Source organism: Streptomyces bambusae (assembly GCF_019400985.1).
Taxonomy (GTDB): Bacteria; Actinomycetota; Actinomycetes; order Streptomycetales; family Streptomycetaceae; genus Streptomyces; species Streptomyces bambusae_A.
Genome location: NZ_WTFF01000004.1, coordinates 1 through 80788, shown reverse-complemented (window position 1 = coordinate 80788; position 80788 = coordinate 1). Strand labels below are relative to the sequence as shown.

General features: G+C 73.6%; 74 protein-coding genes and 1 pseudogene. 39 read left to right on the top strand and 36 right to left on the bottom strand.

Annotation, left to right across the window (positions count from 1 at the left end; translation table 11 throughout):
* The 7 genes from GPJ59_RS38360 to GPJ59_RS01410 form a co-directional block, all read left to right on the top strand.
* Positions 1 to 1441: AMP-binding protein (locus GPJ59_RS38360; RefSeq protein ID WP_219664382.1), on the top strand; the 1441-nt coding region annotated here is incomplete at its 5' end.
* Between the two features lie 194 nt (positions 1442 to 1635).
* A complete protein-coding gene (vioC, locus tag GPJ59_RS01435; RefSeq protein ID WP_219664380.1) occupies positions 1636 to 2670 on the top strand; it encodes an arginine beta-hydroxylase, Fe(II)/alpha-ketoglutarate-dependent in 1035 nt (344 codons plus the stop codon).
* Between the two features lie 7 nt (positions 2671 to 2677).
* Positions 2678 to 3427, top strand: coding sequence for a hypothetical protein (locus GPJ59_RS01430; RefSeq protein WP_219664378.1), 750 nt, complete (start codon positions 2678 to 2680; stop codon positions 3425 to 3427).
* Between the two features lie 82 nt (positions 3428 to 3509).
* Complete coding sequence (locus tag GPJ59_RS01425; RefSeq protein ID WP_219664376.1) at positions 3510 to 5543, top strand: NAD-dependent epimerase/dehydratase family protein; 2034 nt, start codon at positions 3510 to 3512, stop codon at positions 5541 to 5543.
* Positions 5540 to 6253, top strand: coding sequence for a PIG-L deacetylase family protein (locus GPJ59_RS01420; protein WP_219664371.1), 714 nt, complete (start codon positions 5540 to 5542; stop codon positions 6251 to 6253). Before GPJ59_RS01425 ends, GPJ59_RS01420 begins: the two co-directional genes overlap by 4 nt.
* A complete protein-coding gene (locus GPJ59_RS01415; protein ID WP_219664370.1) occupies positions 6246 to 7508 on the top strand; it encodes an ATP-grasp domain-containing protein in 1263 nt (420 codons plus the stop codon). The genes GPJ59_RS01420 and GPJ59_RS01415 overlap by 8 nt, the downstream gene beginning before the upstream one ends.
* 56 nt (positions 7509 to 7564) lie before the next feature.
* Positions 7565 to 8698: a glycosyltransferase gene (locus tag GPJ59_RS01410; protein WP_258023679.1), complete on the top strand. Its 1134-nt coding sequence runs from the start codon at positions 7565 to 7567 to the stop codon at positions 8696 to 8698.
* On the opposite strand, the gene GPJ59_RS01405 is transcribed toward GPJ59_RS01410, so the two are convergent.
* Complete coding sequence (locus tag GPJ59_RS01405) at positions 8663 to 10270, bottom strand: CocE/NonD family hydrolase (protein ID WP_258023678.1); 1608 nt, start codon at positions 10268 to 10270, stop codon at positions 8663 to 8665. The genes GPJ59_RS01410 and GPJ59_RS01405 overlap by 36 nt on opposite strands.
* A 70-nt stretch (positions 10271 to 10340) precedes the next feature.
* On the opposite strand from GPJ59_RS01405, the gene GPJ59_RS01400 reads away from it, so the two are divergent.
* Genes GPJ59_RS01400 through GPJ59_RS01385 form a run of 4 tightly spaced genes read left to right on the top strand, consistent with a single transcriptional unit; the run spans position 10341 to position 14569 of the window.
* Positions 10341 to 11882, top strand: coding sequence for an amino acid adenylation domain-containing protein (locus GPJ59_RS01400; protein ID WP_219664366.1), 1542 nt, complete (start codon positions 10341 to 10343; stop codon positions 11880 to 11882).
* 47 nt (positions 11883 to 11929) lie between these two features.
* Positions 11930 to 12907 carry a macrolide 2'-phosphotransferase gene (locus GPJ59_RS01395; protein ID WP_308120068.1) on the top strand — a complete coding sequence of 326 codons (978 nt, stop codon included), beginning with the start codon at positions 11930 to 11932 and terminating at the stop codon, positions 12905 to 12907.
* A complete protein-coding gene (locus GPJ59_RS01390; protein WP_308120067.1) occupies positions 12904 to 13800 on the top strand; it encodes an alpha/beta fold hydrolase in 897 nt (298 codons plus the stop codon). The genes GPJ59_RS01395 and GPJ59_RS01390 overlap by 4 nt, the downstream gene beginning before the upstream one ends.
* Positions 13790 to 14569 carry a nucleoside 2-deoxyribosyltransferase domain-containing protein gene (locus GPJ59_RS01385; RefSeq protein WP_308120066.1) on the top strand — a complete coding sequence of 260 codons (780 nt, stop codon included), beginning with the start codon at positions 13790 to 13792 and terminating at the stop codon, positions 14567 to 14569. Before GPJ59_RS01390 ends, GPJ59_RS01385 begins: the two co-directional genes overlap by 11 nt.
* Here GPJ59_RS01385 and GPJ59_RS01380 read toward each other — a convergent pair.
* Entirely contained in the window at positions 14545 to 15117 is a 573-nt protein-coding gene (locus GPJ59_RS01380; RefSeq protein WP_219664360.1) for a GNAT family N-acetyltransferase, read from the bottom strand. The two genes, GPJ59_RS01385 and GPJ59_RS01380, sit on opposite strands and share 25 nt — an antisense overlap.
* 233 nt (positions 15118 to 15350) lie before the next feature.
* Here GPJ59_RS01380 and GPJ59_RS01375 point away from each other — a divergent pair, with 233 nt between their 5' ends.
* The 5 genes from GPJ59_RS01375 to GPJ59_RS01355 all read left to right on the top strand — a co-directional run bounded on the left by GPJ59_RS01375 (position 15351) and on the right by GPJ59_RS01355 (position 23614).
* Positions 15351 to 16148: a VOC family protein gene (locus GPJ59_RS01375; RefSeq protein WP_219664359.1), complete on the top strand. Its 798-nt coding sequence runs from the start codon at positions 15351 to 15353 to the stop codon at positions 16146 to 16148.
* A gap of 58 nt (positions 16149 to 16206) precedes the next feature.
* On the top strand, positions 16207 to 16938 hold the full coding sequence (locus tag GPJ59_RS01370; RefSeq protein WP_219664357.1) for a hypothetical protein: 732 nt from the start codon (positions 16207 to 16209) through the stop codon (positions 16936 to 16938).
* Between the two features lie 155 nt (positions 16939 to 17093).
* Positions 17094 to 20177 (top strand): AfsR/SARP family transcriptional regulator, encoded by a 3084-nt coding sequence (locus tag GPJ59_RS01365; RefSeq protein WP_219664355.1) that lies wholly within the window; start codon positions 17094 to 17096, stop codon positions 20175 to 20177.
* A gap of 96 nt (positions 20178 to 20273) precedes the next feature.
* Positions 20274 to 21053: an ABC transporter ATP-binding protein gene (locus GPJ59_RS01360; RefSeq protein ID WP_219664354.1), complete on the top strand. Its 780-nt coding sequence runs from the start codon at positions 20274 to 20276 to the stop codon at positions 21051 to 21053.
* The gene (locus tag GPJ59_RS01355; protein ID WP_219664352.1) at positions 21053 to 23614 is read left to right on the top strand and encodes an ABC transporter permease; all 2562 of its coding nucleotides are present in this window, start codon (positions 21053 to 21055) and stop codon (positions 23612 to 23614) included. The genes GPJ59_RS01360 and GPJ59_RS01355 overlap by 1 nt, the downstream gene beginning before the upstream one ends.
* A gap of 64 nt (positions 23615 to 23678) precedes the next feature.
* Here the strand turns inward: GPJ59_RS01355 and lpdA are convergent, their stop codons facing one another.
* From lpdA to GPJ59_RS01340, 3 genes are all read right to left on the bottom strand, one after another.
* Positions 23679 to 25082 (bottom strand): dihydrolipoyl dehydrogenase, encoded by a 1404-nt coding sequence (gene lpdA / locus GPJ59_RS01350; protein ID WP_219664350.1) that lies wholly within the window; start codon positions 25080 to 25082, stop codon positions 23679 to 23681.
* A 110-nt stretch (positions 25083 to 25192) separates the two neighbouring features.
* Positions 25193 to 27652 carry a SpoIIE family protein phosphatase gene (locus GPJ59_RS01345; protein ID WP_308120065.1) on the bottom strand — a complete coding sequence of 820 codons (2460 nt, stop codon included), beginning with the start codon at positions 27650 to 27652 and terminating at the stop codon, positions 25193 to 25195.
* A 173-nt stretch (positions 27653 to 27825) separates the two neighbouring features.
* Positions 27826 to 28683 (bottom strand): class I SAM-dependent methyltransferase, encoded by an 858-nt coding sequence (locus GPJ59_RS01340; protein ID WP_219664347.1) that lies wholly within the window; start codon positions 28681 to 28683, stop codon positions 27826 to 27828.
* Positions 28684 to 28804: 121 nt separating this feature from the next.
* Here GPJ59_RS01340 and GPJ59_RS01335 point away from each other — a divergent pair, with 121 nt between their 5' ends.
* The 5 genes from GPJ59_RS01335 to GPJ59_RS01315 all read left to right on the top strand — a co-directional run bounded on the left by GPJ59_RS01335 (position 28805) and on the right by GPJ59_RS01315 (position 32370).
* Positions 28805 to 29392 (top strand): TetR/AcrR family transcriptional regulator, encoded by a 588-nt coding sequence (locus GPJ59_RS01335; protein WP_219664345.1) that lies wholly within the window; start codon positions 28805 to 28807, stop codon positions 29390 to 29392.
* Positions 29393 to 29671: 279 nt separating this feature from the next.
* On the top strand, positions 29672 to 30073 hold the full coding sequence (locus GPJ59_RS01330; RefSeq protein ID WP_219664344.1) for a DUF6153 family protein: 402 nt from the start codon (positions 29672 to 29674) through the stop codon (positions 30071 to 30073).
* Between the two features lie 128 nt (positions 30074 to 30201).
* Positions 30202 to 30858, top strand: coding sequence for a DUF305 domain-containing protein (locus tag GPJ59_RS01325; protein ID WP_219664342.1), 657 nt, complete (start codon positions 30202 to 30204; stop codon positions 30856 to 30858).
* Positions 30859 to 31064: 206 nt separating this feature from the next.
* On the top strand, positions 31065 to 31520 hold the full coding sequence (locus tag GPJ59_RS01320; RefSeq protein WP_219664340.1) for a hypothetical protein: 456 nt from the start codon (positions 31065 to 31067) through the stop codon (positions 31518 to 31520).
* 97 nt (positions 31521 to 31617) lie between these two features.
* Entirely contained in the window at positions 31618 to 32370 is a 753-nt protein-coding gene (locus GPJ59_RS01315; RefSeq protein WP_219664338.1) for a hypothetical protein, read from the top strand.
* Positions 32371 to 32486: 116 nt separating this feature from the next.
* Here the strand turns inward: GPJ59_RS01315 and GPJ59_RS01310 are convergent, their stop codons facing one another.
* Entirely contained in the window at positions 32487 to 34760 is a 2274-nt protein-coding gene (locus tag GPJ59_RS01310) for a heavy metal translocating P-type ATPase (RefSeq protein WP_219664336.1), read from the bottom strand.
* A gap of 95 nt (positions 34761 to 34855) precedes the next feature.
* Complete coding sequence (locus GPJ59_RS01305; protein ID WP_219664334.1) at positions 34856 to 35182, bottom strand: heavy-metal-associated domain-containing protein; 327 nt, start codon at positions 35180 to 35182, stop codon at positions 34856 to 34858.
* Positions 35183 to 35361: 179 nt separating this feature from the next.
* Between GPJ59_RS01305 and GPJ59_RS01300 the strand changes: the two genes are divergently transcribed.
* Together GPJ59_RS01300 and GPJ59_RS01295 are read left to right on the top strand one after the other, a co-directional pair.
* Positions 35362 to 36330 (top strand): DUF748 domain-containing protein, encoded by a 969-nt coding sequence (locus GPJ59_RS01300; RefSeq protein WP_219664332.1) that lies wholly within the window; start codon positions 35362 to 35364, stop codon positions 36328 to 36330.
* A 61-nt stretch (positions 36331 to 36391) separates the two neighbouring features.
* The gene (locus tag GPJ59_RS01295; protein ID WP_219664396.1) at positions 36392 to 36598 is read left to right on the top strand and encodes a hypothetical protein; all 207 of its coding nucleotides are present in this window, start codon (positions 36392 to 36394) and stop codon (positions 36596 to 36598) included.
* On the opposite strand, the gene GPJ59_RS01290 is transcribed toward GPJ59_RS01295, so the two are convergent.
* Together GPJ59_RS01290 and GPJ59_RS01285 are read right to left on the bottom strand one after the other, a co-directional pair.
* On the bottom strand, positions 36585 to 37133 hold the full coding sequence (locus GPJ59_RS01290; protein ID WP_219664329.1) for a TetR/AcrR family transcriptional regulator: 549 nt from the start codon (positions 37131 to 37133) through the stop codon (positions 36585 to 36587). The genes GPJ59_RS01295 and GPJ59_RS01290 overlap by 14 nt on opposite strands.
* Positions 37134 to 37158: 25 nt before the next feature.
* Positions 37159 to 37632, bottom strand: coding sequence for a nuclear transport factor 2 family protein (locus GPJ59_RS01285; protein WP_219664327.1), 474 nt, complete (start codon positions 37630 to 37632; stop codon positions 37159 to 37161).
* Positions 37633 to 37812: 180 nt separating this feature from the next.
* Here GPJ59_RS01285 and GPJ59_RS01280 point away from each other — a divergent pair, with 180 nt between their 5' ends.
* On the top strand, positions 37813 to 39267 hold the full coding sequence (locus tag GPJ59_RS01280) for an MFS transporter (protein ID WP_219664326.1): 1455 nt from the start codon (positions 37813 to 37815) through the stop codon (positions 39265 to 39267).
* Between the two features lie 181 nt (positions 39268 to 39448).
* Here the strand turns inward: GPJ59_RS01280 and GPJ59_RS01275 are convergent, their stop codons facing one another.
* Both GPJ59_RS01275 and GPJ59_RS01270 read right to left on the bottom strand, forming a co-directional pair.
* Positions 39449 to 39988: a hypothetical protein gene (locus GPJ59_RS01275; RefSeq protein WP_219664324.1), complete on the bottom strand. Its 540-nt coding sequence runs from the start codon at positions 39986 to 39988 to the stop codon at positions 39449 to 39451.
* Complete coding sequence (locus GPJ59_RS01270; RefSeq protein ID WP_219664321.1) at positions 39985 to 40134, bottom strand: hypothetical protein; 150 nt, start codon at positions 40132 to 40134, stop codon at positions 39985 to 39987. The genes GPJ59_RS01275 and GPJ59_RS01270 overlap by 4 nt, the downstream gene beginning before the upstream one ends.
* Positions 40135 to 40258: 124 nt before the next feature.
* On the opposite strand from GPJ59_RS01270, the gene GPJ59_RS01265 reads away from it, so the two are divergent.
* Positions 40259 to 40831 (top strand): TetR/AcrR family transcriptional regulator, encoded by a 573-nt coding sequence (locus tag GPJ59_RS01265; protein ID WP_219664319.1) that lies wholly within the window; start codon positions 40259 to 40261, stop codon positions 40829 to 40831.
* 7 nt (positions 40832 to 40838) lie between these two features.
* Here the strand turns inward: GPJ59_RS01265 and GPJ59_RS01260 are convergent, their stop codons facing one another.
* A complete protein-coding gene (locus GPJ59_RS01260) occupies positions 40839 to 41105 on the bottom strand; it encodes an SHOCT domain-containing protein (protein WP_219664317.1) in 267 nt (88 codons plus the stop codon).
* 322 nt (positions 41106 to 41427) lie between these two features.
* Here GPJ59_RS01260 and GPJ59_RS01255 point away from each other — a divergent pair, with 322 nt between their 5' ends.
* A complete protein-coding gene (locus GPJ59_RS01255) occupies positions 41428 to 42072 on the top strand; it encodes a CBS domain-containing protein (protein WP_219664315.1) in 645 nt (214 codons plus the stop codon).
* A 2-nt stretch (positions 42073 to 42074) separates the two neighbouring features.
* On the opposite strand, the gene GPJ59_RS01250 is transcribed toward GPJ59_RS01255, so the two are convergent.
* Positions 42075 to 42389, bottom strand: a complete 315-nt coding sequence (locus GPJ59_RS01250; RefSeq protein ID WP_219664313.1) for a hypothetical protein — start codon at positions 42387 to 42389, stop codon at positions 42075 to 42077.
* A gap of 177 nt (positions 42390 to 42566) precedes the next feature.
* On the opposite strand from GPJ59_RS01250, the gene GPJ59_RS01245 reads away from it, so the two are divergent.
* A complete protein-coding gene (locus tag GPJ59_RS01245; protein WP_219664310.1) occupies positions 42567 to 43019 on the top strand; it encodes a CBS domain-containing protein in 453 nt (150 codons plus the stop codon).
* A gap of 72 nt (positions 43020 to 43091) precedes the next feature.
* On the opposite strand, the gene GPJ59_RS01240 is transcribed toward GPJ59_RS01245, so the two are convergent.
* From GPJ59_RS01240 to GPJ59_RS01210, 7 genes are all read right to left on the bottom strand, one after another.
* Positions 43092 to 43595 (bottom strand): flavodoxin domain-containing protein, encoded by a 504-nt coding sequence (locus GPJ59_RS01240; protein WP_219664308.1) that lies wholly within the window; start codon positions 43593 to 43595, stop codon positions 43092 to 43094.
* Positions 43592 to 43744, bottom strand: coding sequence for a hypothetical protein (locus tag GPJ59_RS01235; RefSeq protein WP_219664305.1), 153 nt, complete (start codon positions 43742 to 43744; stop codon positions 43592 to 43594). The genes GPJ59_RS01240 and GPJ59_RS01235 overlap by 4 nt, the downstream gene beginning before the upstream one ends.
* Positions 43745 to 43877: 133 nt before the next feature.
* The gene (locus GPJ59_RS01230; protein ID WP_219664303.1) at positions 43878 to 45602 is read right to left on the bottom strand and encodes a SulP family inorganic anion transporter; all 1725 of its coding nucleotides are present in this window, start codon (positions 45600 to 45602) and stop codon (positions 43878 to 43880) included.
* Positions 45603 to 45787: 185 nt separating this feature from the next.
* The gene (locus GPJ59_RS01225) at positions 45788 to 46054 is read right to left on the bottom strand and encodes a DUF1918 domain-containing protein (protein WP_374200761.1); all 267 of its coding nucleotides are present in this window, start codon (positions 46052 to 46054) and stop codon (positions 45788 to 45790) included.
* The gene (locus GPJ59_RS01220) at positions 46051 to 48720 is read right to left on the bottom strand and encodes a cation-translocating P-type ATPase (protein ID WP_219664302.1); all 2670 of its coding nucleotides are present in this window, start codon (positions 48718 to 48720) and stop codon (positions 46051 to 46053) included. Before GPJ59_RS01220 ends, GPJ59_RS01225 begins: the two co-directional genes overlap by 4 nt.
* A 7-nt stretch (positions 48721 to 48727) precedes the next feature.
* Positions 48728 to 49591 carry a universal stress protein gene (locus tag GPJ59_RS01215; protein ID WP_219664300.1) on the bottom strand — a complete coding sequence of 288 codons (864 nt, stop codon included), beginning with the start codon at positions 49589 to 49591 and terminating at the stop codon, positions 48728 to 48730.
* Complete coding sequence (locus tag GPJ59_RS01210; RefSeq protein WP_219664298.1) at positions 49588 to 50496, bottom strand: universal stress protein; 909 nt, start codon at positions 50494 to 50496, stop codon at positions 49588 to 49590. Before GPJ59_RS01210 ends, GPJ59_RS01215 begins: the two co-directional genes overlap by 4 nt.
* Before the next feature lie 264 nt (positions 50497 to 50760).
* Between GPJ59_RS01210 and GPJ59_RS01205 the strand changes: the two genes are divergently transcribed.
* From GPJ59_RS01205 to GPJ59_RS01195, 3 genes are all read left to right on the top strand, one after another.
* On the top strand, positions 50761 to 51426 hold the full coding sequence (locus GPJ59_RS01205) for a CBS domain-containing protein (RefSeq protein WP_219664296.1): 666 nt from the start codon (positions 50761 to 50763) through the stop codon (positions 51424 to 51426).
* Positions 51427 to 51478: 52 nt separating this feature from the next.
* Positions 51479 to 52090, top strand: coding sequence for a CBS domain-containing protein (locus GPJ59_RS01200; protein WP_219664294.1), 612 nt, complete (start codon positions 51479 to 51481; stop codon positions 52088 to 52090).
* Between the two features lie 147 nt (positions 52091 to 52237).
* A complete protein-coding gene (locus tag GPJ59_RS01195) occupies positions 52238 to 53215 on the top strand; it encodes an Acg family FMN-binding oxidoreductase (protein ID WP_308120064.1) in 978 nt (325 codons plus the stop codon).
* Between the two features lie 107 nt (positions 53216 to 53322).
* Here the strand turns inward: GPJ59_RS01195 and GPJ59_RS01190 are convergent, their stop codons facing one another.
* The 8 genes from GPJ59_RS01190 to GPJ59_RS01160 form a co-directional block, all read right to left on the bottom strand.
* Positions 53323 to 55995, bottom strand: coding sequence for a cation-translocating P-type ATPase (locus tag GPJ59_RS01190; RefSeq protein WP_219664292.1), 2673 nt, complete (start codon positions 55993 to 55995; stop codon positions 53323 to 53325).
* Positions 55988 to 56584, bottom strand: a complete 597-nt coding sequence (locus GPJ59_RS01185; RefSeq protein ID WP_219664289.1) for an Rv1733c family protein — start codon at positions 56582 to 56584, stop codon at positions 55988 to 55990. The genes GPJ59_RS01190 and GPJ59_RS01185 overlap by 8 nt, the downstream gene beginning before the upstream one ends.
* 45 nt (positions 56585 to 56629) lie before the next feature.
* Positions 56630 to 57130, bottom strand: a complete 501-nt coding sequence (locus GPJ59_RS01180) for a flavodoxin domain-containing protein (protein ID WP_219664287.1) — start codon at positions 57128 to 57130, stop codon at positions 56630 to 56632.
* A 227-nt stretch (positions 57131 to 57357) separates the two neighbouring features.
* The gene (locus tag GPJ59_RS01175; protein ID WP_219664284.1) at positions 57358 to 57807 is read right to left on the bottom strand and encodes a universal stress protein; all 450 of its coding nucleotides are present in this window, start codon (positions 57805 to 57807) and stop codon (positions 57358 to 57360) included.
* Between the two features lie 112 nt (positions 57808 to 57919).
* Entirely contained in the window at positions 57920 to 60355 is a 2436-nt protein-coding gene (locus GPJ59_RS01170; RefSeq protein WP_219664282.1) for a glycoside hydrolase family 65 protein, read from the bottom strand.
* A complete protein-coding gene (locus tag GPJ59_RS36955) occupies positions 60352 to 60480 on the bottom strand; it encodes a hypothetical protein (protein WP_258023676.1) in 129 nt (42 codons plus the stop codon). The genes GPJ59_RS01170 and GPJ59_RS36955 overlap by 4 nt, the downstream gene beginning before the upstream one ends.
* The gene (locus GPJ59_RS01165) at positions 60480 to 61181 is read right to left on the bottom strand and encodes a helix-turn-helix domain-containing protein (RefSeq protein ID WP_219664280.1); all 702 of its coding nucleotides are present in this window, start codon (positions 61179 to 61181) and stop codon (positions 60480 to 60482) included. Before GPJ59_RS01165 ends, GPJ59_RS36955 begins: the two co-directional genes overlap by 1 nt.
* Before the next feature lie 5 nt (positions 61182 to 61186).
* Positions 61187 to 62263: a zinc-dependent alcohol dehydrogenase family protein gene (locus GPJ59_RS01160; RefSeq protein ID WP_219664278.1), complete on the bottom strand. Its 1077-nt coding sequence runs from the start codon at positions 62261 to 62263 to the stop codon at positions 61187 to 61189.
* A 421-nt stretch (positions 62264 to 62684) separates the two neighbouring features.
* On the opposite strand from GPJ59_RS01160, the gene GPJ59_RS01155 reads away from it, so the two are divergent.
* Together GPJ59_RS01155 and GPJ59_RS01150 are read left to right on the top strand one after the other, a co-directional pair.
* Positions 62685 to 63338: a CBS domain-containing protein gene (locus GPJ59_RS01155; protein WP_219664276.1), complete on the top strand. Its 654-nt coding sequence runs from the start codon at positions 62685 to 62687 to the stop codon at positions 63336 to 63338.
* 11 nt (positions 63339 to 63349) lie between these two features.
* Positions 63350 to 64285: pseudogene (locus tag GPJ59_RS01150) on the top strand (molybdopterin-dependent oxidoreductase); the annotation flags it as partial.
* Positions 64286 to 64391: 106 nt separating this feature from the next.
* Here the strand turns inward: GPJ59_RS01150 and GPJ59_RS01145 are convergent.
* Positions 64392 to 65630 carry a cytochrome P450 family protein gene (locus GPJ59_RS01145; RefSeq protein ID WP_219664272.1) on the bottom strand — a complete coding sequence of 413 codons (1239 nt, stop codon included), beginning with the start codon at positions 65628 to 65630 and terminating at the stop codon, positions 64392 to 64394.
* Positions 65631 to 65973: 343 nt separating this feature from the next.
* Here GPJ59_RS01145 and GPJ59_RS38355 point away from each other — a divergent pair, with 343 nt between their 5' ends.
* Together GPJ59_RS38355 and GPJ59_RS01135 are read left to right on the top strand one after the other, a co-directional pair.
* Positions 65974 to 67305, top strand: a complete 1332-nt coding sequence (locus tag GPJ59_RS38355) for an alkaline phosphatase family protein (protein WP_308120063.1) — start codon at positions 65974 to 65976, stop codon at positions 67303 to 67305.
* 66 nt (positions 67306 to 67371) lie between these two features.
* The gene (locus GPJ59_RS01135; protein WP_219664270.1) at positions 67372 to 68301 is read left to right on the top strand and encodes an SDR family oxidoreductase; all 930 of its coding nucleotides are present in this window, start codon (positions 67372 to 67374) and stop codon (positions 68299 to 68301) included.
* 178 nt (positions 68302 to 68479) lie between these two features.
* Here GPJ59_RS01135 and GPJ59_RS01130 read toward each other — a convergent pair whose 3' ends face one another.
* Positions 68480 to 69244: a TetR/AcrR family transcriptional regulator gene (locus GPJ59_RS01130; protein ID WP_308120062.1), complete on the bottom strand. Its 765-nt coding sequence runs from the start codon at positions 69242 to 69244 to the stop codon at positions 68480 to 68482.
* Positions 69245 to 69371: 127 nt separating this feature from the next.
* On the opposite strand from GPJ59_RS01130, the gene GPJ59_RS01125 reads away from it, so the two are divergent.
* Positions 69372 to 69815, top strand: coding sequence for a VOC family protein (locus GPJ59_RS01125; protein ID WP_219664268.1), 444 nt, complete (start codon positions 69372 to 69374; stop codon positions 69813 to 69815).
* Positions 69734 to 72088, top strand: coding sequence for an ATP-binding cassette domain-containing protein (locus GPJ59_RS01120; protein ID WP_219664265.1), 2355 nt, complete (start codon positions 69734 to 69736; stop codon positions 72086 to 72088). Before GPJ59_RS01125 ends, GPJ59_RS01120 begins: the two co-directional genes overlap by 82 nt.
* Positions 72089 to 72157: 69 nt before the next feature.
* Here GPJ59_RS01120 and GPJ59_RS01115 read toward each other — a convergent pair whose 3' ends face one another.
* Positions 72158 to 73222, bottom strand: a complete 1065-nt coding sequence (locus tag GPJ59_RS01115; RefSeq protein ID WP_219664263.1) for an enoyl-CoA hydratase/isomerase family protein — start codon at positions 73220 to 73222, stop codon at positions 72158 to 72160.
* Positions 73223 to 73409: 187 nt separating this feature from the next.
* Here GPJ59_RS01115 and GPJ59_RS01110 point away from each other — a divergent pair, with 187 nt between their 5' ends.
* Together GPJ59_RS01110 and GPJ59_RS01105 are read left to right on the top strand one after the other, a co-directional pair.
* On the top strand, positions 73410 to 74333 hold the full coding sequence (locus tag GPJ59_RS01110) for a glycoside hydrolase family 19 protein (protein WP_219664261.1): 924 nt from the start codon (positions 73410 to 73412) through the stop codon (positions 74331 to 74333).
* A 229-nt stretch (positions 74334 to 74562) separates the two neighbouring features.
* Positions 74563 to 75669 carry a selina-4(15),7(11)-diene synthase gene (locus tag GPJ59_RS01105; protein ID WP_219664384.1) on the top strand — a complete coding sequence of 369 codons (1107 nt, stop codon included), beginning with the start codon at positions 74563 to 74565 and terminating at the stop codon, positions 75667 to 75669.
* 61 nt (positions 75670 to 75730) lie between these two features.
* On the opposite strand, the gene GPJ59_RS01100 is transcribed toward GPJ59_RS01105, so the two are convergent.
* Complete coding sequence (locus GPJ59_RS01100) at positions 75731 to 77089, bottom strand: cytochrome P450 (protein ID WP_219664259.1); 1359 nt, start codon at positions 77087 to 77089, stop codon at positions 75731 to 75733.
* A 262-nt stretch (positions 77090 to 77351) separates the two neighbouring features.
* On the opposite strand from GPJ59_RS01100, the gene GPJ59_RS01095 reads away from it, so the two are divergent.
* Positions 77352 to 78728 carry a cytochrome P450 gene (locus GPJ59_RS01095; RefSeq protein ID WP_219664257.1) on the top strand — a complete coding sequence of 459 codons (1377 nt, stop codon included), beginning with the start codon at positions 77352 to 77354 and terminating at the stop codon, positions 78726 to 78728.
* Positions 78729 to 78871: 143 nt separating this feature from the next.
* On the opposite strand, the gene GPJ59_RS01090 is transcribed toward GPJ59_RS01095, so the two are convergent.
* From GPJ59_RS01090 to GPJ59_RS01075, 4 genes are read right to left on the bottom strand one after another with little or no spacing between them, the layout of a single operon-like run.
* Positions 78872 to 79480: a GTP-binding protein gene (locus GPJ59_RS01090; protein WP_219664255.1), complete on the bottom strand. Its 609-nt coding sequence runs from the start codon at positions 79478 to 79480 to the stop codon at positions 78872 to 78874.
* Entirely contained in the window at positions 79461 to 79820 is a 360-nt protein-coding gene (locus GPJ59_RS01085; protein ID WP_219664253.1) for a DUF742 domain-containing protein, read from the bottom strand. The genes GPJ59_RS01090 and GPJ59_RS01085 overlap by 20 nt, the downstream gene beginning before the upstream one ends.
* A complete protein-coding gene (locus tag GPJ59_RS01080) occupies positions 79817 to 80224 on the bottom strand; it encodes a roadblock/LC7 domain-containing protein (RefSeq protein WP_219664251.1) in 408 nt (135 codons plus the stop codon). Before GPJ59_RS01080 ends, GPJ59_RS01085 begins: the two co-directional genes overlap by 4 nt.
* Complete coding sequence (locus GPJ59_RS01075; RefSeq protein WP_219664249.1) at positions 80221 to 80580, bottom strand: hypothetical protein; 360 nt, start codon at positions 80578 to 80580, stop codon at positions 80221 to 80223. Before GPJ59_RS01075 ends, GPJ59_RS01080 begins: the two co-directional genes overlap by 4 nt.
* Positions 80581 to 80788 lie beyond the last annotated feature (208 nt).

The following is an 80788-nucleotide window of genomic DNA, read 5'->3' as shown; positions in this document are numbered from 1 at the left end:
GGCGCGGGCCGGCGGGTCCGACGTGGCGTACGTGCTGTTCACCTCCGGCTCCACCGGCCGGCCCAAGGGCACCGTCGTCGAGCGGGACGCACTGCGCCGGTTCGCGGCCGCGGTCGCCGCCCGGCTGGGGCTGACGTCGCGCGACCGCTGGCTGCAGGTGGCGTCCCTGGGCTTCGACGTGCTCATCGAGGAGGTCTTCCCGGCGTTCGCCGCCGGCGCGGCCGTGGTGTGCCGCGAGGACACCCGGGCCCTGGACGCCGAGGAGCTGCACATCAGCCTGGCCCGGAGCCGGACCACCGTGGTCGAACTCTCCACCCAGTACTGGCTGGAGTACGCCCGCTGGCTCGACGCCGGCGGCACGACCACGCCGGCGGAACTGCGCACGGTGGTGGTGGGCGGCGAGCGGATGGACCCGCGGCCCTACCGGGCGTGGCAGGCCCGGCAGCCGGCCGGCCTGGCCCACGTGTACGGACTCACCGAATGCACCGTCAGCTCCACCTTCTACACCGGACTGCTGCCGTCCGGCGCCGCGGAGGTGCCGCTCGGCACGCCCCTGCGCGACGTGGAGATCAGCATCCGGCGGGACGGCCGCCCGGTGCCGGACGGCGAGACCGGGGAGATCCACATCGGCGGTCCGCTGCTGGCCCGCGGCTTCCTCGACGACGAGGCCGCCACCGCCCGCCGCTTCGTGCCCGACCCCTGGGCCGCCGACCCCGGCGCACGCCTGTACGTCACGGGTGACCTGGGGCGGATCGACGCCGACGGACAGCTGGTCTTCCTCGGCCGGGTGGACGACCAGGTCAAGATCCGCGGGCACCGGCTGGAGCCGGCCCGGGTGGAGCGCGCCCTGTGCGAGGTGGCCGGGGTCGACCAGGCGGTGGTCTTCCCCGACCCGGAGACCGGCACCGTCCTGTGGGCGTTCACCGTGCCGGCCGAGCAGGCCGCCGCGCCGCTGCCCGGCGAGGCCGTACGGCTGACGGGCGCCGACCGGGACGCACTGGTGGCGCCGCTGGAGGCACAGCTGCCGGACTGGGCGGTGCCCCGGGTGCTGTACCGGGTGTCCGTCCTGCCGAAGAACCCGCACGGCAAGGTCGACAAGCGGCGGCTGGCCACGTGGGCGGCCGCCGCGGGCCGGACATCGGCCCAGGCCCAGGCCCCGGTGCCGTCGCCGTTGCCGCACGGCGCCGTGGAGCCCTCCCCGGGGGAGCCGCTGGACAGTGTGCTGGCCCTCTTCCGCGAGGTCCTGGGCGACCCGGGGCTCGGCCCCGACGACAACTTCTTCGACCACGGCGGCCAGTCGCTGCTCGCCATGCGCCTGTTGGCGCGGCTGCGCGAGTCCCATCCCGCCGCCGCCGGGCTGCGGGCGAGCGCCCTCTTCGCGTCCCCGACGCCCCGGCTGCTCGCGGAAGCGGTCGCCGAGCGCGCGACCGCCCGGCCCTGACCACCGCGTCGCGCAGCACCGCGCCGCGCATCGCCGCATCCGCACCACCGCGTCGCGCACCACCGCGCCTCGCGTCACCTGACCACCGTGCGGCGCACCACTGCGCCTCGCGTCACCGCACCACCCGAGGGCCCGCGCCCCGCTCCGGCCGTCCGCGGGCAGCAACCATCCCCGACCACTCAGCGAGAGTTGGCATGTCGAACCTCACCGACCAGTCCACGCCCAGCTACACCCTGACGGCCGACGAGGCCTCCGCCGTGGCGGAGCTCAGTCTCGAACTGGCCGCCTCCTACCCGTCCTTCGGCGACCCCGTCCTGCTGCGCGACCTGCCGCGGCTCGCGGCCCGGCTGCCCGAGGGCGTGCAGAACTTCCTGCGCGAGTTCAAGCTGGCCGACCGCCACGGCCACACCGTGATCCGCGGGCACGACTTCGACCAGCAGCGCATCGGCGCCACCCCCGCCCACTGGCGCGGCCGCGGCCGGCCCGGCCCGGAGTTCCCCGAGGAACTGCTGCTGATGCTGTACTCCGCCCTGCTCGGCGAGCCCTTCGGGTGGGCCACGCAGCAGGACGGCCACCTCGTGCACGACATCTTCCCGATCCAGGCGCACGAGCACGACCAGCTCGGGATGGGCAGCAAGGAGCTGCTGACCTGGCACACCGAGGACGCCTTCCACCCCTACCGCAGCGACTACCTGGTCCTCGGCGCGCTGCGCAACCCCGACCACGTACCCACGACGGTCGGTGAGCTGGACCTGTCCTCGCTGTCCGCCGAGGACATCGACATCCTCTTCGAGCCGCGTTTCCACATCGCCCCCGACGAGTCGCACCTGCCGAAGAACAACACGATCGCCTCCGAGGAGGAGGCGGCCCGGTTCGCCACCATCCAGCGGATGATCGACGAGCGGCCGCTCGGCCCGCTGCTCTACGGCTCGCGCCTGGACCCGTACATGCGCCTCGACCCGTACTTCACCTCCGTGCCGGAGGACGACACCGACGCCCGGCGGGCCTACGACGCGCTGTTCAAGGTGGTGGACGCCGGGATGCGGGAGGTCGTCGCGGACCAGGGCGACGTGCTGTTCATCGACAACCACCGCGCGGTGCACGGCCGGCTGCCGTTCCAGGCCCGCTACGACGGCACCGACCGCTGGCTGAAGCGGGTGTGCGTGACGTCCGACCTGCGGCGCTCCCGCGAGATGCGGGCCACGGCCGGCACCCGGCTGCTGGGCTGACCCGCCGGTGTCCCTGACCCTGACCGACCTGTCCCGGGACCCGTGGCTGCGGCCCGAGGTGGACGCCCTGATCGGCGCCAACATGCCCGCGTTCATGAGCTGGGAGTCCCCAGGGAACTGGCGCTGGCACGGCATGTACGACCGCTACCCCGCCCACCAGCTGTGCCTGGTGGACGGGGACGGGCGCCTGGTCGCGGCGGCCAACGGGCTGCCGGTCCGCTGGGACGGCCGTGCCGCGTCGCTGCCGTCCGGCAGTGACGAGGTCCTGGTGGAGGCCGTCGACCACGGCCCGCCGGACCGCGCGGACGCCGTGTGCATGCTGTCGGTGTCCGTCGATCCCGGTCACCGGGCGGCCGGACACGCCGAGCGGCTGCTGGCCGAGGTCCGGCGGCGGGCCGCCGAGGACGCGCCCCGCGGGGTGGTCATCCCGGTACGGCCCACCCGCAAGCCCCGCTACCCGCTGATCCCGATCGGCGAGTACGCCGCGTGGCGCCGGCCCGACGGGCGCTGCTTCGACCCGTGGCTGCGCACCCATCTGGAGCTGGGCGCCCGGCAACTGGGCATCGCGGACCGCTCCCTGGTGATCCGTCAGCCGGTCGCCCGCTGGGAGGAGTTCCTCGGTCACCCGCTGCCGGGCCCGGGCGAGCACCCCCTGCCCGGCGCCCTGGTGCCGCTGCGCGTCACCGAGGACGGCTACGGCACGTACGCCGAGCCCAACGTGTGGGTCCACCACCCCGCCGGACTCCCCACGCCGTGAACCGGAGCCGGGGCCGGGGCCGCGTGCCCGGCCCCGGCCCCGCCCCGCGCCATCCCCCTTTCGACGAACCCTGGAGTGAACCATGCCTCCCGTACGCCTCGCGATCGTCGGGTGCGGTGCCGCCGCCCGCGGCTGCCATCTGCCCGCCCTGCCCCCGCTCAAGGGCGACGTGCAGCTGACCGCGCTCATCGACCGTGACCCGCGCCAGGCCGAGGCCGCCCTCGCCCTCTACCGGGAACTGGGCGGCACCGACGCCGACCGGGTGGTGCTCGCCACCGATCCGGCCGAGGCCGCCGATGCGTTCGACGCCGCCGTGGTCGTGGCCCCGCACACCCTGCACGCGCCGATCGTGCAGGCGCTGCTGGCGGCCGGCAAGCACGTCCTGCTGGAGAAGCCGATGACCACCTCGGTCGCGGACGCCAAGGGCCTGGAGGCCGCCGCCGCGGCCGAGGGCGCGCCGGTGCTGGCCATGGCCCATCCGCGGCGGCTCTTCCCCGCCTACGCCTGGGTCAAGCGGCTCATCGACGGCGGCGAGCTCGGCGAGGTGGTGCGGGTCGACTGGTCGGAGGGCCACCCCTACGCCCACGAGCCGGTCTCCTGGTCGATGTTCGACCGGCGGCTCGCCGGCGGCGGTGTGCTCACCGACACCGCCTCCCACGTCTTCGACACCCTGCTGTGGTGGCTCGGTCCCGACGTGGAGGTGGTCCGCTACGAGGACAACTCCCTCGGCGGCGTGGAGACCGACGCCACCGCCCACCTGCGCTTCGGTGCCACCGACGTGCACTGCGACTTCAGCCGGCTGCGCGACCTCGGTATCAGCTGCACGGTCACCGGTACCCGGGCGACCGTCACGATCGGTACCGACTTCCCGGCCGGTGAGTGCACCCTGGTCACCGCGGACGGGGTGGAGCTGCACCGCGGCGACGTGGACGCCGTCGCCCCGGCCCAGGGCGAGTGGGAGCTGCTGTTCACCGAGCAGCTCGGCAACTTCGCCGCCGCCGTGCGCGGCGCCGCTCCCGTCCACTCCACCCCGCTGGACGGCGTACGCGTCGTCGAGCTGATCCAGGAGTGCTACGGCGGCCCCGCCCACGAGCGGTCCGCGCAGCCGTGGACCACGCGCGCCGGCGACGCCGCGGCCGGCGACGGCCCCGTGCTCGCCGGCCGCACCGTGGCGGTCACCGGCGCGAGCGGGTTCATCGGCGGCCGGCTCGTCGAGCGGCTGGTCCTCGGCACCGGGGCCCGGGTCCGGCCCGTGGTCCGCGGCTTCGGCCGGGCGGCGCGGCTGTCCGTCCTGCCGCAGGACCGGCTGGAGTTCCGCCAGGGCGACCTGCTGGACCCCGCCACGCTCCGCGCGGCGTTCGAGGGCTGCGACACCGTCGTCCACTGCGCGTTCGGCAGCTCGGGCGACGAGGCGGGCCGCTGGGCCGCCTCCGTCGAGGGCACCGCGAACGTGCTGGCCGCGGCGCGCGCCGCCGGGGTCCGCCGCGTGGTGCACCTGAGCACGATCGACGTCTACGACCCGGCCGTCACCGGCGCCCTGACCGAGGACTCCCCCGCCCGGCCGGCCGACCCCGCCGACCGCGAGTACGAGCAGCAGAAGCTCGCCGCGGAGCGGCTGGTCCTGGACGCGCACGGCGACGGCCTGGAGACGGTGGTGCTCCAGCCGGGCGTGGTGTACGGCCCGTGGGGCGGCCAGTGGACGACCGCGCAACTCCTGCGCGCCGAGGGCGACTTCGCGCAGCTTCCGGCGGGCGGCGACGGCGGCGTGTGCAACGCCGTGTACGTCGACGACCTGGCCGACGCCGTGCTCCGGGCCGTGGACACCGCGGCCGCCGCCGGCGAGCGGTTCCTCGTCGGCCACCCCGAGGAGCTGGGCTGGGGCGCCTTCTTCGACGCGGTCCGCGCGCTGCGCGGCCTGGGCGGTCCTTCGACGGTGCCCGCTGGGGAGCCGGTGGCGGACTGGGAGCTGGAGCTGTACCGCTCGACCGCCCGCGCCGGCTACGACAAGGCCCGCCGGGTCCTGGGCTTCACGGCGCGCACCCCGTTCGCCGAGGGTGTCGCGCTGACCGGGCAGTGGGCGCGCTGGGCCGGGGAGCTCCCGGGGGCCGGCGCATGACCGGGGTGACCGGGGTGACCGACGTCCTGGTGGTCGCGCCGCATCCCGACGACGACGTCATCGGCTGCGGCGGGTCCATCGCCAAGCACGTGCGGGACGGTGCCCGGGTGACGGTGGTCATCGTCATCGGCCGCGAGCGCAGCGCCCTGGACGACGCCGTCAGCGACGCCGAGTTCGCCGCCGAGACGGAGGCCGCCGCGAAGGCCCTGGGCGTGCACCGCTGCATCCGCTTCGAGGAGCCCTCGCGGGACTTCGCCCTGACCCGCCGGGTCCATCTGGACCTGGTCCGGGTCCTGCGCGAGGTACGGCCGCAGGTGGTGTACCTGCCGCACGACAACGACGACGACGTCGAGCACCGCATGGTGCACCAGCTCACCGTCGAGGCACTGTGGATGGCGCAGTCGGAGTTCTTCCAGGAGACGGGCGGCCGGCCGATGCCCGCGCCCCGGCTGGTGCTCGGCTACGAGGTGTGGGCGCCGATGGCGCGCTTCCAGTACGCCGAGGACATCGGCGGGCAGATCGAGACCAAGGTCGAGGCGATGCGCGCGTACGTGTCCCAGCTGCGGCACGCCGCCTGGGACGAGGGCATCCGCGGCCTGGCCCGCTACCGCGGCGCGGTCTCGGCGGGCTCGGGTCACGCGGAGGTGTTCCAGGTGCTGAGCCTGGGCGCCGCGCCCGCCGCCGGTCCGGCAGGAGGCGGCCGTGACTGACCGCCTGCTGGTCTGCGGACTCGGCTCCGGGATGGATCGTTCCCTGACCGAACTGCGTTCGGCCCGGCGCGAACTGGTGGTGGTCACCGACCAGCCGACCGACCGGGCCCGGGCGGCCGCGGACGTCCTGCTGGTGTGCGACCCGAACGACGCCGTGGCGGTGCTCGCGGAGCTGTCGGCGGCCGGCATCGACCGGATCGACGGCGTGTTCTCCCTGGGCGCCGACAACCCGCCGGTGATCAGCACGCTCGCGCGGCGCTTCGGCTGTCCGGGGCTGCCGCTGGAGACGGCCCTCGACTGCACGCTCAAGGACCGGCGCCTGCGGATCCTGCGCGCGGCCGGGCTCGACCTGCCCCGGTTCGCCACCGCCGAGAGCGTCGGCGAGGCGGTGCGGGCGGTCGCCGACATCGGCCTGCCGGCGGTCATCAAGCCCAGCGACCAGACCGGGTCGCTGGGCGTGCTGAAGGTGGAGTCGGCCGGGCAGGTGCGCCCGCTGGCCCAGGAGGCGCTGCGGCTCAGCCCCGGCGGGCGGATCGTGGTCGAGGAGTTCCTGGAGGGCACCGAGCACACCCTGGCGGCCTTCATGGTCGACGGCGAGCTGCACCGCTTCGGGTTCGCCGACCGGGAGTACGGGCGCAAGGAGGAGTTCGCCCCGCACTTCTTCGAGGGCGGCGACACCCTGCCCAGCCGGCTGACCGCCGAGCAGATCGAGGAGGTCACCGACACGGTGCGGCGCGGCGCGCGCGCCCTGCGCCTGGACCCGGCGGTGATCAACACCGACATCCTGCGCACGCACGACGGCCGGGTGATCCTGCTGGAGATCACCTGCCGGCTGACCGGTGCCCGGATCGCGACCGAGGTGATGCGGCTGGCGACGGGGGTGGACCCGTTGCCCAACGTGGTCCGGCTGGCCCTGGGCCGGCCCCTGGAGCCGGCCGAACTGGCGCCGCGGCACAGCAGGGCCGTGGTCCAGCGGTTCGTCCCGGCGGACGGCGGCGTGGTCGAGTGGGTCGGCGACCCGCGGGACGTCGCCCGCCGGACCGGGGTGCACGACGTCTTCTGGGGCCTGGACCTGAAGCCGGGCACCGTACTGCCGTCCTACCGCGGCGGCGCCGACGTACTGGCCGGGGTGATCGCCCACGCCGCGCTGCCGGCGGAGGCCGAGGCCATCGCCGAACGCACCCTGCGCGCCCTGCCCCTGCGGTTGAAGGCCCTGCGCGCCCTGCCCCTGCGGTTGAAGGCCGGGACCACGTGACCGCGCCCGCGCGGCGGGCACACCGTACGCACACGAGCTCGACGAGGAGGACTGACATGGCCACCGACCTGGTGGACGAGGCGGCGGTCGACAAGGGCATCGCCCGGACCAGCGTGGTGATCGCCCTGCGCGACGACCTGCGGATCGCCGACTGCATCGCGTCGATCGACGAGGACGTCGAGATCGTCCTGGCGCTCAACGGACCCAGCGACGCGGTGCTGAAACTGATCGCCGAGCACCCCCGCCCGCTGACCGTCACCGAGATCGAGGACGTCGGCAACCTGGGCGCCGCCTACAACGCGGGGGCCGCCGCCACGGACCGGCAGTACCTGCTGCTGATGGACTCCGACTGCACCTTCGCCCCCGGGGTGGTCCGCGCGATGGTCCGCGCGGTGCTCACCGAGCCGGTGGTCAAGGGGCAGGTGGTGTACGGGGAGTCGGACGGGGTCCTGAGCAAACTCACCGCCCGCGTACGGGAGTTCGACGAGGGCGACTACATCAGCGCACTGTCCCCGCCGCTGATCTACAACCGTGACATCGTCGAGCACATCGGCGGCTACCACTTCGACGAGCTGATCCACTGGTGCGAGGACCGCGAGTTCGACTTCCGGCTCCAGCTGGCGGGCATCCCCGTGGTGTACCTGCCGGAGGCCCGGATCTTCCACGACGCCCAGCACGGCTTCGCCAACATGCGCAGCTACTTCCGCTACGGCGTCGGCGAGGGCATCGCCCAGGAGACCGGGGTGTTCACCACTCCGGCGGTGCCGGTGGTGTGGCGGCTGTTCGAGGCGTCGCGGACGCTGGTGCACTGCGCCCGGGACAAGGGCGTGGGGGCGGCGGCCTACTACGCGCTGCTGAAGGCGGCGTTCCACACGGGCACGGCCCACCACCTGCTCAACGACCCGTACAAGGTGCGCGACCGCTACCCCGTCTCGGCCAAACGGGCGCGGATGGTGCGGTCGATCCCGCAGCACAGCACCAAGCTGACCGGCGCCCAGCTGCGCCGGCTGCGGCGGGCGCACTGGGAGGCGGGCCGGCGGATCGAGAAGGTGGCCGACCTGTCGGTCTTCCACCCGGACGCCGCCGGCCCGGCCACCCCTGCCACCTCTGCCACCTCTGCCGCCTCTGCCGCCTCTGCCGCCTCTGCCGCCCCGTCAGCCGCCGGACAGGCGCGGCAGCAGCAGGCGTGAGGGATGGTCGCCGCCGTGGTGGACGGTGTGGTGCGCGAGGACGGGCGGGTGGACGTCGAAGCGCGGCGCGTTGCTCGCCGCAACCTCCACCCGGATGCGGTGGCCCACGCGGAACACGTGGCCGACCGCGCCCAGCGCGACGGCGACCTCGACCGGCTCGCCGGGGGCGGACGGCATGTCCGCCCCCGGCGCCAGCCGGCGCACGCCGTCGCACAGCAGCTCGGCCCGGCCGTCGGGGTACACGTCGACGAGCTTGCCCGTCACGTCGGCGCCCGCGGCGTCCGGGGTCACGTACACCGTCAGGGCGGTGTCGCCGACGACGGTCAGCGGCGCCGTGAGCGGCTCGCCGGTGAAGCACAGCACGTCGGCGCGCCGTTCGACCTCGCGCTGGTCCAGCGGACCGCAGTCGCCGCCGGTGAACTGGCCGGGCAGGGCGGTGGCGCCGCCGGTCGTGGGCACGGGGTCGGCCGGGTCGTGGCGGAGCCGGTCGGCGCCGGGGGCGCGCGGGGCGGGGCCGGGCGTCAGGCGGCGGCCGTCCAGGTGCAGGACGAGGTCCTCGGCGGCGGGGACGGGCCAGTCGGGGAAGGAGCGCCATGCGTCGGCCCCGGTGAGGAAGAGCCGTACCGGATCGGTGTCCGGGGCGGTGTCCGGGGCGGTGTCCGGGTCGCCGGCGCGGCGCCGCAGATACCGGTCGAAATGGTCGAGGTGGAGACCGGTGACATCGATACTGCGTTCATCGGCGGCCAGCCCGTAACGGCGCTGCGGGAATATCCCACCGGTGACGCAATGGGACCACGGACCGACCACCAGGCGCGACGGGGTCCCGCATGCGCGAATTCCCCGGTAATTCTCCAGGGCGCCGGCGAGGAAAATGTCGTACCAGCCGGTGAGGTGGAGCACGGGGACCTCGATCCGCGGATACGACTCCCGCGGTGCGGCGCGCCGCCAGTACGGGTGGCCGCCCGGGTGCTCGCGCCACTGCCGGTAGTACGGGGCCAGCCGGTCCAGCAGGTCCGCGGCGGAGTCCGGGTCGCGGTAGAGGTCGTCGATCCGGTCGACGGCACGGGCCACCTCGTCCAGGTCGGACCCGGTCAGCCCGGCCCCCTCCAGCAGCAGGTCGTAGAGCACCCAGTACAGGACGAAGCCCAGCTGGAAGGCGCCGCCCTGGCGGGTCCAGCCCTCGTCGAAGCCCGATCCCGCCACGTGCGGGGCGATCGCGCCCAGGCCTGGCGGGCGTTCGGCCGCGGCGAGCAGGGCGGCCATCGCCTCGTACGAGCGGCCGAACATGCCGGCCGAGCCGTCGCACCACGGCTGCTGCACCGCCCAGGCGACCGTGTCCGCGCCGTCCGCCGCCTCGTGCCAGTACGGCTCGAAGGCGCCGTCGGAACCGAACCGGCCGCGCACGTCCTGCACCAGCAGGGCGTACCCGGAGCGGACGAGTCGCAGGCCGTCGACGGAGGCGCCGCCCGGGCTGCCGGATTTCCCGTAGGGCGTCCGGCGCACCAGTACCGGCACCGGATTGCCGGTATCCGGCCGGTAGAGATCGGCACTCAATAAGGCGCCATCGCGCATGGGTATTTTCAGATCGTGTTCCACAACAATACGCACCCGCCCATATTCCATCAGGACGAGGAAATTCACAATGCAGTCCTCCGGAATCCATTTCCTGGAACCGTTCTTCGAGACGGCGCGTACGGATCCGGCCCGCCCGGCCGTGGTCGACAACGGCCTCGTGGTCGGCTACGGCACCCTCGCCGCCTGGGTGTCGGAGGTGGCCGCTGCGGTCGCGCCGCGCACGGAGCGGCCCCAGCCGCCGGTCGGGGTCGTCGTGCACCACTCGGCCCGTGACGTCGCCGCGCTCATGGGCGTACTCGCGGCGGGGCGCGCGTACGTCCCCCTGGAGGCCGGTCACCCCGAGGCCCGGCTGAAGACGGTGCTGACCCGGCTCGGTGTCCGCGAGGCCGTGGCGACCGCGGACACCGGATGGCAGCCGGCGGTCGCGCGGGTGATCCGCCCGCGCTGGACGACCGCGCCCGCGGCGCCCCCCGCGGCCGCGGCGCTCCCGGACCGCGGGGTACGGCCCGAGGACCCGGCGTACGTGCTGTTCACCTCGGGCTCCACCGGCGAGCCCAAGGGGGTCGTGGTGCCGCACCGGGCCCTGGCCGCCGTGGTGCCGCCGCTGCGCACCCTGTACGGCATCGGCCCGGACGCCACCGTGCTGCACTTCCACGGCGCCGGCGGCGACACGAGCCTGGAGGAGATCCTGCCGGCCCTGACCGGAGGCGCCACCCTCGTCGTGGACGACGCGGCGCGCGAGGGGTTCGCCCAGGTCGCCGAGGAGCAGGAGGTCACCGTCGCGGTGCTGCCCACCGGCTTCTGGCACAGTCTGGCCGGCGACCTGCTGCGGCAGGGCGCCGGACTCCCGCCGTCCCTGCGCACGGTCGTGATCGGCGGCGAGGCGGTGCGCGCCGACATGCTGGAGCGCTGGCGGCGGCTCGGCACCGACGGGGTGCGGCTGCTCAACACGTACGGGTCCACCGAGACGGCGCTGGTCACCCATGCCGTGCAGCTGGCCGGGCCGGGTGCGCCCGAACTGCCGGAGACCGGCGGCGACCTGCCCATCGGGCTGCCGCTGCCGCACGTCGGCCAGCGCGTCGAGGGCACGGGTGAGGCCACGGGTGACGGCACCGGTGAGCTGTACGTGTCCGGGCCCGGGCTGGCCCTGGGCTACCACGGCGCCCCGGAGGCGACGGCGGCCAGGTTCACCGAGGACGGGGGAAGGCGCTGGTACCGCACCGGGGACCTGGTCTCCGTGGCGCCCGGGGGCGCCCTGGTGTTCCGGGGCCGCTCCGACCACCAGGTCAAGATCCGCGGCCACCGGGTGGACCTGGTCGAGGTGGAGGGCCTGGTCGGCAGCTGCGCGGGGGTGCTGGAGGTGGCGGCGGCCCGGGTGGACCGGGCGGAACACAGCACGCTGGCCGCCTTCTTCGTACCACTGACGGGTCACGACCCCGGCGAGGTGGCGGCGGGCGTGCGCGCCCGGCTGGAGGCGACGGCGGCCCCGCAGCTGGTGCCCAGCCTGCTGGTGCCGGTCGCGGAGCTGGCCCGCACCCACACCGGCAAGGTGGACCGCAACGCCACCCGGGACCGGTACCTGGCCACGACCATCGGGGCGGGCCGATGAGCGCCGGGGCGGGTGCCGGTGCCGAAGCCGTGGCAGGTGCCGGTGCCGTGCCGGACGTCGGTGCCCTCGCCCCGCCGGGTGCCGGTGCCGAAGCCGTGGCGGGGGCCGGTGCCCCCGCCGGTCCCGTCGGCCTCGCCGCGTACGCCTCGCGGCGGCTGGGCGTGGTCCTCGACCCGGCGACCGCCCGCGCCGACGAGAGCGGCTGGGACTTCCGGGTCACGCACGTCCGGGACACGGACGGCACCTGGTGGATCCTGCGGCAGCCGCGCCGGCCGGAGGCCTCCGGTCAACTGGTCCTCGAAGGCGCGGTGCTGGCCGCCGTACGCGACCGGATGCCCGTGCCGGTGCCCCACTGGCGCCTGGACACCCCGGACCTGGTCGCCTACCCCCGCCTGGCCGGTGAGCCGGCGGGCACCGAGGACCCCGACACCCTGGTGTACGGCTGGTCCATGGACCCGCTGGCCCACGCCGGCCACTACCTGGAGCCCCTCGCCCGGGCCCTGGTCGCGGTGCACACGACCCCGCTGGGCGGCTCCCCCGCACTGGCGGGCCGGGCGCAGTCGGACCCCGGCGCCGTACGCGCGCGGATCGCGGGCCGGCTCGCCCGGGCCCGCGCCGAACTCCCGCTCCCCGCCGCCGGGTTGCACCGCTGGCAGACCTGGCTGGACGACGACCGGCTGTGGCCCGGCCGGCTGGGGCTCATCCACGGCGACGTGCACCCCGGGCACACCCTCGTGGTGCGCCCGCGGTCCGGTCCGCCGGTCCTGTCCGGCCTGCTGGACTGGGCGAACGCCGATGTCGGCGATCCCGCCGCCGACTTCGTCGACATGCTGTACGCCGGCGGCCCCGCCGTCCTCGACGGGCTCCTCGACGCCTACCGGGCGGCGGGCGGCGAGGTACGCGACGGCATGCGGGCGCACATCCTGGCCCGCGCCTCCTTCCTGTGGGTGCACGTGGCGCTGCGGGGCCTGGACACCGGTCGCCCCGCATGGGTGCGGACGGCGCTGCGCAGGATGGCGCCGTGAGCGGCCCGGGCACCGGCCCGGAGCCGGGTCCGGCGCACGCGGCGCGCTCCGCCCGGACGACGGGACGCACGCCCGGCGGGACGGCGTACACCCTGCACGGGACCGGGGGACAGCCGGTGGTGCTGGTCGCGGGTGCGGGCGGCACCGGACGGATCTGGGAGCACCACCAGGTGCCCGCGCTGACCGCGGCGGGCCGACGGGTGGTCACCTTCGACCACGGCCCTGCGCCGGCCGGATCGGCGGCTTGCGGACCGGCGCCGACGGGAGCCGCGGAACTCGCCGCCGTGCTGGCGGAGTTGCTGACGACGCTCGAACTGCCGCCCTGCCCCCTGGTCGGCCACTCCCTCGGCGCCCTCGCCGTCCAGGAGCTGCTCCTGACCGATCCGCACCGGGCGAGCGGGGCGCTGCTCACGGCGACCCGCGGCCGGTCCGACGCGGTGGGCGAGGCCCTGGCGCGCGCCGAGGCCGCCGCTGCCGGAGCGGGTACCAGGCTGCCACCGGAGTACGAGGCCTTCGTCCGCCTGGTGCAGAACCTCTCGCCCCGGACGCTGGCCGACGAGGGCGCGGCCGCGGAATGGCTCGACTTGTTCGAAATGGCCGCGCTGACCGGCGGGTCCGCCGCGTACCGGCCGGGTCCGCCGGTACCCGACCGGCTGGCCGACTACGGCCGGATCGCCGTGCCCGTACTGGTCGTGGGATTCGCCGACGACGTGCTGGCGCCCGCCCCGCTGAGCCGGGAGGTCGCCGCGGCGATCCCCGGCGCCCGCTACGCGGAGCTGCCGGACACCGGCCACCTCGGGTTCCTGGAACGGCCCGAGGCCTTCAACACCGTCCTGCTGGACTTCCTCGCCACCCTGGCCCCGACCGACCCCGGAGTGTCCCGTGTCCCTTGAGTCCCAGCCCGCCATCGCCTCCGAGGCCAAGGCCGACGTCGAGGCCGAGGTCGAGGTCGTCCATGTCGGCCAGGAGCCGCCGGAGTCCTGGGCGGCGGCCGTGTACCTGTGCGGCCCGACCCCCACCGACCCCGCCGAGCCGTCGTGGCGGCCGGACGCCGTCGCCGCGCTGCGGTCCGCGTGGTCCGGTGCCGGGCGGCTGGTGGTGTTCCTGCCCGAACCGGTATCCGGCGGCGGCTACCCGGCGTACGCGGACCAGATCGCGTGGGAGGAGGACGCCATGCGCCGCTCCGACGTGATCCTGTTCTGGATCCCGCGCGACATGGCCCGGCTGCCGGGCCTGGTGTCCAACATCAAGTGGGGCTCGTGGTGCGACTCGGGCCGCGCCGTGCTCGGGGCGCCGCCGGAGGCCGAACGCATGGCGTACCTGCTCCACTTCGCCGACGCCCTGGGGGTGCCGGTGGAGCGGACGCTGACGGGTGCGGCCGGGGCCGCCCTGCGCGCGGTCGGACCGGGCTCCGTGCGCAGCGGCGGCGAGCGGGCGGTGCCCCTGACGGTCTGGCGGACCGAGCCCTTCCGGACCTGGTACGCCGCATGCCGGGAGGTCGGGAACCAGCTGCTGGACGCACGCGTGGAGTGGTACGCGCCGGCCGCGGGGCCGGACGGGGCCGCCGCCTGGCTGCTGACCGTCACGGTCGCGCCGGGCGGTGGCGGCGGCCCCGCCACGGGCCGTCTGCTGGCGGCTCAGGGGCAGGGCATGCTCATGTAGAGCGCGTGCTCGCCCTCGGATTCGGTGCCCTGGTAGAGGGCGGTGTCCAGCCCGCAGAAGGCGAAGCCCAGCCGCCGGTAGGCGTGGATGGCCGGGGCGTTGACGTTGGTCACTTCCAACCAGATGTGCCCGGCGCCCCGCTCGCGGGCGAAGTCCACGGCGTGCCCCATCAGCGAGCGGCCGACGCCCCGGCCCCGGTGGCCGGGGGCGACCTCGATGTCCTCGATGGTCAGCCGGCGGTTCCACGGGGAGTAGGAGACGGCGGCGAAGCCGGCGAGCCCGCCGTCGGCGCCGACGGCCACGAACGTACGGCTGTCGGCGTCGTCCTCGCCGTCGGGGTCGTCGCCGTCGTCGTCTGCGTCGTCCTCGGGGAACACCTTGACCAGCGGCGGGTCCACCGGGACCTCGCGGAGGGCGAAGCCGTCGTCGGTCACGGCCACTTCGAAGACGGTGCTGGTGGTGAAGGACCCGTCGAGGGCCTCGATGGCCCCGGTGTCCTCGGGGCGGGCGGTGCGGAACTCGTACGTCGTGCCATGGGTCGTGGTCATGGCCCGAGGCTATGACCGGCCTGCCCGGGTGAGGGCGGGTTTCGGCCGAATGGGGTGCGGGCGGTCGAAAACCCCGGTGACCGGCCTGCCCGGCGGGCTGTGCCGCGGGGGACCGCCCCGTCCACCGGGCGGTGGCGCGCCCGCGCGGCGGAAGGGCGGGTGTCGGTGCCCCGTGCCAGGCTGAGCTCGTACGAGGTCCACGAAGAGGTCTACGAAAGGGCAAGGGCACCTCCATGATCACCACCGACTTCGTCCCCGGCTCCCCCTGCTGGCTCGACCTCGGCGCTCCCGACGTCCGGGCCGCCGCGGACTTCTACGGCGCCGTGCTCGGGTGGGAGTACGAGCCCATGGGCGACGGGGAGGAGGTGGAGGGCGGGATGTTCCGGAAGGACGGCAAGATCGTCGCCGGGCTCGGAAAGCTCACCGAGGAGGGCGCCCGTTCGGCCTGGATGATCTACTACAGCGTCGCCGACGCGGACGCCACGACCCGGGCCGTCGAAAGCGCCGGCGGCACGGTGCGGGTCGCGCCGCGCGACCTCGACGAGTGGGGCCGGATGGCGCAGTTCAGCGACCCGCTGGGGGGCCAGTTCGCCGTCTGGCAGCCGGGCACGAACACGGGGGTCGAGCTCGTGGACGCGCCGGGCTCCCTGTCCTGGACCGAGCTGTACACGAGCGACGCCGCGGCCGCCAAGGAGTTCTACGGCGGGGTCTTCGGCTGGCAGTTCAGTGAGATGGCGATGCCGGGCGGCGGGGGCGCGTACACCCTCATCACCCCCGCGGGGCTGCCCGAGGCGCGGATGCACGGCGGTCTCATGCAGCTGCCCGTGGAGCAGCTCGCCCTGGCCGGCGGGCGGCCGTACTGGCACCCGGTCTTCGCCGTCCCGGACTGCGACGCCGCGGTCGCCGCGGTCACGGCGAACGGCGGCACCGTGCAGATGGGGCCGCAGGACGCCGAGGGCGTCGGCCGGCTGGCGGTCTGCCTCGACCCGTCGAAGGCGGACTTCGTCGTCCTGACCCCGACGCAGAGCTGAGCTCACTCCCGGGCCTGCGTAGGCTCTCCTCCGAAGCCCCTGTGAGCGAGGAGGACCTGTGGATCCCGTCGGCGAAGGCCTGCAGCAGCTGGACGCTGTCAGCGTCGACAACGCGAAGACGACCCTCGTCCAGCTCCTCGCCCGGGCGGGGGTCTACGCCGGTGACGCGGAGGAGCTGATCGAGCTCGTCGAGGCCGGCGCGCTCGCCGCCGCACACGCGGCGATCCGCGGGAGCGGAGTGGGCGCCCCCGCGGAGCAGGGCGGACTCTACGCGTCCGGCTGGCTCGACGGCGCCCGCGCCGTCAGCGACGAGCTCGGCGGCATCGCCGAGCGGGCCCTTCAGGACGCGCTCGGCGCCGACCGGTCGGAAGGCTCCCTGGATCCCCGTTCCCCCGTCGGACGGATGGAGCTGGAACGGGTGAAGGTGGCCGTGCTGCCGCTCTACCTGTCGTTCACCACGGTCTCCGACCTCGATCCCGAGGTGTCCGAGCAGGTGCTCCGCACCGTTCTGCGCACGATGAGCCCCCGGCAGCGCGCCGGATACCCGGGACGGCTGTCGCAGTTCGCCTCGGCCCACCGCGCACGCCTGGAGCGGCTGTACGCGGAGTACGGCCCCGGCAGCGCCATCGCGATCCACGGCCGCTACGGCCTGCTCCACTCCCCCACCAGCATCGCCGTGCTGGAACGCATCATCACGTCGTCGCCGGCGCTGCGCGACGAGTGGGACGCCGCCGAACTGCCGCCCGCCTGGCTCGACGGGCTGGAAACGGCCTGGGGCTCGCCCGCCTGACCCGAAGCCACCCCGCACCACCACGCCGCCACGCCGCACCGCCACCCCGCACCGCCCCGACGGCCGGCCCGCCATAGTCGCTTGACGCACCCGCCGCGCCCGGCGGAAAGTAGGGTGATCTTGCCGGCGGGGCGCGGTCGGCCATGGGGGATGCGGTGGGTGAACGGCTCGGCTTCGGAGTTCTCGGCCCGCTCCTGGTCACCGTGGGAGGGCGGACGGTCCCGCTGGGCGGCGCCCGGCAGCGGACGGTACTGGCCCTGCTGCTCCTGAGCCCGGGGCACGTCGTGCCGGTCGACGTCTTGGTGCACGCCGTGTGGGACGACCGGCCGCCGGCCACCGCGCGCACCCAGATCGCCATCGTCGTCGCGGCCCTGCGCAAGGCCTTGAAGGCCGCAGGCGTGGCGGAAGAGGTCATCGCCACCGCGCACCCCGGCTACCTGCTGCGGGTCGACGGGCACCGGCTGGACAGCCTCGCCTTCACCCGGCTGGTCGCCGAGGCGGAGGCCGCGGTCCGGGACCGGCGGCCCGCCGATGCGGCACGCTGCTACGCCGAGGCGCTCGCGCTGTGGCGCGGGCCCGCGCTGGCCGGGGTCGGCGGACGGCGGGTCGAGGACGAGGCGACGCGCTGGGAAGAGGTCCGCATCCAGGTCCGCGAGGCCCTGACGGATGTGCAACTGGAGCTCGGCCGCCACCAGTTGCTGCTGCCCGAGCTGGCCGCCGCCGTGCGCGAGCACCCGCTGCGCGAGCGGACCCGTTACCACCTCATCCTGGCCCAGTACCGCTCCGGGCGGCGCGCCGAGGCGCTGGAGGGCTTCCGCGAGGCCCGGCGCCGGTTCATCGACGAGCTCGGCATGGAGCCGGGCCCCGGACTCCAGGAGCTCCACGACGCGATCCTGCGCGACGAGCCCGCGCTGAGCCCGGGAGTGCCGGACGCCGCCCCCGTCACGGAGGCGGAGGAGGAATCCGTGGCCCCGGCCGGTCCGGGGCGGCGCGGCCGGGCAGCCGTTCCCTCCGAACTGCCGCCCGACGTACCGGGGTTCGCCGGCCGCGCCGAGGAACTCGGCGCTCTCGACGCCCTGCTGGGCGGCCGCGCCGACGGCACGCGGGCACCCACCGTCGGGCTGGTCACGGGCGTGGCGGGCGTGGGCAAGACCGGTCTCGCCGTGCGCTGGGCGCACCGGGCCTCCGGGCACTACCCGGACGGCCGGCTCTTCGCCGACCTGCGCGGATACGACGCGAATCACGCCCCGACCGCCGCCGGCGAGATCCTCGGCCGCTTCCTGCGCTCCCTCGGCATGGCCAGCGAGGACGTACCCGACGGGCTGGAGGACCGGATCGCCGCGTACCGCAGCGTGCTGGCCGACCGCCGGGTGCTGCTCGTGCTCGACAACGTCCGCACGCCGGAGCAGATCCGGCCGCTGCTGCCGGGCAGCGGCGGCTGCACCGTGCTGGTCACCAGCCGCGAGCAGCTGGAGCAGCTGGTCACCTGGCCGGCGTCCGCGCGGATCCACCTCGGGCTGCTGCCCGAGGACCGCTCCCTGGAGCTGCTCGCCGGGATCGTCGGCGAGGCGCGGATCCTCGGTGCGCCCGCCGAGTCGGCGCGGCTGGTCGAGCTGTGCGACCGGCTGCCGCTCGCGCTGCGGATCGCGGGCGCCCGGCTGGCCTCCAGACCGCACTGGTCGGTCCGCCACCTCGTCGCCCGGCTCGGCGACGAGCGGCGCCGGCTGGACGAGCTGAGCCAGGGCGAGTTGCAGGTCCGGGCGAGCTTCGCGCTGAGCTACCGCTGCCTGGACCCGGACGCGGCCCGCCTGCACCGCCTCCTCGGGCTGCTCGCCGTACCGGACTTCACGGCGTGGGTCGCTGCGGAACTGATGGACATCGGCGTACTGGAGGCGGAGCGGCTCGTCGAGCAGCTGGTGGACGCGCAGTTCCTGGAGGTCGTCGGGGCGGACGCCACCGGGCAGCTGCGCTACCGCTTCCACGACCTGATGCGGCTGTACGCGGGCGAGCTGGCGCGGGCCGAGGAGTCCGAGGCGGACCGGCTGGCCGCCTGCGACCGGGTGTTCCGGGCCTGGCTGACCCTCGCCGAGCTGGCGTACCGGCGCGAGGTCGGCGGGGACTACGACATCGTGCACGGCGACGTACCGCGCCGGAGCATCGACCCCGCCCTGGCGGAGGAGCTGCTGGCGGACCCCGGGGAATGGTTCGAGGCCGAACGGCTCTGCCTGATCGCGGTCGTGGAGCAGTCGGCCCGGGCGGGCGCGCACGATCTGGCCTGGGACCTGGTGATGTGCATGCGGGTGCTGTTCCAGTCGCGCAACTACGTGGAGGACTGGCGCAGCTGCAGCGAGCACGCCCTCGCGGCGGCCCGCGCCGCCGGCAACCTCCGTGGGCAGGCGGCCATGTACGAGCAGCTGGGCGCGGTCGCGCTGCGGCTGCGCAACGTGCCCGAGGCGGTCGAGAAGGGTGAGACGGCCCTCGGTCTCTATGCCCGGGCACAGGACGCGCACGGCAGGGCGATCGTCCTGAACAACCTCGGGCTCGTCGACCGGATCCGCGGCGACGTGGAGCAGGGTGCGCGGCGGCTGCGGGAGGCGCTGCGGCTGTCCCGCGAGGTGGGTGACATCTCGTTGGAGTCGTACGCCCTGCAGAGCCTCGCCCAGTGCGCACTCGACGAGGGCCGGCCGCAGGAGGGCCTGGAGCTGAGCCGGGAAGCCGTACGGATCCGCGAGGCCCTCAGTTTCGACGGGCGCGGTACGGCGCTGGCCACGCACAGGCTGGCGTCCGCCTACCTCGCGCTGGGGCGGCTGGAGGAGGCGGAGGAGGCCTTCGCAGCGGTCGTGCGGATCGTCGAGGAGAACTCCGACCTGCTCGGCCTCGCCCACGCGCTGCTGGGGCTCGCCGAGACCAGGCATGCGGCCGGAGCGGCCGAGGCGGCCGAACGGACGTACCTGGAGGCGCTGGACCTCGCCCAGCGTCAGCACGGCACGCTCATCGAGGGGCAGGTCCGCTTCGGGCTGGGCCGGCTCCACCAGGAGAACGGCCGCCCCCGCGAGGGCCGCGTCCACCTGACCGCCGCACTCGGCGTGTTCCGGCTGGTCGGCTCACCGCCGTGGGAGGCGAAGGCGACCCGCGCGCTGGCCCGGCCGGACCCGGCACCGGACCCCGACCCGGACCCGGACCCGGAGCCGGACCAGCGGTATCGGACACCGCCTAACGAAGCGATATCCGGCCGATAGGACCGGTACCTAGCGTCGTCGCGGACGAGACAGCCCGAGCTGCCCACGGGGGCCGCTCGGGCCCGAGCGACGAACACAGGAAAGGACCGGTCGCGCATGAGGACCGAGACGAACGACCTCCGCGGGCACAGCGGCGCCGGGTTCCCGGCTTTCGCGCTGCGCCTCGACGGCGTCGTCAAGGAGTACGGAAGGGCGGGGCGCGCGGTGCGCGCGCTGGACGGGGTCTCGGTCGGCATCGAGCGGGGTTCGTTCACCGCCGTGATGGGACCCTCGGGCTCCGGGAAGTCGACCTTCCTGCACTGCGCCGCGGGCCTGGACAAGCCGTCCGGCGGCTCCGTGTTCCTCGGTGACACCGACCTGGGGGCGATGGACGAGACCCGGCTGACCGAGCTGCGCCGGGGGCGCATCGGCTTCGTCTTCCAGGCCTTCAACCTGATCCCGGCCCTGTCCGTACGGCAGAACGTGGAGCTGCCGCTGCGCCTGGCCGGCGAGCGCCTGGACCCCGCCTGGCTCGACGAGGTCCTGGCGCGCGTGGGGCTGGCCGGCCGGGCCGCCCACCGGCCCGCCGAACTGTCCGGCGGACAGCAGCAGCGGGTGGCGATCGCCCGGGCCCTCATCACCCGTCCCGACGTGGTCTTCGGCGACGAGCCCACCGGCGCCCTCGACACGATGACCGCCCGGGAGATCCTCTCCCTGCTGCGGTCCTGCGTGGACGAGACCGGCCGGACGGTGGTCATGGTCACCCACGACCCGGTCGCCGCCTCGTACGCCGACACCGTCCTCTTCCTCGCCGACGGCCGGATCGCCGACCGCATGCAGGCTCCCACCGCCGACCGCGTGGCCGACCGCATGACGCACCTGGGAGCGTGGGCCTGATGCTGCGCTACGCCCTGCAGACCCTGCGCGCCCGCAAGGGCGGCTTCGCCGGGGCCTTCCTCGCCCTGTTCTGCGCGGCCGCCCTGGTCACGGCCTGCGGCATCCTGCTGGAGACCGGGCTGCGCGGGACCGTCGCCACCGAGCGGTACGCCGGCGCCCCCGTGATCGTCGGCGGCGACCAGAACGTCCACCAGGTCACGGCCCGGCGCAAGGGCGACAGGACCAAGCGGAAGGAGAAGGCCAAGCCGCTCGGCGAGCGCGTCCTGCTGCCCGCCGGTACGGCGGCCAGGCTCGCGGCGCTGCCCGGCGTGCGCGCCGCGCTGCCGGAGATCACCTTCCCCGCGTACGCGGTCACTCCCGGGGGACGGATCGTCCCGGGCGTCGACGGCAAGCCCTCCTACGGCCACGCGTGGACCTCGGCGCCCCTGACCCCCTTCGTGCTGACCGAGGGCGCCGCCCCGGCCGGCGCGGACGAGGTCGTCGTCGACCGGGAACTGGCCCGGCGGGCCGGCCTGAGGCCCGGCGCCGAGCTGACGGTCCAGTCGACCGACGCCCCGCGGACGTACCGCGTCACCGGTGTCGCCGCTCCCTCGGGCGGCGATCTGCGGCAGCAGAGCTCGCTGTTCTTCTCGGACGCCGAGGCCGAGCGGCTGTCCGGCCGTACCGGCCTGGTCGCGGCCGTCGGTGTGCTGCCGGAACCAGGCGTGCCCGTCCCGGAGCTCGCGGCGCGGGTCGGCAAGGCCCTCGACGGCACCGGCGCCCAGGTGGTCACGGGCGGCGACCGGGGCCCGGTCGAGTTCCTCGACGCGGCCAAGGCCCGGATCAAGCTGGTCTCCATGGGCGGTGCCATCGGCGGCACCTCGCTGCTCGTCGCGGTCCTCGTCGTCGTCGGCACGTTCGCGCTCTCCATCCAGCAGCGCCACCGCGAACTCGCCCTGCTGCGCGCCGTCGCGGCGACGCCCCGGCAGGTCCGCCGGCTCATCGGCCGCGAGGCGCTGATCGTCGGCCTCCTCGCCGGGGTGCTGGGCTCGCTCGCGGGGCTGCCCGTCGCCCACTGGCTGCACGGCAGGTTCGTCGCCTTCAGGGCGATCCCCGAGACCCTCGGCGTCACCGTCGGCGTCTTCCCGTTCTTCGGGGCCGTCGGTGCGGCCCTCCTGGGGGCCTGGGCGGCCGCCCGGATCTCGGCCCGCCGCGCCGCCCGCATCCGGCCCGCCGAGGCGCTGGCCGAGGCGGCCGTGGAGCAGCGGACCGCGGCGTGGGGCCGGGTCGGTGCCGGCGCCGCGTTCCTGGCCGGCGGCGCGGTCCTGCTCGTGGTGCTGTCCTCGCTGCGCAGCGAGCCCGCCGCCACCCCGGTGACGTTCCTGTCGGTCGTGGTGCTGGCGGTGGCGGTCTCGCTGCTGGGGCCGCTGATCGTCCGCGGCGCGGTCGCGCTCCTCGGGATCCCGCTGCGGGCCTCCCGGGTCGGCGGGCACCTGGCCACCGCCAACGCCCGCGCGCACACCAAACGGCTGTCCGCGGCGGTCACCCCGCTGGCCCTGCTGATCGGTATGGCCTGCACGGTGTTCTTCGTCCCGACCACGACGGGCGCGGCGGCCACCGCGCAGGCCCGGGCGGGAAGCACGGCGGACTGGGTCGTGGGCTCCGCCGGCCCGGGCGTGCCCTCGCAGGCCGCGGACCGGCTCCGCCGGGTCCCGGGCGTGTCGGCCGTGACCGAGGTCGTACGGACCACCGTGCGCGTGGGCCTGGCGAAGTACCCGGCGCAGGGGGTGTCCGCCGATGGCCTGACCCGCACCTGGGATCCGGGCGTCACGGCCGGCGGCCTGGACGGGTTCGACCCGCAGAGCGTCGCCCTCAGCGAGCTCGCCGCGGACGACCTGGGCAAGAAGCCGGGTGACAGGCTGAAGCTGACGCTCGGCGACGGCGCGGAGGCCGAGCTCACCGTCGCCGCCGTGTACGAACGCGGGCTGGGCTTCGGCGATCTGACGATGTCCCACGAGCTCGTCCGCGGACACGTCGACAATCCGCTGGCCTCCTCGGTGCTGGTGAAGACCGCCGGTGAGGGCCGGCCCGGCCGGGCCGAGCTGCAGCAGGCCCTCGGCGGGCTGCCGGGGGTCGCCGTCCTCGACCGGGACCAGGTCGAGGACCTGCGGGCCGAGGTCCAGCAGTCCAACGCCGAGGTGAACTACGTCGCGATGGGCCTGATCATCGCCTTCACCGCCATCGCCGTGGTCAACACCCTGGCCATGTCGGTCTCCGACCGGGCCCGCGAGTTCGCCCTGCTCCAGCTCGTCGGCACCACGCGGCGCCAGGTGATGGGCATGCTCCGGATCGAGGCCGCCCTGGTGGTCCTCGTGGCCGCGGCGCTGGGCACGGCCATCGCCTTCGCCGTGCTCACGGCCTTCAGCATCGGCATGACGGGCTCGGCCTCCCCGTCCGTCGACGGACGGATGTACGCGGGCGTCCTGTGCTTCGCCTCCCTGCTCGCGTTCCTGGCCACCCTGGTCCCGGGCCGCCTCGCACTCGCGGGCCGCCCCGCGGACGTCATCGGCTCCCGCCGGTAGGGGCGCCAGGGGCGGGCGGGGGGGCTGCCGGTGCTCCGGCAGCCCCCGCGCGCTCCCCCGCCGCTCAGAAATTGATCATGTGTCCGGCGATGCCGTGGACCGCTTCCTTCACGGCCTCGCCCAGCGTCGGGTGCGCGTGGACGTTGCGCGCCACCTCGTGGACCGTGAGGTCCCACTGCTGGGCCAGGGTCAGCTCGGGCAGCAGCTCGGTGACGTCCGGGCCGATCAGGTGGGCGCCGACGATCTCGCCGTGCTCGGCGTCGGCGACGATCTTCACGAAGCCGGTCGAGTCGCCGAGGCCGTGCGCCTTGCCGTTCGCGGTGAACGGGAACTTGGCGACCTTGACGTCGTAGCCCTTCTCCCGGGCCTGCTGCTCGGTCCAGCCGAAGCTGGCGATCTGCGGCTGGCAGTAGGTGGCGCGCGGGATCATCGGGTAGTCGAGCTCCATGGTCTCGGCGTCCGCGATGGTCTCGGCGGCGACGACGCCCATGGCCTCGGCGGTGTGCGCGAGCATCAGCTTCGCGGTCACGTCGCCGATGGCGTAGATGTGCGCTGCGGTGGTGCGGCAGCGGCCGTCGACGTCGATCGCGCCGCGCTCGGTGAGGGCGACGCCGGTGTTCTCCAGGCCGTAGCCGGCGACGTTGGGCGCGAAGCCGATGGCCTGCAGGACCTTGTCGGCCTCCAGGATCCGCTGCGCGCCGTCCTTGCCGGTGACGGTGACCCGGACCTGCGGGCCGGACTCGTCGATCGACTCCACGCGGGTCGAGGTCAGGACGTCGATGCCGAGCCTGCGGTACTGCTTGGCCAGCTCCTTGGAGACGTCCTCGTCCTCCAGCGGGGCGATGCGGTCCAGGAACTCGACGACGGTGACCTTCACGCCGTAGTTGTGCAGCACGTACGCGAACTCGATGCCGATCGCGCCGGCACCGGCGATGACGATCGACCGCGGCACGTCCTCGGCGAGGATCTGCTCCTCGAACGTCACCACGCGCTCGCTGCGGGCGGTGCCGGGCAGCAGGCGCGGGGAGGCGCCGGTGGCGATGATGCAGTTGGCGAAGGTGACCGTCTCCACGGTGCCGTCGGCCCTGGCCACCTGGAGGGTGTTCGCGTCGAGGAAGGTGCCCCGGCCGTCGAACTCGGTGATCCCGTTCTTCTTCATCAGGTAGTGGACGCCCTTGACGCGGCCGTCCGCGACCGTGCGGCTGCGGCGGAACGCCTCGCCGTAGTCGAAGGAGACGGTGCCGTCGACCTTGATGCCGAAGGTCTTGGCCTCGTGCTGGAAGATGTGGGCGAGTTCGGCGTTGCGCAGCAGGGCCTTGGTCGGGATGCAGCCGACGTTCAGGCAGACGCCGCCCCAGTACTTCTCCTCGACGACCGCGACCTGCTTGCCCAGCTGAGCGGCGCGGATGGCGGCGACGTAGCCGCCGGGGCCGGCTCCGAGTACGACGACGTCGAAATGCTTGGACACGGTACTTCCTCGATCCGGTGGACGGTGCGACGGACAACGCCCGTCGGGGGCGTACGCAGATGATCTCAGGTCGGCCCGTCGGGCGGAGGTCCCTCAGGGGCCCCAGACCTTCACAGGAGGGGGCGGGGCTGTGCGGGTCGGTCGAGCGCGCGGTGCAGGGGGATCTCGGCCCACACCTGCTTGCCGCCGCTGAGCGGCACCGAGCCCCAGGCCATCGTCGTCGCCTGGACGATGAGCAGCCCGCGGCCGCCGGTCGACTCCCAGCTCACCGACACCGGTTTGACGGGGCTGCGCGGGGACGCGTCGTTCACGGCGATCCGCAGCCGGTCCGCCGACAGGGTCAGGTCCATCCCCACCTCGCCCTGGGTGTGCGCGATGGCGTTGGTGACCAGCTCGGACACCACCAGCAGGGCCGCGTCGAGCTCCTCGTCCACTCCCCAGGACCGCAGGGTGCGGGCGGCGAAGCGGCGCGCGTGCATGACCGCCGTGGGCAGTCGCCACACCGCCCAGTGGCTGCGCTTCGGCCGGCCCCGGGTGCCGTCGTAGCGCAGCAGCAGCACCGCCACGTCGTCGTCGCGGCGGCCCACGCCGAAGACCAGATCGTCGGCCACCCCTCCGGCTGCTTGCGGGTCGGCCGCGGCGAGCACCTCGCACACCCGCCGCATGCCCTCCTCCAGCGGCAGCCGGGCGGATTCGACCAGGCCGTCCGTGAGCAGGACTAGCAGGGTTCCGGGGGCCAGTCCCACCTCGGTCATGGGGAATTCGGCATCGGCGAGCACGCCCAGGGGAGGCCCGCCCTCGACCGCCATCTCCTCGGCGGTGCCGTCGGGGCGGCGCAGTACCGGCGGCAGATGGCCGGCCCGTACCACCCTGGCGATGCCCTCCTCCATGTCGAGGTCCACGTACGCGCAGGTGGCGAAGAGATCGGTCTCCATGCCGACGAGCAGCAGGTTGGCCCGCGCGACCACCACGTCCGGCGGGTGGCCCTCCACCGCGTAGGCCCTGACCGCCGTACGCATCTGGCCCATGATGGTGGCGGCTCCGGCGCTGTGCCCCTGTACGTCGCCGATGACGAACGCCACATGGCCGTCGCTGAGCGGAATGACGTCGTACCAGTCGCCGCCGACCTCGAGTCCCGCCGTCGCGGGCAGGTAGCGGGCGACGGCGACCCCGCCCGGCAGCTCCGGGAGCTTACGGGGCAGCAGGCTGCGCTGGAGCATGGTGGCGAGTTCGTGTCCCGCGTCCAATGCGTGGGCGCGTACCAGAGCCTGCCCCGCCAGCCCGGCGGTCACGGTCAGCAGCGAGCGCTCCTCCGGTCCGAACCGGTGCTGCGCGTCCCACCCCACCAGGCACACCCCGGCCATCCTGCCTTCGGCGGGCAGCGGCAGCACCGCGAGTCCACCGGGCCCGACACCCTGCAGACCGGGTTCGAGGTCCGCGCCCGGCGGCCACAAGCCCATGTGCCCTCCGCGCATCGCGCTCCGCAGGGTGGGCAGGTCGCCCAGCGGCACGTCGGGCCACTCCGACCGCCATTCCGAGCGCCAGACCTCGGGCCAGGCATCGGGCTCCGGAGGGTCGAGGGCGGTGACGATGAGCCGCTCGGCCTCCAGTTCGCCGACCGCGACCCGGGAGGCGCCGAGCGGCTCGCGCAGGGCGGCGACCACCAGTCGGCTGACCTCCCGGATGGTCGCCGCTCCCGCCAGCGTGGCCGACAGCCGCTGCACGAGGGAGACCTCGTCGGCGCTGGGGCGCAGGTAGGTGGCATCGGCCACCACGCCCAGGACGCGCTGCGGTGTGCCGTCGGGTGCCACCTCCACCCGGCAACGCAGCCCCAGCCAGCGCAGCTCGCCGTTCGGGCGGCGGATGCGGAAGGCCAGCTGCTGTCCGGCGGAGGCCAGCCGGTCCGGCTCCACGATCGCCATCAGCGCGGGCATGTCGTCGGGGACGGCGCAGGCGAGCAGGGTCTCCACCTGCCCGTCGAACTCCTCGGGAGGCAGACCGAGCAGTTCGAGCACGTGCGCATGGGCCTCCATGCGGCCGGTGCTCAGTTCCAGGATGAACGCGCCGCCTTGGTGGGGCACCAGGGACTGGCCCAGGTGTGCCTGCGGGGAGGTGCGCCCGGCCAGCCGGGCGGCGACCGTTTCGAGTCCGGCCGCCACCTGGTCGGCGTAGAGCTCCAGAAGGCTGCGGTCGTCCGCGCTGAAGCCGTCCCCGACCTCGCCGGCCACGACCAGGCACCCGAGCTCCTGGTCGCCGTGGCCCAGGGGCAGCGCGCCCAGCGAGATCCTGGCCGGCGACTGGGGGTCGCCGGCCCGGTTGCGGGCAGGGACGTGGTGGGGGTCCTCCTCGATGAACGCGGCGAGTTCCTTGGGAGTCAGCCACAGCGGGCGGCCGGAGCGGAAGGCGTTGGCGGCGGGCGAATGGCCGGCGACGGCGAGGACCGCGGGCAGTCCGTAGAGGACGCCGCGGTTTCCGGTCAGCTCGGCCAGATGGAGTTCCCTGTCCTGGTCGGCGACCACGTAGACGGCTGCCAGCTCAGCTCCGCAGAACGCAAAGCGACGTCCGGTCACTGTCCGTATCGCCTCCTCCGGAGGGTCGTCCCGCCGACCCCTGCCGACCACCCTGCCCGACCACCGTGCCGACCGCTCTGCCGACCGTTCTGCCGACCGCTCTGTCTCCATGCTGTCGCGCCCGGGACCCTTCGGGCGAGTCGGAACGGTCCCGGGCGGGCGGTCCTCCTGCCCTACCTACGCGGCGTGCGGGCGGTGGCGGTCAGCAGCCAGCCCGTGCTGCGCAGGCGCAGGACGCCGTCGGCCTCGTGGGGTCGCAGTACGTCGGTCAGGCGGGCCCTGGCCCGCTCGCCGGTGCCGGGCCGGGCCTGGGCGACGAGGTGGCGGCCGGGCCCGGAGTCCAGGATGAACTCCGCCGCGTCCGCCGCGTCACGCCCCCAGGTCCCGTACGCCGTCACGTGCGTGGCGCGGACGTCCCGGAGCCCGGCTCCGCTCAGCAGTGCGGCCGCCGCACCGGCCTCCGCGAGCGAGAACATGCCCGGCCCGCCGGGCCTGCCGAAGCCCTCCAGCGGCAGGAGGTCGCCGAGCGCGGCCAGAGCGGTCAGCCACTCGTTGCCCCCGGGCTCGGCGGCGCAGAGCAGGGCCACCCGGCCGCCGGGGCGCAGCGCGGTGGCGATGTTCGCGAACGCCGCGGCGGGGTCGGTGAAGAACATGATGCCGAAGCGGCTGATGACGAGGTCGAAGGCGCCGGGAGGGAGCGGGTGGACCTGGGCGTCCCCGTGTTCGAAGCGGGCGTTGCCCAGGCCGTCGGCCTCGGCGCTCGCCCTGGCGCGTTCGAGCATCGGTCCGGAGAGGTCGAGGCCCAGGGCACCGCCGTCCGGCGCGACGGCGCGGGCGGCCTGCCGGGTCGTGGATCCGGCTCCGCAGCCGATGTCGAGGACGCGTTCGCCGCGGGCGACGGCCGCGGCCTCGAACAGGGGCTGGTCGAACCCGGCGTTGACGGCGTCCCAGCGGTCCTGGTGGGCGGCCCAGTGGGCGCCCTCGTAGCCGTTCCAGGACTGCGCCTGGGCGGTGTTCGCGATGCCGTGCATGAAGGGAACCTCCTACGGAGAGGGATGCGGGGCCGACGGCCCGAACCCTAGAATGGGCGCACGCCCAAACAGTATGGGCGCGTGCCCATACTGGCAATCCCCTTTCCTCCGGGAGGACTTGGTGTCACCACGTGGAGTGGCCATCCCCGATCTGCGCGAGCGGCTCTTCGACGCGGCGGAGCGCGTCCTGGCCCGGGACGGGGCCGCCGCCCTGACCAGCAGGGCGATCACGGCCGAGGCGGCCTGCGCCAAGGGCGTGCTGCACACCCACTTCGCCGGACTGGACGAGTTCGTGGCAGAGCTGGTGCTGGACCGCTTCACCCGTTCGGCCGCGCTGGCGGCGACGCTGCCCGCGCGGGCGGGCGGCGACTCGGTGGCCGGCAACCTGGTGGAGCTGTCCGCGGCGGTGCTGTCCCTGGACCCCGGGGTCGTCGGCCTGGCGGTGACCCGGCCCGCGGCGGCCGTGCGGGTCCGGGCGGCCTGGGCCGAAGGCGCGCCCGGCTTCGACGCGATCCAGGCCTCGATCGAGGCCTATCTCGATGCCGAGCGGGGCCTGGGGCGCATCGGGCCCGACACGGACACCGGTTCGGTCGCCCTGGCCCTGGTGGGCACGCTGCACCACCTGCTGATGACGAGCCGCCCCGGCGGCTCTGCCCCGCACGAGCAGGCCGAGCGACTGATCCGTACGCTGACGCGGCCGAGCGGCTGATTTGTACCTTGACGCGGCCTCCCGGAGCGGGGGCGGCTCGCCGGGAACGACGGACGGCGGTTCTGCCTGTTCACGGTTCGCGGCCTGGTCACGGTGCACGGCCTGTCCACGGGTCGCGGCCTGTTCCGGGTCGCGGCCTGTTCGCGGTTCGCGGCCGGAGAAGGATGCCGCCATGTGTCGCAGTGCGGGGACGGGCCCCGCGCTGCGGCGCGGGGCCCGCCCCCTCGGTCGGCCGAGCCCGTCACGCCCCCGCGCGTACGGCCTCGTACGATGGCCCCCATGAACCTTGCCGAGCAGCCGACGAGACGCCCCGCGGGGCGTCGCCTCGCGCTGCTCGTCCTGGTCCTGCTGGCCGGGATCCTGGGCATGCACGCCTTGGCGCCCGCACCGGCTGCCGCCCAGCATGCGGCGGCAGGGCATGCCCATGCCTCGGGGCACGGGCCGGCCATGGCCGGGTCCGGCGAGGGCTGCTCCCACACGGCCGGAGGCTCGGGCCACGTCGACCACGCGGACGCCACCTGCGCCGCCACCGGCGTCTCGTCCGCCTATGCACCGCCGGCCCTGGCCGCCGCCCCCGTCACGGCGGACACCGTGGCCTCGACGGCCGGGGTCACGGCGGACGGGGCCCTCAGCGGCCGCGCACCGCCCGATCTCGCCGAGCTGCAACTCCTTCGGATCTAGAGCGCCCCGCTGCGGCCTCGCCATCGCGCGCATCCGCGCCGGGGCGACCCCGCAGCCGCGGACTCCGTCATCCGATCCCCACGCATGCCCGGGTACAGCTGGCATGCGCAGCAAGGAGTTGCACCACCATGACCGTCAAGCGTTCCCTCTTCCGCCGTACCGCCGCTGTCGTCGCCGCCGGGACGGCCGCCCTCGTCCTTGCCGCCTGCGGCAGCAACGACGACGCCTCGGCCGGCCACAGCGGCCACGGCGGCACCTCCCCGTCCGCGGCCGCCTCCGCGCCGGCCTCCGCGCCCGCATCGCAGGGGCAGCACAACCCGGCCGACACCGCCTTCGCGAAGGGCATGATCCCGCACCACCGCCAGGCCGTCGAGATGGCCGATCTCGCCCCGTCGCGCGCCGAGTCCGCCGAGGTGAAGACGCTCGCCGCGGAGATCAAGAAGGCTCAGGACCCGGAGATCAAGACTCTCTCGGGCTGGCTCACCTCCTGGGGCGAGCAGGTTCCCGCCGAGGGCGCCATGGACCACTCGGCGCACGGCTCGGCGCACGGCATGTCCGGGATGATGTCCATGGACGAGATGGCAAAGCTGAAGGGGGCGTCGGGCAAGGCGTTCGACACCGCCTTCATGGAGCTGATGATCAAGCACCACGAGGGCGCGGTCGCCATGGCCAGGACGGAGAAGGCGCAGGGAGCCTTCCCCGAGGCCAAGACCATGGCCGAGGCGATCATCACCTCCCAGTCCGCCGAGATCGAGCGGATGAACAAGCTCCTCGGCAAGAGCTGATCGGGTGATCACGGGCCCGGGGCGGCGTGACCGAGTGCGCCGCTCCGGGCCTCCGCCTCCGATCGCCGTGCCGGAGCCGTTCGACGACGGGCGTCGTCCGGTCCCCCGCCTCGGCCCCGGCCCCGGCCCAGCCGGAGCGGCGTGGCGGGCGGAGCAGGGCGGGGGCCGTCGGCGAGGCCGTCCAAGCCCTCGGGTAAGGTCACGCTGTGATCACGGCCAGCCCTTGGACCGGTATGCCGCGGACCCGCGCCGGCGCGGGTCCGCTTCGGCTGCTGTGGCTGGCCGCCCTGCTGTTCGGCTTCCTCTACACCCACGCGGCGGGCGCCGACAGCGCCTCCGCCCACGCCGTCGGCGCGGTGGTCACCGCGCCACGGCCGACCGGCGAGAGCGCCGCAACCGGCCACGCGTACGACCGCCACGATCACCATGACCAGCTGCCGACCGGGCACGGTGACGGCGGTGGACACAGCCATCCGGCCGAAACGTGCGACGCCGGCCACCCCCAGCAGGACATCGGCCTGACCCCTCCCGGGCCGGGCCTGCACAGCGTCCTGCCCGACGCCGCCGAGAGCGCGACCGCCCTCCGCGCGGACAGGGACGGGGACGGCCGCGCCCTGCCCCCGTTGCGCGGTTCCGTCGGATCCGTGGTTCAGCAGGTGTAGACCGGGCCGATATGCCCGCTTCACCCCCCTTTCTCCCCGCGTGCGGCCGCCACGGCAGCCCACGCGGTGAACCACGCTTTCGCAAGGAACCACACCCATGGCCCAGGCCCACCTGCTCGGCATCGCCACGCCCGAAACGCCCGTAGGCTCCACGACGGGTCGCGCCGCCCGCCGTAAGGAGCACACGCGCCAAGCCCGCAGGCGGTCGCTCTCCGCCCGCTATCTCGGGTACGTCGGCTACTTCGTCGGCGCCGGTCTCATCAGCGGCGCCGTCGTCCACCATCCGCTCGACCCCGACCGCTACACCCGCATCGCCCTCTACGGCGCCGGCGTCTTCCTCGCCGCCACGATCCTCAACGAGTTCCTCCTCACCCGCGAACGCCCCGGCCCGGCGCGCATGCTCACGGTGATCGTCGCCTCCCTGATGCTGTCCTTCGGCATCGGCATGCTCTCCGGCGGCCTCCAGCACTTCGACGACTTCCCCGCTCGGGGCGCGGTCCTCGTTCCCACGGGCCTGGTCGTCTCCTTCGTCGCCTTCGTCGTCAAGGACCCGGACACCCCGGCGCGGCGCATCTTCGGACTCGTCGGCCTCGCGGTGCTGCTCACCGCGGCCCTGACCTTCTACGGCCTGCGGGAGCTGGCCGCCTCCATGGAGACCGGCCCCGGCGGCGGCCACAGCCACGGCACCGCCGAAGAGACCGGCCACGACGAGCACGCGCCGGCCACGCAGCCCGCGCCGGCCGCCACGACGTCCCCGTCGGCCGGCGCACCCGCCCCCGCGCGGTCCGCCCCCTCGCAGCCCACCCCCAGGGGCTCCGTCGCCGGCGACGGCCACGCACACGGCCACTGATCCGTCGGACGGCGACGAAGACCACCGCCCCTCCGCGAGTCGGCTTCGCGGAGGGGCGGTGGCGGGGCAGGGTGGTGGCGGGGCTGCGGCGGTGGCGGTGAGGCGGTCTTCGCCCCTCAGTTGCCGGCGGCCCGGAAGCCGCGCAGGCGCAGGCTGTTGCCGACGACGAAGACCGAGGAGAAGGCCATGGCCGCTCCGGCGATCATCGGGTTGAGCAGTCCGGCCGCGGCGAGCGGCAGGGCGGCCACGTTGTAGGCGAAGGCCCAGAACAGGTTCGAGCGAATGGTGCCGAGGGTCTTGCGGGCGAGGCGGATGGCGTCGGCCGCGGCGCGCAGGTCTCCCCGTACGAGGGTCAGGTCGCCCGCCTCGATCGCGGCGTCGGTGCCGGTCCCCATGGCCAGGCCCAGGTCGGCCTGGGCGAGTGCGGCGGCGTCGTTGACGCCGTCGCCGACCATGGCCACGCTGCGGCCCTCGGCCTGGAGCTTCTTGACGACGTCGACCTTGTCCTGCGGCATGACCTCGGCGATGACCTGCTCGATGCCGACCTCGGCCGCGACGGCCTCGGCGACCGCCTGGTTGTCGCCGGTGAGGAGGATGGGGGTGAGGCCCAGCGAGCGCAACCGCCGGATCGCCTCGGCGCTGGTCTCCTTGACCGCGTCGGCGACCTCCAGGACCGCACGGGCCTCGCCGTCCCAGGCCACGGCGATCGCGGTACGGCCGGCCGCCTCGGCCTCCGCCTTCGCCCGCTCCAGATGCACGGGCAGGGTCATGGCCCAGTCCGCGAGGAGCTTTTCGCGGCCGACGAGGACGGCGTGGCCGTCCACGATGCCCTGGACGCCGAGGCCGGGGATGTTGACGAAGTCCTCGGGGGTGGGAAGAGTGCCGGCCTTGGCGGCGGCGCCGGTGGCGACGGCCTGTGCGACGGGGTGCTCGGAGGCGTGCTCCAGGGCGCCCGCGAGGCGCAGGACTTCGGTCTCGTCGGTGCCGTCGGCGGTGTGGACGGCGAGGAGGGTCATCTTGCCGGTGGTGACGGTGCCGGTCTTGTCGAGGACGATGGTGTCGACCTTGCGGGTGGTCTCCAGGACCTCGGGGCCCTTGATCAGGATGCCGAGCTGGGCGCCGCGGCCGGTGCCGACCATGAGGGCGGTGGGGGTGGCCAGGCCCAGGGCGCACGGGCAGGCGATGATCAGCACGGCGACGGCGGCGGTGAAGGCGGCCGTGAGGCCCGCACCGGAGCCGAGCCAGAAGCCGAGGGTGGCCAGCGCGAGGCCGATGACGACGGGGACGAAGACCGCGGAGATCCTGTCCGCGAGGCGCTGGGCGGCGGCCTTGCCGTTCTGCGCGTCCTCCACCAGCTTGGCCATCCGGGCGAGCTGGGTGTCGGCGCCCACGCGGGTGGCCTCGACCACGAGGCGGCCGCCGGCGTTGAGGGTGGCACCGGTGACGGGGTCGCCGACGGCGACCTCGACGGGGACGGACTCGCCGGTGAGCATGGAGGCGTCCACGGCGGACGCACCCTCGACCACGATGCCGTCCGTGGCGATCTTCTCGCCGGGGCGGACCAGGAAGCGGTCCCCGACCTGGAGTTCGGCGGTCGCCACGGTGACCTCGCGGCCCCCGCGCAGCACGGTGACCTCCTTGGCGCCCAGTTCCAGCAGCGCCTTGAGGGCGGCGCCGGCCTTGCGCTTGGACCTGGCCTCGAAGTACCGGCCGGCCAGGATGAAGGCGGTGACCCCGGCCGCCGCCTCCAGGTAGATGTTCCCCGCGCCGTCGGTGCGGGCAATGGTGAACTCGAAGGCGTGGGTCATGCCGGGCGTGCCGGCAGTGCCGAAGAACAGGGCCCACAGCGACCACAGGAACGCGGCGGTCGTACCCACCGAGATGAGCGTGTCCATGGTGGCCGCGCCGTGCCTGGCGTTGGTCCAGGCGGCGCGGTGGAAGGGCCAGGCCGCGTAGGTGACCACGGGCGCGGCCAGGGTCAGGGAGAGCCACTGCCAGTACTCGATCTGGAACGCCGGGACCATCGCCATCGCGATGACGGGGAGGGCGAGGGAGACGGCGGTGACGAGGCGCTGGCGGAGCGGGCGCAGCTCGTCATGCTCTCCCACCGCGGGCTCGTCGGCGCCGGGGTCCGAGCCGGCTTCCGTACGAGCCACGGCCGGTGCGGGCTCCTGCGCGGTGTAGCCGGTGGCCTCGACGGTGGCTATCAGGTCCGCGACGGAGACGCCCGCCGCGTCGAAGGTGACCTTGGCCTTCTCGGTGGCGTAGTTGACGGTCGCCTCGACCCCGTCCATGCGGTTGAGCTTCTTCTCGATGCGGGCCGCGCACGAGGCGCAGGTCATGCCGCCGATGGCGAGCTCGACCTCGGCGGCGCCGACAGTGGTGGTCATGAATGCTGCTCCTCGTTCGTGCGCGGGAGGGGTGGGGAGGGGCCGGGGCCCGGACGGGCGGACGGGCCCCGGCAGGGGGATGGCCGGGCCGAGTGTCAGGCGGCGCGGCCGGTCAGCTCGTAGCCGGCGTCGTCGATCGCCGCGGCGACGGCTTCGTCGTCGGGCTCGCCGGCGGTGGTCACGGTGACCAGGCCGCCCGCCAGGTCCACGTCGACGGAGACGACACGGTCGAGCGCGCCCACCGTCGTGGTGATGGCCGTCCTGCAGTGCCCGCAGGTCATGCCCGAAACGCGGTAGGCGGTGCTGGTGGTCGTGTCCGCGACGGCGACGGCGGTCGCCGTGCCGGCGTTCGTGCCGGCGTTCGTGCCGGCGTTCGTGCCGGCGTTCGTGCCGCAGGTGCCGTCAGGAGTACAGCAGGACATGAGATCTCTCCGTTCGTTCACATACCCAGGAGGGGTATCGCTTCCGACGCCTCAATGTATACCCCCCATAGGTATGCAGTCGCAAGAGATCACAACACTTGACTTGATACCCCCAGGGGGTATGGTGACGGACGTCGGCGGCCGCCGTGGCAGCCCCCTCGTCGCACGGGAGAGCAGACATGAACACCGGAGTGAAGATCACCGCCTACGCCGCCGCCCTCGCGGCCGTCTTCGGGGCCGCGTACGGGGTCGGCAGCGGAGTGGGCCCGACAGGCGGCCCGGCGAAGGCCGAGCACGCGGGCCACGCGACGCAGGCGGGGGCCCAGCGAGGAGGGGACGGACACGGTGGGCACCAGGAGGCGACCCAGGCACCCGCGCCCGGCGGCCTACAGGTTTCGGACGGCGGCTACACACTGTCCCTGGACACCAGGCAGGTCGCACCGGGCCCCGGAGAGCTCAGGTTCTCGATCAAGGACCGCGACGGCCGCAAGGTCACGGCGTACAAGACCGAGCACGGCAAGGAACTGCACCTCATCGTCGCCTCACGCGACCTCACGGTCTACCGCCACCTGCACCCGGTCCGGGCGGCCGACGGGACGTGGTCGACGCCGGTGGACCTGCCGGCGGCAGGCGGCTACAAGGCCTTCGCCGACTTCACCCCGGCCGCCGACGGCGCGAAGGGCATCACCCTCGGCACGGACCTTTCCGTCCCCGGCCCGTACGAACCCGCCCCGATGCCGCCGGCCGCCGATACGGCGCAGGTGGAGGGCTACCGCGTCGCGCTGGGCGGCACCCTGGACCCGGGCAAGCCGGGCGAGCTCAAGCTCACCGTCAGCAAGGACGGAAAACCGGTCACGAACCTGGAACCGTACCTCGGCGCGTACGGCCACCTGGTCGCCCTGCGCGACGGAGACCTCGCCTACCTCCACGTCCACCCCAACCCGGGCGGCCCGGGACCCGACGTCTCCTTCACCGCAACGCCCCCGAGCCCCGGGACGTACCGGCTGTTCCTGGACTTCCAGCACGAGGGCACGGTCCGCACGGCAGCCTTCACCGTCCACACGGGCGGCCCCACCGGCAGCACCACCGCGACCCCAGGCCCTGCCGCGAGCACGGCCGCCGAAGAACCGAGCGGACACTCCCACTGACAGTGAGGATTGGCCATGGCATCGCCTGAGGGCCTGGCTCGCCCGGCAGGGTGGCGTGGGGATGCGGGAGCTGGAGCGGATCACGGTTCGCCGGAGTGAACTGGACGCGCTTGCCCCGGAGTTGGCCATGCAGCTGCAGGAGGTCCAGGCCGAGCGGGAGACGCTCGTGATCGCCGGGCGGGTCCTGAACCGGCCGGCCGAGGTGGCCTACGAGGAAGGCTCGGGGCCGTCGTCGCCGAACTGCCGGTGTCGGGTCATCGAGCGGTGAGGACGTGCGCCCACGGCTCGTCGATGTCGGCCAGGCCCAGCACGGCGGCCACGTTGTCGAGCATCCCGGCGCCGAACCAGCGCCGTACGGCGTCGTCGTCGCCCAGCAGCTGCCGGACGGTGTCGACCTGCTTGGCGTAGCAGCGGCGCACGGCCTGTGCCACCAGCGGCTCGCCGGCGGCACAGTTCGCGTGCATGAGGAAACGCAGGATGTTCGGGTCCGCGACGAGCGCGGCGTAGGCGCCGCGGGCCGCGTCCAACGCCACCTCGGGCGCCGGCCCGGCCCCACCCGGCGCGGGCGAGTGGGCGACCAGCGTTTCGGTCATGACGACGGATACGTGGTCGACCACTGCCGCGAACAGGGCTTCCTTGTTCGGGTACAGGCGATAGAGATACGGCTGAGAGATGCCGACCCAGTCTGCGATCTCATGCGTCGTCGTCCCGTAGAAGCCCTTTTGCGCGAAGCAACCGATCGCGGCGGCCACGATGGTCCGACGTCGTTCGTCGCTCTTCGTGCTGGTACCGGGGGCAGGCATGTGTATCAGTCAAACATGTCCGCCCTCAGCTTCCAAAAGTCACGCCACGGTCGGCGTCGGACGGCACGTCCTCGGGCGTGAGTGCCTCGATCGCCACCAGCGGGTTCCAGTAGTCCAGGTAGTGAGTGATGCGCGCGTTGTCATCGGTCCGGACGACGGAGATGCAGGTCTGCTCGTACGGCTTGCCGGTCGGCACCGCAGTGCCCTTCGAGCGGAACTCGGCGATCACGAGACTCGGGTCGACCGTGTCGTGGAACACCAGGTCGACGAATTCCACGTCGAAGTTCTCGGGGAAGTGCGTCATGTGCGCGACCAGTGCGTCACGCCCCACCACTCGCTTCGGCACGCCGGCCGGCGCGTACGGGAACTCGAGCACCGCGTCCGGGGCGAACAGCTCCACCCACTCGTCGGTGCGTCCTGCGGCAGTGAGGCGCAGGTGCTCGGCCAGGGCGTGCTGGGCAGCGGCGCGGCGGGCGGCGGTGTCTTCCTTGACTGTCACTTTCACTCCTACGTTAGTGGTAGACCTATAACCTACCACGCCGTGAGCCGTTGCGGCCGTCGGGATCGAGGGGGCCGGCGCCTACGAGGCCGAGCGGAATACCCCCCATGGGTATATGGTTAGGGCCATTCGAGAGGTACCCCTGGGGGGTATATTCATCCCGTAATGGAGGGCAGAGCAGTGGGAACCGTCAATCCCCGGCGCTGGTGGGCGCTGGGCGTGCTGGCCGCGGCGCAGTTCATGGTGATCATGGATACGTCGATCATCGGCGTCGCCCTTCCGCAGATGCAGGAGGACCTGGGCTTCTCCCAGGGCGGGCTGCAATGGGTGTTCAACGCTTACGTCATCGCCTTCGGAGGCCTGCTCCTCCTCGGCGGCCGGCTGTCCGACCTCCTCGGCGCCCGGCGCGTCTTCGCCGCCGGCTGGGTGGTGCTGACCGCGGGCTCCGTGGTCGCGGCCGCGGCCGGCAGCGCGACGGTCGAGATCGTCGGCAGGGCCGTGCAGGGCGCCGGCGGCGCGCTGATCGCGCCCGCGTCGATGACGTTGCTGATGATGCTGTTCGGGCACGACCCGAGGGAACTCGGCACGGCCCTCGCCCTCTACGGAGCGGCCGCACCGGCCGGTGGCACGGCGGGCGTGTTCCTGGGCGGCGTGTTCACGCAGTGGGCGTCCTGGCCGTGGATCTTCATCATCTACGTCCCGATCGGCCTCGCCACCCTCGCCGCGACCGGCCTCCTTCCCGCCGTCGGCCGCCGCCGGGGCGCGATCGACGTCCTGGGCGCCGCCGCCGTCACCGCCGGCCTGGCCCTCGCGGTCTTCGCCGTCGTCCGGGCCCCCGAGACCGGGTGGGGCAGCACGCAGACCCTGCTGGAGCTGAGCGGCGCGGCCGTCCTCCTGGCGCTCTTCCTCGCGGTCCAGAAGTCGTCGAAGGCACCCCTGATGCCGCTGAGCATCTGGCGCACCCCCGGCCTGGGCATCTCCAACGCCGCGATGGCGCTGCTGGGAGCCGCGTGGATCCCGATGTGGTACTTCCTCAACCTCTACCTCCAGCAGGTCCTCGGCTACGGAGCCTTCGCCAGCGGCGCGGCCCTGCTGCCGATGACCGCCCTGCTGATGGTGTTCATGACCACGCTCACGGGACGTCTGCTCGGCCGGTTCGGCGCGAAGCCCTTGATCGCGAGCGGCCTGCTGGTGCTCGCCGCCGGGCTGGTGTGGCTGTCGGCGGTGGAGCCGACCGGCACCTTCCTGGTGGACGTCCTTCCGGCCTCGCTGGTCGCGGCGACCGGTATGTCCCTGGCCTACATCCCCGCCCTGATGTCGGCGATGGCCGCCGCACCGCCCGAGCAGGCCGGCCTCGCCTCCGGCATCGTCAACACCACCTACCAGGTCGGCTCCGCCCTGGGCCTCGCCGCACTGACCGCCGTGGCGGCGTCCCAGGGAGCGGACCGGCTCGGCGACCTGCCCGCCCTGACCGACGGGTTCAGCGCTGCCTTCCTCGCGGCGGCCGCCATCGCCGCGGCAGGCGCACTGCTCACCGTCCTGCTGATGAAGGGGGCCAGGGCCGCCGCCGCGGCTTCCCCCGCGGAGAGCGCCGGGCAGAAGGAACGCCTGAGCGCTCCGCTGGAAGTGCGGTGATGAAACCGCGGGCCGGTGGGGGCTGGTCGCGCAGTTCCCCGCGCCCCTGACGGGGCGCGGTACCGCACCGGACTTTGCTGAGTCCGCTCAGCCGACTGGCTGGCCGGCTGAGCCGCACGTACGCAAGGGGCCACCGGATCGTCCGGTGGCCCCTTCGCCCTGTGCACGGATCTGCACGGCCTCACACCGCGATGCGCTGTCCCGTCGCGGCCTGCTCGCGCTGTCTGCGGCGGCCGTACCGGGTCACCCCGCGCGGCTTGAACACCGACAGCCCGGCGGCGACGAGCAGCACCGCCAGCGCCGCCGCCGCATCGGCGATCAGCTGCACGCGCATGCCCTCCAGCTCCCCCGCCGCCAGCGCGGCCCGGGCGGCCGCATCGGCCAGGTGCCCGACCGGCTGCATGTGCACCAGGAGCAGCAGTGTCGCGACCACCGTGATCAGGAGCTTCGCGATCACCCAGTAATGGCGCACCAGCCCGTAGACCGTCCCGAGCGACTGGACCACGCCGGTCACCAACGAGGCGACGCTGAACGGCACGATCACCCACCAGCCCACCAGTTCCATCGCGACGTACGCTCCGCGCACCGTCTGCGACTCGGCGCTGGTGAGCCCGGCGAGCGCGAGGGCGAGGAAGGCGGCGACGGCGCCCAGCCAGCCGAGGGAAGAGGTGACGTGCGCCGTCAGCGTCAGTTTGCGAAGCCTCGGCGGAAACGTCTTCACGGGGTATGCCCCACCATTCCGCCGCCGGCCAGGTGCACGATCACGAACACGGCCACCAGGACGACCGCGACCGCCGCTGACACCTTCACCCAGCGCGGCGCACCGTCGTCGTCGTGCGGCCCGGAACGGGTCGGCGAACCGTCCATGGCGTCCTCCCTCAAGGTTGCGCGGGCCAAGGGCGGCCCCGCAGGCACTTTGCACACTTTGCGAGACACTGTGTCTCGCTCATGAACAGAGTGTATCCCCTGGAGACGTCCGTATGCTTGACGGGTGCCGAAGCTGTGGAACGAGACCATCGACGCGCACCGCCACGCGGTACGCGAAGCCATCCTGGACACCGCCGCGAAGCTGGTGGAGGCCGGCGGCCTGCGGGCCGTGACCATGTCGAAGGTCGCCGAGCAGACCGGCATCGGCCGCGCCACCCTCTACAAGTACTTCTCCGACGCCGAGGCCGTCCTCCTGGCCTGGCACGAACGCCAGGTGACGGACCATCTGCACCAGCTGGCCGAAGTCCGCGACCGGAGCGGAACCCCGGCCGAACGGCTCGAGGCCGTACTTCAGACGTACGCGGCCATCGCCCGCCAGCGCCACGGCGGCGAACTCGCCACCCTCCTGCACCAGGGCGAACACGTCACCCACGCCGAGCGCCACCTCGCCGGCATGGTGCAGGCCCTCATCGCCGAAGGCGCAGCAGAAGGAGGCCTGCGCGCCGACGTACCGCCCGCCGAACTCGCCCAGTACTGCCTCCACGCGCTGACCGCCGCCGGCGCCCTGACCTCCGAGGCGGCCACCCGCCGCCTCGTCGAGGTCACCCTCGGTGGCCTGCGCCCGGTCCCCCGGTGAACACGTGTCACGGCGTTCCGGGAGGCCCCGTCCGTAGGGCTGCCAGGCGGCGCTGATACTCGTCCTCGTCGATCTCTCCGCGGGCCAGGCGGTGCGCGAGGACCTGCTCGGGAGTCGGGGCGGCGGGGGTGTGGGTGTGCTCGTGGGGCGGCCGGTTCACGGTGCGGAAGAGCAGCACCGCCACGGTGATGATCAAGGCCCAGAAGAGGATCATGCTGACCGACATCGCGAACCAGCCCCACCCGCCGAGATTGTGGTCGTACCAGAACATCATGGCCGCTCACCTGCCTGGTCGCGTCGGGGAAGCCGCGGAAGGAACCCGTCCTGCACCGCTCGCTTCGTTCGCTGCTGCCATCGTGACACCGCGGGCAGAGGCACGAGCGGGGCCGAACGGCCCCTTCCGGGGCCAGGCGGTCCCTGTCTGCCGCCCCGGGCCACTCGGGCCCTCTGCGCTGGCCCACAGGGCCCTGCGCAGGCACCCGCTCGGGTGCTCAGATGGAAGAGAAGGGTTCGACTGGAAGAAGGGGGTCGACCCGAGCTGCGACCACACCGGAGCGGCGGCAGGTCCACGACCGAATACGGCGAAGGAGCCGGTCATGCCCGTATCCCGCTACACCGTCAGTGACGTCATGACGCACACCGCCATCGCCATCGGCCGTGAGGCGTCGTACAAGGAGATCGTCGAACTGATGCATGAATGGAAGGTGAGCGCGGTCCCCGTCCTGGAGGGTGAGGGCCGCGTCGTCGGCGTCGTCTCCGAGGCCGACCTGCTGCCCAAGGAGGAGTTCCGCCGCGAGGAGCCCCGCCTGCCGGAACAGCTGGAGGAGGCTTCCAAGGCCGGCGGCGTGCTCGCCGAGGACCTGATGTCGAGCCCGGCGGTCACCGTCCACCCGGGCGCCACCATTGCCGAGGCGGCCCGCATCATGGCCCGCAAGCACGTCAAGCGCCTGCCGGTGGTGAACGACGTCGGCATGCTGGAAGGCGTCGTCAGTCGCAGTGACCTGCTGAAGGTGTTCCTGCGGCCGGACGAGGAGCTGGCGGAGGAGATCCGCCAAGCCGTGCTGTACGAACTCACGCCGGGCATGTCCCTGGACTTCTCCGTCCAGGACGGTGTCGTCACCCTCCGGGGACCGCTGCACGACCGCGCCGTGGTTCCCCTCCTGGCGCGCGCCATCCGCGCGGTCGAGGGGGTCGTCGACGTCCGGATGGAACTCGACGGGGCCGTCCCGACCACCGCGTAGGCCTACGCGGTGGTCGTGCCCCGGGGAACCGCCGAGGTGATCGGCCAGGGGGCGAAGGGAGCCGACCCGCCGGTGCGCACCGCGTCCACCGCGCTCTGGTGCACCGAGCGGCCGGCTTCGGGAGACGGGCAGGACACGGGGCTGCCGGCCAGGGTGTACCACTCGGACGCGCCGACGTACTGTACGGCGACGTGTGCCTGCTCCTGCTCCCACGTGGTGCGCACCGTCAGTTCCCCGGTGAGGGTGCCGGCTTCGCCGGTGAGCACCCCGCCGGGGCCCGTGAACACCCCGGTGGTGGTCCAGGTTGTGGATGCCATGTGAGATCACCTCGGCAACAGGAGTGGTGGTCGCTGTCTGCCTGCCATTCTCGCAGGCCAGGCGCGGTGCCGCCCAGGGGCCGTGCGGTACCTCCACGGGGGTCCGCCCGGCCCTCGCCCGGTCCGGTGTCCGGGCCTACGGTGAACATCACGGAGCCGGTGGGAAGGAGCTGGACCATGAACGTGTCCGCATCCATGTCCGTGCCCGCAGTGTCCGTCACCTCCTCGACGACCATCGGTGAGGCGGCCCGGCAGATGGACGTGTACGGAGTCGGCTGCCTCGTCGTGACGGAGGGCGAAGCCCTGTGCGGCGTCGTCACCGACCGCGACATCACGGTACGCGCAGTGGCCGCGGGCCTCGACCCCGACGATCCGGTACGGGAGGTCATGACCTCCCCGGCCGTCACCATCGACGTGGCCGACGACATCCACGCCGCGTACCGGATCTTCCGCGGCAGCGCCGTCCGGCGTCTTCCGGTCCTCGACGGACCGCGTGTCGTGGGCATGCTGACGGTGGACGACCTCCTGATGGACGTCTTCCGGCGGGTGGCGGACCTGCTGGGCCCGATCGCCTGGAGCGTCCTGGAGGAGCCTCCCGGACCCCGTGACGAGATCGGCCCCCGCGCCTGAGCCCGCGCGCATGGCCCCCGCACGTATGGCCCCCGCACGTATGAGCCCTCGCGCTCCGCGGTACCGCGCCGCTCAGGCAGCCGCCGCGAGTTCGCTGCTGATGTGGTGGGCCCAGGTGTGGATCCGCTCCGGGTTGCGGAAGTCGCCGCCCTTGCCGTGGCGGACCAGTGCCTTGGCGATGAGTCCCGGTGTGCTCTCGGTGAGGCTGCCGCCGAAGGTGATGTGCTCGCGGGCCCCCAGCCGTTCCATCTGCCGGGCCACGGCCGGCACCGGCGGGATCTCGTGCTGCTCCGCGGAGCTGTCGACCGGGCCGCTGCTGAACAGCCAGACGGGCCGGTGCCTGAGATAGTGCTCGTTGCGTTCCGCGCAGTGCAGGGCCTTGGCGCTCCAGCGGCCGGCGTAGAGGGACCCGCCGAGGACGACGGCGTCAAAACCGCGTACGTCGTCGACGTCGTCGGCGGGCAGCACGACAGCGTCGAGCCCGTCCTCGCGGAGGGTCTTGCCGATCTCCGCCGCGATCCCGGCCGTCGCGCCGTGCTTGCTGCCGTAGGCGACCAGCACCCGCTTGGCGGTCATGACCGCTCCCCCGTCTCCGGGGTCCGGCGGCGCGTGACGGGGATGCTGCGGCGGCCTGCGGGGGGTTCGGTCTCCATCGGTACGCGGACCGTGAGGATGCCGTCCTCGTACGCGGCCTCGACGCCGCGCTCCATATGCGTGCCTGACATGGGTGCTCCAGGAGGTCTGACGGCGCCGTGCGACGGCGCACTGCGTGGACTTCTGTCACCACTGTCGTCCTGCCGCCTCCCGGCCCGCTTGGGCCTGTCGGGGCAGCGCCGGGTCCGTTCGGCCCCCTCTCCCCTACGTGCCGGTCGGGTCGGTTCCTCCTGGGTCGGTTCCTCCTGTGGTGCGCTGCCAGGCGCGGTAGGCCGCGACGGCGGTGGGCAGGGTGGGATAGACGTGGTCCGGGCCGACGGCTGCCGTCAGCCCGTACGCGTCGAGGGGTTCGCGGAGGTCCTGCTTGACGCGGGCGAAGGCGAACACGATGCCCCGCCGGGCGAGTTCGGCGCGCAGGGCCTCGACGGCGTCGAGGGCGGTGATGTCGACCTCGACGTTGGCCTCGGTGTTCAGGACGAACCAGTGGACCGGGTCGGTCTGTGCGTCGACGGCCGCAAGTGCGCGGCGGCGGAAGTCCTCGGCGTTGGCGAAGAACAGCGGGGAGTCGTAGCGGTAGACCACCAGGCCGGGAATGGTCCGCGCCTGCGGGTAGTCGTCGACGTCGTGCATGCCGGCCAGGCCGGCGACGGTGCCGAGGACCGCGTCGTGCGGTCGGGCGACCCTGGCGAGGACTTCGAAGACGGACAGGGCCACCGCGACCAGGACGCCGTAGAGGATGCCGAGGGCGAGGACACCGGCGGTGCAGCACAGGGCCAGCAGGAGCTCGCGGCGCCGGAAGTGCGCGAGGCGGCGGAACTCGCCCACCTCCACCAGGCGGACCGCCGCGTAGACGACGATCGCGCCGAGGGCCGCGGTGGGGGTGTGGGCGAGCAGCGGGCCGAGGAGGAGCAGGACGGCGGCCACGCACCCGGCGCCGACGAGGGAGTAGCCCTGCGTACGGGCTCCGGCCGAGTCGGCGAGGGCGGTTCGGCTGGCGCTGCTGCTGACCGGGAAGCCCTGGAGGAGCCCGGCGCCGAGGTTGGCCGCACCGAGGGCCAGCAGTTCCCGGTTCGCGTCCAGCGGGTACGGGTCGTCGCGCCGGGCGAACGCACGGGCGGTCAGGACGACGTCGGTGTAGCCCACGAGGAGGACACCGAGGGCCGGCAGGACCAGGTGGGCGAGGTCGGCCGGACGGGGCAGGGCGAAGCCCGGCAGGCCGGTCGGTACGGCGCCGATCACGTCGATGCCCGGGCCCCCGTCGAGCCCGAACGCCGCCACCGCCGCCGTGGCGAGCACGAGGACCACGAGGGGGCCGGGCAGGGCGGGCCGCACCAGGGGCAGGGTGAACAGCAGGACGAGGCAGCCGGCGGACAGAGCGGCCGTGGGGGCCTCCACGTCGGGCAGCCGGCGGAGGAAGGTGAGCAGCTGGGGGACGAACCCCGATCCGCCGCTGTCGGTCCCGGTGAGCCGGGGCAGCTGGTCCACGATCATGAGGGCGGCGACTCCGGCCAGGTAGCCGACGAGGACGGGCCGGGAGAACAGGTCGGCGAGGAAGCCGAGCCGGACGGCCCACGCGACCAGGCAGAGCAGGCCCACGACGACGGCGAGGGCAGCGGCGATGCCCGCGTACCGTGCGGGGTCTCCGGCCGCGAGCGGGCCCACGGCCACGGCGGTCATCAGGGCGGTGGTCGACTCCGGGCCGACCGACAGCAGCCGGGACGAGCCGCTCAGGGCGTAGAGCACCATGGCCGGCAGGACCGCCCACAGGCCGACGACCGGGGGCAGGCCGGCCACCCCCGCATAGGCCATGACCTGCGGGACGAGGTAGGCGGCGACCGTGATCCCCGCCAGGACGTCACCGCGCAGCAAGGCGCGCCGGTAGCCCCGGAAGGCGGGCGGGACCGCGACGATCCGTCCGTGCTTCCGCATGACACCTCCGGGCCTCGCTGGAGGCGTGTGCCGCACCGCCCGGGGAGACGCCGCTCGCGGCAGGCTGACCGCCTGCGCTCATGTCCCACGTCCGGCCGGCGGCAACGCTGACAGGACCACGTGACCAGGTGTCCACCGTAGCCCCGGCCGCAGGGGGCTTCCCGTTCAGCCCGTTCAGCCGGCAGCTACTGCCCCCTGCGGCCGCCCCCGTCGGCCGGGCCCGCCGTCCCTTCGTGCAGGTGCCGGACATGGGCGTCCGGCCCCGGGAAGAACACGGTGGTACGGCCGGTGTCGGACCAGCGCACGTCGTACGGCGGTGTGCCGTCCGCGTGGTGCAGGGCGACGACCTCCCCGTCCCGGCCCGGCTTGCCGACGGTGGGGCCGCCCACGACGATCTGGTCGCCCACCTCGGCGTGGATCCCGGTTCCGTGTTGCGGTGCGTACGTGTTCATGGCCGTGCCTTTCCACGGAAGGCGCCCCGCAGAAGCCGGGCGGTTACGAAGGCTGCGAGAGCGGCGGCGGCAGCGAGCCAGAGGCCGGTCCGGCCCACGGGTTCGGTGTCCAGCAGCGACTGCAGGGCGGGGACGTGCAGGGCTGCCATCGCCAGGACGGCGGATCCGGCCACGGAGGCCGGCAGGAAGAGGTTGGCCCTGGTCAGCAGGCGGGCCCGCAGGCCGAGGGCCACGCCCAGCTGGGCCGCGAGGAGGGCCAGGAAGAGCACGCTCTGCCAGGGCAGGTCCATGGCGCGGGCGGCGACGCCGGCCAGCAGACTGACGGCCGTCACGGCTGAGGCCAGGACGATCAGGCGCTGCCACACGCCTGCGGCGAGGATGTGCTGGCCGGGCGGCCGGGGCGGGCGCCGCATGGCCTCCGGTGAGACGGGCTCCGCGCCCATGGCCACACCGGTCATGCCGTGGGTGAGGAGGTTGATCCACAGGATCTGCCCCGCGCGCAGCGGCAGGGCCAGGCCGAGCAGCGGGCCGATCAGCATCACGAGGATCTCGGCGGCTCCGCCGGCCATGGCGTAGACGAGGAAGCGCCGGATGTTGTCGTAGACGCGGCGGCCTTCCTCGACGGCCGTGACCACGGTGGAGAGCTCGTCGTCGGTGAGGACGAGGTCGGCGGCCTGGCGGGCCACCTCGGTGCCCCGCGCTCCCATGGCGACGCCGATGTCGGCCTGGCGGAGGGCGGGGCCGTCGTTGACACCGTCGCCGGTCATGGCGGTGACGGCGCCGCGGGCCCGCCAGGCGTGGACGATGTCCAGTTTCTGCTGCGGGTCGGTGCGGGCGAAGACCCGTACGCCGGTCAGGTCGGTGTCCGGCGAGGCGGCCAGCTCGGGGCCGGTGAGGACCTCGCCGGGCTCCCCGTCCTGGACCAGGCCGGTGCGCTCGGCGATCGCGCGTGCCGTCGCGGGGTGGTCGCCGGTGATCAGGACGGAGGTGATGCCCGCGTCCCGGCAGGCCGCCAGGGTCGCGGCGGCAGCCGCCTTCGGCGGGTCGCTGATGGCGATCAGCCCGAGGAGGCGCAGTCCCTGCTCGGCTTCGGCGGCCGGCAGGTGCCACTGTTGCCGCTCGGTGCCCGCCACGGCCAGGACGCGGTATCCGTGGGCGGCCAGCGCTGCGGCCTGCTCGCGGGCTTCGGTCAGCCGTTCGGGCGGGTCGGTGAGCACGAGGGGGGTGAGGACGGCCTCAGGAGCCCCCTTGAGGCAGACCAGCACGTTTCCGTCGGGCAGGCGGTGCAGCGTGGTCATCCGCTTGCGCAGGCTGTCGAAGGGGGCTTCCGCGATCCTGGGACGGGCCTGGCGCAGCTCGGCCGGGGTCGGGCAGCCTGCCTTGGCGGCGGCTGACAGCAGGGCGGCCTCCATGGGATCGCCCACGGCGCTCCAGGCGGCCGATCCGGGCCTGGTCGCCGATCCGGGCCCGGGCGCCGATCCGGGCCGGGGCGCCGATCCGGGCCCGGTCGCCGATCCGGACCGGGGCGCCGATCCGGGCGCCGGCGGCTTGAGGCTCGCGTCGTTGCACAGGGCCGCCGTGGTGAGCAGTTCCCGCAGCGGGCGGAGCTCCTCGGGGGTCAGCGCGCGCCCCGCGCGCGTCAGCTCCCCGTGCGGCTCGTAACCGCTGCCCGACACGTCGGCGCCGCCGGAGGGCGTCCAGACGTGCTGGACGACCATGCGGCCCTCGGTGAGGGTGCCGGTCTTGTCCGTGGCCAGCACGCTCACCGAGCCCAGGGTCTCCACGGCCGGCAGGCGGCGGACGAGCGCGCCCCGCGCCGCCATCCTGCGGGCGCCGAGGGCGAGGGCGAGGGTGACCACGGCAGGAAGGGACTCGGGCACCGCCGCGACGGCCAGGCTGATGGCCGTCACGGCCATCGTGCCCGGCGCCAGGCCGCGCAGCAGGCCCAGGGTGAAGACCAGCACGCACAGGGCGATGGTGGCGACGGCCAGGACGCGCCCGAGGGAGGCGAGCCGGCGCTGGAGCGGAGTCGGGTCGTGGCCGGCGTCGAGCAGTGCGGCGATGCGTCCGAGGGCGCTCGCCGAGCCGGTGGCCGTGGCGGTGGCCGTGCCCCGGCCGCGCACGACGACGGTGCCGGCGCTCACCGGCCGGCCCGGGGCCTTGTCCACGGGCTCGGACTCGCCGGTGAGCATGGATTCGTCCATCAGGAGCGCGGACGCCTCGGTGAGCTCGGCGTCCGCGGCCACGATGTCGCCCTCGCCCAGCAGCAGGGTGTCCCCCGGGACCACGAGCGCCGCCGCGATCTCGTGGGCGGCTCCGTCGCGCAGCACCCGGGCGTGCGGGGCCGAGAGGGCGGAGAGCGCGGCGACGGCGCGGTCGGCCCGGACCTCCTGGGCCACCCCGACCGTGGTGTTGACGACGATCACCAGTGCGATGACGACGGCGTCCGAGTGGTCCCCGATCGCGACGGTCAGCACTGCGGCGCCCAGCAGCACCATGATCAGCGGATCGCGCAGCTGTGCCAGCACGCGGCGGTACAGCGGCGTCGGCGGGGGCGGTGCCACCTCGTTGCGGCCGTGGCGGACCAGCCGGCGTTCGGCTTCGGCCTGGGTCAGCCCCGGGTGGTCCTGGGCCCGTACGGGCTGTGTGTCGGTCCGACCGGTCATGTCGGTCTCAAACCTCCGGGATGGTGATCACCGGGCAGTGCGCCCGGTGCAGCAGACCGTGCACCGTGGATCCCAGGCGCATGCCGGAGTAGCCGCCCCGGCCGCGACGCCCCACGACGACGGCCAGGGCGTGCTCGGCGGCCCGGGCCAGTTCCTCCACCGGGTGGCCGGTCAGGACCTCGTGGGTGAGGCGTACGTCCGGGTACTTCTCCGACAGCCCCGCGGTGGTCTCGGCCAGCAGGGCTCGCTGGGCCTGGATGGCCGCTTCCTCGTCGTGCAGCAGGAAGACCGGCGGCTGCCACACGGAGACGGCCCGGACGGTCGCGCCGCACAGATCGGCTTCGTCGAGGGCGAACCGGAGCGCTGCGGCCGAGGCGGCGCTGCCGTCGATCCCGGCGACGACGTACGGCGGCTGCTGGGTGGTGTGCGGGGCGTCGCCCACGACGACGACCGGGCACGGGGCCTTGGCGGCCACCGGGACCACGGTCGATCCGGCACTGAGCACTTCCGCGACGCGGCCGAGGCGGCGGGAGCCGAGCACGACCATGCGGGCGTGCCGGGCCGCCCCGGTGATGACGGGTGTCGGGAAGCCGTCCGGCAGATCGGCGGACACGGCCAGCTCCGGGTGCCGTTCACGGACCCATTCCCGGGCCTGTTCGAGCCTCTCGGAGCCGGCCTGGCGCAGGGCCGTCCGCCCCGCGGTGTCGTGGGCGTGGCGGGTGTCGTGCTGGGGTGGCACGGCGAGCACCAGGCGCAGCGGGAGCCGGCGCCGGTGGGCCTCGTCGGCGGCCCAGGCCAACGGGAGGTGCCATTCCCGGGCGGGGTCGATGCCCACGACGACGTCACGAGCGCCTTGCCCGCGGCCGGTCATGACCGGCTCCCGGCGTTGTCACCCGCGCGGGGGATGAGGAGCACGGGGCAGCGGGCGTGGTGCAGCACGCTGTGCGTGGCCCTGCCCAGGTTGCGGCCGAGTCCGAGCGGGGTGGGGGCCCTGCGGCCGCCCATGACGAGCAGGTCGGCGTGGCGGGACGCCTCGACGAGCACTCCGGCGACGGAGGCGCTCTTCTCCGCGTCGCTCTCGACGGTCAGGTCGGGGAACTCGTCGCGGATGGCGTCCGTGACGGCCTGCAGGGCCGCGGAGTGCGCCCCGGCGATCGCGTCGACGTCGTCGAGCATGGTCACCACGGTGCCGACGGACTGGATGATGTGCCACACGTGCAGCAGCCGTAGGGACGCCTTGCGCAGCTCGGCCTCGCGGGCGGCGTACCGTGCGCACACGAGGTCGTGCTCGTCGCGGACGGCGGCGAGGACGGTGCCCCGCTCCTCCGTCTCGTCGACGTCGCGGACCACGACGACGGGGACCTTGGCACCGGCTGCCGTGTCGAGGCCGACGGAGCCGAGCATGAGCGAGTTGAAGCCGCCCAGGCCGCGGCTGCCGACGACGAGCGTGCCGTGCAGGCCGCCGGCCCGGTGCAGGCTGGTGACGGCGTCGGTGCGGCTGAGCTCGGTGGTCACCTGCAGGCCGGGGTACCGGTCGGCCACGGCCTTCGCCGTGTCGTCCAGGATCTCGCGGCCGGCGGCACGGACCCTCTCGATGGTCTCCGCCGCCACGTACAGCGCCCGGCCGTCCGTGTCGGCGGCGTGGACGATGTGCAGGGGGCGGCCTCGGCGTACGGCCTCCCCGGCGGCCCACAGGGCAGCGCGGCGCGCCGGTTCCGAGCCGTCCACGCCTACGGTGACCGAGCTGGTGTCCGGGGTACGAATGGTGCTTTCCACGGTTACTCCCGACCGAGGGGCCGACTGGGGACACCCCCCACGCTCACACCCGCGGCGGCGGGGGGGTGAGGGCCGCCCGGGGCCGCTGCCGGGGACCAAAGGTCCCCGTCGCGGCCCCGGCCCCGTGCCGCCGGGGCCGGGTGGTCCTTCCGGTCCCGGGACGGGACCGTTCGGCCCTCGTCTCCCCACTCTGTTCCGGCGGAGGGTGAGTGGCACACCCACCGGACACCGGCCTCCCACGACCCGGAGCAGCAGGAGGGCCTCATGAAGCACATCAAGGTGGCGGACCTGATGACCGACGAGGTCGTCACGGTGGCCCCCGACACCGCTTTCAAGGACGTCGCGAAGCTCCTCGCCCAGCACGACATCTCCGGGGTCCCCGTTCTGGACGACGAGGACCGCGTCGTGGGTGTCGTCTCCCAGACCGACCTGCTGGCCCACCCGGCCGCGCTCGCCCGCTCCGATCTGCAGCACGGTGCGCCGGAGCCGCCTCCCGCGGCGGGGGACATCATGTCCGCGCCCGCCGTCACCGTCCATGCCGAGGACACGGCGGCCGACGCCGCCCGGCTGATGACGCGCCGCAGCATCGAGCGGCTTCCCGTCGTGGACGTGGAGGACCGGCTCGTCGGCATCGTCACCCGCCGGGACCTGCTCCGCATGTTCCTGCGTCCGGACTCGGAGATACGCCAGCGCGTACAGGACATCCTCACGGTCGTCGTGGGCGTACCGGCCGGCGACGTCGAGGTGCACGTCGTGGACGGCATCGTCACCATGGACGGCATGGTGCAGCACCGGAGTCAGCTGCGTGTCCTGCATGCCGTCGTCGAACGGCTCGACGGAGTGGTGGCCGTCGCCTCGCACGTCACGGCCCGCAACGACGACGCGGCGTTCTCGGACGCCGGGCACGCGCGTCACGCGATGCCGTGGTGACGCCCGGTCCACCGCACGAAGGTTCACAGGGGGAATTCGCAGAGGAAAGGCCATGAAGCACCTGCGCACGGTCGGTGACGTCATGACCCACGCGGCGATCTCCGTCGACAACAGCACCGCGTTCAAGGCCATCGTGGAAACGATGCGGATGTGGAACGTCACCGCCCTTCCCGTGCTCTCCGAGGACGGCCGGGTGGCCGGCGTCGTCTCCGAAGCCGACCTGCTGCTCCACTCACAGGACACCGACCCGGACCGCGCGACCACCGCGGAGCAGCTGATGACCCGCCCGGCCGTCACGGTGACCGAGGACGCCGCCATCCCGGCCGCGGCGCGTCTGATGGCCCGCCGCCGCCTCAAGCGCCTGCCCGTGGTCGACGGCGACGGCCGCCTGATCGGCGTCGTCAGCCGCGGGGACCTGCTGAAGGTGTACCTGCGCCCGGACGCGGACATCGGCGCCGAGATCCGTGAACTGATCATGTACCGGCTCGTCCCGCCGGGCTCGGCCGAGATCCACGTCCACGTCGCCGACGGGATCGCCCACCTGCACGGCGCCCTGCCGGATCCCTCGCTGGAGGACGTGGTGGTCCGCGCGGCCGGCACCGTCCCGGGCGTCGTGGACGTCAAGGCCGACTTCACCGGCGCTCCGCCGAACGGTCCCGGGTAGGACCGATCGGTCCCACCCGGGCACCCGGCAGGCAGCAGACTGGAAGCAGCCGGGTGTCCCACCCGAGGAGGAGCCCCGACCGAATCCCGTATCTCCCCGGTCGCCGTCGTGGCGCACGACTGAGGACGCACAGACAGGACCAGTACCGTGACCGCACCACACCTGGACCACGCTGTCATCGCCCGGATCGTCGGCGACGCCGTGAGCGCTCCGTCCATGCACAACGCCCAGCCGTGGAAGTTCGTGTTCCGATCGGCGGACGACGTCATCGAACTGCACGGCGATCCGGACCGCGCCATGACGCGCAGCGACCCGGACCACCGCGCACTGCATCTCGGTTGCGCCGCCGCGCTGTTCAACCTGCGCGTCTCCGCGGCCTGGCACGGTCACCCCGTCCGCGTGCACCTGCTGCCCGACGACTCCGAACCATGGCTGCTGGCCACGGCGACCGTCGACGGACCCGGCGGTGACGACCCCGAGCTGGCGGCGCTGCACGACGCCATCCCGCGCCGGCACACCAGCCGCTACCCGTTCAGCGACGAGCCGGTACCGCAGGCGCTGCTGGACGGACTGCGGGCCGCGGCCCGCATGGAGGGCTGCCGGCTGGAGGTCCCGGGCGACTGGCACGTCGAGACGGTGCTCGGGCTGGTGCGTGACGCGGAGCACCGGGAGGAGATCGATCCGGTGCACCAGGAGGAGACCGCGGCCTGGACGGGCGCGACCGGCAGGCGCGACGACGGCGTTCCCGCCGCCGCGTTCGGCCCGCGCGGTTCCGCCGGGTCCGCCTCCGTACGCGACTTCGGCCGGACCCGGCCGGTGCCGGACCGCGGCTGGGCCGTGTTCGAGAAGCGGCCGCAGCTGGTCCTGCTCGGCACCCCCGCCGACACCCGGGCCGACTGGCTGCGCGCCGGCCAGGCCCTGGAACGCGTGCTGCTCCAGGCCACCGCCGACGGCCTCGCCGCCTCGATGACCTCCCAGCCCCTGGAATGGCGCGAGCTGCGGTGGACGGCCCGGGACCCGGCCGAGGCCATGGGCCAGGTCCAGATGATCATCCGCCTCGGCTACGGGCCCCAGGGAGCCCCGACGCCGCGCCGGCCGGTCACGGAGGTCCTGGAGATCCGGTGACCGGCGAGGTCCGGTGACCGGCGAGATCCGGTGACCGCCGGGCTCCGGTGACCGGCGAGCTCCTGTGACCGCCCGGGCTCCGGTGACCCGCCCGGCCCCGGCCCGGCTCAGGGGCGGTGGCGTCGGCGGCGGGCCCACCGGCGGAGCTCGTCGGTTCCCCAGACCAGCGGCGGGAAGGCCGCGACGAGGAGGACGACGTCCAGCGGCAGGGCCGCGGTGCCGAACAGGTGCTGGAGCGGGGGCGCGTAGACGAGCGCTGCGGTGAAGGCGAGTTCGAAAGCGATGCCGGCGAGCAGCAGGGGGTTGGTGAGGAAGCCGATGTCCCGCAGGGCCGCGTGGTCGGTGCGTGCCGCGATCGCGGTGCCGACCTGGCAGGTGACGATGCCGGCGAAGGTGGCGGTGGTCGCGGTGAGGTAGGCCTGGTGGAGCGCGGTGCCCGGGCCGGTCGGGTCGCCGGGGTGCCATCCCGCGCGCCACAGCACGGAGAAGAACGCGGTCATGACGAGGGCGGCGGAGACGGTGCCGAGCCAGCCCCAGCTGCGGATCAGCATGTCCTTGTTGATCACGCCTTGGGTGCTGGGGCGGGGCGGCCGGTTCATGATGCCCGGTTCGGCGCGCTCGCGGCCGAGCGCGAGGGCGGGGAGGGTCTCGGTGCCGAGGTCGATGGCAAGGATCTGGAGCACGGTCAACGGCAGCGGAACGGCCCCGCCGGAGAGGGCGAAGACGGCGAAGGGCACGACCTCGGGGGTGAGGTGGGCGAAGATGTAGACGATGAACTTGCGGACGTTGTCGTAGACCCGGCGGCCGGATTCGATCGCCGTCACGATGGTGGCGAAGTTGTCGTCGGTCAGGACCATCGTCGAGGCCTCGCGGGCCACGTCGGTGCCCGTTCGCCCCATGGCCACGCCGATGTGGGCGCGGTGGAGCGCCGGGGCGTCGTTCACGCCGTCGCCGGTCATGGCGACGATCTGCCCGTGGACCCGCAGGGCGTCGGCCACCTTCAGCTTCGTCTCGGGCGAGGCGCGCGCGAAGATGATCTCGGTGTCGCCGAGCCGCAGGAGGTGGTCGAGATGGTGGTCGTCGACCGCCTCGGACTGGGCGATCACCCGCAGCTTCGGCACTCCGATGCCGACGGCCCGGGCGATCGAAGCGGCGGTGGCCCCGCTGTCCCCGGTGACGATGTGCACGGTCAGGCCCGCCTCGTGGCAGCGCCGGACGGCGGCCGCGACCTCCGGGCGCGGCGGATCGTAGAGGCCGATGAGCCCGAGCAGGTGCAGGTCCCGCTCGGCCTGCTGGCGCCGTACGGGGACACCGGCGCCGGCCGGCAGGTCCCGTACGGCGACGGCCAGCACCCTCATGCCCTGCGCGGCCAGCGCTTCGGCGGCGTCCCGGGCCTGCCGGGCCGGCTCCCCGCCGGTCAGCAGCGCCAGGACGGCCTCCGGGGCGCCCTTGGCGACGACACCGAGGCGGCCGTGGTCCGTCGCCTGGACCACTGACATCAGGCGCAGGCGGGGGTCGAAGCGGAAGCAGGCACGCCGGCCGGCGTCCCGGTCGGCCGGATCCACCGGCACGCCGTGCTGTGCGGCTCCCTCGGCCAGGGCGAGCTCGGTCGGATCGCCGTGCAGCCGGCCGTCGCTCTCCAGGGTCACCGTGGTGCACAGGGCCGCCGCGCGGATGAGCTCGGCGCTGCGGGGCCCGGCCTCCGTGCGGTGCTCGGGCGTCCAGAAGCCGTGCAGCCGCATCTCGTTGCGCGTGAGGGTGCCGGTCTTGTCGGTGCAGATGACGTTGGTGGAACCCAGCGTCTCCACGGCGCTCAGCCGCTTGATCACCGCGCCCTGCCGGGCCAGGACCCGCACACCGACGGCGAGGGCGAGCGTGATGGTGGGGAGCAGTCCCTCGGGGACATTGGCGACGAGCAGGCCGATCGCGAACATCAGCGAGTCGGTCACCGGCAGGCCCACCGCCACACCGGTCACGAGGAACACCGCTCCCATCGCGACGGCGACCGCCGCGATGAGCCAGGCGACCTTCTTGACCTGCTTCTCCAACGGGCTCGGCTCGCGGCGGGTGCGCTGGCTGAGGGCGGCGATCCGGCCGAGCTCGGTGTGGTCCCCGGTGGCGAAGACGATCGCCTGCGCCCGTCCCTCGGTGGCGCTGGTGCCGCTGAAGACGAGGTTGGGCTCCTGCAGCACCGCCGCCGCCGGCACACCGGGTCCGGCAAGCCGCTCCACGGGCGTGGACTCGCCCGTCAGCATGGACAGGTCCGCTTCGATGCCGCCTTCGGTCAGCCGGGCGTCCGCGGGGATCCGGTCGCCCTCCTCCAGGACGATGAGGTCGCCGGGGACCAGGTCACGGGCCGGGAGGTGCTGGGGCTGCCCGCCTCGGATCACCTGGGCCTGTGCGGGAAGGTAGCGGGCCAGGGTCTCGACGGCCTTCTCGGCCTGCCGTTCCTGGACGAGGGCGAAGCCGGCGTTGACGAGGACGACCGCGACGATCGCCCAGCCGAGCACCTCGATGGCCGCGACGAAGGCGAGGGCCGCTGCCGCCCACAGCAGCAGGGCCAGGGGGTGGACCAGCTGTCGCAGGAGTTCCCGCAGGACGCTCGGCTGCGCGGTGCGGCGTACCTCGTTCGGGCCGTAGATCGCCAGTCGGCGTGCCGCCTCGCGGCTCGACAGGCCCAGCGGGCCCGTGTGCAGTTCGCGGCGGAGCAGGGGAAGGGGCTCAAGGGGATCCGGTACGAGGTCCGGCGCGAGGTCCGGGCCCCCGGCCCGGTCAGCCATCGTCCGCTCCCTGGTCGGGGCGCAGCCGGCCGGTCCAGCGGGGCTCCACGTCCTCCCACTCGGCTTCCCAGGCGCGGGCGCTGCGTACGTCGACGATGCGGAGGCTCACGCGGACGAGGACTCCGGACACGAGCAGGATCGCGCCGGCCGCCATCGTGCCCAGGCCGAATGCCTCCAGTGCGCGTTCGGCCGTGCCGGGCGGCGCGGCGGCGGGGTTGCCGAGGTCGTCGACCCACACCCGGACCGGGTCTCCCTTGCGGGTGTCCGCCGGGACGGGGACGGTGTGGGTGTGCGCGCGGTCGGCGGGGTAGCGCCAGGTGGCGCGGGCGACGGTGACGGTCCGCTCGCTCGGCCGGTCCCCGGCGTGGTAGCTGGTTCCGCCGACGGTGGTGGCCGTCACGACGTGCCGGTGGCCCGCGACCGCCTCGGCGGCGCGGCTGCTCGTGGTCCAGGTCGCCCGTGCGACGGCGACACCGCAGATCACGGCGATCAGGCAGGCCACGGCGAAGGCGGCGCGCAGGCGGCTGCGGGTGCGGTCGGCCTTCCGTCGGAGCGGGTTGGTCCCCGGTCCCCTCGTCCGGTCGTCCATGGTTCACCTCCGCGCCGCGTACGTGCACCGGGCCGGGTGCCCGGTTCAGGCGGTGGCGAGCTCGCCGCTGATGTGGTGGGCCCAGGTCCGGATGCGGTCGGGGTCGCGGTAGTCCCCGCCCTTGCCCTGTCGGAGCATCGACCGGGCGAGGAGCCCGGGGGTGCGGGCCGTGATGCTGCCGCCGAAGGTCTTGTGCTCCCGCGCGCCGATGAGCTGCATCTGCCGTGCCACAGAGGGGACGGGAGGGATGTCGTGCTCCGTCGCGGAGCGGTCCAGGGGGCCGCTGCTGAACAGCCAGACCGGGCGGTGGCGGAGCGAGTCGGCGTTGCGTTCGGCGCAGCGCTCGGCCTTGCCGCTCCAGTGGCCGGCGTAGAGGGCGCCGCCCAGCACGACCGCGTCGTAGCCGCGGACGTCGTCGACGTCGTCGGCGGGCAGGACGACGGCGTCGAGGCCGTCCTCGCGCAGGGTCTCGCCGATCTGCTCGGCGATGCCTGCTGTGGCACCGTGCGTGGTCCCGTAGGCGACCAGGACTCGCTTGGCGGTCATGGCGGGACCTCCTTCGTCTCCTCCAGGCGGGCTGATGCCACTGTCACGCCGCCTGCGGCGCCTCCGCATGGGTCGGACGGCTCCTGGCGGGGACCGTTCGGCCCTCTTGCTCCGTGGCGGGGACGCGGCTCCGTGGCGGGGACGCGGCTACGTCGCGGGGACGCGGTCCGCCCGTGCTGCGGCGCCCGGTGCGGGACCGGGCCGGTGCCGCCGCGGGCCCGGAGGGGTCACTCGGCGGGCACGTCCGGCCGCACGATGGTCACCGGGCACGGGGCGTGCAGCGCCACCTGCTGGCCCACCGAGCCGAGCAGCGCCCGGCGGAAGCCGCCGCGGCCGCGGCTGCCGACGACCAGCACGTCGGCGCCCTCGGCCGCCTCCACCAGGACCTGGGCCGGGTGTCCGTGCACCAGCTTCTCGTGCACCAGGGAGGCTCCGTCCTCCCCGAGTACGGTGCGGACCTCGTCGACCAGCAGCCGCTCGGCCTGCTCCTCGTCGAACGTCGCGTCCACCGCCGGCGCCGACCACGACGCCTCGCCGGGGACCTCCCATGCCGTGACCGCCTCGACCTTCCCGCCGACCAGGCCGGCGTACCGTACCGCCCAGCGCAGTGCGGCCTGGGACGAGGGCGAGCCGTCGATCCCCACCACGATCCGCGGAGCGTCTTGCTGCGTGTCCATGCCCTTCACCCCTTCCGAGAGCTACCTCCAGCGTGTGCGAGGCGGGGGGCCACCGCCACGCGAGGAGCTCGGCTGTGCAACGTTTCCGCAGGCGGAGCGGCACCTGCCCGGCTCAGCCCGGTGGCAGGCGGAACCACCGCTCCTGACCTGCCGCGACCCGCTCCCGCCGGTCGCCGGGCAGGACCAGGGGCACCGGACCGAGGAGCGACGGCGGAACGCTGACGCCCAGGCGGCCCGGCCGGAACCGGATGCGGATGTCCCGGTGGCCGAGGTAGGAGAGGGAGAGCTCGGAGCCCGGGATCTCGGAGAGCGGCACGGGGTCGATGTGCAGGCCGTCGGTGCCCGGGTCGAGGCCGACGATGCCGCGTTCGACGAGGTCGAGGGTGCCGGCCATGGCGCCGAGGTGGATGCCTTCGCCGGTGGTGCCGCCCTGGACGTCGGTGATGTCGCCGAGGAGGGCCTCGCGGCAGTAGCGCCAGGCGTCGGGGCCCTGCTGCCGGGCGAGGACCCAGCCGTGGACGAGGCTGCTGAGGGTGGAGCCGTGGCAGGTCCGGCGCAGGTAGTACGTGACCGTCCTGTCCCAGAGCGCGTCGTCGAGTGCGTGGCCGAGCCGGGCGAACATCCCTGCGAGTTCCGCGGGGCGCAGGAGGTAGCCGAGCATGAGGGTGTCGGCCTGCTTGGACGCCTGGTAGCGGTTGGGGGTGTCGCCCTCCGCCTCCAGGATGCGGTCCAGGCGGCGGATGTCGTGGTAGCGGGCGCGGTACGTCTCCCAGTCGAGCTCGGCGAGGTCGCCGTACCCGTGGAACTGGCTGATCACGTCGCGGTGGAACGGGACGTACATGCGGTGCGACACGTCCCGCCAGCCTTCGAGATCGCCGGACTCGCAGCCGAGGTGGGTGAGCAGCTCGGCGCGCCGGACGGCCGGGAGTTCCTGGTAGAGGTCGAGGGCGCGGGCCAGTACCCAGGCGGCGGTGACGTTGGTGTAGGCGTTGTCGTCGATGCCCGGCGCGGCGGCGTCCGGGTAGGCGTCGTGGTATTCGTCGGGGCCGAGGACGCCGCGGATCCGGTAGCGGCCGAGGCCGGGGTCCCAGGTCGCGTAGTCGGCCCAGAAGTGGGCGGTGTGCAGCAGGAGTTCGGCGCCCGGTCCGTGCATGAAGGCGGTGTCGCCGGAGGCGAGGCCGTACTGCCACACGTTCCAGGCGATGGCCGAGCCCACGTGCCGCTGGAGGTGCGAGTGGTCGGGCAGCCAGCGGCCGGAGCGCGGGTTGAGGTGCAGCCGCTGTGTCTCCTCGGCTCCGGAACTGCCGCTCTGCCAGGGGAACATCGCGCCCTTCGCCCCGGCCCGGCGGGCCGCTTCCCGGGCCGCGGGCAGCCGCCGGTGCCGGTACATCAGCAGGGCGCGGGCGGTCACGGGGAAGTGCAGGGCCAGGTAGGGCACGACGAACAGCTCGTCCCAGAAGACGTGCCCCCGGTACGCCTCCCCGTGCAGGCCCCGGGCGGGGACGCCGGCGTCGAGCTCGGCGGTGTGCGGCGAGAGGGTCTGCAGGACGTGGAAGGCGTGCAGGCGCAGGATCCTGCCGGTCTCGCCGTCCGTCCCCACCTCTCCTTCGCTCCAGATCCGCTGCCAGGACGCCTGGTGGGACGCGAGCAGCGTCGCGAAGGCCGGGGCGTGGCGGGCGTACTCGATGCTGCGTCGCACGGGGTCGGCGAGGGGACGGTCCAGCGAGCTGAACAGGGCGGCGGTCTTCACGACGACGACCGGCCGCCCCCGCCGGATCGGCAGGACGGACGTCTGCGTCGCGGTGCCGGCCGTGCAGGCCTGCTCGACGGTGGGCACGGGCCGGGAGGAGGTCCGGACCGCGAGCCCGATCCGTACCCGGGAGGCCGAGGTGGTGCAGTCCAGCCAGGCGGTGCCTTCCGCGTCCACTCCGGCCCGGTGCTCCACGAAGTGGCGTCCGGCCAGGTCGTGGTAGCGCTCCACGCCGGCGTTGGCGACGTCGCCGTCGAGTACGGACGCGACCTCGATCCGGCCGCTCCATCCGTACGCGCGGAACACGGTGCGCTGCGCGGCCAGGTGCGGGTCGCCGAGGTGGACGAGGCGGGTGTGGGTGACGCCCAGCCGACGGCCCTCGGCGTCGTGGAAGAGCATCCGGCGGGTGAGCGTCCCGGCCCGGAGGTCCAAGGAGACATGGCAGTGGCGCAGCGACGGGTGGTCCGGCGTGAGCCAGTCGCCGTGCGGTACGCCGTCAGGGACGTCGGGGTTGTCGTGGCCGTTGGGGTCGTCCGGGAGGCAGCGGTAGCGCAGGGCGGTCCAGTCCGGCAGCCGGACCAGGTCCTCGTTGGAGACGGTGCGTCCGGCGACGGCGGAGGTGAGGCGGTTGTAGCAGCCGGCCAGGTAGGTGGCCGGGTAGTGGACGGCGTCGGCGGTGCACTCGGGGGCTGCGCCGCGCGTGGCGAAGCGGCCGTTGCCGAGGGTGCACAGGGACTCGACCAGGCGCTCGGTCTTGGGGTCGTAGCGCGGGTACTCCCAGTGCCAGGACGCGGTCACGGCCGGCGGCCTTCGACGTCGCCGGGGGCCGCCGCGCCGAGCCGGGGCCGGCCGTCCGCCGGGTCCCGGTACGCGCGGACGGCATCGCGGACGGCATCGAGGACGACCGCGCGCACGGTGTCCATCAGGCGTGCACCACGCGACGTCCGGTGAGCCGGACGGGAGTGAGCTTCATCCAGTGGACGCGGACGCCGCCGGCCCAGGGGTGGGAACGGGCCGTGACCACCAGGTGCTGGCGTTCGTCCGCGTCGGTGACGGCCTCCAGCTCGCCCACGGCCATGACGCTCCAGCCCTCGGAGGTCACGTCGTCGATGTGGTCGATCTCGAAGGCGGCCTCGGTCCCCGTCGCCCGGGCGGCGGCCGTCCCGGCGGCGGTGCGGAAGGCGATGGTGGTGCCCGCCACCATGTAGTTGACGGGGAGGACGGCGGGGCCTTCGGGGGTGAAGACCGCGATCCGGCCCACGCCGTGGGTGCCCAGCAGCCGTCGGCATTCGGCCTCGTCGAGCGCGACGAGCGCCATGTCGCGGCGGGCGTCGGACTGGCCCGGGGGCCGGTCGGCGCTCGCGCCGGTCAGGTCGTCCAGGGTGATCCCGAGGGCGTCGGCGACCCGGACGAGGGTGCCCATGGAGGGCGAGGCGGCGTGCTCCTCCAGGTAGGAGATGTAGTGGCCGTCCGCACCGCACCGCCGGCCGAGTTCCTCGCGGCTCAGGCCGAGCTCGGTGCGGCGGGCCGCGAGGCGGCGGCCCAGGTCGGTGCGTCCGGGGGTCTCACCGGACGGCTGGGGCCGGGTGCTCCCGGTGCCCGGGGTGCTCGGGGTCCTCTTCACGGTGATCACTGCTCCTGGGGCGGTACGGCGACCGTGTCGTGCTGCGGTCCGCCGAGGACGACCTTGAGGGCGCCGGTGTCGGCGGCGCGGGAGAAGACGTCGTACGCCTCCTCCATCTGGTCCAGCTCGAAGCGGTGGGTGACCAACGCGGATCCCGGCAGGCGTCCCGCAGCCGTCATCCGCAGCAGCATCGGCGTGGAGAAGGTGTCCACCAGGCCGGTGGTGAGGGTCACGTCCTTGATCCACAGGTCTTCGAGGTGCAGGACGGCCGGCTTGCCGTGGACGCCGATGTTGGCCACCCGGCCGCCGGGGCGCACCATCCGGGTGCACAACTCGAACGCCGCGGGATCGCCCACGGCCTCGATCACCACATCCGCGCCGAGCCCCTCGGTCAGGTCCTCCACCAGCCGCTCGGGCTCCTCCCGCGCGCTCACGGTGGCATCGGCACCGAGCTCACGGGCGGCCGTGAGCCGGGAGGCGGCCAGATCCACGGCGACGATACGGAACGGGCTGTAGAGGCCCGCGGTGGCGATGGCGGCCAGGCCGATGGGGCCGGCGCCGACCACCACGACCGTGTCGCCGGGGCGGACGTTGCCGTTGAGGACTCCGACCTCGTACGAGGTGGGGAAGATGTCGGCGAGCAGGACGGCCTCGTGGCTCGCCAGGGCGCCGGGCAGCGGGTGGACGGAGAGGTCCGCGAAGGGGACGCGTACGTACTCTGCCTGGGTGCCGTCGATGAGGTGGCCCAGGACCCAGCCACCGCCCCCGCGGCACTGCCCGTAGCGGGCCTCGCGGCAGAACCGGCACCGGCCGCAGGCGGAGATGCAGGAGACCAGGACGCGGTCGCCGGGGCGGACGGAGCGGACGTCGCCGCCGGTCTCGACGACGGTGCCGACGGCCTCGTGCCCCAGGATCCTGCCGGGGCTCACTTCGGGGACGTCGCCCTTGACGATGTGCAGGTCGGTGCCGCAGATGGTGACGGCGTCGACCCGGACGATCGCGTCGGCGGCATCCTTGACGGAGGGGTCCGGGACGTCCTGCCAGGAGGTCTGTCCGGGTCCGTGGAAGACGAGTGCCTTCATGGCGCGGCCTTCTCTCTGCTTCTCTCTGCTTCTCTCTGTTCTACGGATGTCGTCGCCCGACGGAGGTGTCCACGCTCGACAGAGGTGTCAACGCCAGGCTGTCCCTCCGTCCCGCCACCACGCTTGGGCCGGTCGGGCCCTCGCCGGGGACCGGTCGACCCCTCCCTCCCGCGGGCTCTTCCAGGGTGTCGCGGACCTGCGCCGCCGCAACTGGGCCGAGCTGCCCGCCCCTGCCGGCGACATCCACGCCGTCGTCGTCCCCCGCAGCTGGAGGCGCCCTGTGTGGGCCGGACGGTCCCCGCGGTGTGCACCGCGCGGCCCTTCCGCCGCCCGTGGGCGGCGGAGCACGGTGGAGGCACGAGGTTGCGAACCCCGCCCGCCTGCACACGCGCCAGGCGCCTACGCACGCTGAGGACCTGCCATGACCTCCACCCCGTACACCGTCGCCGACGTGATGACCACCCGGGTCATCGCCGTCACCCCGGCCACCGGTTTCAAGGACATCGCCGCCGCGATGGAGCGGTGGAAGGTGACCGCCCTCCCCGTCGTCGAGGGCGAAGGCCGCGTCGTGGGCGTGGTCTCCGAGGCCGACCTGCTGCCCAAGGAGGAGTTCCACGAGCACCGCCCCGGCCTGATCGAACAGATGCGCCGCCTCGGCGACACCGCCAAGGCGGGCTCCACCCGCGCCGAGGACCTGATGAGCGCCCCGGCCGTCACCATCCGCCCCGACGCCACCCTCCCCCAGGCCGCCCGCCTCATGGCCGACCGGCGCATCAAGCGCCTCCCCGTGGTCGACGCCGACGGCACCCTCAAGGGCATCGTCAGCCGCGCCGACCTCCTGAAGGTGTTCCTCCGCACCGACGAGGACCTCACCGCCGAGATCCGCCGAACCGTCGTCGAGCGCCTGTTCCCGCTCTCCCACGAAGCCGTCAGGATCACGGTGTCCCACGGCGTCGCCACCCTGACCGGCGAGGTCAAGGACCGGAACCTGATCCCCCTGGCGGAACGCCTCACCCACTCCGTCGAGGGCATCGTCGACGTCCACTGCCGGCTGCGGGCACCCACCGCGGCGTGACGTGAGGGCGGGTGCCGGCGGGCGCCGACCTGAAGGTGCCCGGCGCCCTGCCGTTCATCACCCCCAACCGCGTCTTCTACCGGGTGGACACCGCCCTGGTCGTGCCCCGCGTGGACACGACGGACTGGCAGCTGCGCATCCATGGCGACGGGGTCCGCCGGCCGCTCGTCCTCTCCCTCGACGACCTGCTGGCCCGACCGATGGTCGAGCGCGACATCACCCTGACCTGTGTGTCCAACGAGGTCGGCGGACCGTACGCGGGCAACGCGCGCTGGCTCGGCGTACGGCTCGCCGACCTGCTCCGCGAGGCCGGGGTGCGGCCGCCGTCGCAGGGCGGTCCGGCCGACCAGCTGGTGGCGCGGTCGGTGGACGGGATGACGATCGGCACACCCGTCGAGACCGTGCTGGACGGCCGGGAGGCGCTGCTGGCGGTCGGGATGAACGGCGAGCCGCTGCCGTTCGAGCACGGCTTCCCGGTCCGGATGGTCGTACCGGGCCTGTACGGGTACGTGTCCGCCTGCAAGTGGCTGCGGGAGCTGCGGCTGACCACCTTCGACGCCTACGACGCGTACTGGGTGCGCCGGTCGTGGGCCGCGCGGGCGCCGGTCAAGACCCAGTCCCGGATCGACACGCCCCGCGCGTACGCCGCTCCGGCCGCGGGCCGGCTCCCGGTCGCCGGGGTGGCCTGGGCGCAGCACCGGGGGATCGCCCGGGTCGAGGTGCGGGTGGACGGCGGCGCGTGGCAGGAGGCCCGCCTCGGCGCGGAGGACGGTGTCGACACCTGGCGGCAGTGGGTGTGGCCGTGGGACGCGACGCCCGGCCGCCACACCCTGGAGGTGCGGGCGACGGACGGCACGGGCGCGGTGCAGGTGGAGCGGCGCTCGCCGCCCGCCCCGGACGGGGCGACGGGCTGGCACCGGATCGAGGTCGACGTCCGGGCAGGGTGAGCCCGCCGCGGCGGCCGGCGGAGTTCGCCGGGGCCGCGGCGGGCGCCACCGGACCGGGTCAGCCGGTCAGCCGGTCAGCCGGTCAGCCGGTCAGCCGGTCAGCGGGTCAGCGGGTCAGCCGTACCGGCAGGGTGTCCACGCTGTTGCCGATGAAGCTGCGCTGGTGCGGCAGGTCCGCCTCCGGGACCGCGAGGTCGAGGTCCGGGAAGCGGGTGAAGAGCTGCTCCAGGGCGGTGGTCGCCTCCAGCCGGGCCAGCGGGGCGCCCACGCAGTAGTGCGCGCCGTGGCCGAAGGAGAGGTTGCGTGCGGCGGCCGGGCGGGTCAGGTCGAAGCGGTCCGCGTCGGGTCCGTACGCGCGTTCGTCGCGGCCCGCCGCGGTGTAGCCGGCCAGGACCGGGGTGCCCTTCGGGATCACGGTCCCGCCGAGTTCCAGGTCGCGGGTCGGGTAGCGGAACGGGAACCAGCTGACCGGCCCGTCCCAGCGGAGCGTCTCGTCCACCACGTCCGACCAGCCGGCCTTGCCCTCCTGGACCAGGGCCAGTTGGTCGCGGTGGGTGCACAGGGCGCGGACCGCGTTGGTGATCAGGTTGAGCGTGGTCTCGTGGCCGGCGACGAGCATCAGGCGCATGGTGCCGATGAGTTCGGGCTCGCTGAGCCGGTCGCCGTCCGACTCCCGGGCGGCGATCAGGGCGCTGGTGAGGTCGTCGCCGGGCCGTTCGCGGCGGGCGGCGGCGATCGTGCCCATCAGGGCGACGAGTTCGCGGACGGCGGCCATCGCCTCGGCGGGGGTGGTGTCGGTGGCGATGATGACCTTGTACGACAGCTCGTGCAGGCGGCCCCGGTGCTCGGGGTCCACGCCCAGCAGCTCGCAGATGACGCTCATCGGCAGCGGCAGCGCGAAGTGGGTGCGCAGGTCGGCGATCCCGTCCGGGGCTTCGGCGGCCGCGTGGGCGAGGTCGTCCAGGAACTCCGCGGTGAGCGCTTCGACGCGCGGGCGCAGGCGCTCCACCTGCCGGGCGGTGAAGGCGTTGCCGACCAGGGACCGCAGCCGCCGGTGGTCCTCGTCGTCCGCGGTGTGCATGCCCTGGGCATCGGCGAAGACCCGCAGGGGCCAGTCAGGGGCTATCCCGCCTTCCTGGAGGGCGGTGAAGTGCCGGGCGTCCTTGGCCACGTCGGGGTGGCCGAGGAACTCCTTGAGTGCCTCGTGCCCGAGCACGACCGCGCCGGGCACCCCGCCGGGGAGGACCACCTCCGCCACCGCGCCGCGCTCGCGCAGCCGGGCGTTGAGGGCGTGCGGGCAGCCCCCGGCAGGGTCGATGCGATGCGGCTGATTCTGTTCGCTCATTCTGCGAACAGTGCAGGGTGACGGGCGGGTTGGACAAGTCCCCACCGCTACGGTGCCGGACCCGGCCGCTCATGCCCGGCCGGCCGGAAGCCATACCGGTCCGGCATGCGTCGTCCCACGGCCGTTGACAGTGCACGGTGGCCGTCCCACCATGCACGCGGCATAGGGGAGTTCGACCGCCGTTCGATCGCCGTTCGCCGTTCGCCGTTCGCCGTTCGCTTTTCACCGATCGCCGATCACCGATCACCGATCACCGCCGGCGGTTCGAACCCGTCGTCCGCCCGATGGCGGGCAGCGCCCCGGCCTCCGCACCCCGCCGACCGTGCCCCAGGAGGAACCGCCCGTGCCATTCCCTTCCTCGCCCTCCCCCACCCCCGAGCCTCCGCCCCCCGCGGCGGCGCCCGGCCACGCCCCCGGCCAGGTCCCCGGCCGCCGCTCCCGCTCCCGGGCCCGCCGCTCGGCGCTCGCGGCCGCGCTCGGGGCGTTCGGCCTGCTGGCCGCCTTCACCGTGGCCAATTCCCAGGCCGCTGCCGGGAGTCCGGCAGCCCCGACGGCCGCCGCCGCGCTGCCCTCGTACGACCACGTCGTGGTCGTCGTCTACGAGAACAAGCAGTACGGCGAGATCATCGGCAGCTCCAACGCCCCGTACATCAACCAGCTGGCCGGGTCCGGCGCGAGCCTGACCGCCATGAAGGCGCTCACCCACCCCAGCCAGCCGAACTACTTCAACCTCTTCTCCGGTGCCACCCAGGGCATCACGGGTGACGGCTGCTACACCCCTCAGTCGATGACCGCGGCCAATCTCGGCCAGGAGCTGATCGCGGCCGGCAAGACCTTCGCCACGTACAACGAGGACCTGCCGAGCGAGGGCTCCACGGCGTGCACGAACGGGCAGTACGCGCAGAAGCACAACCCGTGGTTCGCCTTCAAGAACGTCCCGCTGAACACCGGCAAGACCTGGGCGCAGTTCCCGCAGGGCAACTTCGCCGCCCTCCCCCACCTGTCGTTCGTCGTGCCGAACCAGTGCAACGACATGCACTCGTGCTCGGTCTCGACCGGAGACACCTGGACGAAGAACAACATCGACGCCTACGCGCAGTGGGCGAAGGCCAACAACAGCCTGCTGGTGCTGACCTGGGACGAGGACAACTTCCTGGGCTCCAACCAGATCGCGACCGTGTTCTACGGGGCGAACGTCAAGCAGGGCACGTACGGGACGGCCTTCAACCACCACCACCTGCTGCGCACGTTCGAGGACCTCTTCGGCACGACGCACGCGGGGAACGCGGCCAACGTCCAGCCGATCTCGGAGGTCTTCACCACCGGCGGCCCCACCCCGACGCCCACGCCGACCCCGACCCCGACCCCGACGCCGACGCCGACGCCGACGCCGACGCCCACCCCGACCCCGGGTGACTTCAAGGTCGCCGATCCCGGACCGCAGGCCTGCAAGTTCAACCAGTCCTGCACGATCCAGCTCACCGCGACCGGCGGCAAGACCCCCGTGCGCTGGTCCGCCAGCGGACTGCCGTGGGGCCTGGGCATCGACTCCGCCACCGGCCGGATCAGCGGCAAGCCCTGGGGCAGCGGCACCCTCCAGATCACAGTGACCGCCACCGACGCGGCCGGAACCACCGCGAGGACCGTCTTCCCGCTCACCCTCACCTGGTTCTGATACGCGGGGGACCCACCGGTTCGCCGGGCCCCGGCCGCCGCGCAGGACTACGACTAGGCTCGGCGCATGACACAGACACAGCAGGAGCGGAGTTTAGAAGGCCGGGTCGCTCTCGTCGCGGGGGCGACCCGGGGCGCGGGGCGCGGTATCGCGGTCGAGCTCGGTGCCCGGGGCGCGACCGTGTACGTGACCGGGCGCAGCACCCGGGGCAAGCGCTCGGAGTACGACCGGCCGGAGACGATCGAGGAGACCGCGGAGCTCGTGACGGCGGCCGGCGGGACGGGCATCGCGGTGGCCGTCGACCACCTGGTGCCCGAGCAGGTGGAGGCGCTCGTCGGCCGGATCGAGGCCGAGCAGGCACGGCTGGACGTCCTGGTGAACGACGTCTGGGGCGGCGAGAAGCTGTTCGAGTGGGACAGCCCCGTCTGGGAGCACGACCTCGACAACGGGCTGCGTCTGCTCCGGCTCGCCATCGAGACCCACGCCGTGACCAGCCACTTCGCGCTGCCGCTGATGCTGCGCCGGCCGGGCGGGCTGGTGGTGGAGATGACGGACGGCACGGCGGAGTACAACGGCTCCCACTACCGCAACTCCTTCTTCTACGACATCGCCAAGTCGGCCGTGCTGCGCATGGCGTTCGCCCTGGGGCACGAGGTGGGGCCGCGGGGGGCGACGGCGGTGGCGCTGACGCCGGGCTGGATGCGCTCGGAGATGATGCTGGACGCCTTCGGCGTGACCGAGGAGAACTGGCGGGAGGCCACCAAGAGCGTTCCGCACTTCGCCATCTCCGAGACCCCGCGGTTCGTGGGCCGGGCGGTGGCCGCGCTGGCCGCCGACGCCGAGGTGTCCCGCTGGAACGGGCAGTCGCTCTCCAGCGGGGGCCTGGCCCGGGAGTACGGGTTCACGGACCTGGACGGCAGCCGTCCGGACGCGTGGCGGTACATGGTCGAGGTCCAGGACCCGGACCGCCCGGCGGACACCACCGGATACCGCTGACGGCGGCTCCGCCGGTCGCCGCCGGGTCGGTCGCGGCCAGGGCGGTAGCGGCCAGGGCGGTAGCGACCGGGGTCGCAGCTCCGTAGGCCGCGGCCTCCACCGGTCGGCGCCGGCCGGTGGAGGCCGCGGCCCGCCGGGACGCCGTCTGAGCGGTCGCGGCCGGGTCGGCCGCGGCCGCTCAGGCCCCGCCGGCGTCCCCCTGTGCCCACCTCTCCAGCCCCTCCAGCACGCACTGGAGGCCGAAGGCCCACACCACGTCCGGGTTGTAGGCGCCGGCCGCCTCGCCCACCCGGCCGGCGAGCGGATAGCGGTCGGCGTCGATCACCCGGGCGAGCAGCGGGCCGACCTCCGCCCACCAGTCGTTGTCGCTCTGCCGGCTGTTCAGCTCCGCCGCGTCGGCGGCCGCCCGGGTGCTGGAGTGGACGAATTGCAGCAGGTGGGTGAGGGCGGCGTCGCGTTCGACGTCGGGCAGGCCGACGCCCTCGAAGGCCGCCAGCTCGTGTTCGTACTTGCCGATCACGCCCGGCCCCAGGGGCGGGCGGGTGACGGACACCTCGGCGAGCCAGGGGTGGCGGACGAGCAGGTCCCGGTTGTCCTCGGCCACCCGGGTGACCCGGACCCGCCAGGGCTCGTCCGGGCCGAACGGCCGCAGCTCCATCCGCCCGTACGCCGCGTCGAGCATGAGGTCGAGCAGCTCGGCCTTGCCGGGGACGTACGTGTAGACGGTCATCGGCGTGACGCCGAGCCGCTGGGCCAGGGCCCGCATGGTCAGAGCGTCCAGGCCCTCCTCGTCGGCCAGCCCGGTCGCCGCCTCGACCACCGCGTCGACGGTCAGGCCCTGCCGGGGCCCGCGCCGGCCGGCCGGCTGCGGGCCGGTGTGCTCCCGCCACAACAGCTCCAGGGTGCGTACGGGGTCCCCGCCCCCGCTCCGGTTCGCCGCCACGGCATCCTCCTTCGTCCGTTCTTCTTCATCTTCAGCGTCATCCGCATCCGATTTACCTTGTACGGCGTACAGAATACAGTGTATAAAGAAACCTGAAGCCTGCGAGAGCCACCCCGTGAGGAGTCCCGTGCAGATCATCAACACCGCCATATGCCTGACCGTCGACGACGTTCCCGCCTCCGTCTCCTTCCTGACCAGCCACTTCGGCTTCACCGAGGCCATGGCCGCCGACGGCTTCGCCTCCCTCACCCGCCCGGACACACCCAGCGTGATCTTCCACCGGCGCGGCCTGGAGGTGCTCCCCGAGGGCTTCCGCGACCGGCACGCGGACGGGGTGATCCTCGCCTTCGTCGTGGACGACCTGCACACGGAGTACGAGCGGCTGCGCGCCGAAGGGGTCGCCATCACCCTGGAGCCGCGCGAGGAGCCGTGGGGCGAGAAGCTGTTCATGGTCGCCGACCCCAACGGGGTCAGCATCGAGCTGGTCGAATGGGCCACGGGCGCCGAGGGTTGCAGCGGGGACGGCAGCGAGGGCGCGAGCAAGGGCGGCAGCGAGGAGGCGCAGGCGTGACCCGCTCCCCCGCCGCCCCGGCCGCGGACGGCCACCAGCTCATCCAGGTACGGGGAGCCCGCGAGAACAACCTCGCCGACGTCAGCGTCGACATCCCCAAGCGACGTCTGACCGTCTTCACCGGGGTCTCCGGCTCCGGCAAGTCCTCGCTGGTCTTCGGCACCATCGCCGCCGAGTCCCAGCGCCTGATCAACGAGACGTACACGGCGTTCGTCCAGTCCTTCATGCCCAGCCCGGGCCGGCCGGACGTCGACGGGCTGCACAACCTCTCCGCCGCGATCGTGGTGGACCAGGAGCGCATGGGCGCCGGCTCCCGGTCCACCGTCGGCACCGCGACCGATGCCTACACGATGCTGCGGATCGTCTTCAGCCGGCTGGGCATCCCGCACATCGGCACCTCCTCCGCCTTCAGCTTCAACGTGCCCGAGGGCATGTGCCCGCGCTGCGAGGGGGTCGGGCACGTCTCCGACATCGACGTCGGCCAGCTGGTGGACCGCGAACTGTCCCTGAACGAGGGCGCGATCACCGTGCCCGGTTTCGCCGTGGACTCCTGGTACTGGCAGGTCATGGCGAACTCCGGTTTCTACGACCCGGACAAGAAACTCAAGGACTTCACCGCGCAGGAGTGGGAGGACCTGCTGCGCAAGGACGCGGTGAAGGTGAAGGTGGGTCCGAACAACTTCACCTACGAGGGCCTCATCACCCGGATCAGCCGCACCTACCTGGCCAAGGACCGCGAGTCGATGCAGTCCCACATCCGGGCCTTCGTGGACCGGGCCGTGGTCTTCGCCGACTGCCCCGAGTGCGGTGGCACGCGGTTGTCGCAGGCCGCGCTGTCCTCGCGGATCGACGGCCGGAACATCGCCGAGTGTGCGGCGATGCAGATCAGCGACCTCGTCGCCTTCGTCCGCGGCATCGACGACCCGCGCGTGGCGCCGGTGCTGGCCGGCCTGCGCGGCCTGCTGGACTCCCTGGTGGAGATCGGGCTCGGCTACCTGAGCCTGGACCGGCCCGCGGGGACGCTGTCCGGTGGCGAGGCGCAGCGCGTGAAGATGGTCCGCCACCTCGGATCCGCGCTCACCGACGTCACGTACGTCTTCGACGAGCCCACCACGGGCCTGCACCCGCACGACGTCCAGCGCATGAACGACCTGCTGCTGCGGCTGCGCGACAAGGGCAACACCGTCCTGGTGGTCGAGCACAAGCCGGAGGTCATCGCGATCGCCGACCACGTGGTCGACCTCGGGCCCGGCGCCGGTACCGCGGGCGGCCGGATCTGCTACAGCGGGGACGTGGCGGGCCTGCGCGCCTCCGGCACCCTCACCGGCCGGCACCTGGACCACCGGGCGCTGCTGCGCGAGGCGGTGCGCACACCGCGCGGACACCTGCCGGTCCGGGGGGCGCGGCTGCACAACCTCAAGAACGTCGACGTGGACGTGCCGCTCGGCGTGCTGACGGTGGTGACGGGCGTCGCGGGCTCCGGCAAGAGCTCGCTGATCCACGGCCACCTGGCCGGCCGGGACGGGGTGGTGGTCGCCGACCAGTCGCCCGTGCGGGGCTCGCGGCGGTCCAACCCGGCCACGTACACCGGGCTGCTGAACGCGGTCCGGGCCGCCTTCGCCAAGGCCAACGGGGTCAAGCCGGCCCTGTTCAGCGCCAATTCGGAAGGGGCCTGCCCGCAGTGCAGCGGGCTGGGGCTGATCCATACCGACCTGGCGATGACGGCCGGCGTGGCCACGGTCTGCGAGGAGTGCGAGGGCCGGCGCTACACGGCGAAGGTGCTGACGTACCGGCTGAACGGCAAGAACATCAGCGAGGTGCTGGACATGCCGGTCACCGAGGCGTACGAGTTCTTCACCGCCGGGCAGGCGCACGCTGTCCTGGGCCGGCTGGCCGACGTAGGACTGGGCTACCTGCGGCTGGGCCAGCCGCTCAACACGCTGTCCGGCGGCGAGCGGCAGCGGCTGAAGCTGGCGATCCACATGGCCGAGAAGTCCTCGACGTACATCCTGGACGAGCCGACGACCGGCCTGCACATGGCGGACGTCGACCAGCTGCTGGCGCTCCTCGACCGGCTGGTGGACCAGGGCAATTCGGTGATCGCCGTCGAGCACCACCAGGCGGTCATGGCGCACGCCGACTGGATCATCGACATCGGCCCGGGCGGCGGGCACGACGGCGGCCGGGTGGTGTTCGAGGGGACCCCGGCCCGTCTGGTCGCGGAGGGGGACACGCTGACGGCGCGCCATCTGCGCCAGTACGTGGCCTCGTAGGGCCGGGGCGCCCGGGTCGTAGGGCCGGGGCCGCCCCGGTCGTAGGGCCGGGGCGCCCCGGGATCCGCCTCAGTCGAGGGTGAGCTCGTGGAACCGGCCGCCGAGCGGCTCGAAGTACCGCTCCACCTCGGCGTCGGTGACGGCGCCGAGGGCGGCCGGCGACCAGCGTGGGGTGCGGTCCTTGTCCACGACCTGGGCCCGCACGCCCTCGACCAGGTCGGGCGAGGACAGGCAGTGGCAGGAGACCCGGTACTCCTGGACCAGCACCTGCTCCAGCGTGGGCAGCTCACGGGCCCGCCGCACGGCGGCGAGGGTGATCTTCAGGGCGGTCGGGGACTTGGCGAGGATCGTCTCGGCCGCCTCCTTGGCCGCCGGGTCGCCGTGGGCCAGCAGCCGGTCGACGATCTCCTCGACGGTGCCGGCCGCGTAGCAGTGGTCGATCCAGGCGCGCCGGCCGGCCAGTTCGCCGTCGGGGGCCGGCAGCGCGTACCGGGGCAGTACGTCGGCCACGGCGGCCCCGGCGAGTTCCGCGGCCAGCTCCGGGAGCCGGCCGGACGGCACGAAGTGGTCGGCGAGCCCGCACAGGATCGCGTCGGCGGCGCCGACGGCCGTGCCGATCAGGGCCAGATGGGTGCCGAGCTCGCCGGGGGCGCGGCTGAGCAGGTACGTGCCGCCGATGTCGGGGACGAAGCCGATGCCGGTCTCGGGCATCGCCACCCGGGAGCGCTCGGTGACGATCCGCACGCTGCCGTGGGCCGAGATGCCGACCCCGCCGCCCATGACGATGCCGTCCATCAGGGCCACGTAGGGCATCGGGCCGCGGGCGAGGCGGGCGATCCGGGCATTGAGCCGGTACTCGTCGCGCCAGAAGCCGGCCGACGCGGTCCCGCCCGCCCGGGCGTCGTCGTGGATGGCCCGGATGTCCCCGCCGGCGCACAGCCCGCGCTCGCCGGCGCCGCTCACCAGGACCTGGGTGACGGCCGGGTCGCGCTCCCAGGCGGCCAGGGCCTGCGTCATCCGCAGCACCATGGGGTGGGTGAGGGCGTTGATGGCCCGGGGGCGGTTGAGGACGATGCGCCCCGTGTGCCCCTCGGTGGACAGCAGGACCGCGTCGTCGGCGTGTTCGGTGTTCACGACACCCACCTTAGATTCCCCTGTACGCGGGCCCCTCAGCCGGCCGTCGGCGTGGGCCGCCGGCCTGGCTGAGGGTTCCGCCCCCCGAAAGAAACTGGTCTAGACCTTGACAGGTCCAGACCATGCTCGCTTGGCTGGGTGCGGTTGCCGTCCCCGCGGCAACTCCCCCCACCCGAGGAGCAGTTACGTGATACGAAAGCTACGCGGCCGGTCCCTGGCGCTGGCCGCCACCGCCGCGGCCGTCGCCGGCATCGGACTCGCCCTCCCCGCCGCGCCCGCCGCCGCGGCCCCGCCCTGCGCCACGGCCTGGTCCGCCGCGGCCGTCTACACCGGCGGCGCGTCCGCCTCGTACGGCGGGCACAACTGGCAGGCGAAGTGGTGGACCCAGGGCGAGACGCCCGGGACCACCGGCCAGTGGGGCGTCTGGTCCGACCAGGGCGCCTGCGCCGCGGGCGGCGGCCAGGACCCCGACCCGGAGCCGGGCGACCCGTCCGGGTTCGTGGTCAGCGAGGCCCAGTTCCAGCGAATGTTCCCGAACCGCAACCCCTTCTACACCTACGACGGCCTGGTCGCGGCACTCTCGGCCTACCCCGGCTTCGCCGCCACGGGCGACGAGACCACCAAGCGCCGCGAGGCCGCCGCCTTCCTCGCCAACGTCTCGCACGAGACCGGCGGCCTGGTGCACATCGTCGAGCAGAACACGGCCAACTACCCCCACTACTGCGACGCGTCGCAGCCCTACGGCTGCCCGGCCGGCCAGGCGGCATACTACGGCCGCGGACCCATCCAGCTCAGCTGGAACTTCAACTACAAGGCCGCCGGCGACGCCCTCGGCATCGACCTGCTGCGCAACCCCTACCTGGTCGAGCGGGATCCGGCGATCGCCATGAAGACGGCGCTGTGGTACTGGAACACCCAGAACGGCCCGGGCACCATGACGGCCCATCACGCGATGGTGACGGGCGCCGGCTTCGGCGAGACCATCCGCTCGATCAACGGGGCACTGGAGTGCAACGGGGGCAACCCGGCACAGGTGCAGAGCAGGGTGACGAAGTATCAGGAATTCACCTCCCTGCTCGGGGTGACTCCGGGCGGCAACCTCAGCTGCTGAACGGGCCGTTGGCCATGGCGGGCCGCTCCGGGAGCACCCTGCGGAGGATGCCCCGGAGCGGTTCGAGCCCGGCAGGACGTGCTCACCGGGGCGTATGGGCGGGATCGTCCACTGGAATTAGCCATGTGCATGCCGCATGATCACGAGTCGAGGTTCAGGAACGGGCGCGTCCGCCTTGTCGCGTCGGAGCTAGGCGGGTGGCCCGTGATAGAGGAGGCCCCAACTCGTGATAGCTGTTCCGCCACTGTTCTCACCCATACCGCCGGCCATTCACCCGCGGTACGCCGCCATCGAAGCGCACACCACGGCCTGGGCAGAAGCCCACCGGATCGGGTCGGCCGAGCTGCGCCAGCGGCTGGTGCGGCACGAGATCGGGGCCTTCGCATCGCGTGTCATCCCTCTGGGCTGCGAGGAGGTGGTGCAGACGCTTGCGGACTTCGTGTTGTGGCTCTTCGGACTGGACGACGGCGTCTGCGAGGAGAGCAGCCTCGGCCAGCGACCTGGAGACCTCTCCGGCGCCCTGCACCGGCTGCTGCGCGTGGCGCAGGCCCCTGAGGCGCCGCTGTGGCTCGACGATCCGCTGGCGAACGGTCTGCGCGACCTGCGAAGGAGGATCGACAGATGGGGTACGGCCAGCCAAGCCGCGCGCTGGGTCGGCTGCCTGCGCGAGTACGCGTTCTCCGTGGTGTGGGAGGCGTCCCACCGCAGCGCGAACACCGTGCCCGACCTCGAGGACTACACGCTGATGCGTCTGTACGACGGCGCGACCACGGTCGTGTTTCCCCTGCTGGAGATGGCCCACGGTTACGAGCTCCCGCAGCAGGAGCGCGACCACCGCGCGGTGCGGGCAGCAGAGGAGATGGCGTCGTTCGTCATCACATGGGACAACGACATCTTCTCGGACCACAAGGAACGGGCCGGAGAGGGTTACTACCTCAACGTGCTGCGCGTCCTGGAGGCTGAGGGACTCAGCCACGACAAGGCCATGACCGCGGCCATCGCTCAACGGGACCGGGTCCTGTGCGCCTTCGTCCGGCTGGTCGATCACCTCGCGGAGGTCGGTAGCCCGCAGCTGCGCCAGTACGTTGGCGGCCTGAAGTCCTTCGTGCGCGGCTCGCAGGACTGGGGCATCAGCTCCATCCGCTACACCACGCCCGACGACCCGGCCGGACTGCCCATGGTGTTCTCGGACACCCCGACCGACGACCGCCCCGAGCCGCTGGGCATCGACGCGATCGCCTGGTGGTGGGACGTGCTGCCGCCGGCAGCGCTGCCGGCGGGCACCCTCCTGCCGACGCAGCAGCCTCGCCGCGGGGGACTGATCGGGGCCCGATGACGTAGGGTGCCTGGCGGTCGGCTGCGCCCCGGAGCGGCAGCCGACGCACCAGGCCGGTCGGTCACTGGCGGGCGACGACCGTCATGGGGATGCGATCGGCGTGCGCGACCGCCGACGCAACCTCTCTGGGGGTGTGTCCGGGAACCGGTACCAGCCGCCATCGGCGGAGGATCGTGGCGATCGCGATCGTGGCCTCTGTCCAGACGAAGAGGTCGCCGATGCACTTGCGGTTGCCCGCCCCGAAGGGGATGTATGCCTGTCGGCCCGGTCCGGTGGCCTGCCGCTCGGGGAGCCAACGGTCAGGGTCGAACCGATCGGCGTTCTCGTACAGGCCGGGATCGCGGTGCAGGGCGTACAGGCTGAAGGCCACCTCGGTGCCGGGCGGCAGCAGGGTCCCTCCCAGGGACACGGGCTCGGTCGTGCGCCTCATCAGGAGTGTGACGCCGTGGAGTCGGATCACCTCGTCGATCACGCGCCGAATGCCCTGCAGGTGGGGCACGTGTTCGGCGGTGACCGGGCCGTCGCCGACCACCCGCCGGATCTCGTCCACGAGGCTGTCCTCGACGTCGGGTCGGCCGCCCAGCTCGTGAAAGGTCCAGGCGAGGGTCGCGGCTGTGGTCTCCGAGCCGGCGAACAGGATGGTGGCCAGCTCGTCGCGTACCTGTACGTCCGACATCCCCGTCCCGCTCTCCGGGTCGTTGGCGGCCAGCAGGAGGGACAGCAGGTCGTCGTGGTCGCCGGCTCCGGCCGCGCGTGAGGTTGCCACCACCTCGTCGATGACCGCGCGGAGATTTGCCGCCGCCTTGTCGAAGCGGCGGTTCGCCGGGATCGGCAGCCGGTCCAGCATCTTCGGGGATGCCGCGCGTATGAGGAGGTTGGTGAGCAGGACCGGCAGGTTCTTGCGTACGGCCTCGACAGCGGGCAGGCCGATGTCGGTGGAGAAGAGCGTGGCCGCCAGCGTCTCGACGGCATATCCCGCCATGGCCGGTTCGAGGTCGATGACGTCACCGGCAGTCCATGAGCACGCGAGCGCATCGGCGTTCCGGCTCATGATCTCGGAGTAGCCGGCGATACGCTCGCGGGAGAACATCGGCTGGATCATCCGGCGGTGCCGCTTGTGCAGCTCCCCGTCGGAGTTGGCCAGGCCGTTTCCGGCCAGCGGCCGCAGCCTGTCGAAGAACCGCCCCTTCTCGAAGCACCCCGACTGGCGAACCATCACCTCGTGGACGAGTTCGGGTGTGGTCGCCACGTACATCGGCATCGTGCCCAGGTCGACGCGTACCAGGTCGCCGTGCCGGCGCAGGGACGACAGGAAGCCCAGAGGGTTCCGCCACAGGGCGAGGGCGTGGCCCAGGAGCGGTACGGCCCCTGGCACGCGAGGGACGGAGGCGAGGGGCCGCAACTCGGTAACGTGCGACATGCGAGTGGGTTTCCTTCCTGACAGGGTGCACCGAACAGGATCTCCTGGTCCGCGCCGGCACGGCACGCGCTCCACGGCGTTCCGCGACGCGACAGCCCGGCAGCAAGATCACCTGCACCCAAGTACGTACCCGTCGTACCGTAGTTGACACAGGGGCCGCACTCGCCCCAGGAGCCTGCGGCAGTAGGCTGCACAGTGCTGAATGATCATTACTCTCGGTGCGGGCGCGCATCTGCGAGCCCCGCCGCTGCCCGGAGGCCACGTGACCACCTCGCCCCCCGACCCGACTTCCCCCCTTGCGGCTACCGCGCCGCTCGGCTGCCCCGTCGCTCACGCCCCCGCCGGCGGCCCGCGCCCGGTGTACGGGCCCGAAGCCGAGGCGGAGCCCTACGCCTTCTACGAGCAGCTCCGCGCCGAGCACGGAGCCGTGGCCCCCGTCCTGCTCTATGGCGGCGTGCCTGCCTGGCTGGTCCTGGGCCACCGGGAGGCCCTGGAGGTGATGCGCTCACCGCTCTACTCCTCCGACTCCCGCAACTGGCACGCCTTCCGACAGGGCACCCTGCCCGCGGACTCTCCGCTGCTGCCCATCACCGCGTGGCAGCCGCTCGTCGCCCTGACCGAAGGTGCCGAGCACGCCCGTCTGCGGGAAGCGGTCACCGAGAGCCTGGCGCGGGTGAACCCGCACCGCGTGCGCCGGTACATCACGCGCTATGCGACCCGGCTCATCGACGCCTTCGCCCCGACCGGCCAGGCGGATCTCGTGGCCGACTTCTCCAGGAAGTTGCCGGCCCTGGTCGTCTGCCAACTGCTCGGGATACGGGAGGAAGACGCCCTGACCGCGGGGGCCGCAGTAGCTGACATGATCAGCGGCAGCGCATCGGCCGCCCAGAGCAATCAGCTCATCGTGGAGATGATGAGCGAGCTGGTGGAAAGCAGGAAGCGCCGGCCTGGTGACGACCTTGCCAGCTGGCTGCTGGTCCATCCCTCGGAGCTGTCGGACGAGGAGGTGCGCGAGCACCTGCGCCTGGCCCTGGTTGCCGCCCTGGAGCCCACGACGAACCTGATCGCCAGCGCTCTGCGGATGCTCCTTACGGACGAGCGCTTCCGCGGCAACCTCTCCGGCGGCCAGATGACCTTGCCCGACGCACTTGAGCAGGTGCTGTGGGACCACCCCCCTCTCGCCGTGGTACCGACTCGCTGGGCGAAGGCCGACACCTACCTCGGCGGTGCACAGATCATGGCGGGAGACATGGTGATGCTGGGCCTGGCAGCCGGAAACGTGGATCCGGCCATTCGCCCCGACCTCATGATGCCGATGTACGGCAACCGGTCGCACCTTGCCTTCGGCGCCGGCGCGCACGAGTGTCCTGGCCAGGCCCTCGGCCGAGCTGTCGCGGATGCGGGCATCGACCTGCTGCTGGAGCGCATCCCGGACATACGGCTCGCGGTGGACGGGAACGAGGTGCAGGTGGTGGGCACGTGGATGTCCCGCCGGCTGACCAGCCTGCCCGTGACCTTCGCCCCACAGCGCGGGGCGCAGAAGCCCGCTGCGGTACAGAGTCATGCTGAGCCACTGCCCCAGCCCGAGGCTGTCCCGGCGCGGCAGGAGCGGCGTCGTGGGTGGCTCCGGAGCCGCTAGGCCCGGGCAGGTTGTCCGCGAGCCGGCGATGACGACGGTAGGGGGAGCTGGGCGGGGTGCCGCGCCGGCTCCCCTTCGTCCGTCAGAAGTCCGATGAGCAGCGGTCAGGCGTGTGACGCGGGGCCGGCGGGATCAGGGGGTGGTCACGATGCCTCCGGGGTGACGGCGAGGGAGTGCAGGTAGCGCATCAGCGTCATCAGGACGTCGCGGCTGGAGTCGCGGCGCCGGGCGTCGCAGAGGACCAGCGGGACGGACGCCGGCAGGTCGAGGGCGGCGCGCAGCTCCTCCACCGGGTACTGCGGCGCCTCGGGGAAGGAGTTGACGGCGACCACGAAGGGAACGCCGCGTTCCTCCAGGCGCCCGATCACGTCGAAGCTGACCTCCAGCCGGCGGGTGTCCACCAGGACCACCGCGCCCAGCGCGCCCTCGAACAGGCCGCGCCACAGGAACCAGAAGCGCTCCTGGCCGGGGGTGCCGAACAGGTAGAGCACCAGCTCCTCGTTGATGCTGATCCGGCCGAAGTCCATGGCCACGGTGGTGGAGGTCTTGCGTTCCACGCCCGCGGTGTCGTCCACGCCGACCCCGGCCTGGGTCATCGTCTCCTCGGTGGTCAGTGGCCGGATCTCGCTCACCGATCCGACCAGGGTCGTCTTGCCGACCCCGAAGCCCCCCACGATCACCACCTTGACCGCGGCCACGGCGGTGGCCGGCAGCGCGTCCTCGCGCCGCGGCTCAGAGCTTTTGAAGTCCATCGATGACTGCCTCTATCAGTGCCAGGTCGGGGAGTTGGGCGGGGGCCACGGGGGCTCGGGAGAGCACGTGGCGGGCCGCGATCAGGTCGTCGAGCAGGACGGTGACCACGCTCACGGGCAGGCCGAGGTACGCGGAGATCTCGGCCACCGAGAGCGGGGACTGGCACAGCCGCATGATCGCCGCGTGCTCCGGCTGCATCCCGTTCTTCGGGCCGGTCCGGGCGACGATGAGCGTCACCAGGTCCAGGGCGGTCTGCTCGGCCGCCCCGCTGCGCCCGCCGGTGATCACGTAGAGCCGCTCGGGCCCACCGTCCTCCCAGTGGTGGCCCGAGTCGCTCACGCGGGCTGCCTGTCGCTGCGGGGCGGGCTGGTCAGGTGCTCTCCGATCCGGGCCACGAGGTCGCGCATCCGCTGGCCCATCAGGCCGGCGTCGACCCCCTCGCCGGCGAGGACGGCGAGGTACGCCCCGGCGCCGGCGGCCATCAGGTAGAAGAAGCCGCCGTCCATCTCGATCACGACAAGCCGCATCCGGCCGCTGCTGTGCGGGAGTTCGGAGGCGACGGCACCGGCGAGGCTCTGCAGGCCCGCGCAGGCGGCGGCGAGCCGGTCGGCGGTGTCGGTCTCGGCTCCGTACTGGGCCATGCGCAGGCCGTCGGCGGAGAGCACGATGACGTGGCGGGTCTGCGGAACGCTGTCTGCCAGGTCCTTGAGCATCCAGTCCATGTTGGTCTGCGGCTGGCTCATGGCTGTTCTCCCTTGCTCGCCGAGGCCGGCGAGGCGTCTGTGTGCGTGCTGGCGCCGGTCCGGCCCCCGGCGGTCTGGCTGTCTCCGGACAGGCCGCTCTGGAAGGCGGCCAGCCACATCCCGGGCTGGACCTGGGGCACGGGCTCCGGACGGACCTGGTCGGGGTCCGTGGCGGGGGCGGGGGCGGTGTGGAAATCGGTGGCGGCGGCTTCGGCGGCGGCCGTCACGCGGGCCTTGCGGCGCCGCTGCGGCAGGCCGTTCGCGGTCCGCTCGACCACGGCGGGCGGTCCGGCGTACTCGTGGTCCTCGGCGGGCTGGACGGCTTCGCGGGCGGTGGGCCGGGCAGCCGAGGGCACCGGTCCGGTGGCCGGCCGCGGACGGCGCGGGGCCCCACCTTCGGCGGGAGCCCAGGCCGCGCAGCCCGGCCGGGACCGCCGCCCCGGCGGGGGCGTCGAGGCCGGTCGAGACCACGGTCAGCTGCTGGGTCGCGCGCGTCAGCGCCACGTACAGTACCCGCAGCCCCGCCGGGGACTCCTGCTCGATCTCCGCCGGGGAGACCACGAC

Coding starts and splice junctions, on each gene's coding strand:
- GPJ59_RS01290 (WP_219664329.1), bottom strand. CDS start 37,133: ATGCCTGCCCCCGGTACCAGCACGAAGAGCGACGAACGACGTCGGACC.
- GPJ59_RS01235 (WP_219664305.1), bottom strand. CDS start 43,744: ATGTCAGGCACGCATATGGAGCGCGGCGTCGAGGCCGCGTACGAGGAC.
- GPJ59_RS01100 (WP_219664259.1), bottom strand. CDS start 77,089: ATGTCGCACGTTACCGAGTTGCGGCCCCTCGCCTCCGTCCCTCGCGTG.
- GPJ59_RS01260 (WP_219664317.1), bottom strand. CDS start 41,105: ATGATGTTCTGGTACGACCACAATCTCGGCGGGTGGGGCTGGTTCGCG.
- GPJ59_RS01330 (WP_219664344.1), top strand. CDS start 29,672: ATGAACCTTGCCGAGCAGCCGACGAGACGCCCCGCGGGGCGTCGCCTC.
- GPJ59_RS01225 (WP_374200761.1), bottom strand. CDS start 46,054: ATGAACACGTACGCACCGCAACACGGAACCGGGATCCACGCCGAGGTG.
- GPJ59_RS01175 (WP_219664284.1), bottom strand. CDS start 57,807: ATGGACACGCAGCAAGACGCTCCGCGGATCGTGGTGGGGATCGACGGC.
- GPJ59_RS01270 (WP_219664321.1), bottom strand. CDS start 40,134: ATGGACGGTTCGCCGACCCGTTCCGGGCCGCACGACGACGACGGTGCG.
- GPJ59_RS01155 (WP_219664276.1), top strand. CDS start 62,685: ATGACCTCCACCCCGTACACCGTCGCCGACGTGATGACCACCCGGGTC.
- GPJ59_RS01080 (WP_219664251.1), bottom strand. CDS start 80,224: ATGAGCCAGCCGCAGACCAACATGGACTGGATGCTCAAGGACCTGGCA.
- GPJ59_RS01250 (WP_219664313.1), bottom strand. CDS start 42,389: ATGGCATCCACAACCTGGACCACCACCGGGGTGTTCACGGGCCCCGGC.
- GPJ59_RS01355 (WP_219664352.1), top strand. CDS start 21,053: ATGCTGCGCTACGCCCTGCAGACCCTGCGCGCCCGCAAGGGCGGCTTC.
- GPJ59_RS01160 (WP_219664278.1), bottom strand. CDS start 62,263: ATGAAGGCACTCGTCTTCCACGGACCCGGACAGACCTCCTGGCAGGAC.
- GPJ59_RS01135 (WP_219664270.1), top strand. CDS start 67,372: ATGACACAGACACAGCAGGAGCGGAGTTTAGAAGGCCGGGTCGCTCTC.
- GPJ59_RS01220 (WP_219664302.1), bottom strand. CDS start 48,720: ATGACCGGTCGGACCGACACACAGCCCGTACGGGCCCAGGACCACCCG.
- GPJ59_RS01340 (WP_219664347.1), bottom strand. CDS start 28,683: ATGCACGGCATCGCGAACACCGCCCAGGCGCAGTCCTGGAACGGCTAC.
- GPJ59_RS01255 (WP_219664315.1), top strand. CDS start 41,428: ATGCCCGTATCCCGCTACACCGTCAGTGACGTCATGACGCACACCGCC.
- GPJ59_RS01360 (WP_219664354.1), top strand. CDS start 20,274: ATGAGGACCGAGACGAACGACCTCCGCGGGCACAGCGGCGCCGGGTTC.
- GPJ59_RS01200 (WP_219664294.1), top strand. CDS start 51,479: ATGAAGCACCTGCGCACGGTCGGTGACGTCATGACCCACGCGGCGATC.
- GPJ59_RS01295 (WP_219664396.1), top strand. CDS start 36,392: ATGCGGGAGCTGGAGCGGATCACGGTTCGCCGGAGTGAACTGGACGCG.
- GPJ59_RS01315 (WP_219664338.1), top strand. CDS start 31,618: ATGGCCCAGGCCCACCTGCTCGGCATCGCCACGCCCGAAACGCCCGTA.
- GPJ59_RS01325 (WP_219664342.1), top strand. CDS start 30,202: ATGACCGTCAAGCGTTCCCTCTTCCGCCGTACCGCCGCTGTCGTCGCC.
- GPJ59_RS01300 (WP_219664332.1), top strand. CDS start 35,362: ATGAACACCGGAGTGAAGATCACCGCCTACGCCGCCGCCCTCGCGGCC.
- GPJ59_RS01425 (WP_219664376.1), top strand. CDS start 3,510: ATGCCTCCCGTACGCCTCGCGATCGTCGGGTGCGGTGCCGCCGCCCGC.
- GPJ59_RS01310 (WP_219664336.1), bottom strand. CDS start 34,760: ATGACCACCACTGTCGGCGCCGCCGAGGTCGAGCTCGCCATCGGCGGC.
- GPJ59_RS01190 (WP_219664292.1), bottom strand. CDS start 55,995: ATGGCTGACCGGGCCGGGGGCCCGGACCTCGCGCCGGACCTCGTACCG.
- GPJ59_RS01245 (WP_219664310.1), top strand. CDS start 42,567: ATGAACGTGTCCGCATCCATGTCCGTGCCCGCAGTGTCCGTCACCTCC.
- GPJ59_RS01185 (WP_219664289.1), bottom strand. CDS start 56,584: ATGGACGACCGGACGAGGGGACCGGGGACCAACCCGCTCCGACGGAAG.
- GPJ59_RS01240 (WP_219664308.1), bottom strand. CDS start 43,595: ATGACCGCCAAGCGGGTGCTGGTCGCCTACGGCAGCAAGCACGGCGCG.
- GPJ59_RS01180 (WP_219664287.1), bottom strand. CDS start 57,130: ATGACCGCCAAGCGAGTCCTGGTCGCCTACGGGACCACGCACGGTGCC.
- GPJ59_RS01205 (WP_219664296.1), top strand. CDS start 50,761: ATGAAGCACATCAAGGTGGCGGACCTGATGACCGACGAGGTCGTCACG.
- GPJ59_RS01420 (WP_219664371.1), top strand. CDS start 5,540: ATGACCGGGGTGACCGGGGTGACCGACGTCCTGGTGGTCGCGCCGCAT.
- GPJ59_RS01120 (WP_219664265.1), top strand. CDS start 69,734: ATGGGCCACGGGCGCCGAGGGTTGCAGCGGGGACGGCAGCGAGGGCGC.
- GPJ59_RS01405 (WP_258023678.1), bottom strand. CDS start 10,270: ATGCGCGATGGCGCCTTATTGAGTGCCGATCTCTACCGGCCGGATACC.
- vioC (WP_219664380.1), top strand. CDS start 1,636: ATGTCGAACCTCACCGACCAGTCCACGCCCAGCTACACCCTGACGGCC.
- GPJ59_RS01090 (WP_219664255.1), bottom strand. CDS start 79,480: ATGGACTTCAAAAGCTCTGAGCCGCGGCGCGAGGACGCGCTGCCGGCC.
- GPJ59_RS01215 (WP_219664300.1), bottom strand. CDS start 49,591: ATGACCGGCCGCGGGCAAGGCGCTCGTGACGTCGTCGTGGGCATCGAC.
- GPJ59_RS01375 (WP_219664359.1), top strand. CDS start 15,351: ATGATCACCACCGACTTCGTCCCCGGCTCCCCCTGCTGGCTCGACCTC.
- GPJ59_RS36955 (WP_258023676.1), bottom strand. CDS start 60,480: ATGGACACCGTGCGCGCGGTCGTCCTCGATGCCGTCCGCGATGCCGTC.
- GPJ59_RS01380 (WP_219664360.1), bottom strand. CDS start 15,117: ATGACCACGACCCATGGCACGACGTACGAGTTCCGCACCGCCCGCCCC.
- GPJ59_RS01230 (WP_219664303.1), bottom strand. CDS start 45,602: ATGCGGAAGCACGGACGGATCGTCGCGGTCCCGCCCGCCTTCCGGGGC.
- GPJ59_RS01400 (WP_219664366.1), top strand. CDS start 10,341: ATGCAGTCCTCCGGAATCCATTTCCTGGAACCGTTCTTCGAGACGGCG.
- GPJ59_RS01410 (WP_258023679.1), top strand. CDS start 7,565: ATGGCCACCGACCTGGTGGACGAGGCGGCGGTCGACAAGGGCATCGCC.
- GPJ59_RS01145 (WP_219664272.1), bottom strand. CDS start 65,630: ATGAGCGAACAGAATCAGCCGCATCGCATCGACCCTGCCGGGGGCTGC.
- GPJ59_RS01305 (WP_219664334.1), bottom strand. CDS start 35,182: ATGTCCTGCTGTACTCCTGACGGCACCTGCGGCACGAACGCCGGCACG.